This window comes from Methylobacterium sp. UNC300MFChir4.1, assembly GCF_900110155.1.
Classification (GTDB): domain Bacteria; phylum Pseudomonadota; class Alphaproteobacteria; order Rhizobiales; family Beijerinckiaceae; genus Methylobacterium.
Map to the genome: position 1 here is coordinate 1 of NZ_FOCS01000024.1, position 83,652 is coordinate 83,652.

The 83,652-nt window shown below is 71.4% G+C and carries 76 protein-coding genes and 1 pseudogene; 42 read left to right on the forward strand and 35 right to left on the reverse strand.

Going from position 1 to position 83,652, the window contains the following annotated elements:
• A pseudogene (locus tag BMY19_RS24530) lies at positions 1-654 on the forward strand (sugar transporter); the annotation flags it as partial.
• A 198-nt stretch (positions 655-852) separates the two neighbouring features.
• On the opposite strand, the gene BMY19_RS24535 reads toward BMY19_RS24530, so the two are convergent.
• The 3 genes from BMY19_RS24535 to BMY19_RS24545 all read right to left on the reverse strand — a co-directional run bounded on the left by BMY19_RS24535 (position 853) and on the right by BMY19_RS24545 (position 11,371).
• Positions 853-2,220, reverse strand: a complete 1,368-nt coding sequence (locus BMY19_RS24535) for an aminotransferase class I/II-fold pyridoxal phosphate-dependent enzyme (protein ID WP_012317954.1) — start codon at positions 2,218-2,220, stop codon at positions 853-855.
• Positions 2,217-9,659 carry a type I polyketide synthase gene (locus BMY19_RS24540; RefSeq protein WP_170863034.1) on the reverse strand — a complete coding sequence of 2,481 codons (7,443 nt, stop codon included), beginning with the start codon at positions 9,657-9,659 and terminating at the stop codon, positions 2,217-2,219. Before BMY19_RS24540 ends, BMY19_RS24535 begins: the two co-directional genes overlap by 4 nt.
• Positions 9,660-10,027: 368 nt before the next feature.
• Positions 10,028-11,371 (reverse strand): UDP-glucose dehydrogenase family protein, encoded by a 1,344-nt coding sequence (locus tag BMY19_RS24545; RefSeq protein WP_100253232.1) that lies wholly within the window; start codon positions 11,369-11,371, stop codon positions 10,028-10,030.
• A gap of 312 nt (positions 11,372-11,683) precedes the next feature.
• Between BMY19_RS24545 and argB the strand changes: the two genes are divergently transcribed.
• From argB to rplS, 3 genes are all read left to right on the forward strand, one after another.
• A complete protein-coding gene (argB, locus tag BMY19_RS24550) occupies positions 11,684-12,577 on the forward strand; it encodes an acetylglutamate kinase (RefSeq protein ID WP_020095286.1) in 894 nt (297 codons plus the stop codon).
• Positions 12,578-12,778: 201 nt separating this feature from the next.
• Entirely contained in the window at positions 12,779-13,528 is a 750-nt protein-coding gene (locus BMY19_RS24555; RefSeq protein ID WP_042672461.1) for a pyrimidine 5'-nucleotidase, read from the forward strand.
• A 222-nt stretch (positions 13,529-13,750) separates the two neighbouring features.
• Complete coding sequence (gene rplS, locus BMY19_RS24560; protein WP_091683176.1) at positions 13,751-14,152, forward strand: 50S ribosomal protein L19; 402 nt, start codon at positions 13,751-13,753, stop codon at positions 14,150-14,152.
• A gap of 114 nt (positions 14,153-14,266) precedes the next feature.
• Here the strand turns inward: rplS and BMY19_RS24565 are convergent, their stop codons facing one another.
• The 3 genes from BMY19_RS24565 to BMY19_RS24575 form a co-directional block, all read right to left on the reverse strand.
• Positions 14,267-15,853, reverse strand: coding sequence for a methyl-accepting chemotaxis protein (locus BMY19_RS24565; protein WP_100253233.1), 1,587 nt, complete (start codon positions 15,851-15,853; stop codon positions 14,267-14,269).
• 482 nt (positions 15,854-16,335) lie between these two features.
• Entirely contained in the window at positions 16,336-16,719 is a 384-nt protein-coding gene (locus BMY19_RS24570; protein WP_100253234.1) for a RidA family protein, read from the reverse strand.
• Complete coding sequence (locus BMY19_RS24575; RefSeq protein WP_020095291.1) at positions 16,716-17,930, reverse strand: lytic murein transglycosylase; 1,215 nt, start codon at positions 17,928-17,930, stop codon at positions 16,716-16,718. Before BMY19_RS24575 ends, BMY19_RS24570 begins: the two co-directional genes overlap by 4 nt.
• Before the next feature lie 170 nt (positions 17,931-18,100).
• Here BMY19_RS24575 and BMY19_RS24580 point away from each other — a divergent pair, with 170 nt between their 5' ends.
• Positions 18,101-18,442 (forward strand): carboxymuconolactone decarboxylase family protein, encoded by a 342-nt coding sequence (locus tag BMY19_RS24580; protein ID WP_020095292.1) that lies wholly within the window; start codon positions 18,101-18,103, stop codon positions 18,440-18,442.
• A gap of 49 nt (positions 18,443-18,491) precedes the next feature.
• On the opposite strand, the gene BMY19_RS24585 is transcribed toward BMY19_RS24580, so the two are convergent.
• A complete protein-coding gene (locus tag BMY19_RS24585) occupies positions 18,492-19,145 on the reverse strand; it encodes a TetR/AcrR family transcriptional regulator (RefSeq protein WP_100253235.1) in 654 nt (217 codons plus the stop codon).
• 94 nt (positions 19,146-19,239) lie between these two features.
• Between BMY19_RS24585 and BMY19_RS24590 the strand changes: the two genes are divergently transcribed.
• Positions 19,240-19,911, forward strand: coding sequence for an O-methyltransferase (locus tag BMY19_RS24590; RefSeq protein ID WP_100253236.1), 672 nt, complete (start codon positions 19,240-19,242; stop codon positions 19,909-19,911).
• Positions 19,912-19,983: 72 nt separating this feature from the next.
• Here BMY19_RS24590 and leuD read toward each other — a convergent pair whose 3' ends face one another.
• Together leuD and BMY19_RS24600 are read right to left on the reverse strand one after the other, a co-directional pair.
• On the reverse strand, positions 19,984-20,586 hold the full coding sequence (leuD, locus tag BMY19_RS24595; RefSeq protein WP_020095295.1) for a 3-isopropylmalate dehydratase small subunit: 603 nt from the start codon (positions 20,584-20,586) through the stop codon (positions 19,984-19,986).
• 69 nt (positions 20,587-20,655) lie between these two features.
• Entirely contained in the window at positions 20,656-21,387 is a 732-nt protein-coding gene (locus BMY19_RS24600) for a HisA/HisF-related TIM barrel protein (protein WP_100253237.1), read from the reverse strand.
• A 9-nt stretch (positions 21,388-21,396) separates the two neighbouring features.
• Between BMY19_RS24600 and BMY19_RS24605 the strand changes: the two genes are divergently transcribed.
• The 4 genes from BMY19_RS24605 to BMY19_RS24620 are packed head-to-tail and all read left to right on the forward strand — an operon-like array spanning position 21,397 to position 24,099.
• A complete protein-coding gene (locus BMY19_RS24605; RefSeq protein WP_091928213.1) occupies positions 21,397-22,446 on the forward strand; it encodes a hydantoinase/oxoprolinase family protein in 1,050 nt (349 codons plus the stop codon).
• Positions 22,443-22,643: a hypothetical protein gene (locus BMY19_RS24610; RefSeq protein ID WP_012317969.1), complete on the forward strand. Its 201-nt coding sequence runs from the start codon at positions 22,443-22,445 to the stop codon at positions 22,641-22,643. Before BMY19_RS24605 ends, BMY19_RS24610 begins: the two co-directional genes overlap by 4 nt.
• 23 nt (positions 22,644-22,666) lie before the next feature.
• Entirely contained in the window at positions 22,667-23,449 is a 783-nt protein-coding gene (locus BMY19_RS24615; protein WP_100253238.1) for a hypothetical protein, read from the forward strand.
• A gap of 29 nt (positions 23,450-23,478) precedes the next feature.
• Positions 23,479-24,099 carry a GNAT family N-acetyltransferase gene (locus BMY19_RS24620; protein ID WP_100253239.1) on the forward strand — a complete coding sequence of 207 codons (621 nt, stop codon included), beginning with the start codon at positions 23,479-23,481 and terminating at the stop codon, positions 24,097-24,099.
• Positions 24,100-24,176: 77 nt separating this feature from the next.
• Here BMY19_RS24620 and hpnH read toward each other — a convergent pair whose 3' ends face one another.
• Positions 24,177-25,340 carry an adenosyl-hopene transferase HpnH gene (hpnH, locus tag BMY19_RS24625; protein ID WP_100253240.1) on the reverse strand — a complete coding sequence of 388 codons (1,164 nt, stop codon included), beginning with the start codon at positions 25,338-25,340 and terminating at the stop codon, positions 24,177-24,179.
• A gap of 620 nt (positions 25,341-25,960) precedes the next feature.
• Here hpnH and BMY19_RS24630 point away from each other — a divergent pair.
• On the forward strand, positions 25,961-28,627 hold the full coding sequence (locus tag BMY19_RS24630; RefSeq protein WP_026605271.1) for an MMPL family transporter: 2,667 nt from the start codon (positions 25,961-25,963) through the stop codon (positions 28,625-28,627).
• A 45-nt stretch (positions 28,628-28,672) separates the two neighbouring features.
• Here the strand turns inward: BMY19_RS24630 and BMY19_RS24635 are convergent, their stop codons facing one another.
• From BMY19_RS24635 to BMY19_RS24660, 6 genes are all read right to left on the reverse strand, one after another.
• A complete protein-coding gene (locus tag BMY19_RS24635) occupies positions 28,673-29,548 on the reverse strand; it encodes a bifunctional helix-turn-helix transcriptional regulator/GNAT family N-acetyltransferase (RefSeq protein ID WP_100253241.1) in 876 nt (291 codons plus the stop codon).
• 32 nt (positions 29,549-29,580) lie between these two features.
• Positions 29,581-30,423 carry a hopanoid biosynthesis-associated protein HpnK gene (gene hpnK, locus BMY19_RS24640; RefSeq protein ID WP_100253242.1) on the reverse strand — a complete coding sequence of 281 codons (843 nt, stop codon included), beginning with the start codon at positions 30,421-30,423 and terminating at the stop codon, positions 29,581-29,583.
• 121 nt (positions 30,424-30,544) lie between these two features.
• Positions 30,545-31,978, reverse strand: a complete 1,434-nt coding sequence (hpnJ, locus tag BMY19_RS24645; protein WP_100253243.1) for a hopanoid biosynthesis associated radical SAM protein HpnJ — start codon at positions 31,976-31,978, stop codon at positions 30,545-30,547.
• Positions 31,979-32,035: 57 nt separating this feature from the next.
• Complete coding sequence (gene hpnI / locus BMY19_RS24650; protein WP_100253244.1) at positions 32,036-33,244, reverse strand: bacteriohopanetetrol glucosamine biosynthesis glycosyltransferase HpnI; 1,209 nt, start codon at positions 33,242-33,244, stop codon at positions 32,036-32,038.
• Positions 33,245-33,330: 86 nt separating this feature from the next.
• Positions 33,331-33,954, reverse strand: a complete 624-nt coding sequence (locus BMY19_RS24655; protein ID WP_020095306.1) for an MlaC/ttg2D family ABC transporter substrate-binding protein — start codon at positions 33,952-33,954, stop codon at positions 33,331-33,333.
• Positions 33,945-35,057, reverse strand: coding sequence for a flippase-like domain-containing protein (locus BMY19_RS24660; RefSeq protein WP_056529590.1), 1,113 nt, complete (start codon positions 35,055-35,057; stop codon positions 33,945-33,947). Before BMY19_RS24660 ends, BMY19_RS24655 begins: the two co-directional genes overlap by 10 nt.
• Positions 35,058-35,267: 210 nt before the next feature.
• Between BMY19_RS24660 and BMY19_RS24665 the strand changes: the two genes are divergently transcribed.
• Positions 35,268-36,443, forward strand: a complete 1,176-nt coding sequence (locus tag BMY19_RS24665; protein ID WP_020095308.1) for an amidinotransferase — start codon at positions 35,268-35,270, stop codon at positions 36,441-36,443.
• Positions 36,444-36,518: 75 nt separating this feature from the next.
• Here the strand turns inward: BMY19_RS24665 and BMY19_RS24670 are convergent, their stop codons facing one another.
• Complete coding sequence (locus BMY19_RS24670) at positions 36,519-37,529, reverse strand: alpha/beta fold hydrolase (protein ID WP_100253245.1); 1,011 nt, start codon at positions 37,527-37,529, stop codon at positions 36,519-36,521.
• A gap of 181 nt (positions 37,530-37,710) precedes the next feature.
• Here BMY19_RS24670 and BMY19_RS24675 point away from each other — a divergent pair, with 181 nt between their 5' ends.
• Both BMY19_RS24675 and kdsA read left to right on the forward strand, forming a co-directional pair.
• Positions 37,711-38,199, forward strand: coding sequence for a hypothetical protein (locus BMY19_RS24675; RefSeq protein ID WP_100253246.1), 489 nt, complete (start codon positions 37,711-37,713; stop codon positions 38,197-38,199).
• 10 nt (positions 38,200-38,209) lie between these two features.
• Positions 38,210-39,064 (forward strand): 3-deoxy-8-phosphooctulonate synthase, encoded by an 855-nt coding sequence (gene kdsA, locus BMY19_RS24680; protein WP_100253247.1) that lies wholly within the window; start codon positions 38,210-38,212, stop codon positions 39,062-39,064.
• Positions 39,065-39,069: 5 nt separating this feature from the next.
• Here the strand turns inward: kdsA and BMY19_RS24685 are convergent, their stop codons facing one another.
• On the reverse strand, positions 39,070-39,744 hold the full coding sequence (locus BMY19_RS24685) for a class I SAM-dependent methyltransferase (RefSeq protein WP_100253248.1): 675 nt from the start codon (positions 39,742-39,744) through the stop codon (positions 39,070-39,072).
• Positions 39,745-40,060: 316 nt separating this feature from the next.
• Between BMY19_RS24685 and BMY19_RS24690 the strand changes: the two genes are divergently transcribed.
• Positions 40,061-40,399: a hypothetical protein gene (locus tag BMY19_RS24690; protein ID WP_012317985.1), complete on the forward strand. Its 339-nt coding sequence runs from the start codon at positions 40,061-40,063 to the stop codon at positions 40,397-40,399.
• A gap of 64 nt (positions 40,400-40,463) precedes the next feature.
• Here the strand turns inward: BMY19_RS24690 and queF are convergent, their stop codons facing one another.
• The gene (gene queF, locus BMY19_RS24695; RefSeq protein ID WP_100253249.1) at positions 40,464-40,916 is read right to left on the reverse strand and encodes a preQ(1) synthase; all 453 of its coding nucleotides are present in this window, start codon (positions 40,914-40,916) and stop codon (positions 40,464-40,466) included.
• Between the two features lie 195 nt (positions 40,917-41,111).
• On the opposite strand from queF, the gene eno reads away from it, so the two are divergent.
• Together eno and BMY19_RS24705 are read left to right on the forward strand one after the other, a co-directional pair.
• Positions 41,112-42,401: a phosphopyruvate hydratase gene (gene eno, locus BMY19_RS24700; RefSeq protein WP_100253250.1), complete on the forward strand. Its 1,290-nt coding sequence runs from the start codon at positions 41,112-41,114 to the stop codon at positions 42,399-42,401.
• Positions 42,402-42,505: 104 nt separating this feature from the next.
• The gene (locus BMY19_RS24705) at positions 42,506-42,802 is read left to right on the forward strand and encodes a DUF3574 domain-containing protein (RefSeq protein WP_280141643.1); all 297 of its coding nucleotides are present in this window, start codon (positions 42,506-42,508) and stop codon (positions 42,800-42,802) included.
• Between the two features lie 69 nt (positions 42,803-42,871).
• On the opposite strand, the gene BMY19_RS24710 is transcribed toward BMY19_RS24705, so the two are convergent.
• Complete coding sequence (locus tag BMY19_RS24710) at positions 42,872-44,074, reverse strand: adenylate/guanylate cyclase domain-containing protein (protein ID WP_100253251.1); 1,203 nt, start codon at positions 44,072-44,074, stop codon at positions 42,872-42,874.
• A 112-nt stretch (positions 44,075-44,186) separates the two neighbouring features.
• Here BMY19_RS24710 and BMY19_RS24715 point away from each other — a divergent pair, with 112 nt between their 5' ends.
• The 8 genes from BMY19_RS24715 to lpdA all read left to right on the forward strand — a co-directional run bounded on the left by BMY19_RS24715 (position 44,187) and on the right by lpdA (position 51,034).
• A complete protein-coding gene (locus BMY19_RS24715; RefSeq protein WP_012317989.1) occupies positions 44,187-44,498 on the forward strand; it encodes an FtsB family cell division protein in 312 nt (103 codons plus the stop codon).
• Positions 44,499-44,669: 171 nt separating this feature from the next.
• A complete protein-coding gene (gene pdhA, locus BMY19_RS24720) occupies positions 44,670-45,755 on the forward strand; it encodes a pyruvate dehydrogenase (acetyl-transferring) E1 component subunit alpha (protein ID WP_020095317.1) in 1,086 nt (361 codons plus the stop codon).
• 55 nt (positions 45,756-45,810) lie between these two features.
• Positions 45,811-47,253, forward strand: a complete 1,443-nt coding sequence (locus tag BMY19_RS24725; RefSeq protein ID WP_100253252.1) for a pyruvate dehydrogenase complex E1 component subunit beta — start codon at positions 45,811-45,813, stop codon at positions 47,251-47,253.
• A 59-nt stretch (positions 47,254-47,312) separates the two neighbouring features.
• Positions 47,313-47,600: a DUF5076 domain-containing protein gene (locus tag BMY19_RS24730; protein ID WP_020095319.1), complete on the forward strand. Its 288-nt coding sequence runs from the start codon at positions 47,313-47,315 to the stop codon at positions 47,598-47,600.
• Positions 47,601-47,615: 15 nt separating this feature from the next.
• Positions 47,616-47,804 (forward strand): hypothetical protein, encoded by a 189-nt coding sequence (locus BMY19_RS24735; RefSeq protein ID WP_020095320.1) that lies wholly within the window; start codon positions 47,616-47,618, stop codon positions 47,802-47,804.
• 4 nt (positions 47,805-47,808) lie between these two features.
• Positions 47,809-49,245 carry a pyruvate dehydrogenase complex dihydrolipoamide acetyltransferase gene (locus tag BMY19_RS24740; protein ID WP_100253253.1) on the forward strand — a complete coding sequence of 479 codons (1,437 nt, stop codon included), beginning with the start codon at positions 47,809-47,811 and terminating at the stop codon, positions 49,243-49,245.
• A gap of 45 nt (positions 49,246-49,290) precedes the next feature.
• Positions 49,291-49,539: a hypothetical protein gene (locus BMY19_RS24745; protein WP_244492059.1), complete on the forward strand. Its 249-nt coding sequence runs from the start codon at positions 49,291-49,293 to the stop codon at positions 49,537-49,539.
• Between the two features lie 55 nt (positions 49,540-49,594).
• On the forward strand, positions 49,595-51,034 hold the full coding sequence (lpdA, locus tag BMY19_RS24750) for a dihydrolipoyl dehydrogenase (protein WP_100253254.1): 1,440 nt from the start codon (positions 49,595-49,597) through the stop codon (positions 51,032-51,034).
• A gap of 60 nt (positions 51,035-51,094) precedes the next feature.
• On the opposite strand, the gene BMY19_RS24755 is transcribed toward lpdA, so the two are convergent.
• Entirely contained in the window at positions 51,095-51,268 is a 174-nt protein-coding gene (locus BMY19_RS24755) for a hypothetical protein (RefSeq protein ID WP_244535006.1), read from the reverse strand.
• Between the two features lie 152 nt (positions 51,269-51,420).
• On the reverse strand, positions 51,421-51,639 hold the full coding sequence (locus tag BMY19_RS24760) for a hypothetical protein (protein WP_020095325.1): 219 nt from the start codon (positions 51,637-51,639) through the stop codon (positions 51,421-51,423).
• A gap of 250 nt (positions 51,640-51,889) precedes the next feature.
• On the opposite strand from BMY19_RS24760, the gene BMY19_RS24765 reads away from it, so the two are divergent.
• Positions 51,890-52,906, forward strand: coding sequence for a threo-3-hydroxy-L-aspartate ammonia-lyase (locus BMY19_RS24765; RefSeq protein WP_100253256.1), 1,017 nt, complete (start codon positions 51,890-51,892; stop codon positions 52,904-52,906).
• A gap of 133 nt (positions 52,907-53,039) precedes the next feature.
• The gene (locus tag BMY19_RS24770; RefSeq protein ID WP_012317999.1) at positions 53,040-53,417 is read left to right on the forward strand and encodes a HesB/IscA family protein; all 378 of its coding nucleotides are present in this window, start codon (positions 53,040-53,042) and stop codon (positions 53,415-53,417) included.
• 64 nt (positions 53,418-53,481) lie between these two features.
• On the opposite strand, the gene BMY19_RS24775 is transcribed toward BMY19_RS24770, so the two are convergent.
• From BMY19_RS24775 to BMY19_RS24785, 3 genes are all read right to left on the reverse strand, one after another.
• Positions 53,482-54,540, reverse strand: a complete 1,059-nt coding sequence (locus BMY19_RS24775) for a GGDEF domain-containing protein (protein WP_020095327.1) — start codon at positions 54,538-54,540, stop codon at positions 53,482-53,484.
• 101 nt (positions 54,541-54,641) lie between these two features.
• The gene (locus BMY19_RS24780; protein WP_100253257.1) at positions 54,642-56,231 is read right to left on the reverse strand and encodes a DEAD/DEAH box helicase; all 1,590 of its coding nucleotides are present in this window, start codon (positions 56,229-56,231) and stop codon (positions 54,642-54,644) included.
• 209 nt (positions 56,232-56,440) lie between these two features.
• Positions 56,441-56,821: a hypothetical protein gene (locus BMY19_RS24785; protein ID WP_100253258.1), complete on the reverse strand. Its 381-nt coding sequence runs from the start codon at positions 56,819-56,821 to the stop codon at positions 56,441-56,443.
• Between the two features lie 450 nt (positions 56,822-57,271).
• Here BMY19_RS24785 and BMY19_RS24790 point away from each other — a divergent pair, with 450 nt between their 5' ends.
• A complete protein-coding gene (locus BMY19_RS24790) occupies positions 57,272-58,138 on the forward strand; it encodes an outer membrane protein (RefSeq protein ID WP_100253259.1) in 867 nt (288 codons plus the stop codon).
• Positions 58,139-58,354: 216 nt separating this feature from the next.
• The gene (locus BMY19_RS24795; protein ID WP_020095331.1) at positions 58,355-58,849 is read left to right on the forward strand and encodes a PRC-barrel domain-containing protein; all 495 of its coding nucleotides are present in this window, start codon (positions 58,355-58,357) and stop codon (positions 58,847-58,849) included.
• 154 nt (positions 58,850-59,003) lie between these two features.
• Here BMY19_RS24795 and parE read toward each other — a convergent pair whose 3' ends face one another.
• The gene (gene parE / locus BMY19_RS24800) at positions 59,004-61,064 is read right to left on the reverse strand and encodes a DNA topoisomerase IV subunit B (protein WP_100253260.1); all 2,061 of its coding nucleotides are present in this window, start codon (positions 61,062-61,064) and stop codon (positions 59,004-59,006) included.
• A 371-nt stretch (positions 61,065-61,435) separates the two neighbouring features.
• On the opposite strand from parE, the gene BMY19_RS24805 reads away from it, so the two are divergent.
• Entirely contained in the window at positions 61,436-61,624 is a 189-nt protein-coding gene (locus BMY19_RS24805; protein WP_100253261.1) for a hypothetical protein, read from the forward strand.
• 185 nt (positions 61,625-61,809) lie between these two features.
• Here the strand turns inward: BMY19_RS24805 and topA are convergent, their stop codons facing one another.
• The 3 genes from topA to BMY19_RS24820 all read right to left on the reverse strand — a co-directional run bounded on the left by topA (position 61,810) and on the right by BMY19_RS24820 (position 66,611).
• The gene (topA, locus tag BMY19_RS24810) at positions 61,810-64,494 is read right to left on the reverse strand and encodes a type I DNA topoisomerase (protein WP_100253262.1); all 2,685 of its coding nucleotides are present in this window, start codon (positions 64,492-64,494) and stop codon (positions 61,810-61,812) included.
• Between the two features lie 300 nt (positions 64,495-64,794).
• Positions 64,795-65,754 carry a molybdopterin-dependent oxidoreductase gene (locus tag BMY19_RS24815; RefSeq protein ID WP_100253263.1) on the reverse strand — a complete coding sequence of 320 codons (960 nt, stop codon included), beginning with the start codon at positions 65,752-65,754 and terminating at the stop codon, positions 64,795-64,797.
• Entirely contained in the window at positions 65,751-66,611 is an 861-nt protein-coding gene (locus tag BMY19_RS24820; RefSeq protein WP_100253264.1) for a cytochrome b/b6 domain-containing protein, read from the reverse strand. Before BMY19_RS24820 ends, BMY19_RS24815 begins: the two co-directional genes overlap by 4 nt.
• Positions 66,612-66,931: 320 nt before the next feature.
• Here BMY19_RS24820 and BMY19_RS24825 point away from each other — a divergent pair, with 320 nt between their 5' ends.
• The 3 genes from BMY19_RS24825 (at position 66,932) to coaA (ending at position 69,331) form a co-directional block, all read left to right on the forward strand.
• On the forward strand, positions 66,932-67,879 hold the full coding sequence (locus BMY19_RS24825; protein WP_026605274.1) for an aspartate carbamoyltransferase catalytic subunit: 948 nt from the start codon (positions 66,932-66,934) through the stop codon (positions 67,877-67,879).
• Between the two features lie 142 nt (positions 67,880-68,021).
• A complete protein-coding gene (locus BMY19_RS24830) occupies positions 68,022-68,345 on the forward strand; it encodes a phosphoribosyl-ATP diphosphatase (protein ID WP_020095338.1) in 324 nt (107 codons plus the stop codon).
• Positions 68,342-69,331, forward strand: a complete 990-nt coding sequence (gene coaA / locus BMY19_RS24835; RefSeq protein ID WP_100253265.1) for a type I pantothenate kinase — start codon at positions 68,342-68,344, stop codon at positions 69,329-69,331. Before BMY19_RS24830 ends, coaA begins: the two co-directional genes overlap by 4 nt.
• A 163-nt stretch (positions 69,332-69,494) precedes the next feature.
• Here the strand turns inward: coaA and thpR are convergent, their stop codons facing one another.
• The gene (thpR, locus tag BMY19_RS24840) at positions 69,495-70,034 is read right to left on the reverse strand and encodes an RNA 2',3'-cyclic phosphodiesterase (RefSeq protein ID WP_100253266.1); all 540 of its coding nucleotides are present in this window, start codon (positions 70,032-70,034) and stop codon (positions 69,495-69,497) included.
• Entirely contained in the window at positions 70,034-70,645 is a 612-nt protein-coding gene (locus BMY19_RS24845; protein WP_100253267.1) for an arylesterase, read from the reverse strand. The genes thpR and BMY19_RS24845 overlap by 1 nt, the downstream gene beginning before the upstream one ends.
• A 222-nt stretch (positions 70,646-70,867) precedes the next feature.
• Here BMY19_RS24845 and BMY19_RS24850 point away from each other — a divergent pair, with 222 nt between their 5' ends.
• Both BMY19_RS24850 and BMY19_RS24855 read left to right on the forward strand, forming a co-directional pair.
• Complete coding sequence (locus BMY19_RS24850; RefSeq protein WP_085986741.1) at positions 70,868-71,551, forward strand: ABC transporter ATP-binding protein; 684 nt, start codon at positions 70,868-70,870, stop codon at positions 71,549-71,551.
• Entirely contained in the window at positions 71,551-74,127 is a 2,577-nt protein-coding gene (locus BMY19_RS24855) for an ABC transporter permease (RefSeq protein WP_100253268.1), read from the forward strand. The genes BMY19_RS24850 and BMY19_RS24855 overlap by 1 nt, the downstream gene beginning before the upstream one ends.
• A 160-nt stretch (positions 74,128-74,287) precedes the next feature.
• Here BMY19_RS24855 and BMY19_RS24860 read toward each other — a convergent pair whose 3' ends face one another.
• Positions 74,288-74,611 carry a hypothetical protein gene (locus BMY19_RS24860; RefSeq protein ID WP_056531185.1) on the reverse strand — a complete coding sequence of 108 codons (324 nt, stop codon included), beginning with the start codon at positions 74,609-74,611 and terminating at the stop codon, positions 74,288-74,290.
• A 161-nt stretch (positions 74,612-74,772) separates the two neighbouring features.
• On the opposite strand from BMY19_RS24860, the gene BMY19_RS24865 reads away from it, so the two are divergent.
• From BMY19_RS24865 to BMY19_RS24875, 3 genes are all read left to right on the forward strand, one after another.
• The gene (locus tag BMY19_RS24865) at positions 74,773-75,360 is read left to right on the forward strand and encodes a PAS domain-containing protein (protein ID WP_020095345.1); all 588 of its coding nucleotides are present in this window, start codon (positions 74,773-74,775) and stop codon (positions 75,358-75,360) included.
• A gap of 425 nt (positions 75,361-75,785) precedes the next feature.
• A complete protein-coding gene (locus tag BMY19_RS24870; protein WP_020095346.1) occupies positions 75,786-76,556 on the forward strand; it encodes a Bax inhibitor-1/YccA family protein in 771 nt (256 codons plus the stop codon).
• 97 nt (positions 76,557-76,653) lie between these two features.
• Positions 76,654-77,556: a dihydrodipicolinate synthase family protein gene (locus BMY19_RS24875; RefSeq protein WP_100253269.1), complete on the forward strand. Its 903-nt coding sequence runs from the start codon at positions 76,654-76,656 to the stop codon at positions 77,554-77,556.
• Positions 77,557-77,566: 10 nt separating this feature from the next.
• On the opposite strand, the gene BMY19_RS24880 is transcribed toward BMY19_RS24875, so the two are convergent.
• Positions 77,567-77,941, reverse strand: a complete 375-nt coding sequence (locus tag BMY19_RS24880) for a DUF2794 domain-containing protein (RefSeq protein ID WP_020095348.1) — start codon at positions 77,939-77,941, stop codon at positions 77,567-77,569.
• 345 nt (positions 77,942-78,286) lie between these two features.
• Between BMY19_RS24880 and bluB the strand changes: the two genes are divergently transcribed.
• Together bluB and BMY19_RS24890 are read left to right on the forward strand one after the other, a co-directional pair.
• A complete protein-coding gene (gene bluB / locus BMY19_RS24885; RefSeq protein ID WP_170863036.1) occupies positions 78,287-78,925 on the forward strand; it encodes a 5,6-dimethylbenzimidazole synthase in 639 nt (212 codons plus the stop codon).
• A 229-nt stretch (positions 78,926-79,154) separates the two neighbouring features.
• Positions 79,155-79,622, forward strand: a complete 468-nt coding sequence (locus tag BMY19_RS24890; protein ID WP_234080996.1) for a L,D-transpeptidase — start codon at positions 79,155-79,157, stop codon at positions 79,620-79,622.
• A gap of 12 nt (positions 79,623-79,634) precedes the next feature.
• Here the strand turns inward: BMY19_RS24890 and BMY19_RS24895 are convergent, their stop codons facing one another.
• Positions 79,635-79,943 (reverse strand): cupin domain-containing protein, encoded by a 309-nt coding sequence (locus tag BMY19_RS24895; RefSeq protein WP_100253270.1) that lies wholly within the window; start codon positions 79,941-79,943, stop codon positions 79,635-79,637.
• 239 nt (positions 79,944-80,182) lie between these two features.
• Here BMY19_RS24895 and BMY19_RS24900 point away from each other — a divergent pair, with 239 nt between their 5' ends.
• Positions 80,183-81,193: a 2-keto-3-deoxygluconate permease gene (locus tag BMY19_RS24900; protein WP_020095352.1), complete on the forward strand. Its 1,011-nt coding sequence runs from the start codon at positions 80,183-80,185 to the stop codon at positions 81,191-81,193.
• A gap of 19 nt (positions 81,194-81,212) precedes the next feature.
• On the opposite strand, the gene BMY19_RS31450 is transcribed toward BMY19_RS24900, so the two are convergent.
• Positions 81,213-81,491 (reverse strand): DUF1674 domain-containing protein, encoded by a 279-nt coding sequence (locus tag BMY19_RS31450; RefSeq protein ID WP_244535007.1) that lies wholly within the window; start codon positions 81,489-81,491, stop codon positions 81,213-81,215.
• Between the two features lie 56 nt (positions 81,492-81,547).
• Between BMY19_RS31450 and BMY19_RS24910 the strand changes: the two genes are divergently transcribed.
• A complete protein-coding gene (locus BMY19_RS24910) occupies positions 81,548-82,927 on the forward strand; it encodes an RsmB/NOP family class I SAM-dependent RNA methyltransferase (protein ID WP_170863037.1) in 1,380 nt (459 codons plus the stop codon).
• Positions 82,928-83,652 lie beyond the last annotated feature (725 nt).

The window sequence follows — 83,652 nt, forward strand, 5'->3', positions numbered from 1 at the left end:
CCGATCTCCCAGGCCGTCACCGTCACCGGCGAGGGCGCCGCCGGCGCCCGCCTGCCGCTCTCGGGCCACGGCGACCGCATCCTCGACGTCATCGCCGCCGCCGGCGGCAACCGCGCGCCGGTCAACGAGACCTTCGTGCGGCTCTCGCGCGGGCCGGTGACCGCGACCGTGCCGCTGACCACAGTGGTGTCGAACCCCAGGGAGAACATCTACCTGCGGCCCAACGACGTGCTGACGCTCGTGCGCGACCCGCAGACCTTCATCGCGGTGGGCGCGCTGGGCAACAGCACCGAGCTGCCGTTCCAGGCCGACGGCATCACGCTGGCGCAGGCGCTGGCCAAGGCGCGCGGCCTGTCGGACTTCGCCGCCGACCCGGCCGGGACGTTCATCTTCCGGTTCGAGCCGGCCAGCGTCGTGCGCCGGCTCAGCCCCGGCTCGAAGCTTCTGGGCACGCCCCTGGTGCCGGTCGTCTACCGGATCGACATGCGCGACCCCAACAGCCTGTTCGTGTCCCAGGCGTTCCGCATGCGCAACCGCGACCTGATCTACGTGTCGAACGCCCCCTTCACCGAGGTCCAGAAGGTCCTCACCGCCTTTAACGGCGTCACGGGCCCCGTCTCCTCGGCCGCCCTGGCCTATTCCTACGCCAAGTAAGGCGGCGCAGCGCGACGCGGGCACCCACCCCACCGCGCGACGGACGCCGGGTTCGCGTCGCGCCGACCCGGCCGATGCGCGCGTCCGACCGAGACCGCGGAGACCGGTCGCCCGAATGCCGAAGGGGGCGCGGATGTGATCCGCGCCCCCTACTTCGTAACGCTCTCGGGGAACCGGTGCTCCCGGCCCCGGCCGGGCTCAGACGCGCTTCGCCAGCAGTTGCTCGATCAGCGAGCCGCCCTTGTCGATGGCGGCGAGCTCCTCCGCCACCGCGTTCACGGTGTCGCGGATCTGGTCGGGGGTGTGCTCGGAGGTGAGGAAGAAGCGCAGGCGCGAGGCCCGCTCCGGCACGGCCGGGTGGATGATCGGCTGCACGTTGATGCCCCGGCGGAACAGCCGGTCCGACAGCGTCACCGCCTTCAGCGAGTCGCCGACGATGATCGGCACGACCGCGAGGCCGAGGCTGAAGCCGGTGTCGAGGCCGAGCTTCTTGGCGGTGGCCAGGAACAGGGTGCCGTTCTGGCGCAGGCGCTCGACCCGCTCTGGCTCGGCGTGCATTACGGCCAGCGCCGCCTCGGCGGCGGCGGCCAGCGGCGGCGACATGCCGACGCTGTACACGAAGCCGCCGGCCGTGTGCTTCAGGTACTCGATCAGCGCGATCGGGCCGCAGATGTAGCCGCCGCAGGTGGACAGCGTCTTCGACAGCGTGCCCATCCAGATGTCGACCTCGCGGGGATCGACGCCGCAATGCTCGAACAGGCCGGCGCCGGTGCGGCCGGTGACGCCGAGGCCGTGCGCTTCGTCGACCATCAGCCACGCGTCGTAGCGCTTCTTGAGGGCCACGAGCCCGGCGAGGTCCGGCGCGTCGCCGTCCATGCTGTAGAGGCCCTCGACCACGATCAGCGCCCGGCGATGCTCGTGGCGGGTCGACTGAAGCAGGGTCTCCAGGGCGTCGAGGTCGTTATGCGCGAAGGAGCGGCGCTGGGCGCCCGACAGCTGCGCGCCGGTGACGATGCTGTTGTGGGACAGCGCGTCGTGGAAGATCACGTCGCCGGCTTCCAGCAGGGCGCCGATGGTCGTGACGTTGGTGGCGTGGCCGCTCACCATCACGATGCAGCCCTCGGACTGGTAGTGCTTGGCCAAAGCCTGCTCGAGGCTGATGTGCCCGGGCCGCTCGCCCGCCACCACGCGGCTCGCCGACGCGGAGGTGCCGTAGGCCTCGATCGCCTCCCGGGCGGCGTTGCTCACCCGCGGATGACCGTTCAGGCCGAGGTAATCGTAGGACGAGAAGTTCGTGAAGCTCTTCTGGTCGATCCGCGTCGTGGCCCCGGCCTTGGCGTCGTGGACGCGGAAGAACGGATTGCCCAGACCGATCAGGTCGGCCGCCTGGCGCTGGAGCTTCAGCTCGCGGTAGCCCGGCAGGTTCTCGAAGTTCTGCGCCGCCGACTTGCCGGCGGGAGAGGCCGTCTTGACGGGGGCCGGGCGCGGCGTCGCGCGCCCGAGCCGGTTGGTCACGAAGCCGGCGAGCGCCGCGCGCCCGCCGTCCGGCCGTGCCGTGTCGGTCATGAGTTGGTCTCTTTGATCTCGCTGGACGTCTGCTCGATGAGTTCCTTGAGAGGCGCGAGGATCTGCGCATCGACCTCACCGCCGACATGCTTCGAGACGAGGCTCATCGCGACGCCGGCCGTCTCATCCATGGGCGCGGAAACCGCCTGAATTAAGGACTCCGACAGCTCGTTGACGGTCATGCCCGACGAAAGTCCGGCGGGCGGCGCGTCGAGGGCGAAGCGCTCCTGCAGGCTGGCGCCGAGCTCGACGCCCATCAGCGAGTCGAGGCCGATCTCCGAGAGTTGGCGCACGCGGCTGATGTCGTCCTTCGGCAGCCGCAGGATGCGGGCGATGTCCTCGACGATCGCGTCCGACACGGTCTTGCGGACCGCGTCGAGGTCGCCGCCCTTGAGCAGCGACGCGATGTTGATCGCCTGGACGCCGCCGGCCTCGGCCTGCTGGTCCGAGCCGAGTTCGGCGTAGCTCGGCGAGCGCATGGTGGCGAGACGCTCGCGCGCCTTGCCCCAGTGCATCGCCGCGATGGCGATGACCGCCTCGTCGGGGGACGTGCCCTGGCTGCCCAGCGCCTCGGCCATCAGGTCGAGGCAGCGGCGGGCCTCCATCGGCGTGACGCCGACGCGGCCGGCGAGGCCTTCCATGACCGCCTTGTTGCGGGCGAGCATGCCGACATCGCCGATGGCGCCCCAGGCCACGGCCAGCGCGGGCAGGCCGCGGCGGCGGCGCTGGCGCGCGAGTCCCTCCATGAAGCCGTTGGCGGCCACGTAGGACCCCTGGCCCGGGTTGCCGATGAAGGTCGTCGCCGAGGAGAACAGGACGAAGTAGTCGAGGCTCCGGTCGCGGGTGGCGGCGTCCAGGTGCTGGGCGCCGATCACCTTGGGGCCGATCACCGCGTCGAGCGCCGCGGCGTCGATGTTGGAGATCAGGCCGTCCTGGAGAACCGCCGCGGCGTGCAGCACGCCCGCGAGTTTCCTGCCGCCCTGCTCGATCCCGGCGATGAGCCGATCCACCGAGGCGCGGCTCGTGATGTCGACGGCCTTCGCCTCGACGGTCACGCCCCGCGCCGTGAGCTCCGCGACGATGGCCTTGGCCTCGTCGGTGGCCGCGCCCTTGCGGCCCGCGAGCACGAGGTGCTTGGCACCCCGGTCGATCAGCCAGCGCGCCGCCTCCAGGCCGAAGCCGCCGAGGCCGCCGGTCAGCAGGTGGACGCCCTCGGCCGAGACCGTGAACGGCCGGGCCGTGTCCTTCATGATCGTGCCGGCCTTCGGCGGGCTGATCACGATCTTCCCGATATGGCCGGACTGCTGCATCAGCCGGAACGCGTCCGAGGTCTCGGCCGCCGTGAAGGGCTGATAGGGCAGGGGCTTGAGGCCGCCGTCGTTGAACAGGGCCATGACCTCGCGGAACATTCGCGCGCCGTCGTCGCCCTGGTGCTGGATCACCTGGTCGAGGTCGACGCCGAAGTAGCTGAGGTTTCGCCGGAACGGGCGCAGGCCGATATGGGTGTTGGCGACGTAGTCGCGCTTGCCCAGCTCGACGAAGCGGCCGAACGGCCGGAGGGCGTTGAGCGAGCGCTCCATCGCCTCGCCGAACAGGCTGTTCAGCACGATGTCGACGCCGTCGCCGGTGATCGCTCGGACCTCGTCCACGAAGGCCAGGGAGCGGGAATCGAGCACGTGCTCGGCGCCCAGCGCCTTCACGAGGGCCCGCTTCTCGCGGGAGCCGGCCGTGGCGATGACCCGCGCGCCCTTGAGCTTGGCGATCTGCAAGGCAGCGAGTCCGACGCCGCCCGCGCCGCCGTGGACCAGCACCCACTCGCCGCGCCGCATCCGGGCGCAGGAGACGAGGCCGTAATAGGCGGTGAGGAAGGCCACCGGCACGGTGGCGGCCGCCATCGGGTCGAGGCCGTGCGGCATCGGCGCGACGACGAGGTCCGGCACAACGATGTGCGTGGCGAAGCCCGACTGGGCGAAGGCGACGACCGGATCGCCGACCTTGAAGCCCTTCACGCCCGGGCCGACGGCCGTGACGCGGCCGGCACACTCGAGGCCGAGGCGGGGGCCGGCGAAGCCGTCCTCCAGGATCTCCTCGGGGAGCATCGAGAGCGCCCAGAGAACGTCGCGGAAGTTGAGGCCGGTGGCCTCGACCGCGATCTCCATCTCGCCCTTGCCGGGAGCGCGGCGCTCGGCCGGCCCCCAGACCATCTCGCTCAAGCCGCCGGTGTTGCTGCGCTCCAGGCGCGCGGCCTCGGCCGGGACGGCGTCGGCCGGATCCCGGTGCTGCGGCCGGCCGGCATGGAAGCGCACGACCTGGGTCCGCTCGTCGTCCAGCACGATCTCGGTCTCCGGGGTGCCGGAGAGGATGAGGTCGCGCAGGCGCTCGGAGGCGCGCTTCGACGACATCTCGGGGGAGAGGTCGATGCGGCGGACGTCGAGGTTCGGGGCTTCGTTGGCGAGCGTGCGGGAGAAGGCCCACACGCCCGCCTCGATGTTGGTGGTCTGGCCGCCGCGGTCGCGGGTCGCGCCCGGGGCAACGACCCAGAGCTTGGTCTGGCGCGCGCCGAGGTGCTCGGTGCAGCGCTTCAGGCTGAGGCAGCGGTCGCGCAGCCGCTCGGACGCCTCGCCACCGCGGGTGAAGGCGCCGGCCAGGAACACCACCGTGTCGGGGGTCTCCTTCTCCAGCTCCATCAGGGAGGTCTCGGAGTCGAGGATGATCGAGACGTGCACGCCGCCCGCGACCAGCAGAGTCGCCAGGGAAGAGGCGGTCTCAGCCGCGAACTCGTCGTCCGAACCGATGATGAAGGCGAAGCTCTGCGCCGGGGCCGGACCCGGGCGCACCGGCGCTTCCGCCGTCAGCAACAGATCGTCGCCGTTGGCCGACGCCGCCCGCTCGACCTCGACCTTGACGAGGCCGTGGGCGCTCAGGATGCGCTGCCAGCCCTCGATATCCTCGAGACGGCCTACGGGCATGCCGCCCGCGGCCTCCTCGAACCAGCCGGCGGTGAGACCGAACACGAGGTCGCGGAACAAGGAGGCGCCCGGCTCCACCGCCACCAGCAGGCCGCCGGTGGCGAGCGCTCCGGCGAGCTGGCCCGGCAGGCCGCGGTCGCCGCGATGCAAGCTGCCCGACGCCAGGATCAGATCGAAGCTGCCGGGGGCGAGCTCCTCGGCGGTCTCGACCACGGCAGCGGCGCGGCCGAGCGACAGGCGGGCGCGCTCGGCGAGCCGGCGGTCGGTCTCAAACACGGTGAGCCGGGCCTCGGCGGCGGCCGCGAAGGTCGCAGCCTGGGCCGAGAGCGGGCCGAAGCCGACCTGCAGGACGCGGAGCGCCCGCTCCTTGGGAAGCTGCGCGCGGCTGCGCTCGATCAGGTTGGCGACCACGTCGGCGCCGTGGCGCGCGGTGGCCGAGCGCAGCACGAAGGCGTCGATCGCCCCCTGCGGCAGGGACGGCGCGTCGGTGAGCGTGCCGGCGAGCAGCCGGTCGACCAGGGCGCCGACATCGGCGATCAGCACCAGCTCGGCCGAGAGGTCCGGATGGTCGCCGGCGATCCAGCGCATGATCTCGTCGGGCGCCGGCAGGGCGGAGCCGTCGCCGAGCGTCCAGTTCTGGCCGGCGCGCTCGGCGAGGCCGCTGCTCTCCAGGGCGTAGAGCGCGTTCAGCAGCCAGGGGCGCAGGGCCTCCGGCACGCGGCTGTCAGTGACCGAGACGGTCTCCCCCTGCGCGAGCCCGGAGGCGAGGCGGTAGGCGAGCGAGGTCGCCCAGCCCTCCAGCAGGAGGTGGCCCGGCGACAGGGCGGCGTCGGACGGCCCCTTCGACTCGGCGGCGAGCGGGCGCAGACGCGCGGCCACGCTTGGGCGGCGCTCCATCGGGATCGCGGTCGGCTCGGTGGCGAGCTCCGGCACCTGCGAGATCGCGAAGGTCGAGAGGTCGCCGCCGCTCTTGGCGCGCAGGGCCTGGAACCGGCCCTCGCGGATCGTGGCGATGACCGCGCCCTCGGCGTCGAGGAGCGTGAAGTCGGCCAGGATCGAGCGCTCGTTGCAGCGGCGGGTGCGGATGATCGAGCGGGCGATCACCGCGCCGGGGCGCAGCATACGGACCTCGCCGAAGCGCACCGGGATGTAGGCCTTGCCGCCGTTCTCGCCGAGCAGGTCGGCGAACAGCAGGATCAGCCCGTGGAAGCACGCGTCGAGCCGGTTCGGCACCAGGCCGTAGCGGGTGTCGGGCTCGGCCGGCAGCAGGTCGGAGACGATCGTGGCGTCGTCGAGCCGCGCGCTCATCGCCACCTGCTGGAAGCTCGGGCCGAAGCCGAGCCCGGAGGCGAGGGCCTTGGCGTAGAGCGCGTCGCCGGTGAGCACGTGGTCGCCCGCGGTCTCGAAGCTGAAGCCGTCGATATCCGGTGTCTTAGGGGCCGAGAAGGTGCCCTCGACGATCTTTGCCTGGGCGTGCAGCTGCCAGGGGGTCTGGGTCAGGCGGGGCCGGCTCAGCACCTGGATGCCGTTGCCGGAGCCCGACAGGCGCACCGCGACCTCGCGCAGGGCGTCCTCGGCGAACACCATCGGCGCCACGATCTCGAAGTCGGCCAGCACGACCTCGTCGTCGCGCAGGGCCTCGCGAACGCAGGCCAGGGCCATCTCGACGAAGCCGGCGCCCGGCATGATCACCTGGCCGTCGACCTTGTGATCCTCCAGTTCCGGCACGGTCACCGGGTCGACGAAGCCGTTCCACTCCAGCCCGTCGAAGGTCGTGCGCGACCCGATCAGCGGGTGATAGGGGCGGGGGCTCATCGCGCCGACGCCCTCGGTGGTGTCAGCGAGGCGGAACGGGCGGCGCTGCCACGGGTAGGAGGGCAGGCGGACGTCGCCCTTCGGGGCGTCGCCGAACAGCAGCGTCTCGTGGACCTGCGCGCCCTGGACGAGGGCGGCGCTGACCGCCTTGGCGATCGGGTCGCCGCCGGAAGCCTTGCGGTGCATCACGCCGACCGTGGCGGTCTCGATGCCCAGCGGCTCGACCGCGTCGCCGACGTGCGACATCAGGGTCGCGCGCGGGCCGACCTCCACGAACACGCGGGCGCCGCGGCGGGTGGCGTCCTGCACGGCCTCGCAGAAGCGCACGGGCTCGCGGATGTTGCGCCACCAGTAGCCGGCGCCGAAATTCTCGCCGCCCAGCACCGAGCCGGTCACGGTCGAGACCATCGCGGTGGTGCCGGTCCGCGACTTGAGGCCCGCGAGATCGCGCAGCAGCGGCTTCTCGGTCGGGTCCATCAGCCGACCGTGGAAGGCGTAGGCGAGGTCGAGCTTGCGGCCGCGACGGCGCTTGCGCGACAGGGCCTTGATGGCGGCGTCGATGTCGGCCACCGGCCCGGCGACCGTGACGGCCTTGGGGCTGTTGTAGGCGGCGATGTCGAGGGTCGGGTAATCCTTGAGGAAGGACTCGACCTCCTCGGACGGCATCAGCAGCACCGCCATGGTGCCCTGGCCGTGCGTCGTCTCCTGGTGGTGGCTGCGGTAGTAGATGACCCGGACCGCGTCCTCCAGGCTAAGGATCCCGGCGGCCTCGGCGGCCGCGATCTCACCGACGCTGTGGCCGAGGACGTAGGACGGGATCAGACCCTTCGCCTTGAGCGCGGCCGTCGAGGCGCTCTCGATGGCGAAGATCAGCGGCTGCGAGACGCTGGTCAGCGCGAGGCGCTCGTCGAGGTCGTCGGCGTAGAGCGCGTCCTTCAGCGACCAGTCCGAGTAGGCCCGGAACAGGGTGTCGATCCGGTCGAAGGTCGCGCGGAAGGTCGCGTTCTCCTCGTAGGCCTCGCGGCCCATCCCGGCCCACTGGCTGCCGTTGCCGGAATAGATGAACGCCACCTCGGCGACGCGGTCGACCGCGGTGCCGGTGAAGGCGTCCTGCGTGTCCTCGCCCTCGCCGACGGCGCGCAGCGCCGCGGCGACGTCGGTCTTGCCGTCGAGCGCGACGGCGAGGCGGGCGGGCATGCGCTCGCGGCGATGCGCCACCGCGGCCGCCACGGTCGCGACCTGCTCGGGGGCGGCCTCGAGGCGCTCGGCGTAGTCGAGGGCGAGCTCGTTCAGCGCCGCCCGGCTCTGGGCCGAGAGTAGCAGCACCTGGGCCTGGGGCTCCGCGGTCGCGGCGGCGGGCTTCGCCCAGGCGGGCGCGTCGGTGATGACGACGTGGGCGTTGGTGCCGCCGAAGCCGAAGGAGTTGACGCCGGCGAAGCGCTCGCGCGAGCCGCGGCCGATCTTCAGCGGCGCGCGCACGACGTCCAGGTTGAGCTCGCCGAAGGGGATCTCGGGATTGAGCTCGGCCGCGTGCAGCGACGGCGGGACGAGATCGTGCTCGAGCGCCAGAGTCGCCTTCATCAGGCCGGCGAGGCCGGAGACCGGCTCGGTGTGGCCGATATTGGTCTTGATCGAGCCGATCGGCAGCGGCGCCTGCCGGCCGCGGCCGAGCTTCGAGCCGATGGCCGAGGCCTCGATCGGGTCGCCCACCGGCGTGCCGGTGCCGTGCGCCTCCATGAAGGCGAGGTCGTCGAGGCGGATCTCGGCCTCGCGGTAGACCTTCTCCAGCAGGGCGCCCTGGGCGTAGCCCGAGGGGAGGGAGATGCCGGTGGTCCGGCCGTCGGAGTTGATGCCGGAGGCGGCGACGACCGCGCGCACGGTGGCGCCGTTGCGCCGCGCGGCCTCGGCCGACTGCAGCACGAACACCACGCCGCCCTCGGAGCGCACGTAGCCGTCCGCGTTCTTGGAGAACGCCTGGCACAGGCCGGTGCGCGAGAGCATCTGCGCGGTGGAGAAGCAGATGAAGTTGAACGGGCTCGCCAGCACGTTCACGCCGGCGACGACCGCGGTGTCCACGCGGCCCGACCGGATCGCCTGCACGGCGTTGTCGAAGGCGACGAGCGAGGACGAGCAGGCCGTGTCGACCGTGAAGCTCGGGCCCTTGAGGTCGAAGATGTAGGAGATGCGGTTCGAGATGATCGAGAGCGTGTTGCCGGTCGCCGCGTAAGCGTCTCCCGACGGCGCGTCGAGGATGCGCAGGTTGCCGTAATCGAGGGACGAGGCGCCGACGAACACACCGATATTACTGCCGGCCACGCTCGACGGGCGCAGGCCCGCGTCCTCGAGGGCTTCCCAGGTCAGCTCGAGCAGCATCCGCTGCTGCGGATCCATCTGCTCGGCCTCGCGGGGCGAGATGCCGAAGACCGACGGGTCGAACGACCAGACGTCGTCGATGATACCGGCCGCCCAGGTGTAGCTCTTGCCGCGCTCATGGGCGCGCGGATGGGCGAACCGCTCCAGGGAGAACCGGTCGGCCGGCACCTTGCTGACGGCGCAGCGCCCTTCGGACAGGAGTGACCAGAGCCCATCCACGCTGGGGGCCCCGGGCAGTCGGCATGCGCGTCCGACGATCGCAATGTCTGTACGTTGTGTCACGTTCGGTTCGCACACGCTCGTTATCGGAAGTCGGCTCGGCTCTCGACGAGTGAGTACCCTCTCACCCCTTACTGTGGCACCATTGCGGTGTCCAACCAGCCCTAACGCGAGGTCATCCCCGCGTGGCAAAATTGCCAGAGGCTGTGACATGTATTCATCAGAAGCTTATCCAATTCCTACGGTCAAAACGCCAAGTTTGAACCGCCGGACCGGCTGCCGAGACGCGGGCTCGATCACGAGAAAGCCACAGTTGCGCCTCCGCGGACGCCGCCCGTCTAGCGGCATCGATGCCGATTCCGGAAGAAATCTTCGCGATGTCGCGCAGGTCCCGCACAGGAATCCGGGCTCGAAGGCCGGCGCGGTGATGATCAAGACCCGATCCGGGCGACGCTCTCCTTGGTTCGTCCGACGCCGCAATAGGTAAAACCGTGGCGCGCGGCGCTCGCGGGGTCGTAGATGTTGCGCAGGTCGATCAGCACGGGAGCCGCCTCACCGGACGACATGGCCTGACGCAGCCGGTCGAGGTCGAGGGCCCGGAACGCGTTCCACTCGGTGACGATCACCACCGCGTCGGCGCCCTCGGCGCAGGCGTAGGCGTTCTCGGCGTAATCCACAGCCGGCATCAGGATCCGAGCCTGCTCCATGCCCTCGGGATCGTAGGCGCGGATTACGGCGCCGGCGTCCTGCAGACCCGCCACGATCGCCAGCGCGGGCGCGTCGCGCATGTCGTCGGTGTTCGGCTTGAAGGTCAGGCCGAGCAGCGCCACCGTCCGGCCGCGCACCGACCCGCCGCAGGCCTTGATCACCTTGCGCGCCATCGCGCGCTTGCGCTGGTCGTTGACCGCCACCACCGTCTCGACCAGCCGCAGCGGCGTGCCCGCATCCTGCGCGGTCTTGACCAGGGCCAGCGTGTCCTTGGGGAAGCACGAGCCGCCGTAGCCCGGCCCGGCATGCAGGAACTTCGACCCGATCCGGTTGTCCAGGCCGATGCCGCGCGCCACCGCCTGCACGTCCGCGCCCACCGCCTCGCACAGGTCCGCCACTTCGTTGATGAACGTGATCTTCGCCGCGAGGAACGCGTTCGCCGCGTACTTGGTCAGCTCGGCCGTCCGGCGCGAGGTGACCATGATCGGCGCCTGGTTGAGGTAGAGCGGCCGGTAGACCTCGCGCATCACAGCCTCGGCCCGGGCCTCCTCGGCGCCGACGACGATGCGGTCGGGGCGCTTGAAGTCGGCGATGGCCGCGCCCTCGCGCAGGAACTCGGGGTTCGAGGCGACCGCGAACTGCGCCTCGGGGTTGGTCTCGCGGATGATGCGCTCGACCTCGTCGCCCGTGCCCACCGGAACGGTCGACTTGGTCACAACCACGGTGAAGCCGGACAGGGACCCGGCGATCTCCCGGGCGGCATCGAACACGTAGCTCAGGTCGGCGAAGCCGTCGCCGCGGCGGGAGGGCGTGCCCACCGCGATGAAGACCGCGTCCGCCTCGGCCACGGCGTCCCGCATGGTCGCGCGGAAGGCGAGCCGGCCCTGGCGGACGTTCTCGGCGACCAGGACGTCGAGGCCCGGCTCGTAGATCGGCATGCGGCCGGCGTTCAGGCTGGCGATCTTATCGGGATCCCGGTCGATGCACACGACCGTGTGGCCGAAATCGGCCAGGCAGGCGCCGGAGACCAGGCCGACATATCCGGCCCCAATCATCGCAATCCGCATCGGGCCCTCCCGGCAGCTCGCCCTCGGCTTGCTGCGATGCAACATGATCCGGGCCGCGTGAGGATGCAACCCGGGCCAGCCTGGATCTGCTCCAGTCTGTCACGGGAATGCAACACCCGCGAAGGATGACTGTAGTTTGACAGCGGGTCCCGGAGCGCCCCGCATCGGCCGCCGATCCGCGCGGCGCGCCTCCGCGACGGCGCGCGGGGCGGCTTCGCAGCGCGGGCGGCTTCCTGTAGAAGCGCCCCCGCCCGACGGGGAGGCCCGGATCCGCCCCCGAGGACCCGACCCAAGGATCGGTGAAGGACCGCGATGACCGAATTGCCCAACGTGCACGTGCGTGCCGAGGTCCTGGCCCAGGCGCTGCCCCACATGCAGCGCTACGACCAGGAGATCGTCGTCATCAAGTACGGCGGCCACGCCATGGGCGACCGGGCCGCGGCCGAGGACTTCGCCGAGGACATCGTCCTGCTGGAGCAGTCCGGCCTGAAGCCGATCGTCGTGCACGGCGGCGGACCGCAGATCGGCAAGATGCTCGACCGGCTCGGCATCCAGTCCGAGTTCCGCGGCGGCCTGCGCGTCACCGACGAGGCCACCGTCGAGGTGGTCGAGATGGTCCTGGCCGGCCTGATCAACAAGCAGATCGTCGGCTGGATCTCGGCCGAGGGCGGCCGGGCGGTCGGCCTGTGCGGCAAGGACGGCAACATGGTCCGGGCCAAGCGGGCGATGAAGACCGTCGTCGATCCCGAGAGCCGCGTGGAGCAGACCGTCGATCTGGGCCTCGTCGGCGAGCCGGACCACGTCGAGCGCGGCGTCCTCGACGCGGTCCTCAAGGCCGAGCTGATCCCGGTCCTGGCGCCGGTCGCCTACGGGGCGGACGGGCAGACCTACAACGTGAACGCCGACACCTTCGCGGGGGCGATCGCCGGGGCGCTCCGGGCCAAGCGCCTGCTGCTGCTCACCGACGTGCCGGGCGTCCTCGACAAGGACAAGAAGCTGATCCCGGAACTCACCGTGGAGGATTGCCGGCGCCTGATCGCCGACGGCACCATCACGGGCGGGATGATCCCGAAGATCGAAACCTGCATGTACGCGATCGAGCGCGGCGTCGAGGCGGTCGTCATCCTCGACGGCAAGGTCAACCACGCCGTGCTGCTCGAACTGTTCACCGATTACGGTGCCGGCACCCTGATCCGTCGCGGCTGAGATCCGGACCGCCCGCGCACCGTGCCGGATCCCGGCGCGGCGCGCGGGCGCAACCTCCGCGCGCCCAGCGCATTGTCGTACCCCGCCCGCCCCGGAGGGGCCGGCCCAGCAAGGCCCGGGCAAGGTACCGGCAAGCACCGAACTTGCGAGCTTGACCGTTCCGGTCCAGATTCCGGGGCAACAGCAACCTGAGGGGTTCCGGTGCACCACCCCGACAAGGCCCAGTTCACCACGCCCGCGGCGCGCGGCTTCGCCGATGTCGACACCTGGGTGTTCGACCTCGACAACACGCTCTACCCGAGCGACGCGGCGGTCTGGCCGAAGGTCGACGAGCGCATCACCCTGTACGTGATGCAGCTCTACGGGCTCGACGGGATCTCGGCCCGCGCCCTGCAGAAGTACTTCTACCACCGCTACGGCACGACGCTGTCGGCGCTGATGGTCGAGTCGCGGGTCGATCCCCACGACTTCCTCGATTTCGCGCACGACATCGACCATTCGTCGATCAAGCTCGACAAGAGCCTCGGCGACGCGATCGAGCGGCTGCCCGGGCGCAAGCTGATCCTGACCAACGGGTCGCGCCGGCACGCCGAGAACGTCGCCGCCAAGCTCGGCATCCTCGACCATTTCGAGGACGTGTTCGACATCGCCGCCGCCGACTTCGTGCCGAAGCCGGAGCGCACGACCTACGAGCGGTTCCTGGAGAAGCACGCCGTCGAACCGACCCGCGCCGCCCTGTTCGAGGACATCGCCCGCAACCTCGCGGTGCCGCACGACCTCGGCATGGCGACCGTGCTGGTGGTGCCGAAGGTCACCGATCCCTACCGCGAGGCCTTCGAGCAGGAGGCGGTGCGCGAGCCGCATATCGACCACATCACGGACGATCTCGCCGCCTTCCTCTCTGCCTGCGTGCTGCCCGAAGTACGATCCGCATCCGGGGAGCGCCGCTGACGCGAGGCCGGAGCGCTTCACGGGCGGCGCGCATCGGGCCCTGATCCCGAGTCGACCGACGATCCGCCGCGCCGGCAGCAGCGCGGACGGATCGCGGCGGCAACCCAATCGACAAGCCGGCGACGATCCTGTAGAGAGCCGCCCAACTCACAACAGGATCGCCGAAATCCTGGCGCCGATCGCCCATGAGGGGCGGAACGGCGCGACGGCCGGAGCTATGCCATGAACATCATCGAGCAGCTGGAGCGCGAGGAAGTCGCGCGCCTCGCCAAGACCATCCCGGATTTCGAGCCGGGCGATACGCTCATCGTCAACGTCCGCGTGAAGGAAGGCGAGCGCACCCGCGTCCAGGCCTACGAGGGCGTCTGCATCGCCCGCTCGGGCGGCGGCCTCAACGAGAGCTTCACGGTCCGCAAGATCTCCTACGGTGAGGGCGTGGAGCGCGTCTTCCCGGTCCATTCGCCGATGATCGACTCGATCAAGGTGGCCCGCCGCGGCAAGGTGCGCCGCGCCAAGCTGTACTACCTGCGCGACCGGCGCGGTAAGTCGGCCCGCATCGTCGAGCGCACCGACCGCTACAAGGCCAAGGACACCCCGGCCCAGGCGCCGGCTGCCGCCGAGTAAGCTGTCCGATTCGCTCCGCAGGCCGGAGCGATCGCCCCGTTTCAGACCGGTCCGGCTCAGCCGGGCCGGTTTTTTCGTGGCCGACAGGTCCGTCCAGTCGGCCGATAGCGCGCCTCAGGCAGCCCGGATCTCGTCGAGGAGCCGGTGGATCTCGGCGGAGAGCTGATCGGACCTGCGCGACAGGTCGATCGCGGCGCCGAGGACCTGCTCGGCCGCCTCGCCCGTCGCCTCGGCGCCCTGCGAGACCTCGGCGATGTTGCCGGTGACTGCCTCCGTGCCGACCGCCGCGCGCGCGACGCTGCGCACGATCTCCTCGGTGGTCGCGCCCTGCTGCTCGATCGCGGCCGCGACGGACGCGGCGAGCGTGCTGACCTCGCCTATACTACGGCCGATCCCGTGGATCGCCTCCACGGCCTGCCGGGTCGAGGCCTGGACCGCGCCGATCCGCGCGGCGATCTCCTCGGTCGCGGCCGCGGTTTGCTCGGCCAGCGCCTTGACCTCGCCCGCCACGATGGCGAAGCCCCGGCCCGCCTCGCCGGCCCGCGCCGCCTCGATCGTGGCGTTGAGGGCGAGGAGGTTGGTCTGACGGGCGATGCCCGCGATCATGCTGGCGACGGCCCCGATCCGCTCGGCCCCGTCGGCGAGATCGCCCACGAGGGCGTCCGTGCGCCGCGCCTCGGTGGCCGCCCGCGCGGTCTTGGCCGAGGATTGCGCCATCCGTCCGGAGATCTCCTGGATGGTGATCGCCATCTCCTCGGTGGCCGCGGCGACGCTCTGCACGCTCCCGGCGGTCTCCTGCGCGGCCCCGGCGACGCGCGTCGCCCGGGCACTCGTGCGCGACGCCGTCCGCGCCATCGCCTCGGCGGTCGCCTGCATCTCGGTGGCGGCCGCGGAGACGCCCGTCATCAGCGCCCCGGCCCGGGCCTCGAACGCCCGGGTGAGCGCGTCGAGGGTCTGCGCATGCTGGACCTTGGCCTCAGCTTCGCGCGCGACCGCCCGGTCCGTCTCGGCCTTGGCGACCAGCGCCTGCCGGAACACTTCGACGGTCCGGGCCATCTGACCGATCTCGTCCGTCCGCTCGAGTCCCGGTATCGGCTCCGCGCCGTCGCCCCGGGCGAGCGCCTTCATCCGGCGACCGAGGCGGTCGAGCGGGCGCGTGATGCCGCGCCCGATCAGGACGGAGCCGATCACCCCGAGCGCGCCGACCCCGAGCAGAAGGCCGGTCGCCGCGAGGGCGAGCGCCTGGAAGGCGGCCCTGATGTCGTCGGTGTAGGTCCCCGCCGCGATCATGATGTCCCAGGGCTCGAACCTGACGGCGAGCGTCGTCTTCGGAGACAGGCCTTCGTGCCCCGGCCGGGGGTAGAGATAGCTCAACGTCGCCGTGTCGGAGGTCTTCAGCCGTTCGATCAGCGTTCCGGCCGCGCGAACCCCGTTGACCCGGGTCCCCAGCTGGTTGCTGCCGACGAGACGGCGGTCGGGGACCGCCAGGACCGTGCCGTCCATCGTGTAGATGGCGACGTAGTTGGTGCCGTTATCGAATCGCATGGCCATGGTGGTCTCGGCCAGCTCCGCCAGGGCCGCCTCACGGGACAGGGCGCCGCTCCTGACCCGGCTCTCGAGACTTTGCGCATAGGTGGTGAACAACTCCGTGACCGTGCGCAGGGACTGCAGCCGCCCCGACAGCATTTCCTGGTAATACATGCGCAGTCCGATGACACCGATGACCGATACAAGCAGCCCTATCAAGGCAATCTGCGTCATCATCCTACGCGATAGATTTTTACTCAAAAATATCTTTATCATAACACGTTCCGCGAGATCGACAAAGTCGTCGATGCTGCGGTGTGGCCTGATAAATCTGAGCCCGCATGTCAACGTAATCTCGCAGATCTGGATCGAGATCTGAAAGACACGCGGTTCAGACGCGCAGGGCGGGCGAGGAAGCGGTCACCCGCGACGCGGTCTGCGCCGGCTGCAGGAGCGGGCCGTCAGTCGGCGAGCAGAACCTGAGATCGTGCCCGTGGCGCGGGGCCACGCCCGACCAGCCCGAATGACCGGGATCGAGCCGCTCTCTTGCACGCAGAGCTCGGGCACGATGGGGATGACGTCATCGGCGGATCGGAGTGGCGCCGCGGCCCGACGGAACGGCGCGGAGACGGCGCGATCGGGAGCGGGACAGGCGTCTAGCCGATCCGCGCGGTCACCTCGATCTCGACGCGCATCTCGGGGCGCAGGAGGCCCGCCACGACCACGATCGTGGCGGCGGGCCGGACGTCCGCCAGCACCCGCCCGCAGACGGCCAGCACGGCCTCGCCATCGTCCCGGTCGGTGACGTAGTAGGTGGCGCGCAGGACGCCGGCGAGGCCGGTTCCGGCCTCGGCGAGGACCGAACGGATCGTGCGCCAGCAGGCCTCGGCCTGCGCGGCGGCGCCGTCGGGCATCGTCATCGTGGCGTAGTCGTAGCCGGTCGTCCCGGACAGGTAGACGGTGTCGCCGTCGACCACCGCCCGGGAGTAGCCGTAATCCCGCTCGAACGGGGACCCCGACGTGATCAGCCGCCGGCTCATCCGCCGCGCAGGGCCTCCAGAACCTTGCCGCCGGCGCGGCCCGTGGGCGTCATGCCGAGCCGGCGCTCGACGTCCTTGATGGCGTCGCGCGTCTTCTGGCCGACCTTACCGTCCGGCTCGCCGACGTCGTAGCCGCGGGCGGCCAGCCGGGTCTGGAGGTCGCGGCGCTCGGCCCGCGACAGGGGCGGGTCGTCGGTCGGCCAAGCGGCCTGGACGCCGGGCCGGCCGCGCAGCCGGTCGGACAGGACCGCGATGGCGAGGCCGTAGGATTCGGCGGCGTTGTACGAGTAGATCGCGTCGAAGTTCCGGGTCACCAGGAAGGCCGGTCCGTCGATGCCGGCGGGCGCCAGGATCCCGGCCGGGCCCTCGCCCGAGAGCGGGCGCCCGTCCGCGCGGGTGACGCCGAGCGACGCCCAGTGGGCGACCGGCTTCTTGTTCTTGCGCCCGGCGGCGCCGACGTTGAAGCCGCGGGGCAGCTTCACCTCGTAGCCCCACACCTGACCGTTCTGCCACTTGGCGACGCGCAGGAAGTTGGCGGTGGAGGCGACGGCGTCGGCCACGGAGTCGACCACGTCGCGCCGGCCGTCGCCGTCGCCGTCCACGGCGAGTCGCTGATAGGTCGTCGGCATGAACTGGGTCTGGCCGAAGGCGCCCGCCCAGGAGCCGGTCAGCCGCTCCGGCGCGATGTCGCCGCGCTCGATGATCCGCAGGGTGGCGATCAGCTCGCCGCGGAAGAAGTCCCGACGGCGGTTGTTCGAGCAGGCGAGCGTCGCCAGCGACTGCACCAGCGGCATCTTGCCGAGGTTCTTGCCGAAATTCGACTCGACGCCCCAGACCGCCGCGATCGTGTAGCGGTCGACCCCGTAGCGCGACTCGGCCTGGGCGAGCGCCGCCGCGTTCTGGCGCATGGCCGCGCGCCCGTCCTCGACCCGCTCGTCGTCGACGAGCGCCGCCATGTAGTCCCAGATCGGCGTCTTGAACTCGGGCTGCGCCTGGGACAGCTCGATCACCTTGTCGTCGTAGCCGATGCCGCTCGTGGCGGCCCGGAAGGTCTGCGCCGAGACGCCGGCCGCTGCCGCCTGCGACTGGATGCCGGCGAGGCAGCTGTCGAAATCGGCCCGCGCCGGCAGGCTCGCCAGGGGCAGGACCGCGATGCCGGCGAGCAGCCCGAGCGCGCGCGCCGTCCTCGGTCCCGTCGGGTGCTTCGGCATGCTGACGATCCTCACGATGCGGAACGGAGTCTGGGCGCGGATTCAGGCGACATGTGGGTTAACGAACGGTGAGGAAACCCGCCTCGTCTTGACCCTGCGGCCTACCAACCGGTAGGTTGGCACCGTACTGGCGCATCGCCGGTCGGGTCAACGAACAGGGAACGGGACGCGTGATGAAGGACTGGAATCAGTACGGCGCCGAGCTCGTCAGTACGCTCGGGCGCATCGGTGCGGTGAGCCCGGACCTCCTCAAGGCCCACGACCAGCTCGCCGCGGCGGCCCCGACCGAGCGCAAGCTGGACGCGAAGACCCGCGAGTTGATCGCCCTCGCGGTCGCGGTCACGACCCGGTGCGACGGCTGCATCGCGGTGCATTCCGACGCCGCCCGCAAGGCCGGCGCGAGCAAGGAGGAGGTCGTGGAGGCGCTGGGCGTGGCGGTGGCACTGAACGCCGGCGCCGCCCTGGTCTACACCGCCCGCGCCTTCGAGGCGTTCACCGGCGAGTCCGGCTGAGCCGACCGGGATAGGGCCGCGTCCGGTTCGCCGGCCCCGGGGCTCGTCTTCAGGACGGCGCGCCGGCCCGGTCTCGGCTGCCCAGGCGGTCCAGATAGGCGCAGAGCATGTCGGCCAGGGCGTCCGCGAAGGTCGCCATGGCCGCCTCGGTCCGGACCACCTCCGAGATGCGCTCGCCGACCTCGCCGAGCGTCATCGCGATGATCTCGCCCGCGACCGCCAGGTCCGTCTCGGGCGCCGCGGGAAGTGCCGCGCGCAGGAAGTCGCGGAAGGCCTGCGAGCCGGCCAACTGCGGCTCCGCGGCCTCGGGCGCGTCGCGATAGGCCGGGGCGGCCGCGTCGAGGGCCCGGCGCATCGCGGCCTCCGCGCATTCCGAACGCACGAAGGCGTGGACGGCGGCGCGCAGGCGCTCGCCGGGCGCGCAAGCGGGATCCGTCAGGAGGCCGGCGAGGAGGGCGCTCGTGTCCCGCCACTCGTCGCTCTGGAGCTGGAACAGGATCGCCGCCTTGTTGGGGAAGTACTGGTAGAGCGAGCCGATGCTGACGCCGGCGCGCTCGGCGACCCGCGCCGTCGTGAACCGCGCCGCGCCGACCTCCGCCAGAACCTGAGCGGCGGCCTCCAGAACGGCCGCGACGAGGTCGCTGGAACGCGCCTGCCGGGGCTGCTTTCGCCTGGAGATTCCGAGACTTGGCCGGTCGGGCATGGGGCGGGGCTCGGAACGCGAATAGGCGCGGGTAGGGGGCGCCGGTACTCTGCGTCGTGTTCAGTTGAACGCGCAAGACGGAAAGCAACGCGCCATGTCACCCTCAGCATCCACACTCGCCGAACCGCGTATCGCGTCGCTGTTGGACAGTCTCTTCGCGCAGGCGGAGGCCTCCTCACCCTTGAGCGCCATCGGCGATCTCTCGGCGGAACAGCGGGCGCGCCTCATGGGCAGCCGCACCGGCTACCGGGACTTCTACAGCCGGCTCAAGGATATGCCCCTCGCGGTCTCGCGGGAGACCGGCCGGCTGCTCTACATGCTCGCGCGGACCCGCCGGGCGCGGACGATCGTCGAGTTCGGCACGTCCTTCGGTCTCTCGACCCTGCACCTCGCCGCGGCCCTGCGCGACAACGGCGGCGGCCGGCTGATCACCTGCGAGTTCGAGCCGTCCAAGGTGGTGCGGGCGCGGGCGAACCTGATGGAGGCCGGGCTGGCGGACCTCGTCGAGTTCCGCGAGGGCGACGCCCTCCAGACCCTCGGCCTCGACCTGCCCGACTCGGTCGACCTGCTGCTCCTCGACGGGGCGAAGGGGCTCTATCCGGAGGTTCTGAGCCTCGTGGAGAGTCGCCTCGGACCGGGGGCCCTGGTGGTCGCCGACAACGCGGACCACAGCCCGGACTACCTGCAGCGGGTGCGCGCGCCGAGCCGCGGCTACCTGTCGGTGCCGTTCGCCGAGGACGTGGAGCTGTCCATGCGGCTCGGGTGAGGCAGGCCCTGGCCTCGGACCGGCGGTCGCCTCAGCGCGATGCGACCGCCGTCGGGACGCGGGTCCGGTCGCTCAGGCCCACTCGCGCTGAGCGAGCTTCTGCTCGTAGGCGTCGATGGAGGAGACGCGCTCCAGCGTCAGCCCGATCTCGTCCAGGCCGTTCAGCAGGTTGTGCTTGCGGCCCTCGTCGACGTCGAAATGCAGGGTGCCGCCGTCCGGTCCCCGGATCGTCTGCGCCGCCAGGTCGACCGTCAGGGTGGCGTTCGCGCCGCGCTCGGCGTCCTCGAAGAGCTTCTCCAGATCCTCGGGCGACACGACGATCGCCAGGATGCCGTTCTTCGCGCAGTTGTTGAAGAAGATGTCGGCGAAGCTCGTGGAGATCACGCAGCGGATGCCGAAATCGGCCAGCGCCCAGGGCGCGTGCTCCCGGGACGAGCCGCAGCCGAAATTGTCGCCGCACACCAGGATCTTGCTGTTCCGGTAGGCCGGCTGGTTGAGGATGAAGTCCGGGTTCTCGGAGCCGTCCTCGCGGTAGCGCATCTCGGCGAACAGGCTCTTGCCGAGGCCGGTCCGCCGGATCGTCTTCAGGTACTTCGCCGGGATGATCCGGTCGGTATCGACGTTGATCGTCCGCAGGGGCGCCGCGACGCCCTCCAGGGTGGTGAACTTTTCCATCGTCTGACGGCTCGTGTCGGTGGTCTCTCTGTCGCGCGGTTTAGCAGCCGCGGGCCCGGGCCGGAAGCGTCAGGCGAGATCGGGCGCCGTCGCCCGGGACAGGGTGCCGTCGTGGAGGGCCGAGGCGACCAGCGCCCCGGCGATCCCGGCCGCCCGGAGCGCCCGCAGGTCGTCAGGGCCGCGCACGCCGCCCGCCGCGTAGAGGCGGCGATCCGGCGCCCGCGCGCGCAGGGCTCCCAGGGCCGCGAGGTCCGGACCGGCCCCGGCGCCGACCTGCGCCAGCGTCATGGCGATCACCTCCGGCGGCCAGAGCGCCGGATCGTCGTGGAGGGCCGCCGGGCCGAGCCGCTCCGCGCCGCGCGTGTCGAGAGAGAACACCGCCCGGTCGCCGAGCCGTGTCACAAGGTCGGCATCCGCCTGGCTCTCGCTGCCGATCACCGGTCGCCCGAGCCCGGCCTCCAGGAACGCCGCGACGTCCTCCGGCTCGGCGAAGCCGGCATCGACCCACAGGGCGATCCCCGGGCAGGCGCGGGCGATCGCCTCCAGGGCGCGGAGATCGGGCGCGGCGCGGTCGATGATCGCGTCGAGATCGGCGACGTAGAGGATCGCGGCGGGCCACGCGTCGACCAGCCCGCGGGCCACCGCGTCCGGCGCCGAGCCCTTTGCCAAGGACGTCTCGATCGGGGCATAGGAGGAGCGCTCGCCCCGGCGCGCCCGCACCACGCGGCCGCCCCGGAGATCGAGCACCGGGATCACCGCGAAGCCGGGGCGCCCGATCCTGTGGTCCATCGAGGCGCTCATCGCAGTCCCATGCGCTCATCAAACCCAACGACCATCGGGTGGGACCTCGGCGGGGTCCACGTCAAGGTCGCCCTGGTCGAGGACGGCCGGGTCGCGGCCGCCGCCCAGGTGCCGTGCCCGCTCTGGCAGGGCCTGCCGGCCCTCGACCGGGCGCTGGAGGCCGCCCCCGACTGGGCCCGCGGCGCGGCCCTGCACGCCGTGACCATGACGGGCGAGCTGACCGACTGCTTCGCCGACCGGCGCGACGGCGTCGCGGCGCTCGCCGGATGGGCCGGGTCGCACCTCGCCGGGACCGTGCGGATCTACGCCGGCCGCTCCGGCCTCGTCGCCCCCGAGGCGGCCGCGTCCCTTTCGGCGGACGTGGCCTCGGCCAACTGGCACGCCACCGCGGCGCTCGCCGGCCGGCACGTCCCGGACGCGCTGCTGGTCGATATCGGCTCGACCACCGCCGACCTGATTCCCGTCGTGGGCGGGCGGGCGGCCGCGACCGGCTACAGCGACGCCGAGCGGCTGGAGACCGGCGAGCTCGTCTATACCGGCGCGGTGCGCACGCCGGTGATCGCCCTGTCCGACCACGCCCCCTTCGCGGGCCGCCGGACCCGGCTGATGACCGAGACCTTCGCCCACATGGCGGACGTCTACCGCATCCTCGGCCAGCTCCCCGAGGGCGCCGACCAGCAGCCGAGCGGCGACCGCAAGGGCAAGACGGTCGCCGAGAGCGAGACCCGGCTCGCCCGGATCGTCGGGCGGGACCGGGCGGAGGCGCCCGGAGCGGCCTGGACGGCGCTCGCCGCCCATTTCGCCGAGGCGCAGCTGCGCCTGCTGCACGACGCGGCGGCGGAGATCCTCAGCCGGCCCGATCTCGGCGCGGACGCGCCCCTCGTCCTGTGCGGCGCCGGCGCCTTCGTGGGCGCCCGCCTCGCCGAGCGTCTCGGCCGGCCCTCGACACCGCTCGTGACGCTGCTGGCGGACCGGATCGGCGGCGCGCGCGACGGCATCTCGACCTGTGGACCGGCGGTGGCGGTCGGCCTCATCGCCGCGGAGGAGGCACTCGCATGAGCGCAATCAAGATCCTGGCCCGGATCCTGACGGCCCGGGTCGGGCCGCATATCGAGCTGGCCGTCGAGACGGAGACCGGGGAAGTTCTGAAGGTGCTCGCCACCGAGGACCAGGTCGACCGGCTGGTCGACGAGCTCGAGGACATCCTCAACTCGCCCGCCGACCCGGAAGATGACGGGCCGCCCCAGGCGGCCTGAGGCCCCGGGCCCCGCCGGTCGCCATGAGCCTGATCGCCGCCAAGATCGTCGTCACGCCGACCCTGATGTGGGCCGTGTCGGCGGCCGCGCGCCGGTGGGGCAGCCTCGTCGGCGGCCTGCTCTCGGGCCTCCCGCTGACCTCGGCGCCGATCTCGATCTACCTCGCCGCCGAGCAGGGCGAGCGCTTCGCCGCCGACGCGGCGATCGGCTCGGTGGAGGGGCTCGGCGCGGTCACCGTCAGCTACCTCGTCTACGCCGTCGCCGCGCCGCGGACGGGGGGCCTCGCGGCCGCGCTGCTCGCCCTCGCGGGCTTCGTCCTCGGCGGCGCGCTGCTGCACGGGGTGATCCAGCCCGGCCTGTGGCTCGCCACGGCGATCGACCTGCCGGCGATGGTCCTGGTGGTCGCCCTGTGCCGGCCGGCCGCGGGGACCGAATCGCCGGCCCGCCGGGCGCGCCCGCCGCGCTGGGACATGCCGGCCCGGCTCGCGGCCGCCACCGTCCTGGTCCTGCTGGTCTCGGGGCTGGCGCCGCATCTCGGCTCCGGCCTGAGCGGCGTCCTGGCGCCGATCCCGATCATCTCCTGGCCGCTCATCGTCTTCGCCCGGGCGCAGGACGGCGTCGGCGCCGCCCTGGAGGTGGTGCGCGGCAGCGCCCAGGGCGCGTTCGGCGTGCTGGCCTTCTATGTCTGCGTGCACCTGCTCCTCGGTCGGATCGACCCGGTCGCGGCCTACGCCGCCGCGATCGCGGTGTCGGCGGCCTGCGTGCTGCCGTGGCTGGTCGCGCGGCGGCGCCCGCTTTCCGCCTGACCGGGCCGAGGCGACCGCGGAGGGGATCGATGCTGCCGGAGACCGGAATCCCGACCCTCACACCGGGCTACGCGACGGTGCCGCCCGGCCATCTCGCCACGATCGTCACCAGCCTGGAGATGCTGCGCCCGCCGCCCCCGCGTCCCGGACGGCCGTTCCCGCCCGGGCTCGCCCTCGAGCCCCTGGAACGCACCGACCCGGAGACCTACTGGAGCCTGTTCCGGGCGGTGGGCGCCGACTGGCTCTGGTTCTCGCGCCTCACCCTGGCCGACGAAGCGCTGGCGGCGATTTTGGCCGACCGGGATGTCGAGATCCTCGCGCTGCGGCGGGACGGGCGGAACGTCGGCATGCTGGAACTGGATTTCCGCCGGCCCGGGACCTGCGAGCTGGTCTTTCTCGGACTGACCGGGGACGCGGTCGGTACCGGGATCGGCCGCACGCTGATGAACGCGGCGATCGGCCGGGCCTGGGCGCGCCCGATCGCGCGGTTCTGGGTGCATACCTGCACGCTGGACCATCCCGGCGCGCTCGCCTTCTACCGGCGCTCCGGCTTCGTGCCTTTCGCGATCCACGTCGAGGTCGCGCCCGATCCGCGGCTCGACGGGACCCTGCCGCGCGACTGCGCCCCGCACGTGCCGCGGCTCGGCTGAGCCGCTGAGGGGTCCGGATACGAAGAGACCCGCGGCCTCGCGGCCGCGGGTCTCGTGTCGTCAGTCGCGCGCGCCGGTCAGGCGGCGGTGCGCTTGCGGGCTTCCTGCTTCGTGTCGACGCCGGCCGCTTTGATCTCGGACAGCTTCTGCGCGACGTTGCGCGAGAACACGAACTCGGCCGGGCGCTGGTTCTCCAGGCTGACCTCGGGGGCCATCTCGCCCTCGGTCTTGATGCCGCGGATCGCGTGCACCAGCGGCTTCCAGGGCTTGCGGACCGAATCGACCACCGAGGAGGCCTCGTAGCCCGAGTGGACCATGCAGTCGGCGCACTTCTCGTAGTTGCCGGTGCCGTAGGCGTCCCAGTCGGTGGTCTCCATCAGCTCCTTGAAGGTCGCGGCGTAGCCCTCGCCGAGCAGGTAGCAGGGCTTCTGCCAGCCGAACACGGTGCGGGTCGGGTTGCCCCACGGGGTGCAGTGGTAGGTCTGGTTGCCGGCCAGGAAGTCGAGGAACAGGCCCGACTGCTGGAAGGTCCACTTCTCGCGGCCCTTCTCCTTGCCGTGCCGGAACACGCCGCGGAACAGGTCCTTCGTCGCCTTGCGGTTCAGGAAGTGCTTCTGGTCGGGGGCGCGCTCGTAGGCGTAGCCGGGGGAGACGGTGATGCCGTCGATGCCCATTCGGGTCACGCTGTCGAAGAAGTCGGCGATCTTCTCCGGCTGGGAATTGTTGAAGAAGGTGCAGTTGATGGTGACCCGGAAGCCCATCTCCTTGGCCTTCGCGATCGCCGCCACGGCCTTGTCGTAGACGCCGCGCTGGCACACCGACTGGTCGTGCATCTCCTTGTCGCCGTCCAGATGGATCGACCACGTGAAGTACGGGCTCGGCTTGTACTCCTTGATCTTCTTCTCGAGGAGCAGCGCGTTCGTGCAGACGATCGCGAACTTCTTCTGGTCGATGATGCCCTCGACGATCTGCGGCAGGTCCTTGTGGAGGAGCGGCTCGCCGCCGGCGATCACCACCACCGGGGCTCCGCACTCGCGCACCGATTCGAGCGCGTCGGCGACCGGGAGGCGCTTGTTCAGGATCTCGTCCGGGTAGTCGATCTTGCCGCAGCCGGCGCAGGCTAGGTTACAGCGGAACAGCGGCTCCATCATCATCACAAGCGGGTAACGCTTGCGGCCCGTGAGGTGCTGCTTCAGGATGTAGCCGCCGATCTTCGCGACGTACCGGAGGGGGATACCCAAGATTGCGGCTCCTTACTTCGTCGGCCCCGGGACATCGGGGTGCTTAACGCGAAAAAATCTCGAATTCCAGCCATCTAGCTTGGAACTAATCTGAAATGACCCCGTTTCGGCGGGGCGATGACATCTTATTCCGTGCCTGACGCAACGGCGCCACATGGACCGCGCTTGCGGAGCCCGTGGGCGGACGCGCCCGATCGTTGAGGACAGCACGTGCATTGCGTCGGCAATACGACCGGAATCCCACGATTCGGGTGGCCGCGCCAGAAACGCCGTGCGCTAGCGCACACGGGCGGGCGCGGGATGCGCGCCACGGCGGCCGCGTTGCAATCTGGCATCGCCCTCTTTACTGAGCCTCGTGGCCGCGATGCAAGTCCCGGCCCGCGGCGGGTGTCCCGACCGCGGACCGCATCGGGCGCAATCAGTCGGGTGCCGGGCGCGCGCGGCGCGCTCGGATCGGGCGGTGTGGCGTTCCTCGAACCCGATGCGCACCCGGCCGAATCGCGGAGCGTCGCGCGGCGGAGCCCTGAGCCCGCCCGTGTCGGTGGCCCGGGTTCGGACCGGACAGATGGCAGGAGCCGGTCGCGCACGGGGCGCGTCCGATGCGAACAGGCAGGGTGCTCGTGATCGAAAGTCTCGTCGCGTTCTCGGTGCGGTATCGGTGGATCGTGATCGCCTTCACGGCGTTCCTCACGGTCGCGAGCCTCGGAGTCGCGGCGCACCTGTTCCGAATCAACACCGACGTCGAGCGGCTGATCGACCCGAAGGAGCCGTGGCGGCAGGACGAGATCAATTTCGAGAAGGCGTTCCCGCAGCGCAGCAACACCATCGTCGCGGTCATCAACGGCGAGACGCCGGAGGAGACCGAGGAGGCGGCCGCCAACCTCGCCAAGGCGCTCACGGCGCACAAGAACCTGATCGAGACGGTCTACCGGCCCGACGGCGGCCCGTTCTTCAACAAGAACGGCCTGCTGCTGATGTCGCAGGCGGACCTCGACAAGACCCTGGAGGCGCTGACCCAGCAGCAGGGTCTGCTCGGCCCGCTCGCCGCCGACCCGTCGCTGCGGGGCATCATGCGGGTGCTGACGCTGGGCGCGCGCGGCGTGAAGACCGGCGACGCCAAGATCGAGGACCTCGAGAAGCCCATGGGGCAGATCGACGCCACCCTGCAGAAGGTGCTGGCGGGTCAGCGGGCGCGGATGTCCTGGCAGGAACTCCTGTCGGGGGGTGAGACCAGCGTCACCGACAAGATGAAGTTCGTGGTGATCCAGCCGGTCCTCGACTTCAACGCCCTGGAGCCCGGCTACCAGGCGACCAAGCTGATCCGCAACGTCGCCAAGGATCTCGGGATCGACGCCCAGAACGGCCTGCGGATGCGCCTGACCGGCACGGTGGCCGTGGCGGACGAGGAGTTCGCGACGCTGTCGGAGGATGCCGGCCTCAACAACAGCATCATCGTCGGCGCGATCGTGCTGTTCCTGTGGCTGGCCCTGCGCTCGGGCAAGCTCGTCGGCGCGGTGATCATCACCACCTTCGCGGGCCTCGTGGTCACGGCCGCCCTGGGCCTCATCATGGTCAAGGAGCTGAACCCGATCTCGGTGGCCTTCGCGGCCCTGTTCGTCGGGCTCGGCATCGATTTCGGCATCCAGTTCTCGGTGCGCTACCGGGCCGACCGCTACGAGCAGCCGACGCTGGAGAGCGCGATCCGCGCCGCCGCCCGGGGCGTCGGCTGGTCGCTGACGCTCGCCGCGGTGTCGCTGGTGGCGGGCTTCTTCGCCTTCCTGCCCACGGCCTTCCGCGGCGTGTCGGAGCTGGGCCTGATCGCCGGCGTCGGCATGATCGTGGCCTTCCTGTTCTCGCTGATCCTGCTGCCGGCCCTGATCGCGGTGTTCAAGCCGGTGGGCGAGAAGGCCGCGGTCCAGACCGACTGGCTCGTCGGCGTCGACCCCTGGATCATCCGGCACCGCAAGCCGATCCTGATCGGCGTCGGCCTCGTGACCCTGGCCGGCGCGCCGCTGCTCTGGCACCTGCCGTTCGACTCGAACCCGATGCACCTGCGCAGCGCCAAGACGCAGTCCATCGCGACCTACCTGGACCTGATCAAGAATCCCGAGACCAGCCCGAATTTCATCGACGTGCTGGCGCCCAGCGTCGCGGAGGTCCCGTCGCTGTCGAAGACGCTCCTGGCCCTGCCGGTCACCGCCTCGGTCAACAGCATCGACACCTTCGTGCCGCGGGATCAGGACAAGAAGCTGGCCCAGATCGCCGACACGGCCCAGCTCCTCGACCCGGTGCTCAACCCCGGCCGTCGCCCGCCGCCGCCGACCGACGCCGACAACGTCAAGGCGCTCAAGGACGCCGCCGCGGCGCTCAACGGCCTCTCGGCCGACGCCAAGGGCGACGCGAAGGGCGCCCAGGAGGCCAAGCAGCTCGCCGGCACCCTGGACAAGCTCGCCGCCGGACCGGTGCAGATGCGCGAGGCGGCCTCGGTGGCGCTCACCAAGGATCTGGTGCCGCTGCTCGCCCGCCTGCGCGACCTGCTGCATCCCGAGAAGATCACGCTGGACAACCTGCCGCCGCAGCTGAAGGCCGACTGGGTGGCTGCGGACGGACGGGCGCGCATCGAGGTTCACCCGAAGGGCGACTCGAACGACGACACCGTGCTCCGCCGGTTCTCGGACGAGGTCCTGAAGGTCGCCCCGCACGCGACCGGCGCGCCCGTGGCCACCACGCAATCGAGCTACACGATCCTGGGCGCCTTCGTGCAGGCGGCGGTGACGGCCTTCGTGCTGATCTTCGTCATCCTGTCGGTCGCCCTGCGCAAGCCGTGGGACGTGGCGATGACCCTCGGCCCGCTGGTGATCGCGACGCTCTGGACGCTGATGGCGATGCGCATCGTCGGCATGCCGCTGAACTTCGCCAACATCATCGCCCTGCCGCTGATGCTCGCGGTCGGCGTGGCGTTCCACATCTACTACGTGATCGCGTGGCGGGCGGGCGTGACCGACATGCTCGCCTCCAGCCTCACCCGGGCGATCTTCTTCTCGGCGCTGACCACGGGCAGCGCCTTCGGGTCGCTGGTCCTGTCGAGCCATCCGGGCACGGCCAGCATGGGCAAGCTGCTGGCGCTGTCGCTGTTCTTCACCCTGGTGGCGGCGTTCTTCGTGGTTCCGGCGACCCTCGGCGAGCCGCCGGAGCAGCCCGACGAGGATCGTCCGGAAGCCGAGAAGGCGGCCGGCGCGGCCCTGCGCAAGTCCGCCCCGCACCAGGATCCGGTGCCCGCCAAGTAGAAGCCGAGCAGTGCCGGCCGGTCGCGGCCGGCGCTTCGGAGGGCCTCAGAGGGCCTTCTCGAAGAAGTGGTCCGGATAGGGATCGTCGTTGAAGCGGTCGATCTCCACCCAGCCCGACCGCCGGTAGAGCGCCAGGGCCTCAGGGAGGGCGCTGTTGGTGTCGAGCCGCAGCGTCCGGATCCCGAGGTCGCGGGCGGCGGACTCGGCCTCCCGCATCAGCCGCCTGGCGAGGCCCAGCCCGCGCGCCGCGGGATCGACCCAGAGCCGCTTGATCTCCGCCACCGCGCCGCCGCTCCCCTTGAGCCCGACGCATCCGACCGGCAGCCCGTCGGCGCACGCGAGCAGGAACACGCCGCGCGGCCGCACCATGGCGGCGGCCTCCGGGTCGCACGACAAGGCGACGTCGAACCCGCCGGCAAACCGGGTCGCGAGCTCGGCGTAGTAGGCGGCGAGGCAGGCGCGGGCGCCCGCGTCTGTCGGGTCGGCCTCCCGGATCGCGATGGCGTCGCGGCCGAGGGCCAGGGTGACCCGGTCCATGGCGTGCAGCAGCGCGTCCACCTGCGGTGCGCGCTCCAGCAGGGCGACGGCGCGGGCATCCGACAGCGCCTCGTAGGCCGCGAACTCGCGCCGCCCGGCCTCGGTCAGGGAGGCGACCCGGCGGCGGGCATCCGCGGGGTGCGGCGCGGTCGCCACCAGCCCCTCCTCCTCCAGGCTCCGCAGGAGACGGCTCATCAGGCCGGAATCGAGACCGAGATAGGCGCGGATCTCGCCGATCTCCGTGCGGCCCGCGCCGACGGCGTTCAGGACCCGCGCCGCGCCCAGGGGACGGCCGCGACCGAGGAACGAGGAATCGAGCGCGCCGACCTCGGCGGTGACCGCGCGGGCGAAGCGGCGGACGCGGGCGATCTCGGCAGGTTCCATGTTATCTGACTAAAGTCAGGTAACGACCTGGGTCAACCGAGGAAGTCGGAGAACCCGCCGCGGGCGGCGCCCGACGCGTCGGCGGCCGACCGGGATGCGGGGGCGATCAGGGCGTCGCGCTCGTCGGCGTAGCGGTAGCCCGGCGCCTCGCCGGGGAAGCCGCCGGCGGTGGCCGGATGGGTGTAGAGCTCGGTCAGGCCGTCCGGAAGTTCGGCCAGCAGGGCCGCGACACGGGCGGGCGTCATGGCGCCGGACCACGCGAGGCCGAGGGTGCGGTCGGGGATCAGCAGCCCGGCCTGCCGGGCGCGGACGGCGAGCAGCGCCGCCCAGGGCGCGATGTCGAGGGCGGCTCGCGGCCGCGCGCCGGGCTCGGCGCGGCGCAGGATCTCCCGCGGCTCACGGGGCACCCGCAGGGCGCGCATCCCGAAGTCGCGGCCGACGCGCAGCACCGCCCCGGCGATCAGCGGGTGGACGTGGAAGTGCTTGTGGGCGTTGACGTGGTCGAGCGGCAGGCCGGTGGCCCGGTAGGCCTCGAACTGCGCCCGGATCTCGGCGGCGAGCTGGCGCCGGGCCGCGGGCCTGCGGGCGAAGTCGAGGCCGAGGCGGGCCATATCGGCCCGCATCAGGCCGGCCTCATCCGTCAGGTCGGGAAGCTGTTCCGCCGGCAGGGTCGGCCACGCCTCCACGAGGACGAGGTGCAGCCCGACCCGCAGGGACGGCATCCGCCGGGCCCGCGCTACGGCGTCGGCGGCGGCCGGCGCCGAGACCATCAGGCTCGCCGCCGTGAGGATCCCGTCGCGATGGGCCTGCTCGACGGCCTCGTTGACCTCGGGGCTCAGCCCGAAATCATCCGCGGTGACGACCAGACGCTTCACGGTAACCTCGTAACGGGTGTCGAGAGGGCTCGCCCTCTCGCGGGTCCAGGGCGGAGCCCTGGAAGAGGGGCGGGGCTCTGCCCCGCTCCCCGCCGGGGCCGCAGGCCCCGGACCCCTGACTTCAGGCCGCCTTGGCGGTGCCCTGACGCTCCTTGAGGAAGCGGTAAAACTCGACGCCCTCGCGCAGGCGGCGCTTCATCATGTCGGGCGAGCGCACCATCTCGCTGACGATCGAGGCGATCTTCGGCGCCCGGAAATAGAACTTCTTGTAGAACTCCTCGACCGAGGTGAAGATCTCGGTGTGCGAGAGGTGCGGGTAGTGCAGCGGCGCGACCTGCACGCCGTTCTCGTCGACGAGCTCAGCGTTCTCGATGTCGAGCCAGCCGTTCTCCACCGCCTGCTTGTACAGGAAGGTGCCCGGGTAGGGCGCCGCCAGCGAGACCTGGATCGTGTGCGGGTTGATCCGCTTGGCGAAGTTGATCGTCTCCTGGATCGTCTCCTTCGTCTCGCCCGGCAGGCCGAGGATGAAGGTGCCGTGGATGGCGATGCCCAGGTCGTGGCAATCCTTGGTGAACTTCTCGGCGACCTCGACCCGCATGCCCTTCTTGATGTTGTGCAGGATCTGCTGGTTGCCGGACTCGTAGCCGACCAGCAGCAGGCGCAGGCCGTTCTCCTTGAGCACCTTCAGGGTCTCGCGCGGCACGTTCGCCTTGGCGTTGCACGACCACGTGACGCCGAGCTTGCCGAGCTCGCGGGCGATCTCCTCCGCGCGCGGCAGGTTGTCGGTGAAGGTGTCGTCGTCGAAGAAGAACTCCTTGGTCTGCGGGAACTCCTTCAGGCAGTACTTGATCTCCTCGATCACGTGCGCGACCGAGCGGGTGCGGTAGGTGTGGCCGCCAACCGTCTGCGGCCACAGGCAGAAGGTGCAGCGGCTCTTGCAGCCCCGGCCGGAGTAGAACGAGATGTAGGGGTGCTTCAGGTAACCGATGAAGTACTTCTCCATCTCCAGGTCGCGCTTGTAGACGCTGGTGACGAAGGGCAGCTGGTCCATGTCGGTCATGATCTCGCGGTCCTCGTTGTGGACCACGACACCGTTGGCGTCGCGATAGGACAGCCCCTTGATCTCCGACATCGGGACGCCGTCGGCGACCTCCTTGACGGTGAAGTCGAACTCGTTGCGGGCGCAGAAATCGACCACCGCGGCCTGGGCCATCGCGCCGGCGGCGTCGACCGCGACCTTGGCGCCGATCAGGCCTGCGATGAGCTTCGGGTTGGCGGCCTTGAGCGCCTCGATCGTCTTCACGTCGGACTTGAACGACGGCACCGAGGTGTGGAGCACGACGAGGTCGAAGTCGTTGGCCTGCGCCACGATCTCGGCGAGCTTGATGTTGTGCGGCGGCGCGTCGATCAGCTTCGAGTTCGGCACCAGGGCGGCCGGCTGGGCCAGCCAGGTCGGGTACCAGAACGACTTGATCTCGCGCTTGGCCTGGTAACGGGAGCCGGCACCGCCGTCGAAACCGTCGAAGGTGGGGGCCTGGAGGAAGAGCGTGCGCATGGGGTTCAAGGCCTCAGGGCAATGCCGGGGGAGGGGCGGAGGACGAGGGAGCCGGGTTCAGCGGAGCGGCGCGCCGGCATCGCGGCCGAGTTCGGCGTCCGGGATCAGGGTGCCATCCGCAACCACGTGATAATCGTGACCTTTCCATGTCACCGCCCCCGACACGAAGGCCCAGGAGAAGTTCAGGAAGGAGAGGATGTCGCGGATCGGCAACAGTCCGTAGGGGTGCGGGGCGAGGCCGAAGGCCCGCTCCAGCTGCCGGCAAAGCAGCACGCGGCTCGCCAGCGCCGCGGCGGCGACCCAGAGGGCGCCGGTGCCGGCGCCGGGCAGGAGCGCGCCCAGCAGCGCGAGCGGGAAGGCGTGGGTGACGATCGAGCCGGCGTAGCCCGCCGGGTCGACGGTGCGGATCGTCCGGTTCCAGCGCAGCTCGTGCCGCCACAGGCCGGAGAGATCGGTGTCGACGCTGGTGTGGCCGATCGTGAAGCTCGGGATCACCACGCGGCCGCCGAGGCCGCGCAGGGCGGCGCCGATGGCGTAATCGTCCGCCAGATCGTTGCGGAAGGTGCGGAAGCCGCCGACCGCCTCCAGGCTCGCCCGGGTGAAGGCCACGGTGGAGCCGAAGCAGGGCTTCGCCAGACCGAGGCTCAGGCCCATCACGACGTTGGGCAGGAAGTGGGTGTCGATCGCGAGCGTCGAGAGCTGGTCGTACAGGCCCCGGAAGGCCGGGACCCCGTGGTACAAGCAGGTGACGCCGGTGACGCCGTCCTGGGACAGCTCCGCGACGAGGCGCTCGAGGTAGTCGGGCCCCACCACCATGTCGCTGTCGGCCAGCACCACCACGTCGTGGGCGATGGCCTCGGCCATGTTGATCAGGTTCGAGACCTTGCGGTTCGATCCGTGCTGCCGGCCGTCGATCACGAGGTCGATGCGGGCCTCGGGATAGGCCTGCTGCAGGCGCTCGACCACGCCGATCGCGGGATCGGTGGGCTTCTGGACGCCGAGCAGGACCTGGACCGGCCCGGCGTAGTCCTGGCGCAGCACGGTCTCGAGATTCGCGTAGAGATTGGGCTCGAGGCCACAGAGCGGCTTCAGCACGGTCACGGAGGGCCGCGTCGCGCCGGCGGGCAGCACCGGCGGGCGGCGGCCCGCGTAGCGGCCCGCGCAGATGGCGGCGGCCAGCCCGTAGACGCAGCCCGCCGCCGCCAGGATCAGGCAGAGCAGCGAGAGCCACGAGAGGCCGAGCAGCGCCAGGGAGGAGACATCCATCCGGTCGGATCCGTGCGATCGTCCGGCCGCCGAGGCGGCGATGGCCGCGAACGGCCGGTTCAGGTCGGCGCAGGCGCCGGCGCCGCTCAGGGCGTCGGCTTGGCCGCGAGCATGCCGTCGGCCCGCGCCCGGAGGAACTTCACGACGCCGTCGGCGCCCCCGGACTTCAGCGGCGCCGACAGGGCGTTCCGCTGCGCGGCGATCTCGCTGACGTCGCCGTTGAGCAGGACGTCCTGGATGCGGTTGTCGGCGTTGACGACGAAGTCCACGGCGGAATCGTCGCCGTCCGCGGCGGTGACGCGGGTCGGCACCACGCGCTGGGCGCCCCGCTCCTCGACCTTCGGCGTCACGTCGAACTTGCCGCCGGCGGCGCGGGCCAGGCGGTTGGCGTAGGTCACGGTCAGGCTGCGCTTGAAGGCGTCGATCACCGCCGCCTGCTGCTCCGGGGTGAAGCTCGACCATTTCGAGCCCACCGCGATGCGGGTCATGGCGGGGAAGTCGAACGCCTTGTCGAGCGCGGGGCCGACGGCCTCGACCCGGGCCGGCAGGGGGCCGGGCCCGTCCTTCAGCGCGGCCGAGAAGGCGGCGTAGAGGTCGCGCACGGTCTGAACGGCCGGATCGTCCGCGGCCCGTGACGGGGCCGGGACGAGCAGGGTCAGGGCCAAGGGAGCGGCGATGAGGGCGGCCGCGAGCCGGCGGGTCAGGCGCACTTCTTCAACTCCTCGCCGTCGCCGAGCCGCGCCCCCATGCGCGGCGGGGCGTAACTGTAGAACGGGCCGAGGGTGGCGGGCTGCGCGACCCTCTTGGCCTTGCGCCCGGCCTCCGGCGCAGGCTCGCGCTCCTCTTCCTCGGGCGCCTCGGACCGGAGCCTGGACTCGATCCGGTGCCAGAGCAGGAGGCTCGGGAGCCCGACGCCGAGATCGGCGAAGCGCTTGACCAGCGACAGGGCGAGCGCCGCCTCGGCCGGGATATTGAACAGGCCGCACAGGGCGATCAGTCCGCCCTCCTGCGCGCCCAGGGCGCCGGGCACCGCGAAGGCCGCGCCGCGCACGGCCTGGGCGAGGCTCTCGATCATGAGCGCCTGCGCGAAGTCGATCGGGTAGCCCATGAACCGCAGGCAGACATAGACCTCGAGCGTGCCGATCACCCAGCCGGCGAGGTGGACCACCAGGGCCAACGCGAAGCGACCGTGGTTGCCGTAGAGCCGGCGCAGGCTGTCGTAGAGCTGGTCGATGGCGCCGAAGGCCCGCCACTCGCGCCCGGAGGCGAAGCGGCTGAGCAGCGCCTGGATCAGGCGATGACCGGCCTTGCGCTGGATCAGGTAGAAGGCGCCGAGCGCCGGGACCGCCAGGGCCAGCCCGCCCTCGACCGTGTGGGCGATCGGTCCGTCACCGGAGATCAGGACCAGTAGGGCGAGGCCGGCCACCGTGAACAGGAGCTGCGTCAGCGCCTGGGTCATCAGGTCGACGAACATGCTGGCGCCCGCGAGCGCGCCCGGAACGTTGCGCTTCGACAGGAGACGGGCACCGACGAAGTCACCACCGACGGTGGCAACGGGCAGCAGCGTGTTGATGCCCTCGCGGACGAAGCGGAGCGAGATGCAATCGGCGAGCTTGGTCGCGCCGGCGGGGAACACGACGTACCAGCCGAGCCCCGCCCAGGCGACGGCCACGAAGCGCGCGAGCACCACCAGGGCGGCGCCCCAGCCGGCGCTCACGACGGCGGCCGACACATCCTCCAGGCCGGAGGACATGAACAGGCCGACGACCGTGCACAGACCGGCGATCGAGGCCAAGGTCGTCAGGCGCTTCATTGTCGTCTTTCAAGCTCGCGTAAGGCTTGATGCGGGAAATCGGTCACGGTCGCGGCAGAAATAGGTCCATCGGCCCGGGAACGTTTCTGTCACGTTGCAGCACGGATTAGCGGTGTCTATCACCCGTTTGACACACCGAGGGCCAAAGCGGCGGCGGGGCTGAGAAGCCCGCGCAGAAGGCCGCGGCACGTCGCAGAAGGGGCACACGTCATGGAGCGCGAATCACCGATCACGGCCCTGGAGGCCGTGACCGACGACACGCATGCGGGCGGCTTTCCGGGCGGGACCGGACCGGGCGTGCCGGCTCCCCAGTCGCCGGTGATGGCCTGGAACGAGTGGGATCCGCTGGAGGAGGTCATCGTCGGCTCGCTCGACGGCGCCACGATCCCGACTCACCACCTGACGGTGATCTTCAACCTGCCGCGCGCCGCGCAGCCGTTCTACCGGCTGGCGAGCGGCTGGAAGTATCCGAAGTTCATGAAGAAGCTCGCCCAGGCCGAGCTCGACAACTTCATCACCATCCTGGCCGGCGAGGGCGTGAAGGTCCGCCGTCCCGACGCGGTGGACTTCTCGAAGAAGTTCAAGGCGCCGCGCTGGTCCTCCCGCGGCTTCTGCGTCGCCTGCCCGCGCGATCCGTACCTCGTCATCGGCGACGAGATCATCGAGAGCCCGATGTGCTGGCGCTCGCGCTACTTCGAGGGCGACGCCTACCGGTCGCTGTTCAAGGAGTATTTCCGCGCCGGCGCCCGCTGGACCTCCGCGCCGCGCCCGCAGCTGACCGACGACCTCTACAACTACGATTACCGGGTGCCGAACCTGAAGGCCGGCGAGCCCATGCAGTTCACGGTCAACGAGTTCGAGCCGGTCTTCGACGCCGCCGACTTCGTCCGCTGCGGCCGCGACCTGTTCGTGACCCGCTCGAACGTGACCAACCTGATGGGCATCGAGTGGCTGCGCCGCCACCTCGGCCCGGGCTTCCGCATCCACGAGATCGAGAGCCGCTGCCCGCAGCCGATGCACATCGACTCGTCGTTCATGCCGCTCGCCCCCGGCAAGGTTCTGGTGAACCCGGACTACGTCGACGTCGAGAAGCTCCCGGCCGTGCTCAAGAAGTGGGACGTGCTGGTCGCCCCGCGCCCCGACCCGGTCGAGGGCTTCATGAGCAAGATCTCGATGTGCTCGCCCTGGACCTCGATCAACGTCCTGGCGATCACCGAGAAGAAGATCGTCGTCGACCAGAGCCAGCCGACGCTGATCAAGGCCCTGAAGGACTGGGGCTTCGACCCGATCCCGGCGCCGTTCCTCAGCTACGGCCCGTTCGGCGGCTCGTTCCACTGCGCGACCCTCGACGTCCGCCGCCGGGGCGTGCTGAAGTCCTACTTCTAGGATCGAGGCGCCGGGCACGCCGTCGTCCCGGGGCGCCGCGAGCGCCCCGGGACGACGGAGGACGGCGCGCGGCGCCTAGCGCGCCGCGATCCCGGCGATCAGCGCCGCATTGAACCCCTCCGGGTCCGACATCTGCGGCGCGTGGCCGAGATCCGGGAACGCCACGAGCCGCGCGCCCGGGATGGCCCTGGCGGCCGCCTTGCCGAGTTCGGGATAGTTGCCGAGGCTCGCCCGCACCTCGGGCGGCGCGAGGTCCTTGCCGATCGCCGTGTTGTCCTTCTGGCCGATCAGGAGCAGCGTCGGCACCGCGATCTGCGGGAACCGGTAGACCACCGGCTGGGTGAGGATCATGTCGTAGAGCAGGGCCGAGTCCCAGGCGACCGCCTCCTTGCCGGGGCCGTTGTTGAGGCCCGCGAGCATCGTGACCCAGGGCTCGTAGCGGGGCTCCCAGGCTCCGGCGTAGTAGGTCGCCGTCTCGTAGGCCCGGATCGAGGCCGCCGTCACCTTCAGCTCGCGCTGGTACCACTGCTCCACCGAGGTCGGCGGCACGCCCTTGGCGGCCCAGTCCTCCAGGCCGATCGGGTTGACCAGCACGAGCTGCTCCACCGCCTTGGGGTAGAGCAGGGCGTAGTGGGCCGCCAGCATGCCGCCCGTCGAGTGGCCGACCAGGATCGGCCGCTCGATCCCGAGCTTGTCCAGGAGCGCGCGGGTGTTCTCGGCGAGCTGCCGGAAGGTGAACTGGTAGGCCGCCGGCTTGCTCGACTTGCAGAAGCCGATCTGGTCCGGCGCGATGACCCGGTACCCGGCGGCGCTGAGGGCCCGGATCTGGCTCTCCCAGGTGGCGGCGCAGAAGTTCTTGCCGTGCAGCAGAACGGCGGTCCGGCCGTTCGGCGTCGCCGGCCGGACGTCGAGATAGGCCATCTGCAGGGGCTGGTGCTGCGACGTGAACGGGAACCGCTCCACCGGGAACGGGTAGGCGAAGCCCTCGAGTTCGGGCCCGTAGGTCGGCTGCTGCGGCGGCTCTGCGGAAGCGTGCCCGGCCGGCACCAGGGCCAGCAGGACGGAAGCGAGGAGGGTTCGAAGCATGGCCGCGTCGGAGCCTGATCTGCGAGCGGCGTGCGGCGCCGCGCCGCCCGCTCAGATCGGTCATCCGGCTGTTCCTGTCCACGTCCCGCGGAGCGGCGCGGCTTCGCGCCCGCCGCAGGGCGCGCTATCTCCCGGGCGCGCTATATGCCGGGCGCGACCGTCTCCCGCCGCGGATGTCCCGATGCTGCGCCTCACCGCCCTGACCGCCCTCGCCGGCGCGCTCCTCCTCGGGCCGGCCCCGGCCCGGGCGGCGGATGCCTGCGACGTCCTCGCCGCGCGGGTGATCCGCACCACCGGCGCCTCCCTGGCCGGCCGGGCCGGCCCCGTCGCGGTGTTCCGGGCGCAGGATGCCGAGCGGCTGAGCCTCGATTGCCGCGCCCCCGCCCGGATCACCGTGGCCTCCCGCGAGCGCGAGCCGGCGCCGGCCTACTTCGTCCTGATCGGCCGCGCCGCGCAGGCGCTCGCCGGGGCGGACGCCGCCGCGGTCGAGGTGCTGGCGCTCAACCTCCACCAGGCCAGCCTGCTGGCCGATGCCCCGCGCCGGGGTGGCGCCGGCCGGATCCTGATGCTGTGCGAGACCGGCCCGCGCGCGGACGCCCTCCGAGACGACCGCACGGTCTGCCGGGTCGCGCCCCGGCCCGGGCTTTCGTGGATCCGCCGCGCGGGCTAGACCGGCCGGCATGTCGAAGATCGAGACACCCGGCCCCGTCGTCCAAGTCGGCGACGCGCGCTTCGCCAACCACCTGCCGCTGACGCTGATCGCCGGCCCGTGCCAGCTCGAGGGGCGCCAGCACGCCCTGGAGATCGCCGCCGCCCTCAAGGAGATGGCCGCGGGTCTGGGCGTCGGCCTCGTGTTCAAGACCTCCTTCGACAAGGCCAACCGCACCTCGGGCAGCGCCGCCCGGGGCATCGGCCTCGACGGGGCGCTCCCGGTCTTCGCCGAGATCCGCGAGACCCTCGGGCTGCCGGTGCTGACCGACGTGCACGCCGCCGAGCAGTGCGCCCCCGCCGCCGAGGCGGTGGACGTGCTCCAGATCCCCGCCTTCCTGTGCCGCCAGACCGACCTGCTGCTGGCCGCCGCCGCCACCGGCCGGGCGGTCAACATCAAGAAGGGCCAGTTCCTGGCGCCCTGGGACATGAAGCACGTCGCCGCCAAGGTGACGGAGGCGGGCAACCCCAACGTCATCGTCACCGAGCGCGGCGCCTCGTTCGGCTACAACACCCTGGTCTCGGACATGCGCAGCCTGCCGATCATGGCGCAGGTCACGCAGGGCGCGCCGGTGGTGTTCGACGCCACCCACTCGGTGCAGCAGCCCGGCGGGCAGGGGGCGAGCTCCGGCGGCCAGCGGGAATTCGTCGCCGTCCTCGCCCGCGCCGCCGTGGCGGTGGGCGTGGCGGGCGTTTTCATCGAGACCCATCCCGACCCCGACCGGGCGCCCTCCGACGGCCCCAACATGGTGGCGCTGAGGGACATGCCGGCCCTGCTCGAGGAACTCCTCGCCTTCGACCGCCTCGCCAAGCGCCGGGCCGCCTGACCGGCTCAGGCGGCCGCCGGCTCCAGGACGTGGATCCGCAGGGGCTGGACGAGGCCGAACTGCCCGTCGGCCTCGCACGCGGCGGCCTTGAGGAAGGCCTCCTCGACCACGGAGCGCCGGTCCCGGATGGTAGCCTCGCGCGCCGGGTCCACGGCGCTGACGCGGGCGAGGAAGGCGTCGAGCGAGTCGAAGCGCTCGCGCCGCGTGATCGTCGCGTCGCGGCGGCACGCGTAGGCGCCGCGGGCGAGGGCGGCCGCGATGGCGTCCTGGGCGGCGGCGCGGATTGCGGTCTCGTCCTCGATCGGCCGCAGGGCGTCGAAGAAGCTGCCCTCCGCCAGGGGCTCCACCACGACGAGCAGCCCGCCCGGGGCCAGGACGCGGGCCGCCTCGGCGAGGGCCGCCGCCGGGTCCGGGACGTGGTGGAGGGAATTCAGCATCACGGCGCCGTCGAAGCTGGCGTCCGGGAAGGGCAGGGCCTCGCCGGTCGCGGCCTCGAAGCGCGCCTCCGGCACGGCGGCCCGCGCCCGGGCGAGCGCCTCGGCGCCGGGATCGATCCCGGTGACACGCGCGCCCGCGTCGACCAGCCGCCGCGCGAGCGTCCCGGCGCCGCACCCGATATCGACGACCCGCTTGCCGGCCAGCGGCGCGAGGCTCTCGCGGATCAGGGTCAGGGCATCCATCGTCGGTCCTCCCGGCCGATCCGTAGCACGCCCGACCCGCGGCGGGGCGGATTTCCATCTCCGGGACCGGCCGTCCGCCGCGCCGGCCCGCCGCGGCGTTTCAGGTGTTCCCGAAGACTCACCGCAAGAGTTCGAGCGGTTCCGGAAGAGCCGCACCCAAGCTTGACCGCACTCGTCGAAGCGGCGGCTACGCTGAACAACGGTTCATAATCCCGACTGGGTGCGGATCCGCACGCAAGTCCGGCGTGAAATCTGGAACTGTCCGGATGCGGCCACGTTATTGGGCATGTTCGATCAGGGATCGAGAAGGAACACTATGCGCAAGATCGGTATCATCGCCACTGCCGCCGCCATGGCTCTCGGCAGTGTTGCCGTCACCACGAGCGCCGAGGCGCGGCCTTACGGCTACCACGGCGGCTACGGCGGCTACGGTCACGGCTACTACCGCGGCCGTCGCGGCATCGGCACCGGCGCCGCCATCGGCCTCGGCATCGCCGGCCTCGCGGCAGGTGCGATCGCCGCGGGCGCGGCCCGCGACAGCTACTACGGCGGCGGCTACGGCTACGCCCCGTCCTACGGCTACGGCTACGCCCCGGTTTACGGCGGCTACGGCTACGCCGCTCCGGGCTACGGCTACTACGGCTACGGCTACTGAGATCGGAGATCCGGGAGGATCGGGGGCGACCGGCGCGAGCCGGTCGCCCTTTTCGTTGGTTCGGTCAGCGTCCGCGATAGGGCGGCACGCCCGGGTCCGGCAGCCACGCGTTCTTCGGCAGTTCGCCCGTCTGCCAGAAGACGTCGATCGGGATTCCGCCGCGGGGATACCAGAACCCGCCGATTCGCAGGTAGCGCGGTTCAAGCAGGTCGCGGAGCCGCTTGCCGATCGCCACCGTGCAATCCTCGTGGAATGCTCCGTGGTTGCGGAACGCCCCCAGGTAGAGCTTCAGTGACTTCGACTCCACCAGCCAGTCACCGGGCACGTAGTCGATCACCAGGATCGCGAAATCCGGCTGCCCGGTGACCGGGCAGATCGAGGTGAATTCCGGCGCGGTGAACCGGGCGACGTAGTCGGTGTCCGCGTGCGGGTTCGGGACCCGGTCGAGCCGCGCCTCCTCGGGCGAGGTGGGAAGGGGCGTCGGCTGGCCGAGCTGGAGATCGTCGGGAGAGGTCATGGCCGGCCATATAGAGCCTGCCGGCGCCGCGCGCATCCGCCTGATCCGCGACGCTTTCCCGGCAGGACCCGGCTGTGCGCCGTCCGTCCCGGCGCTTGCCGCCGGCCGCGGCTTGACGGATAAGCCGCCGCGATGCGCCGCACCCTCCGATTGGGGCGCGGTCGCCGACCCGCGGCCCCCGCGAGAGGACGTTCCATGACCGCGATCACCAATATCAGCGCCCGCGAGATCCTCGACAGCCGCGGCAACCCCACGGTCGAGGTCGACGTCATCCTGGAGGACGGCTCCTTCGGCCGCGCCGCGGTGCCGTCGGGGGCCTCCACGGGCGCCCACGAGGCGGTGGAGCTGCGCGACGGCGACAAGAATCGCTTCCTCGGCAAGGGCGTGCTGAAGGCGGTCGAGGCGGCCCAGACCGAGATCCTCGACGCGATCGGCGGCATGGAGGCCGAGGATCAGGTCGCGGTCGACGAGGCGATGATCGAGCTCGACGGCACGCCCAACAAGGCCCGCCTCGGCGCCAACGCGATCCTCGGCGTGTCGCTGGCGGTGGCCAAGGCCGCGGCCGAGGCCTCGGGCCTGCCGCTCTACCGCTACGTCGGCGGCGTGCAGGGCCGGGTCCTGCCGGTGCCGATGATGAACATCATCAACGGCGGCGCGCACGCCGACAACCCGATCGACTTCCAGGAATTCATGATCATGCCGGTGGGCGCCGATTCGCTCGCCGAGGCCGTGCGCATGGGCTCCGAGGTGTTCCACACCCTCAAGGGCAAGCTGAAGAAGGCCGGCCACAACACCAATGTCGGCGACGAGGGCGGCTTCGCCCCGAATCTGCCGTCGGCCGAGGCCGCCCTCGACTTCGTGATGGACGCGATCAGCGCCGCCGGCTTCAAGCCGGGCCAGGACATGGCGATCGCCCTCGACTGCGCCGCCACCGAGTTCTTCAAGGACGGCGCCTACGCCTACGAGGGCGAGGGCAAGACCCGCACCATCGAGGCGCAGGTCGACTACCTCGCCCAGCTCGTCGCCACCTACCCGATCGTCTCGATCGAGGACGGCATGTCGGAGGATGACTGGGCCGGCTGGAAGCTCCTGACCGACAAGATCGGCGACCGCTGCCAGCTCGTGGGCGACGACCTGTTCGTCACCAACGTCGAGCGCCTGTCCCGCGGCATCGCCGAGGGGACGGCCAACTCGATCCTGATCAAGGTCAACCAGATCGGCTCGCTCACCGAGACCCTGGCGGCGGTCGATATGGCCCAGCGCGCCGGCTACACCGCGGTGATGTCGCACCGCTCGGGCGAGACCGAGGACTCGACCATCGCGGACCTCGCGGTCGCGACCAATTGCGGGCAGATCAAGACCGGCTCGCTCGCCCGCTCGGACAGACTGGCCAAGTACAACCAGCTGATCCGCATCGAGGAGGGCCTGGGCCCGCAGGCACTCTACGCCGGCCCGTCGGCGCTCAAGCAGCTCGCCCGCCGCTGATCGGTAAGATCCTGCTGGCCGGCCTGCTCGGTATCGGGGCGGCCGGCCCGGCCCGCGCGGACCCGCTCTGCGACGGTGCCCGCCCGACGCTCAGCGCGCAGCTGCTGTTCGGCCTGTCGCGGCCGGACGGCGGCCGCGTCTCGGGCGCGGCCTTCGACCGGTTCCTGGCCGAGCGGATCGCCCCGCGGTTCCCGGACGGGCTGACCGTGTTCGCCGGCCGGGGCCAGTGGCGCGGGCCGGACGGACGCATCGTCCGCGAGGCCGCCCGCATCGTCCTGATCGTCACCGAACCGACGCCCGAAGCGGTCGCCGCCCTGCGTGAGATCCGGGAGGCCTACCGGCGCCGCTTCGTGCAGGGCGCGGTCGGGCTGGTGCTCCAGCGGAGCTGCGCGCTGTTCTGACGACGTCAGCGCGGCGCCTCCCACTTTGTTCCGGGGCGCCGCAGGCGAGCCCGGAAGACGGCGCTCGCCTCAGGTCATCGCCGCACCGGACGACTCCCTCGGCACGGTCCAGACCCGCATCGGCCGCGACAGGCCCCGCAACTCGATCGTCCCGACCGGCTCCAGCCGCCGGGCGCACCGCTCGGCGAAGGAGTCCGACACGAGGAGGTCGTGGCCGAGGGCGGCGCACTGGCTCTCGATCCGGCTCGCCTCGTTGACCGCCCGTCCGATGATCGTGAAGTCGAGGCGCCGCTCGGTCCCAACATTGCCGTACATCACCGTCCCGAAATGCACGACGCCCTCGGCCGGCAGCTCCGGCAGCCCCTCGGCGCGGCGGCGGGCGTTGAGCGCCGCGTTGGCGGCGAGCCCCTCGATCGCGGCGTCGAGGGCGGCCCCGCAGACCGGGCAGGGGAGGGTGTCGGCGTCCGGGACCGGGAAGATCGCCAGGAAGCCGTCGCCGAGGAATTTCAGGATCTCGCCGCCGTGCCGCGCCACCGGGTCGCCGAGGGCGTCGAAATGCTCGTTGAGCCACGTGACGATGTCGGCCGGATCCACCCGGTCGGCCAGGGCCGTGAAGCCGCGCAGGTCGGTCAGCAGGATCGCCGCCGGCACGGCCCGCCCCTCGCCCCTCCGGATCTGCCCGTCGAGGATGCGCTCGGCGGTGGATCGGCCGAGATAGGTGGCCGAGACTTCCCGGAACGTGTGGGCGAGGCCCATCTTGGCCATCGCCAGCGTCAGGAACGGCAGGACACCGGCGATCGCCGCGAGGTCCGCCTCGGTGAAGCCGGCGGCGGCGCGGGTGCAGAACGAGACCGCGATGCCGCGCAGCGCGGTGCCGGGGGCGAATTCGGCGATGTGCAGCACGTAGTCGACGCCGCCCTGCGCCCCGAGGGCCTTCAGGACCGGAAAGTCGACGGCCAGCCCGGGCGCGTCGAGGCGCCAGCGGCCGAAGGTCTCGCCCGTCTCCACGAGGGCGTAGACGGGGCTCAGGAGCCAGTCGCTCTCCTCGTCGGCGCCGTGGGCGTTGGCGACGAAGGACATGCCCTCGCCCGCGTGCCAGTTGAGGCTGACGCCGCGCAGCGTCGGGTCCAGGGCCGGCGCCATGACGCTGACCCGCCAGACGGGGAGGCCGGCCTCGACCAGCGACTCGCAGAAGCCCGAGAGCAGGGTGTCGTGGTCGTCGGTCGCCGTGGCGTGCGCGGCGATCCAGCGTCCCAGATGCGTCAGGTCCATGCCTCAGGCTCGCCCCTGTTCGTCCCGGCCGCGGTCCGGCCCCGTCGCGGTCCTGCCCCGACCGCGGCGCGGTCGAAAAGAACCGTTAACCTTTCCGAGCGAGGGTCGCGCCATGGTCGTGCGCCGCCGAGTCAGAATGGTCGTGTTGCCGCTGGGTCTCTGGACCCTGTCGGCGCTCGTGGTCGGCTATTTCGTGTGGCAGGCCGAGAGTGGCAACCGTGGCCTCGAGGCCAAGAAGGCCCTGAAGATCCGCGCCTACGGCCTCAGCCAGGAACTCGCCGCCGTGAAGGCCGAGCGCGCCGTCTGGGAGCACCGGGTGAACCTGCTGAAGAGCGACCAGATCGACCGCGACCTCCTGGAGGAGCGCGCCCGGATCGTCCTGGGCCGGGTCCACGCCAACGACGTGGTCATCATCACGCCCTGACAGGTCCGCGGAGGTCCCGCGATCGTCCCGCGGAAGTCCAGGGGATCGTTTTCCCTAGTCCCGAAAGTCCTCTGACAAGAGCGGCTTCCTGTCAGAGCGGCAGCCCTCGCTTTCCAATCGTCGCTGTCCTACACCCCCACGAAGTCGCGTGGAATCACGGGGAGAGCGCCGATGGACGCCGCCAAGGAGCCTGCCAAGGAGCCCGCCAAGGACGCGTCGTCCGCGCCGGTGCAGGCCGCGAGCCCTCAGGCCGCCGAGGCGCATCGCCCCGCGCCGAACATGCCCCAGTTCACGCGGGACGAGGATCTCCACGCCTATCACGAGATGCTGCTGATCCGGCGCTTCGAGGAGAAGGCCGGCCAGCTCTACGGCATGGGCCTGATCGGCGGCTTCTGCCACCTCTACATCGGCCAGGAGGCCGTGGTGATCGGCATGCAGATGGCCTCGGTCGAGGGCGACCAGGTCATCACCGGCTACCGCGACCACGGCCACATGCTCGCCTGCGGCATGGACCCGAAGGGCGTCATGGCCGAGCTGACCGGCCGCCGCGGCGGCTACAGCCGCGGCAAGGGCGGCTCGATGCATATGTTCAGCCGCGAGAAGCAGTTCTTCGGCGGCCACGGCATCGTCGGCGCGCAGGTCTCGCTCGGCACCGGCCTCGCCTTCGCCGACCATTACCGGGAGAACGGCAAGGTCAGCCTGACCTACATGGGCGACGGCGCCGCCAACCAGGGCCAGGTCTACGAGAGCTTCAACATGGCGGCCCTCTGGAAGCTGCCGGTCGTCTACGTGATCGAGAACAACCGCTACGCGATGGGCACCTCGGTGGCCCGCGCCTCGGCGCAGACGGACTTCTCGAAGCGCGGCCTCTCCTTCGGCATCCCCGGCGAGCAGGTCGACGGCATGGACGTCCGCACGGTGCGCGAGGCCGCGACCCGGGCGATCGAGCACGCCCGCACCGGCCAGGGCCCCTACATCCTGGAGATGCAAACCTACCGCTATCGCGGCCACTCCATGTCCGATCCGGCCAAGTACCGGACCAAGGACGAGGTCTCGAAGATGCGCGACGAGCACGACCCGATCGAGATGGTGCGCAAGCGCCTGCTCGAGCTGCACGCCGTGCCCGAGGCCGAGCTCAAGGCCACCGACGCCAAGGTCCGCGAGGTCGTCAACGCCTCGGCCGAGTTCGCCACCAACGACCCCGAGCCGGATCCGTCCGAGCTCTGGACCGACATCCTGCTCGAAGCGCACGCCTGAGCGCGCACGACAAAGCTGGCCGCCCCCTAACGAAAAGACGACCGCAGAGCTGAGCATGGCGACCGACATCCTGATGCCCGCCCTCTCGCCCACCATGGAGGAGGGCAAGCTCGCCAAGTGGCTGAAGAAGGAGGGCGACCCGATCAAGTCCGGCGACGTGCTGGCCGAGATCGAGACCGACAAGGCCACCATGGAGGTGGAGGCCATCGACGAGGGCATCCTCGCCAAGATCCTGATCGCCGAGGGCACCGAGGGCGTCGCGGTCAACACGCCGATCGCCGTCATCGCCGGCGAGGGCGAGGATCCGGCGAGCGTCCAGTCCGGCGGCGGCGCCAAGCCCAACGGCGCGGGCGGCCACCCGGCCCCGACCCCCGACATGCAGGCCGAGGGCATGGCCGACAAGGCCGCCCCCGCGGCCAAGACCGGCGACGACGCCCCGAAGGCGCCGGCCGCGCCGGCCGTCATCACCAACAAGGCCCAAGAGCCGGTGATGGAGGAGTTCCCGGCCGACACGCCGATGGTCACCCAGACCGTCCGCGAGGCCCTGCGCGACGCCATGGCCGAGGAGATGCGCCGCGACGGCGACGTCTTCGTCATGGGCGAGGAGGTCGCCGAGTACCAGGGCGCCTACAAGGTCACCCAGAACCTGCTGCAGGAGTTCGGGCCGAAGCGCGTCGTCGACACCCCGATCACCGAGCACGGCTTCGCGGGCATCGGCGTCGGCGCGGCGCTGGCCGGCCTGAAGCCGATCGTCGAGTTCATGACCTTCAACTTCGCCATGCAGGCGATCGACCACATCATCAACTCGGCGGCCAAGACCCTCTACATGTCCGGCGGCCAGCTCGGCTGCCCGATCGTGTTCCGCGGCCCCAACGGCGCCGCCGCCCGCGTCGCCGCCCAGCACAGCCACGACTATTCCGCGTGGTACTCCAACGTGCCGGGTCTCAAGGTGATCGCGCCCTACACGGCCTCCGACGCCAAGGGCCTGCTCAAGGCCGCGATCCGCGACCCGAACCCGGTGATCTTCCTCGAGAACGAGATCCTGTACGGGCAGTCCTTCCCGGTGCCGAAGCTCGACGACTTCGTGCTGCCGATCGGCAAGGCGAAGATCCACCGCACCGGCAGCGACGTGACCATCGTGTCCTTCGCCATCGGCATGACCTACGCCCTCAAGGCCGCGCAGGCGCTGGCCGAGCAGGGCATCGAGGCCGAGGTGATCGACCTGCGCACGATCCGCCCGATGGACAGCGCGACGGTGGTGGAATCGGTCAAGAAGACCGGCCGCTGCATCACCGTGGAGGAGGGCTTCCCGCAATCCGGCATCGGCGCCGAGATCGTGGCCCGCCTGATGGTCGACGCCTTCGACTTCCTGGACGCGCCGGTCCTGCGCATCACCGGCAAGGACGTGCCGATGCCCTACGCGGCCAACCTCGAGAAGCTGGCGCTGCCGACGGTGGCGGAGGTCGTCGAGGCCGCCAAGAGCGTCTGCTACAAGTGACGGGCGCGCGGGCGACGCCGTCGCCCGCCCCGGCCAGATCGAGGAACAGCCGGCGCGCCATGAGCCAGGATCCCAGCACCGACTTCGCCGAACTCGCCATCCCGCCCGACGCCCTGGAGCAGGGCGGCATCGAGGTGCTGCGCGCGGCCGTGGTCGACGGCGCGGTGAGCGTCGCCCTGCGCCGCTCCTTCGACGATCCGGCGACCTGGGGCCGGCTGCTGGCCGACCTCGCCCGTCAGGCCGCCCGCGCCTACGCGCTGGAGACCGACATGTCGGAGGACGAGGCGGTCGAGCGCATCCGCGCCGGTTGGGAGGCCGAGGGGCTCGACCCCGGCGGTCTCAACTGACGATGGCGGCCGACCATGGCTGAGGCGGCCGTCCGGCAGGCGACCTACGCGGATCTGGAGGCGGTCCTCGCGCATCGCGTCGCCGCGAAGGTCGACGGGGCGCCGGACCCGCGTCCGCGGCCGCCTTACGACGCCGTTCCTTTCCCCCTCGACGACCTCTTCCCCTTCGACGATCCGGCCGCCCCGGCCTTGCCCGAGACCTGATGCCATGCCGATCAACGTGCTGATGCCCGCGCTCTCCCCGACCATGGAGAAGGGCAACCTCGCCAAGTGGCTGAAGAAGGAGGGCGACCCGATCAAGTCCGGCGACGTGCTGGCCGAGATCGAGACCGACAAGGCCACCATGGAGGTGGAGGCCATCGACGAGGGCGTCCTCGCCAAGATCCTCGTGCCCGAGGGCACGGCGGACGTGCCGGTCAACGACCTGATCGCCATCATCGCCGCCGAGGGCGAGGACCCATCGAGCGTCCAGGCTTCGGGCGGCGCGCCGAAGTCGGCCTCGAACGGCGAGGCCAAGGCCGAGTCCAAGCCCGAGCCGAAGGCCGACGCCTCTGCGGCCGGCCAGAACACCACGCCCGGCGGCGGCCACATGTCGTACGAGCGGGTGAACGCCGCACCGGAGGGCGCGCAGCCCGGCGCCACCCCGCAGGCGGGGGCGCAGGCCGGCTCGGGCGGCCGCGTCTTCGCCTCGCCGCTCGCCCGCCGGATCGCCAAGCAGGAGGGCGTCGATCTCGCCGCCGTCCAGGGCAGCGGGCCGCACGGCCGCATCATCGCCCGCGACGTCCAGGCCGCGAAGGCCTCCGGCGCCACCAAGGCACCCGCCGCCGCGCAGGCCGCCGCCGAGGCGCCGAAGGCGGCCGCACCGGCCCCGAAGGCCGCCCCCGTGGGCGGCGCGCCGGCCGGCCTCACGACCGACCAGGTCAAGGGCTTCTTCGCCAAGGATGCCTACGAGGAGGTGCCCCTCGACGGCATGCGCAAGACCATCGCCAAGCGCCTCACCGAGGCGATGCAGGTCGCCCCGCACTTCTACCTGACGGTGGATTGCGAGCTCGACGCGCTGATGAAGCTGCGCGAGACGCTGAACGGCTCGGCCGGCAAGGACAAGGACGGCAAGCCCGCCTTCAAGCTCTCGGTGAACGACTTCGTCATCAAGGCGATGGGCCTCGCGCTGACCCGTGTTCCGGCCGCCAACGCGGTCTGGGCCGAGGACCGGATCCTGCGCTTCAAGCACGCCGAGGTCGGCGTCGCGGTGGCGATCGACGGCGGACTGTTCACCCCGGTGATCCGCCGGGCGGACGAGAAGACGCTCTCGACCATCTCCAAAGAGATGAAGGATTTCGCGGCCCGCGCCCGCGCCAAGAAGCTGAAGCCCGAGGAGTACCAGGGTGGCGTCACCTCGGTGTCGAACCTCGGCATGTTCGGCATCAAGCACTTCACCGCGGTGATCAACCCGCCGCAATCGAGCATCCTGGCGGTGGGCGCGGGCGAGAAGCGCGTGGTCGTGAAGGACGGGGCGCCGGCCGTGGTCCAGGTCATGACCTGCACCCTGTCGTGCGACCACCGGGTGCTCGACGGGGCGCTGGGTGCGGAGCTGGTCTCGGCCTTCAAGGGGCTGATCGAGAACCCGATGGGCATGCTGGTGTGAGGCGCGACTCTGCTATGATCGCCTGAGCGATCAACGGAGAGTCGCGTGTCGGAAGTCACCGATCTGGTTCTGCCAGTCCTACAACGGATGCAGAGCGATATCGCCGAGGTGAAGCGCGATGTCGCAGCGATCAAGACGACCCTGACGGGTCACACCGAAAAACTTGAGGAGTTGGAGATCTACATCGCCTACGAAACCGGCCTCGGCACACAGGCGAAGGCGGATCTCCAATCGATCAAGAAGACGATCAAGGCCATGGAGCAGCGGCTGAGCGCGCTGGAAACCTCGTCCTGATCGCCGCGTCAACGACGGTGCAGTCGCGCGCGCCACAGCGGAGAGCTGAGACACGATGTCCGACACCTACGACGTCCTCATCATCGGCGCCGGGCCCGGCGGCTACGTCACGGCGATCCGCGCGGCGCAACTCGGCTTCAAGACCGCCGTGGTCGACCGCGAGCACCTGGGCGGCATCTGCCTGAACTGGGGCTGCATCCCCACCAAGGCGCTGCTCCGCTCGGCCGAGATCTTCCATTACTTCCAGCATCCTGGCGATTACGGCCTGACCGCGGAGAAGGTCGGGTTCGACACCGCCGCGATCGTGAAGCGGTCCCGCGGCGTCTCGGCCCGCCTCAACGGCGGCGTCGGCATGCTGCTCAAGAAGAACAAGGTCGACGTGATCTGGGGCGAGGCCTCGGTCGACAGCGCCGCGCAGGGCAACCAGCCTGGCAAGGTCACCGTGACGGAGACCAAGCGCGCCGAGGCGCCGAAGGGCGCCAAGGGCGCCGGCACCTACCAGGCCAAGCACATCATCGTGGCGACCGGCGCGCGTCCGCGCGCGATCCCGGGGATCGAGCCCGACAAGAAGCTGATCTGGACCTACTACGAGGCCATGGTCCCCGAGGCGATGCCCAAGAGCCTGCTGGTGATGGGCTCGGGCGCCATCGGCATCGAGTTCGCCTCGTTCTACCGCACCATGGGCGCCGAGGTGACCGTGGTGGAGTTGCTGCCGCAGATCCTGCCCGTGGAGGATGCCGAGATCGCCGGCCTCGCCCGCAAGCGCTTCGAGAAGCAGGGCATCAAGATCCTCACCGGCGCCAAGGTGACCAAGGTCGAGAAGGGCGCCGATTCCGTCACGGCCACCATCGAGGGCGGCGACGGCAAGACCCAGCAGATCACCGCGGAGAAGCTGATCTCGGCGGTGGGCGTCGTCGGGAACATCGAGAATATCGGTCTCGAGAAACTCGGGGTGAAGATCGACCGCGGGATCGTGGTGACGGACGGGCTCGGCCGCACCAACGTGCCCGGCCTCTACGCGATCGGCGACGTCGCCGGGCCGCCGATGCTCGCCCACAAGGCCGAGCACGAGGGCGTCATCTGCATCGAGACCATCAAGGGCCTGCACACCCACCCGATGGACAAGGCCAAGATCCCGGGCTGCACCTACTGCCAGCCGCAGATCGCCAGCGTCGGGCTCACCGAGGCGAAGGCCAAGGAGCAGGGCTTCTCGGTGAAGGTCGGCCGGTTCCCCTTCGCGGGCAACGGCAAGGCGATCGCGCTCGGCGAGCCGGACGGCCTGATCAAGACCGTGTTCGACGCCAAGACCGGCCAGCTGCTCGGCGCCCACATGGTCGGGGCCGAGGTGACCGAGCTGATCCAGGGCTACGTGGTGGCGATGAACCTCGAGAGCACCGAGGAGGAGCTGATGCACACGGTGTTCCCGCACCCGACGCTCAGCGAGATGATGCACGAGAGCGTGCTCGACGCCTACGGCAAGGTGATCCACACCTGATCGGCGGTCGACGCGGCGCGCGGGTCGGACAGGGATCCGAGCCGCGCCGCCACCGGCCGGTCAGTGCGGACCGGTCCACGCCGCGAGCGTCAGGCTCACGGCCTGGAACAGCAGGATCACCAGAACCGTCGCCACGCTGCCGCCGATCGGGATCAGCAGCAGGGCAACGAGCGGATCGAGCCCCCGGACGAGCAGGAGCGTGACGCAGCTGCCGATCACGGAGGCGATGGTCATCCGAAAGATGCAGCATTCGGACGGTTGCATGTGCCCTCCCATCAGACCCCCGGCGGGAGTGTGAGGACCCGCACCGCAATATGCAACCGGAGATAGTTCCTAGCTGAGAATCAATCCCAGATCGCGATTTCGGCGTCCCGCGCGGCAGCGCCTCAGGAGCACCCGCGATCCACGGGCTCGGCCTGGTCCGGCGACGGCACATAGGCGCACCACTCGCAGATGCCGCGTTCGGCGCCCCGCCGCGCGTTGCGCTGCGAGCAGAGCGGGCAGACGAGCAGGATCAGGCGCGAGCCGGTGCGCAGCGCCAGCCCGCGCCCCCGGAAGGTGACCTCGGTCGCCGCGTCGCCCGAAGCGCGGTCGCGGGCGCTCACGGCGAGGCCCTGCCGACGTGCGGGCGGCGCACCGGTGCGCGCAAGATCTCTGTTGCCATGGCGATGCCGCCCCCCAGCGTTCCTGCCAAGTTGTCGCTGGGTATAAGCGGCGAGGCGGCGAATGGCTCCGCTTGCGCATGTGGATCGGCGGGATGCGCGCGGGTCGAAAGGCCCGTATGACGGGCTGCGCCCCGGCCTCGCTCCGGCGCGGCCCCGGGCGGATGGTACCCGGACGACGATGCAGGCAACGATGCAGGCGACCATGCACGACACGCAGCCCAGCGGATCCGGCGCGGCCACCGGCGGCCTTCCGACCTTCGCGGACGTGGCCCGCGCCGCCGAGCGGATCGCCGGGGCCGCGCACCGCACCCCGGTGCTGACCTCCCGCACGGCCGACGCGATGACCGGCGGCCGCCTGTTCTTCAAGGCGGAGAACCTGCAGCGGGCCGGCGCCTTCAAGTTCCGCGGCGCCTACAACGCGATCAGCGCGCTGCCGGAGGCGGCCCGCACCCGCGGGGTCATCACTTACTCCTCGGGCAACCACGCCCAGGCGATCGCCCTGGCGAGCCGGCTGCTCGGAGCGCCCGCCACGATCATCATGCCGGGCGACGCCCCCGCGGCGAAGATCGCCGCCACCCGCGGCTACGGCGCCGAGGTGGTCCTGTACGACCGCTACACCCAGGATCGCGAGGCCCTGGGCCGCGAGATCGCCGAGGCCCGCGGCCTGACGCTGATCCCGCCCTTCAACCATCCCGACGTCATCGCCGGGCAGGGGACGCTGGCGCAGGAGCTGATCGAGACGGTCGGCCCCCTCGACGTGCTGGTGGCCTGCCTCGGCGGTGGCGGCCAGCTCGCGGGCTGCGCCCTCGCCGCCGCGGAGCTGTCACCGGGCTGCCGGGTGATCGGCGTCGAGCCGGAGGCGGGCAATGACGGGCAGCGCTCGTTCCGCGAGGGCCGGATCGTCACGATCCCGGTGCCCCGCACCATCGCCGACGGTGCGCAGTCGACGGCGCTGGGCGACCTGACCTTCGCGATCATCCGCGCGCGGGTGTCCGATATCCTCACCGTCACCGACGCGCAGCTCGTCGAGACCATGCGGTTCTTCGCCAGCCGGATGAAGCTCGTGGTCGAGCCGACCGGCTGCCTTGCGGCGGCGGCGGTGCTGAGCGGCCTCGTGGACGTGACGAACAAGCGCGTCGGCGTGGTGATCAGCGGCGGCAACGTCGATCTCGGGACCTTCGCGCGACTGACCGGCGAGGCCGCCTGAGGGCGCTCCCGCGCGGCGAATGCCGGGCCGGTGTGACCGCGCTGCGGTGGACCGGCCCCGGGCCAATGCTTATCTTGTACGCGTCGGAATGCGCGTCCCCGGGCCTTGAACCCGGATGGGCGGGAGGGTGACGATGTCCGCTGGTTTCAAGGTTCTCTCGCTGACCGATCGCGCCGCCGATCGGATCAAGGCGATCATGGCGGAGGCCGACCGGCCGATCGCCGGGCTGCGCGTCGGCGTCCGGAACGGCGGTTGCGCCGGGATGTCCTACACGATGGAATATGCCGAGGCGGCCAAGCCCGGAGAGGACGTGGTCGAGGATCGCGGCGTGCGCGTGTTCGTCGACCCGAAGGCGGTGCTGTTCCTGCTCGGCACCGAGATGGACTTCACCACCAACAAGCTGGCCTCGCAGTTCGTGTTCAATAACCCGAACCAGACCTCGGCCTGCGGCTGCGGCGAGTCGGTGGCGATCACGCCGGTCTCGGCTGACCGCCTGCCCGCGCAGGCCTGACCGGTCCGCGCCCGCCGTCCCGGGTGGCGCGTGTCGCCGGACGGCGACACGGCCGGGGCCGGCTCTAGGCCACCTGCATCAGCGACTCGGCGGCGTCGTCCAGGAAGCGGTTCCGGCCGGCGCGCTTCGCCGCGAACATGCACAGGTCGGCCCGCTCCATCAGCGAGGCGGGCGTGTCGCCCGGGCGCAGCACCGCCACGCCCAGCGAGATGGTGACCTTGCCGAGCGACTCGCCGGTCGAGCGCTTGACCAGCTCGCGCCCCATGACGCTGGCGCGGACCGTCTCGGCCACCTGCTTGGCCACCGTCCGGTCGACCCCGGGCAGGATGATGCCGAACTCCTCGCCGCCGAACCGGGCGAGCTGCGCCTGCTTGCCGGCGTTCTCGCGCATCACGATCGCCACGAGCCGCAGGACCTGATCGCCCGTGAGGTGACCGTACAGGTCGTTGAAGCGCTTGAAGAAGTCGATGTCGAGGATGATCAGGCTCATGGGCGTGCTGCGCGCCCGGGCCGTCTCCATCGACGCTTTCAGCGTCTCCTCGAAATGCTTGCGGTTGGCGAGCCCCGTCAGGGCGTCGGTCAGGCTCTCGCGCCGGGTCGCCTCGAGCTTCTCGCGCAGGGTCTCGATCTCGCTGCGGGTCTCGCGCATGCGGGCTTCGAGGATCCGGTTGTTGGCGGCGACCTCCCGTGTCGTGGCGGCCAGGGTCGCGACGATCTCGCCGAACCGCGCCCGGCTCGGGACGCCCTGGGAGAGGTCCTGGGCGACCGCGCGCAGCGACTCGCTGTACTGCGCCGTCGAGCCCAGGGAGAGGTCCAGGATCTCGGTGACGGCCGCGATCTCGCTGAGGACGATGCGGCTGACGTCGTCGGTGGTGCTCGCGAGGCGGCGCCCGTCGAGATAGGTCTCGTGCAGGTCGTCGATGTCGCCCTCGGTGAGGCAGCCGTTCTGCGTGGTGAGACGCTTCACGGCGTCGGCGAGGAGCGGCAGCTCTCCCGAGACGTAGGCGTACCAGACGGCGTAGGCGCGCGGCGTCGCGGAGGGCCCGTAGTCGCGAATCAGGTCGTGGCTGCGCTTCGCCAACGCGAAGCTGCGATCGCGATCCGAATAGGTCTCCTGGCTCATCCGTATCCCGCGGTCCGGGGCGACCGACGCGCCTGCGTCGTTGCCCTGACCCAATATACGGCTGCCTGGTAGCCGGACAGTTAAGCCGGAACAGACGTCTGTTACTTATCCTTCTTCGCCAAGACTGGTCGAAGCAGGAACGCAGGAACGTGCGAGCCGAGGCCGACGGGCGTGTCTCCGTCCGCGTCGATCCGGCGCCCGCGCTCCTCGCGCGCGGACTCGCCGCCGCGGCCTGACGCGCGGCCCGACGCGCGCGGCTCCGGACGGTTCTCGGGGCGGCTCTCAGAGCGGCTCTCGGGACGATCGTCCGGGCGGCTCTCCGCGCGCGCCGCGCCGCGGCTGCCACGCGACCGGGTCGAACGCTCGCGGACCTCCTCGGTCTCGCTCGTGCTCCGGGCGCTCTTCTCGACGACGGCCTTGTCGGCACCCTTGTCGGCACCCTTGTCGCTGCCGCTCTTGTCGCCGCTCCGTCCACCGCTCTTGGCGGAGCGGCCGCCCCGACGCCCGTCGCTCGCGCGGCCGCGGTGGCGCGTCCCGGTATCGCCGGACGGGTCGGCCACGCTGGTCAGGTCGCCGTCCAGCCAGGGGATCGGCTGGCCGATCAGCGCCTCGATGGCGCCGAGGGAGCGCGAGTCGTCGGGGGCGACCAGCGTGTAGGCCGTGCCGCTGCGGCCGGCGCGGCCGGTGCGGCCGATCCGGTGGACGTAATCCTCCGGGTGATGCGGCACGTCGAAGTTGAAGACGTGGCTGACGGCCGGGATGTCGAGACCGCGCGCCGCCACGTCGCTGGCGACCAGCAGGGCGGTGTCGCCGTTGCGGAACCCGTCGAGGGCCGTCGTGCGGGCGCGCTGGTCCATGTCGCCGTGGAGCGCCGCGGCGTCGAAGCCGTGGCTGACCAGGGACTTCTGCAGCAGCGCGACGTCGCGCTTGCGGTTGCAGAAGATGATCCCGTTCTTCAGCTCGCCCTCGCCGCGGATCAGGGTGCGCAGGCGCTCGCGCTTGGCGTGCCCCTCGGCGCCGGTGGCGACGAGCCGCTGGGTGATCGTGGTCGCCGTAGAGGCGGGCCGGGCCACCTCGACCCGCTGCGGGTTGTGCAGGAACATGTCCGCCAGCCGCTCGATCTCCGGCGGCATGGTCGCCGAGAAGAACAGCGTCTGCCGGGTGAACGGCACCATCTTCACGATGCGCTCGATGTCGGGGATGAACCCCATGTCGAGCATGCGGTCGGCCTCGTCGATGACCAGGAGCTCGACGCCGGTGAGCAGCAGCTTGCCGCGCTCGAAATGGTCGAGCAGGCGGCCGGGCGTCGCGATCAGCACATCGGTGCCGCGCATCAGCTTGGCGTCCTGATCGGCGAAGGAGACGCCGCCGATGATCAGCGCCACGTTGAGCTTGTGGTTTGTCCCGTAGCGGTCGAAATTCTCGACCACCTGGGCGGCCAGCTCGCGGGTCGGCTCCAGGATCAGCGTGCGCGGCATCCGCGCGCGGGCGCGGCCGTTCTCCAGCAGCGTCAGCATCGGGAGCGTGAAGGCCGCGGTCTTGCCGGTGCCGGTCTGGGCGATTCCGAGGACGTCGCGGCGCGCCAGCACGTGGGGGATGGCCTCAGCCTGGATCGGCGTCGGCTCGGTGTAACCCGCCGCTTCCACGGCGTTCAGGACTTTCTCGCTCAGTCCCAGGTCGGAAAAAGGCATCTGCGTTCAGGAACCGTTGCGCGCCCGGCCGGCGCGAAGGACACCGTCGCGGCAACGGCTGGGAAAGGCTCGCGCGGGGCGCTCGGACGCTCCCGGGGCCGCGGGGCGCATGCTCCCTGTCAGTTAGGGCCTTGGCGCGACTTGTCAATCTCGCAATGGCGACAGCGCGGGTCGGCGCACAGGGGATCGGCCGCCCGAAGGGTCGCCGTTCAGGGCCGGAGACGGTCGCCCGCGGGCGCGACGCAGGGGTCCAGGCGGGTGGTGCGGGCGGATCGCGCCGCCGCGATGGCACCGGTCGTCTCGGGCTCGGCCATCGGCGCGAGCGCCGCGGTCGCGACGGCAGTCCCGGGCGTCGGCGCGTCGGGCCGGCTCAGCCGCGCGAGCTGGTAGGCGCCGATCACCGCGACGATCCCGACCAGGCCCGCCACGCGCAGCGTCCAGGGCAGGGGGCCCGCGGACCGCCTCGGCTCGGCGCGCGCCACCCGCGCGGCGGTCGAGCCGGTCTGCGGGCCGGCCTGCGCGCCGGGCGCGGCCTCGCCGGTCCGGCGCTTGCCGAAGGTCGTCCGGCTCCGTTCGTCGGGGCTCTGCATGGACAGCGGTCTCCGCCGGCGGGGGACCGGATCCGGTTTGATGCGCGACAGGGGCTCGGGGACGGGCCCGCGAGCGACGGACCATCGGGCAACAGGGTTAATCGATCGCTTACGAGCGAGAATCATTCTCGTCGAAGGTGTGCCGGAATAAAACGTCCGCCGCCGACGGCTCCTGCAGAGACCACGAGCGATGTCGCAGGCCCCGCGCCGGCCGCCGCCAATATGCGCGGCGCGCAAGGCAGCTAGTCTTCACGGTCTCTGCAGCTCTCCTCGCCCTCCTCGAGCGCGCGAGCGGGCCGTCTGCTGTCGGGCAGGGCCGGCTAGTCTTCATCTTTCGTTGACGGGATGTCCCTAGCCTGAAGAGGCTTGTTGCAGGAAAGCGACAGACCCGCCATCCGAGAGCGCCTAGAAGGCTGCCGGCTCAAGCTAACCCCAGGACCGAACACCACCATGAAGAAGCTTCTCCTCGCATCCACCGTCCTCGCCGGCATGACCGCCGCGGCGTCCGCCGCCGACCTTCCGCGCCGCGCCGCGCCGCCGCCGGTGTTCACGCCGGTGCCGGTGTTCACCTGGACCGGCTTCTACTTCGGTGTGAACGCCGGCTACGGCTTCGACGCCAACAGCCGCAACACCACCAGCTACGCCCTGCCCGGCGGCTCGCTGATCAACTCCCCCGGCACCGCCGGCGTCGTCAGCGTCAACAACCGCAACAACAACGACGGCTTCTCGGGCGGCGCCCAGATCGGCTACAACTACCAGTTCACCCCGGGCTCCGGCGTCGTGATCGGCTTCGAGGCTGACGCCCAGTACGTCGACTTCGCCCGCCGCGCCAACGCCACCCAGAACTACACCTTCCGCGGCGCCCCCGGCATCGCCTTCGCCAACCCGCCCGCCTTCGTCGCCACCAGCGGCAACGGGCTGGACTACTTCGGCACCGTGCGCGGCCGCCTCGGCTACGCCTTCGACCGCACCCTCGTGTACGGCACCGGCGGCTTCGCCTACGGCTCGGGCCAGGACGACCAGAACTTCGCCGGCAACCGCTTCCGCGACAGCTTCCGCACCGGCTGGGCCGCCGGCGGTGGCGTCGAGTACGCCCTGCCCACCGACTCGTTCCTGAACTTCTTCCGCTCGAACGCCGTGACGCTGAAGGTCGAAGGCCTCTACGTCAGCCTCGACCGCCAGAAGAACTCGGCCGGCGGCGTGTTCTACGGCAACCTCCTGCCCCCGAACGGCATCGCCTACCTCAACGGCGCCGCCGCCAAGACCGAGTTCGCCGTCGTCCGCGCCGGCCTGAACTACAAGTTCGGCTCCTACTGAGACCGGATGCCGGAGCCGGCTCTGCCGGCTCCGGGCTCCCGAAGGGCCCGGCCGCAAGGCCGGGCCCTTTCGCGTTTCGGGACCGCGAACCGGCCTCGGCGGGTGCGACAGGGAGGGCCGGAACCGCGCGGGCCGCCCGCGATTGAGACCGCGGCGCCCCTCAGTGACCCGGACAGGGCCTTCCACGCAGGGACCGGGCGCGCGGAGCGATCAGCCATGCGAAGCCGAATCCTTCTCCTGTCGCTCGCGGCCCTCGGCCTCGCGAACGCGCCGGCCTCCGCGCAGGACGCCAGCGTGATCGGCAAGGACACGATCCTGCCGGCCACGGGACCGGGAACCTCGACGGACGGCAAGGGGGGCGGGCGGCTGACGGAGGCGGCGAGCGCCGAGGACGCCGCCAAGCGTCAGGGGCTCAAGCCCGTCACCTTCCTGACCACGAAGATGATCGGCGTGACGGTGCGCAACGCCGCCGGCGACAGCGTCGGCAAGATCGAGGATCTGCTCATCGCCGACGGCGGGACGCTCAAGGCCGTCGTGATCGACGTCGGCGGCTTCCTCGGCCTCGGCAGCAAGCTCATCGCGGTCGAGCCGGGCGCCCTCGTGCTGCGTCCCGGCGGCGACCGATTCTCCGCGGTCCTCAACATGGGCAAGGACACGGTGGCGGCGGCCCAGCCCTTCGACCCGGCCAAGGTGATCGCGCCGCCCCGATAAGGCGCGACCGAAACCCGTCTTTGCGAGCGCAGCGAAGCGATCCAGGGCAGCGCGACTTCGGTGGACGTGGCGCTGCTGGGTTGCTTCGCTCCGCTCGCAAAGACGGCGCGGGCGCCATCGACCGACGCGGCGAGGCCGCGCCGGCGCTCCGGCGTCAGATGTCGAGGTCGGCGCCCTCGGCGAAGGCCGCGCGCTCGCTGATGAAGGCGAAGCGCGCCTCGGGCTTGTTGCCCATCAGGCGCTCGACCGTGTCGCCGGTCGATTCCCGGGCCTCGTCCAGGACCGCGACGCGCAGCAATGTGCGCTTCCTCGGATCCATGGTGGTCTCCTTGAGCTGGGCCGGCATCATCTCGCCGAGGCCCTTGAACCGCCCGATCTCGACCTTGCCGCCCTTGAACACGGTTTTGACGATCCGCTCCCGATCCGCGTCGTCCCGGGCATAGGCCACCTTCGAGCCCTGCTGCAGCCGATAGAGCGGCGGGATCGCGAGGTAGAGGTGGCCGCGGTCGATCAGCCTCGGCATCTGGCGGTAGAAGAAGGTGATCAGCAGCGAGGCGATGTGGGCGCCGTCGACGTCGGCGTCCGTCATGATGATCACCTTCTCGTAGCGCAGGTCCGCCTCGCGGAAGGCCGAACCGGTGCCGCAGCCGAGCGCCAGGGTGAGATCGGAGATCAGCTGGTTGGCGCCGAGCTTGTCGCGCGAGGCCGAGGCGACGTTCAGGATCTTACCGCGCAGCGGCAGGATCGCCTGGGTCGCCCGGTCCCGGGCCTGCTTGGCCGAGCCGCCGGCCGAGTCGCCCTCGACGATGAAGATCTCCGAGCCCGCGGTGCCGGCCGCCGAGCAGTCGGCGAGCTTGCCGGGCAGGCGCAGCTTGCGGGTCGCGCTCTTGCGGGCGACCTCCTTCTCCTGGCGGCGGCGCAGGCGCTCCTCGGCCCGGTCGATCACCCAGTCGAGGACCTTGTTGGCCTGGGCCGGGGAGGCGGCGAGCCAGTGGTCGAAGGCGTCGCGCACCGCCGTCTCGACGATGCGCTGGGCCTCCACGGTGGCGAGCTTGTCCTTGGTCTGGCCCTGAAATTCCGGCTCGCGGATGAACACCGAGAGCATCGACGCGCAGGTCGCCATGACGTCGTCGGTGGTCACCGCCGTCATGCGCTTGGCTTGGTTCACCCGCTCGGCGTGCTCGCGCAGGCCGCGCAGCAGGGCGACGCGCAGGCCCGCCTCGTGGGTGCCGCCCTCGGGCGTCGGGATCGTGTTGCAGTAGGAGTGCGAGATCCCGTCCTCGGCGACCATCCAGGCCACCGCCCATTCGAGCGACCCGTGCGAGCCCGGCTTGGTGATCTTGCCGGAGAACATGGCGTCGGTGACGAGTTCCTTCCCGTCGATGTCGCGGGCGAGGTAGTCGCGCAGCCCGTCGGGGAAGCGGTGCACCGCCTCGGCCGGCACGTCCTCCAGCCCCTCGAGGAGGGCGGGGGCGCAGCGCCAGCGGATCTCGACGCCGCCGAACAGGTAGGCCTTGGAGCGCGCCATCTTGAACAGGCGGCGCGGGTCGAACTTCAGCGAGCCGAAGATCTGGGCGTCCGGGTGGAAGCGCACGCGGGTGCCGCGGCGGTTCTGCACCCGGCCGACCAGTTCCAGCGCGCCCTGCGCGTGACCGCGCGAGAACGTCTGCCGGTAGAGGGTCTGGTTGCGCGCCACCTCGACCTCGAGCAGGTCGGAGAGCGCGTTCACCACCGAGATGCCGACGCCGTGCAGGCCGCCCGAGGTCTCGTAGACCTTCGAGTCGAACTTCCCGCCGGCGTGCAGCGTGGTCATGATGACCTCGAGCGCCGATTTGCCGGGAAATTTCGGGTGCGGGTCGACCGGGATGCCGCGGCCGTTGTCGGTCACCACGAGGGCGCCGGATTCCTCCAGCTCCACCTCGATGAAGCTGGCATGGCCGGCGACCGCCTCGTCCATCGAGTTGTCGATCACCTCGGCGAACAGGTGGTGCAGCGCCCGCTCGTCGGTGCCGCCGATATACATGCCGGGCCGGCGCCGGACGGGCTCCAGCCCCTCCAGCACCTCGATGTCGGAGGCGGTGTAGCCGCCCTCCGGCTCGGCGGCCGCGAGCGTCGCCACGGAGGCCGCCGAATCCAGCCGCCGCCGCGGCTCGGGCGGGCGGGCCGCCGCGCCCTTGCCGCCCGGCCCGAACAGGTCCCGCGCCGGATCGCTCACGCGCGGCCTCCGGGCGCGCGGCGCGTCGGCCGGCTCGGCTTCGCGCAGACGGGTCTTGGGACGGGTCTCGGGTCGTGGAGCATGCGCCTTCATCCCCGCATGATAGCGGAACAAACCATAAACATCAAAGCCGTTCGCCCTGCGGCGAGGCGGTCGCATCATCGCATGCTGCGCCGCCGCGAGCGAGGGCCGCGTCCGTGCCGGCACACGGTTCCGCGCGCCGGGCCGTCATCACGACGTTGCACAACAATGGGTTAAGGCTTTCTCGTGACCCGCATGCCCGGCTTCCACAGGCGACGCCCGGAACAGAACGGGACGATCGACGTTGGTGGCGGAGATAAATCTTGACCGTGGTCAGGGAGCCGCAGTCCATGAGCGACGCCGCGATCGAGGCCCGCCGCCTCACGTTGATCCGCTTCGAGCACGCGGCCGGCGCCGCCTTCGGCTGCGACGATGACGCGGCTGTCGTGCCGCCGGCCCGGGCGCTGATGAACTCCACCACCCTCGCGCTCGCGACCTTCGCGACGGCCGTGGCGGCGACGATCACCTACCTGGTCTGAACCCGATCGCTGACCGCAACCCGCGGTGAGGGGCGGCAACGCTGCCTCTGCCACGTCCTTGCGAGCGGAGCGAAGCAACCCAGTCGGCGCCACGTTCGAACGCCTCGCGCTGCACTGGATTGCTTCGCTCCGCTCGCAAGGACGGGCGGGCTTGCCGGCCCGCCTCAGCCTCGTCCACGAACGCTTCAGCCCGCGCTCGACGTCTTCGCCGCCGCCTTCTTGGCCGCAGGCTTCTTCGCGGCGGTCTTCTTCGCCGCCGCTTTGTCGCCGCTCGCGGCCCGCGCCGACCCTTTCCGGACCGCCCCGCGCTTCGCCGGCTTGCCGCCGCCCGCGGCGCGCTTGGCGTTCACCAGGGCGATCGCCTCGTCGAGGGTCAGCGCCTCGGCGCTCATCGTCTTCGGCAGCGTGGCGTTGACCTCGCCGTCCGTGACGTAGGGCCCGTACTTGCCGGCCTTGACCACGAGATCGCGGCCGCTGCCCTCGTCCTTGCCGAGCGGCCGGCCGGGATCGGCGGCCGGGCGGCCGCGTCCGCCGCCCTGCTCCTTGGCGACGATCAGGTCGATGGCGCGGTTAGCCCCGATCTCCAGCACGTCGTCGTCCTTGCCGAGATTGGCGTAGGTCTTCCCGTGCTGCACGTAGGGTCCGAATCGGCCGAGATTGGCCAGGATCGGCTCGCCGGTCTCGGGGTGGCGGGCCACCTCGCGGGGCAGCGCCAGCAGGGCCAGCGCCTTGTTGAGATCCACGTCCGAGGGGCTGAGCCCCTTGGGCAGCGACGAGCGCTTCGGCTTCTCGGCGCCCTTCTCGGCGGAGGCCTCGCCGAGCTGGAGGAACGGCCCGAAGCGGCCGTCGCGCAGCGTCACCGGCAGGCCGGTCGCGGGATCGTCGCCCAGCACCCGCACGCCCGGCTGGCCGCCCTCGGCCGAGGAGCCGTCACCGTCGCCGTCGACGCCCGAGGCCGAGAGCTGCCGGGTGTACTTGCACTCCGGGTAGTTCGAGCAGCCGATGAAGGCGCCGAACTTGCCGAGCTTCAGCGACAGCTGGCCCGAGCCGCAGGTCGGGCAGGTGCGCGGGTTCGAGCCGTCGCCCTTGTCGGGGAAGATGTGCGGGCCGAGGAGGCCGTTCAGCGCCTCCAGCACGTCGGCGACGCGCAGCTCCTTGGTCTCACCGATCGCCGCGGAGAAGTCGCGCCAGAAGTCGCGCAGCACCGCCCGCCAGTCGATCTCGGCGTTGGAGACCCGGTCGAGCTGCTCCTCGAGGCCGGCGGTGAAGTCGTACTCGACGTAGCGCCGGAAGAAGCTCTCGAGGAAGCCCGTGACGAGCCGCCCCTTGTCCTCCGGCTGCAGCCGCTTCTTCTCGATCTTGACGTATTCGCGATCCCGCAAGGTCTGGAGAACCGCGGCATAGGTCGACGGGCGGCCGATGCCGAGCTCCTCCATGCGCTTCACGAGGCTCGCCTCGGAGTAGCGCGGCGGCGGCTCGGTGAAGTGCTGGGTCGCGCTGATCCGCTCGCGGGCGAGCGGGTCGCCGGCCTTCATGGGCGGCAGGCGGCGGCTTTCCTCGTCCTCCTCGTCGTCCTTGCCCTCCTGGTAGAGGGTCAGGAAGCCATCGAACTTCACCACCTGGCCGGTGGCGCGCAGGTCGATGGTCCGCGGTCCGACCTTGGCGGTGACGTCGACGGTGGTCCGCTCCAGCTCGGCCGATTCCATCTGGCTGGCCATGGTGCGGGTCCAGATCAGCTCGTAGAGCCGGGCCTGCTCGGGCTCGAGGTGGCGCGCCACCGTCTTGGGCAGGCGGCCCATGTCGGTGGGGCGCACCGCCTCGTGGGCCTCCTGGGCGTTCTTGGCCTTGACGCTGTACTTGCGCGGAACGTCCGGCACGTAGCGGTCGCCGAACTCCTTGCCGATCACCCGGCGGGCGTCCTGGATCGCCTCCGGCGCCATGTCGACGCCGTCGGTCCGCATGTAGGTGATGATGCCGACCGTCTCGCCGCCGATATCGACGCCCTCGTAGAGCCGCTGGGCGACCCGCATGGTCTGGGCCGGCGCCATCCCGAGCTTGCGGGAGGCCTCCTGCTGGAGGGTCGAGGTGGTGAAGGGCGGCTGCGGGTGGCGCTTGGCGGGCTTCGCCTCGACGCTCGCCACCTGGAAGGTCGCGAGTTCCAGGTCGCGCTTGAAGGCGGCCGCCTCCTCGCCCGTGCCGACGTCGAGGCGCTGGATCCGCTTGCCGTCGGCGCCCACGAGGCGGGCCTCGAAGGTCGCGCCGTCGGCGGTCGTCAGCGTCGCGATGAGCGTCCAGTACTCGCGCGGCTTGAACCGCTCGATCTCCATCTCGCGCTCGACCACGAGCCGGAGCGCCACGGACTGGACGCGCCCGGCCGAGCGGGCGCCCGGCAGCTTGCGCCACAGGACCGGCGAGAGGTTGAAGCCGACGAGATAATCGAGCGCCCTGCGCGCCAGGTAGGCGTCGACCAGCGCCTGGTCGATCTCCCGCGGCTTGCGCATCGCCTGCTCGACCGACGCCTTGGTGATGGCGTTGAAGGTCACGCGCTCGACCGGGATGCCCTTGAGCGCCTTGCGGGCGGTGAGCGCCTCCAGCACGTGCCAGGAGATCGCCTCGCCCTCGCGATCCGGGTCGGTGGCGAGGATCAGCTTGTCGGCGCCCTTGACCGCCTTGGCGATCTCCGAGACCCGGCTCGCCCCGCGGTCGGCCAGCTCCCAGACCATGTGGAAGTCCTGCTCGGGATCCACCGAGCCGTCCTTGGGCGGCAGGTCGCGGATATGCCCGAAGGAGGCGATGACTTCATAGTCGCGGCCGAGATACTTATTGATCGTCTTGGCTTTGGCCGGCGACTCGACGACGACGACTTTCATTCAGACCTCTGCCCCTGACGGAGCCTGGGCGCGACGGACGAATTCTGTTCGAGATTCGCGTGGGACGTATGCCCGCCGTCGGGCCGGGGCCGCGCGCCGGGCACAAGTGGGTCACGGGCGGCGGGTTGTCAAATCGCGAGGTTGTTCGGGGGAGCCACTGCGCGGCACTTTTCGGGCCGGGTCCTGATCAGGTTCCGCGTCGCTCCACCTGTCCGGGGAAGAGGCCATGCAGGATGAAACGCGGCCCGGGCTCCAGCACGGAACTTGCCGCGTCAGCAGCTCAAAATCCCGTCAGTCGCCTCAGATCCCCGCGTACCACTCGTAGCCGCGGTCTTCCCAGTAGCCGCCGCTGCCCTGGCCGATCCCGGCGAGCGACTCCACCATCTCGACCCGCATCACGTACTTGGCCTGCTTGTAGCCGAGCTGGCGCTCGACCCGCAGCCGTAGGGGCGCGCCGTTCGAGACCGGCAGCGGCTTGCCGTTGAGGTCGTAGGCCAGGATCGTCTGCGGGTTGAAGGCGTCGTAGAGGTCGATGCTCTCGTAGTAGCGGATCGGGATCCCCGCCGGCTCGGGCTCCGGGGCCGGGCTGCCCTGGCCCCAATCGTCCTTGGGCGCGTCGGTGGCGGTGGCCGGGCCGCCCCAATCGTCGGCGGCGGCGAGCTGCACGTAAGCGTCGCGCACCGCGCCCGGATGGCTCGGGCGCCAGAGGGACGCGCCCTGGTTGCGCCCTCTGCCACCGCCCTTGGGACCGGCCTCGAACTCCAGCGTGTCGGCGCAGTGGAACACCGCGTAGCGCGCCTGCGGCTTCAGCCCGGCCTCCTTGAGCACCTCGGCGAGCGGCACGCCGCCCCATTGCCCGATGCAGCTCCAGCCCTCCACGCAATCGTGCCGGGTGATCTGGGTGCGCGACGGCAGGGCGCGCAGGTCCGCGAGGCTCAGCGACAGCGGGGTCTGGACCAGCCCGTCGACGGAGAGCTTGAAGTCCGAGAAGTTCCGCGCCGCCAGCGCCCGGTAGGCGCGGTCCGGCGGGTCGATCGTGCCGTTCGGCTTGAACCAGGGCGAGATCATCGAGGCCGGGAATTCCCGGGCCAGGGTCGTCGGCGACATCAGCAGGCGCTGGACGTATTCGTTGGCGTCCTCGCCGACCTTGAGGGTGCGCTGCCCCGTCTCGGTCCCGGCGAACTTGTCGCAGCCGGCCAGCAGCGCGGTGCCCATCAGGCCGGCGCCCGCGGTGAGGAGCTTGCGGCGGTGGAGGATCATCGCGCGGTCTCCCGGTCGCGGCCGAGGCTGAACCAGCCGGTGATCATGCCGCGCATGTTGTTGACGAGCCCGGAGACGACCACGAGCAGCACGTGGACCACCACGAACAGCACGATCAGCCCGGCGGCGATGAAGTGGACGCTGCGCGCCGATTGCCGGCCGCCGAACAGCTCGGTGAGCCACGGCCACGCGGCGTCCATCCCGGGCGACATGGCGAGCCCTGCGAGCACCATCGCGGGCAGCAGGCCGAGCACGAGGACGAGGTAGGTCAGCTTCTGGATGACGTTGTAGCGCTTGGCCTCGGTGCCCTCGGGGAAGCGCAGGAGCAGGTGCTCCTTCACGGAGCCGCCGAAGTCGCGGATCTGGTCGCCGTCGGGGATCAGGCGGCGGCGGAGCTGGCCCGAGAACAGGCCGTAGAGCAGGTAGACCGCCCCGTTGATCACGAGGAGCCACGCGAACAGGAAATGCCAGCGCCGCCCGGTGGCGAGGTCCTGGTTGGCCGGCAGCGTCGCCCAGGACGGGAAGGCGCGCTCCACCTCGGTGCCGCCCTCCCTCGACAGGCCGAGCACGCCGGTCGTGTCGAGGGTGTGGGAACCGACCGTCACGACGCCGCGGGTCGTGCCGTCGCGGCCGGGCTCGCTGGTGATGGCGAGCGACGGATTGTCGAAGGTCGAGACCGAACCCCAGTAGAGCGCCGGGTGGGCGTTGAAGATCTGCAGGCCGCTCATCAGCAGCACCAGCAGCACCGCGGCGTTGATCCAGTGCGCCAGCCGGATGACCAGCGGGTGGCGGTAGAACCAGCGGCGCCCCTGCCGGTCGACGGTCTCGGGGGCTTCGAGGGCAGGGGAGGCGGCCAAGCGTCTGGATCCCGGGCAAGCGGCGCGGGGTCGGGAGCGTACGAATCCCGACCGTTCGGGCAGATACGTGGCGCGGGGGCGGGCGGTTACCATCCGCCGGGAAAAAGGCCGCAGCCGCCTCTCGAAGTGCGACTGCGCCGATGGGCGCGCGCCGTCGATGACGGAGCGCGACGCGCCCCCTCCTGCCGCCGGACGGACAGCCTGGGCCTCGAACCTGTGACGCCCGCAGCCCCTGACGGAGCGAGCGTCATGACTGAACCGGGATGAGCGCCGAACAGCCTTGCCCCCCGGGCGCGCCGCACCTACACCCGGGCCTCATCATGACGACGCCTCCGACCCCGGCCTTCCCGCACCGGCACCTCCTCGGCATCGAGGGCCTGACCCGGCCCGACATCGAGGGGCTGCTCGACGCCGCCGAATCCGCCGTCGACATCTCGCGGCAGGTGGAGAAGAAGCGCACGACCCTGCGGGGCCGCACGCAGATCAACCTGTTCTTCGAGCCCTCGACGCGGACGCAATCGTCCTTCGAGCTCGCCGGCAAGCGGCTCGGCGCCGACGTCATGAACATGTCGGTGGCCTCGTCCTCGGTGAAGAAGGGCGAGACCCTGATCGACACCGCCGCGACGCTCAACGCCATGCGGCCCGACATCATCGTGGTCCGTCACGAATCGGCGGGCGCCGTTCACCTGCTCGCCCGCAAGGTCGACTGCGCGGTGGTCAATGCCGGCGACGGCGCCCACGAGCACCCGACCCAGGCCCTTCTCGACGCGCTCACCATCCGCCGCAACAAGGGCCGGATCGAGGGCCTGCAGGTGGCGATCTGCGGCGACGTCCTGCACTCGCGGGTGGCGCGCTCCAATATCATCCTGCTCCAGGCCATGGGCGCGCGGGTCCGCCTGATCGCGCCCTCGACGCTGCTGCCCTCCGGGATCGAGCGCTTCGGCGTCGAGACCTTCACGGACATGCGCAAGGGCCTCGTCGGCTGCGACATCGTGATGATGCTGCGCCTCCAGCGGGAGCGCATGAACGGCTCGTTCGTCCCGTCCGTGAAGGAGTATTTCCGCTACTTCGGCCTCGACGGCGAGAAGCTGGCGCTCGCCAAGCCCGACGCCCTGGTGATGCATCCGGGGCCGATGAACCGCGGCGTCGAGATCTCCTCCGAGATCGCCGACGGGGCGCAGTCGCTGATCCGCGAGCAGGTCGAGATGGGCGTCGCCGTCCGCATGGCCGTGCTGGAAGCGCTGGCGCGGCACCTGCCGAACGGGTGAACCCAAGACAACGGGTGATCCCCAGACAAAGCCGGGCGGCCTTCACCCGCTCCGCTTGCCCGCCGAGCGGCCGTGGCGCAGTTTCCTGCCGAAATCCGGTCCTGATCTGTATAAGGGGCCGTCGCAACATGCAGATCGCTTCATGACCGCCTACACGCTCGCCGACCTCGCCGCCCTCGTGGCGAGCCGTGCCGGGACCGATCCGGCCACCTCCTACACGGCCAAGCTCCTGTCCGAGGGCCCCGCCAAGGCGGCCAAAAAGCTCGGCGAGGAGGCGGTGGAGGCGGCGATCGCGGCCGTGCAGGGCGACAAGACCGGCCTGCGGAACGAGGCCGCCGACGTGCTCTACCACCTCGTCGTGCTGCTCCGGGCGGGTGGGGTCGAGCTGGATGCCGTCATGGCGGAACTGGAGCGTCGCACCGCCCAGAGCGGCATCGCCGAGAAGGCCGCGAGGCGCCACGCGTGAACGCGGCCGCGCTGCCGGGCTCGGTCGAGGCGATCCTCGAAGCGTCCGACCGGCTCTCGCCGTATCGCCGCTTCAACCGCGAGGAATGGGCGCAGCTGCGCGCCGACACGCCGCTCACCCTCAACCAGGAAGACCTGGAGCGGCTGCAATCGATCAACGACCCGATCTCGGTCGAGGAGGTGGTGGCGATCTACCTGCCGCTGTCCCGTCTGCTCGCCCTGTACGTCGCGGCGACGCAGGGCCTGTTCAAGGCGACGCAGCGCTTCCTGCTGGCCGAGCGCGAGACCAAGGCGCCCTACATCATCGGGCTCGCCGGGTCGGTGGCGGTGGGCAAGTCCACGACCGCCCGCATCCTGACCGCCCTGCTGGCGCGCTGGCCCAACACCCCCAAGGTCGACCTCGTCACCACCGACGGGTTCCTGCTGCCCAACGCCGAGCTCGCCGCCAACGGGCTGATGGAGCGCAAGGGTTTCCCGGAGAGCTACGACACCGCCGCGCTGCTGCGCTTCCTCCACGACGTGAAGGCCGGCCACAAGCGCGTCACCGCGCCGCTCTACTCGCACCTCGTCTACGACCGGGTGCCCGGCGAGGAGCGGGTGGTGGAGAGCCCCGACATCCTGATCGTCGAGGGCCTGAACGTGCTCCAGCCGGCGCGGCTGCCGCGGGACGGGACCGCGATCCCGTTCGTGTCCGACTTCTTCGACTTCTCGATCTATCTCGACGGCCACGAGGACGACCTGCACCGCTGGTACGTCACGCGCTTCATGAAGCTGCGGCAGACGGCGTTCCGCGACCCGCGCTCGTATTTCCGGAAATACGCCGAGATCGCCGAGACCGAGGCTCTGGACATCGCCGACCGGCTCTGGACGACGATCAACCTGCCGAACCTGCGCGAGAACATCGTGCCGACCCGCCAGCGGGCGAGCCTGATCCTCACCAAGGGCGCGAGCCACCGGATCGAGAGCGTGGCCCTGCGGCGGCTGTAGGCCGGTTCGGGACGATCGCGCGATCGGCCCGCATGAAGACTGAACCTTCGTCATCACGAGCGACGCGAAGTGACCCAGGGCCGCGCGACGTTCGGGGCGATGTCGCCGACTCTGGATTGCTTCGCTTCGCTCGCAAGGACGTGAACGACCGAGCCCAGGCGCATCACGCGAACGGGAACTCCGCCTCCGCCACGTACGGACCGCCACCGGTCGAGTCCCGCGCCGAGAACAGCGTCACCCGGTCCGACGTGTAAGTCAGCGGCGCGAAGACCGGCGCCTGCGACAGGTACATCGCCGCCGCCTCCGGCGTGGCGTCGCGCCGGAGGCGCGCCAGGGTCACGTGCGGGGTGAATTTCCGCCGCTCCGGCTCGACCCCGGCCCGGCGCACGAGCCGCTCCTGCTCGGCCTGGAGATCCGTCAACCCCGCCTCCGGCACCACCGAGGCGTAGAGCGCCCGCGGCCTGTCGCCGCCGAAGATGCCGAGGCCGTCGAGCGTCACCGTCAGGGCCGGGCGGACCCGCATCTCGGACAGCGCCTCCACCACGTCGTCGGCCGTGGTCGCGTCGACGTCGCCGATGAACCGCAGGGTCACGTGGAAGTCGCCGGGCTCGATCCAGCGGGCCCCGGGCAGGCCGCCCTGCCAGGCCCTGAGCGCGTCGGCGATCGCGGGCGGCACGGCGAGGCCGGTGAACAGGCGCGGCACTACCGCGACGCCCCCTGCCGGAGGCCCCCCAGGAAACCCTCCACCGTCGGCAGCATGCGGGAAGCGATGGTCTCCACGCCCTGCCGGTTCGGGTGGATCATGTCGTCGAGGTGCTGCGCCCGGTCGCCGATGATCCCGTCGAGGAAGAACGGGTAGAGGGTCAGGCCGTAGCGCTCGGCGAGCGCCGGGTAGATCGCGTCGAACCGGGCCTTGTAGTCGGGTCCGAGATTGGGCGCGGCCTGCATGCCGGCGAGCAGGACCGGGATGCCCCGGGCCTTCAGCCGCTCGATGATCGCCGAGAGCGCGCCCTCGGTGACCTTCGGGTCGGTGCCGCGCAGCATGTCGTTGGCGCCGAGTTCGAGGATCACGCCCGCGGTCCCGTCCGGGACCGACCAGTCGACCCGGTCGAGGCCGCCCGTGGCGGTGTCGCCGGAGACGCCGGCATTGGCGACCGTCACGTCCGCGCCCCTGGCCTTGAGCAGGCGCTCCAGCACGGTCGGGAAGGCGGCGTCGGCCGGGAGCTTGTAGCCCGCAGTCAGGCTGTCGCCGAGGGCGACGAGCTTGACCGGCCCGCCGGGCGCGGCCCGCGCTCCCGGCGCGACGGCTGTCATGAAAGGGACCATCAGGAGCGCTAGCGCTGCGGCATACAGGGCCGTGCGCCGGAACACGGCGCGCGCGTCATGGCGCGGCCCCAATGCCGAACCCATATCGCGGTGCACCCGCGGCCCGTAGAGCCAAGATCGAAGCCGAAGGGATCGACCCCACGTGAGGACCTCGCGCGCCATGCTCGTCATCGCCCACAGATCGGCTCACCGGTGAGCCAAGGCAAGGTGCTGCGCGAGCCCGCGATCGCGCTGTCGGACATCGATCTCAGCCTCGGCCGCGGCGCCGCCCGCGTCCACGTCCTGCGCGGCATCTCGCTGAATGTCGACCGCGGCGAGGCGGTCGGCCTCGTCGGCCCGTCCGGCTCCGGTAAGTCGACGCTGCTGATGGTCATGGCCGGGCTGGAGCGGCCCGATTCCGGCGGCGTCGTCATCGAGGACACCGATCTCGTCCGCCTCGACGAGGACGCCCTCGCCCGGTTCCGCGGCCGGCGGATCGGCATCGTGTTCCAGGCCTTCCATCTCGTGCCGACCATGACGGCGCTCGAGAACGTGGCCCTTCCGCTCGAACTCGCCGACCGGCCCGGCGCCCTGGAGCGGGCACGCGCCGAGCTGGAGGCGGTCGGCCTCGGGCACCGGCTGCACCATTACCCGGCGCAGCTCTCCGGCGGCGAGCAGCAGCGGGTCGCCATCGCCCGGGCGGTCGCCCCCGACCCGGCGATCCTGGTCGCCGACGAGCCCACCGGGAACCTCGACGAGGCCACCGGCCGCCAGATCGTCGACCTGCTGTTCCGGCTGAAACGGGACCGCGGCGCGACGCTGGTCCTCGTCACCCACGACAACGGCCTCGCCCGCCTGTGCGACCGCACCGTGCGCCTGCGCTCGGGGCGGATCGAGGAGGCGGTGACCGCCTGATGCACGGCACGATTACCCGCCCCGACCCCGCGCCCCGCCGGATCCCGCTCACCCTGCGCCTCGCGCTGCGCGAGTTGCGGGCCGGGCTCAACGGCTTCGCGGTGTTCCTCGCCTGCATCGCGCTGGGCGTCATGGCCATCGCGGGCGTGGCGTCGATCTCGCGCTCGCTGTCCGACGGGCTGGGCCGGGAGGGCCGGCGCATCCTCGGCGGCGACCTCGCCTTCAACCTCATCAACCGCGAGGCGACCGACGCGGAGAGGCAGGCGCTGGCGCGCGAAGGCCGCCTCGACATCGTCGCCTCCCTGCGGGCCATGGCGGTGGCGGGCAGCGGCGACGCGGCCCTGGTCGAGCTGAAGGCCGTCGACCCCGCCACCTATCCGGCCGCCGGCGACCTCGCGACCGACCCGCCGGGCCGCCTCGCCGACCTGCTGGCGGAGCGCGACGGGGTGCCGGGGGCGCTCGCCGACCCGGCCCTGCTCACCCGCCTCGACGTCAAGGTCGGCGACCGGATCGCGCTCGCCGGGCACGACGTGGCGATCCGCGGCACCATCGTGTCCGAGCCCGACAAGATCGCCGGCGGCATCGGCTTCGGGCCGCGGCTGATGGTCTCCGAGCCGACGCTCCGCGCCACCGGCCTCGTCCAGCCCGGCAGCCTCAACCGCTGGAGCTACCGCCTCGTCCTGCCGCCCGGCACGCCGGACGCCGACCTCGACGCGGCGCAGGCCCGGATCCGCGCCGCCACCCCCGAGGCCGGCTGGGAGATCCGCTCGCGCACCAACGCCGACCCGCGCTTCGCCAAGAGCATCGAGCGCTTCACGCAGTTCCTGACCCTGGTGGGACTCACCGCGCTGATCGTCGGCGGCGTCGGGGTCGGCAACGCCGTCCACGCCTTCGTGGAGCGCAAGCGGCCCTCGATCGCGACGCTCAAGAGCGTCGGCGCGCCGGGCTCGCAGGTGGTCGCCCTGTACCTGACGCAGGTGATGCTGATCGCCGGCCTCGGCACCGGGATCGGCCTCGCGATCGGCGCGAGCCTGCCCTTCCTCCTCGACGCCCTGTTCTCCGCCGACCTGCCGCTGCCGCTGAACCCGACGCTCGCCCCCGGGGAGCTGGCGCTCGCGGCCGCCTACGGTCTGATCACGGCCTTCGCGTTCGCAATCACGCCGCTCGGCCGCGCCCACGACGTGCCGGTCTCCGGCCTGTTCCGCGACACGGTCGACCCGGCCCGCGTCAGCCCGCGCTGGCGCTACCGGATCTGGCTCGCCGTCAGCCTCGCGGCCCTGGTCGGCCTGTCGGTGGCGACCGCCTTCGACCGGCGCGTCGCGCTGATCTTCATCGCGGCGGCCGCCATCGCGTTCGGCCTGCTGCATCTGGTGGCGCTCGGCCTGATGGCGCTCGCCCGGCGCCTGCCGCACCCGCGCTGGCCGGCGCCCCGGATGGCGCTCGCCAACCTGCACCGGCCCGGTGCCCTGACGCCCGCCATCGTCCTGTCGCTCGGCCTCGGCGTGACGCTCCTCGTGACGCTCAGCCTGATCGACGCCAATGTCCGCCGCACGATCAGCGCGACCCTGCCGGCCCGGGCGCCGAACCTCTTCTTCCTGGACATTCCCTCGCGGGACGCCGCCCAGTTCCGCGAGTTCCTGGCGCGCTCGGCCCCGAGCGGAAAGATCGAGGACGTGCCGATGATGCGCGGCCGGATCGTCGCCCTGAACGGCGTGCCGGCGAGCAAGATCCGCCCCCCGGAAGACGCCGCCTGGGTGCTCGACGGCGACCGGGGCATCACCTACGCCGACACGGTGCCGGACGGCTCCAGCCTCACCGAGGGCGCGTGGTGGAGCCCGGAGCAGGGCGCGAAGCCGCTGGTCTCCTTCGAGGCCGACCTCGCCCGCCAGCTCGGCCTGAAGCTCGGCGACACCGTGACGGTGAACGTGCTCGGGCGCGACCTCACCGCGACGATCTTCAACCTGCGCCGGGTGGAGTGGCGCAACCTCGGCATCAACTTCGTGATGGTGTTCTCGCCGGGCACCTTCCGGGGCGCGCCGCATTCCGACCTCGCGACGCTGACCCTGCCCGGCGGCACCGACGCTTCCGCCGAGAACCGCATCCTGCGCGACGTCGCCAAGACCTTCCCGTCGGTGAGCGCCGTGCGGGTGAAGGACGCCCTGGACGCCATCGGCGACCTCGTCGGCCGGCTGGTCCTGGCGATCCGGGGGGCGAGCGCCGTGGCGGTGCTGGCGAGCCTGTTTGTGCTGGCCGGCGCCATCGCGGCCGGGCACCGGGCGCGGCTCTACGACGCCGTCGTGCTCAAGGTGCTGGGCGCGAGCCGGGCGCGGCTGCTGACCGCCTACGCCCTCGAATACGCCGCGCTGGGGCTCGCCACGGCGCTGTTCGGCCTCCTGGCCGGGACGCTCGCCGGCTGGGTGATCGTCGCCAAGGTCATGCACCTCGACTTCCGCCTCGACCTGTCGGGCGCGCTGGTCGCGGCCGTGGCCGCGGTGGCGCTGGCGATCCTCCTCGGGCTCGTCGGTACGTGGCGGATCCTGGGTCAGAAGCCGGCGCCGTATCTCCGGCAGGCCTGACGGAGGCCGATCCCGCAGGCTCCGTATCCGGTTCAGCCCCCGCGGAGGCCGCGATCGAGGCCGTCGAGAGCGGCGGACCGCGCCCGGCCGGAGACGGTCCGGCGGGATATCGAAGCCCTCGGTCCGTGGGGGAGGGGCTTCCAACCGTCGGACCCCGCGCTCACGGGTCGCCGCGCTCCGCATTCTCCGCGGTGCGCGCGCATGCCTCGGTCGGTTCGGGGCCGACCAGAGCTTGGACCGCCTCACCGAATCGCCTCCGCGCCGCGGGATCGAGTCGGCGCAGGTGGACCCCGACCAGCATCAGCAGCCGCTCCGTCTCCCGCTCGATGGCCGGACGGTCCACAGATCCGCAGTGATCGGAACCGTAGAACGCCTCGATCGGCAAATCGAGAGACTGCGCAATCCTGTTCAGCGCGCGCGCGGCGGAGGATTCCACCTTCCGGTCAGCAATCGTCCGCAGGAATTCGAGTCCGTTCTCATCCATGGCGGCCCCTCGAATCACTCGCGACGGGGGAAAATTTCCCAACCATGACAAGAGGTGCCCCCGTGAAGGGGTATTCGCAAGTGAACTCTTTGTCATTCCGCCGGAAGATTGGTACGGAGCTAGACATTCGAGCTTCGAGCGGCCCGGGGGGACCGTCCACCATGCGCATCAACGTCATCGATGGCTACGCGGAGAACGCCGACCGTCTCCGGGCGGCTCTCGAAGCCTCGTGCGTTGTGGGAGCCTGGGAGTGGGACCACGTTCGCGGCGTGGTCGTCTACGACGCGGGCGCGGCCCGGTTGCTGACCGGCAATCCCGACCTTGCCGACCGTCCGATCAACGGGCCGATGGCTCTGGCCGCGGTACATCCCGAGGACATGACGTGGTTGATGGACCACATGCTCCGGGCCGTCCGGTCGAGCGGACTGGTCCTTGCCGAGTACCGCGTGTTCAAGGCGGACGGCACCGTGCGCTGGCTCCTCAGCCGGGGGCGGACCCATCGGAACGAGGACGGCGAGCCGCAGCGCTCGCACGGCATCCTGATGGACATCACCGAGATCCGCGACGGCGGCGACCGCTACGTGGTCGGCAGGCCCATGGCGGGCGGCGACCCGCTGGAGCGGGCGGCCGACCTCGCCGTCGCGCTCAAGGAGACGCTCACCGACGACATGCCCGCGGAGGTGCGGGCGGCCGCCGACCTGATGCTGCTGGGTCTGGGCCGTGCCCTGGCCCGCCGGATGACGCACTGAACCGCCCCTCCCGGGCCGCCCAGATCCCGCGCGCCGGAGAGCGGATCTTCGAGGCTGCGGACCCGCCTTGCAGGCACGAACCCGCCGGGATTCGGCGGTCCGGACCGGAGAAACCGGGGCGCATGCGGACGCACGTGGCATAAGGAAGCCGTTAAGACTTCGCGCGGGCGCATCGAAACGCCTGGACGGCGGCAACCGTCAGTCGAACAACCCGACGACGGAGCGGAATGCATTTTAATCCCGGCCCAGATGGACAAAAATACATCCGCCGGACACGGAAAAGCGGCCCCGGAACCGTGGCCGGGGACTTGTGTCGCGGCTTCGGGCGCAACATATTCCGGACCGAGGCGCCAGCCCGGCGCCAGAGGTCCTGCGTGGGCCTCGACCGAACACCACGCTGAGAGAGCCTCCGCAAGGAAACTCCCATGGCATTCGAGAACAGCCCCTTCCGGTACGGCGCCCAGCAGCCGACCGGCTACGCCGGCACCCAGGTCGAGGTCGATCAGGGCCTGCGCACCTTCATGCTCGGCGTCTACAACAACATGATCGTCGGGCTCGGCATCTCGGGTCTCGTCGCGCTCGGCCTGAACATGGCCTCCGTGGCGGCCTACCAGGGCACCCGCCCGATCCTGACCCCGTTCGGTCAGACCCTCTACCTCAGCCCGCTGAAGTGGGTCCTGATGCTCGCCCCGCTGGCGTTCATCTTCGTCTTCTCCATGCGGATGGACCGGATGTCGGCCTCGTCCGCCCGGACGATGTTCTGGGCCTTCGCGGCGGTGATGGGCGCCTCGATGTCCTCGCTCCTCCTGGTGTTCACCGGGGGCAGCGTGGTGCAGGTGTTCTTCATCACGGCGGCTGCCTTCGGCTCGCTCAGCCTGTGGGGCTACACCACCCGGCGCAGCCTCTCCGGCATGGGCTCGTTCCTGATGATGGGCCTGATCGGCATCATCCTCGCGTCGCTGGTGAACATCTTCTTCGCCTCGTCGGCCCTCCAGTTCGCCATCTCGGTGCTGGGCGTGCTGATCTTCGCGGGCCTGACCGCCTACGACACCCAGAAGCTCAAGGAGATGTATCTCTACGGCGGCTTCGACGGCGAGATGGCGGCCAAGATGTCGGTGAACGGCGCCCTGACGCTCTATCTCGACTTCATCAACATGTTCCAGTTCCTGCTGAGCCTGATCGGCGACCGCCGATAAGCCAGCCCGAGCAAGACGGGACGAGGGAACCCCGGCGGGACACCGCCGGGGTTTCTTTTTGCCTGGCCGCCGCGCGCGGATGCGCTAGGCTCGAGCCATGCCAGCGCTTCTTGACCTCTCCGGCCTCTCCGCTTTCCCAATCACCCCGAGCGACGCAGACGGCCGCGTCGACGCGGAAGCGCTGCGCCGGTTGCTGGAGCCCCTGGCGGCCGCCGGGGTCGACTCGATCGGCCTCCTCGGCAGCACCGGGACCTACGCGTACCTGAGCCGCGAGGAGCGGCGCCGGGCGGTGGCGATCGCCGCCGAGGCCGTGGCCGGACGGGTCCCGCTCCTCGTCGGCATCGGCGCCCTGCGCACCGACGAGGCCGTCCGCCTCGCGCAGGACGCGCGGGCGGCCGGCGCGGATGCCGGGCTCCTCGCCCCCGTCTCGTACACGCCGCTCACCGAGGCGGAGGTCGAGGCGCATTTCGCGACCGCAGGGGAGGCGGGCGGCCTGCCCCTCGTCCTCTACGACAACCCCGCGACCACGCATTTCCACTTCACGCCGGCGCTGATCGGCCGGATCGCCCGCCAGCCCGGGATCGTGGCCGCCAAGTGCGCCGCACCGGAGCCGGCGCGGGCCGCCGCCGGGATCGCGGCCCTGCGGGAGGCCGTCCCGGCGGGCTTCCCCATCGGGTTCAGCGGCGACTGGAACGTCACCGAGGCGCTGATCGCCGGCGGCGCGGCGTGGTTCAGCGTGGCGGGCGGCCTGTTCCCCCGGACCTGCCTGGCGATCGTCCGGGCCGTGGCGGCGGGCGAGACCGAGCGGGCCCGCGCCCTCAACGCCGAGTTGGAGCCCCTCTGGAGGCTGTTCCGGACCCATTCCAGCCTGCGGGTGGTCTACGCCCTGGCCGATCTCATGGGCCTGTGCCGCGTCGAGCCGCCGCGGCCGATCCGGCCCCTGGCGCCGGAGGCGGTGGCCGAGATCGCCGCGACCGTCCGGCGCCTGTCCCTGTCCTGAGCGGGCGCGGTCAGACCGCCGCCGGTGCCGGTTCCAGCACGGCGATCACCCGGGCGAGCTCGGTACCGCGCTTCAGGATCTGGCCGCTCGCGGCGACGACGGCGTAGGCCCCCTGGCGCCGGGCGAGCTTGGGATCCTTCTCGATGCGGTAGAGCGGCATTTCGGAGGAGCGCCGGTAGATCGAGAACACCGCCTTGTCGCGGCGGAAATCGAGGGCGTAGTCGCGCCACTCGCCCGCGGCGACCTGCCGGCCGTAGAGGTTGAAGATCGTGCGGAGCTCGTCCCGGTTGAAGGCGATCTGCGGAGGGGCCGCGCGGGCGGGGAAGGGGATGACATGGCCCGCCGCCTCGTCGGGCCTCGACCCGGCGCTCGTCCTCTCGGTCATCACGGCTCCCGTGCATCGATGCTTTGCCGGATGATGGGCCTCGCCGCCGCGGCCCGCAAGGGTCGCGCACGCCGTGTCCCGCGAGACACGCCCAAGCGACAAAAAACACGGTTTGGCCCGATTCACGCCTTTTGCAGGCCGCGTTGCGGCGCGACAACAGGCGTCGAACCTCGCCGGGTTCTGCCCGGTCGGCGACCGACACCCAGCTCCCCAGCCATCGGTCGCCGCTCGGGATCCCAGGATCCGGCACTCCGAGGTTTCGAGACCCAAGACTTCAGGCCGCCCCTCGGGCGGCCTTTTTTCCGTTTCCCGTCGGGCCGGGGTTGCGGCTATGCCAGCCGCATCATGGGCCCGCCCGCCTTCGACGCCGCCTTCCTGCACGACCTCGACGCGCTGTTCGCGTGGCGCCGCGACGTGCGCCGCTTCCGGACGGATCCGGTCGACGAGGACGTCCTGCGCGCCTGCCTCGCGGCGGCCCACCGGGCCCCCTCGGTCGGCAACAGCCGGCCCTGGCGCTTCGTGCGGGTCGCGGATCCGGGACGCCGCCGCGCGGTCGCGGAGAACTTCGCCGGCTGCAACGAAGCCGCGGCCGCGGGCTACGCGACCGATCGGGCTGCGCAGTACCGCGGCCTGAAGCTCGCCGGCCTGCGGGAGGCGCCGGTCCATCTGGCCGCCTTCTGCGACGCGGCCACCGAGACCGGCCTCGGCCTCGGCCGGGCCAGCATGCCCGAGACCCTGGCCTACTCGGTCGTGGGGGCGGTGCAGTGTTTCTGGCTCGCCGCCCGGGCCCGCGGCCTCGGCGTCGGCTGGGTCTCGATCCTGGAGCCGGAGGCGGTCACGGCGATCCTGGCCGTGCCGGAGACGTGGCGGCTCGTGGCCTATCTCTGCGTCGGCTACCCGATGGAGGAGCATCTCGACCCGGAACTGGAGCGCCACGGCTGGCAGTCGGAGGACCGGCGCGGGAGCGAACTCCACGAGCGCTGAGACGCGCGCGGAGCGGCGGCCCCGCCGCGCGGCAACGGCCCGTATCACTCTGGTTCGTGGTTGCTCTTTTACCGTGCCCCGCGGATCCGCAGAATGACCCCGCGTCAACCATAGCTTTTCTCGGAACGGTAAGCTCGGCCGGAGATTACTTGCCCGCGTCTAGTCTAGCTTTGCGAGGATCGCGGTGATGTCGGGTCGGGTGGCGGCTCTATTCGGTTTGGCCGGCGCGATGCTGGCCGGTTGTTTCCAGGCGGCGCAGGCGCGCGAGATCGTCCCCTTCGCCAACGGCGTCGCGCCGGGTTCGGTGGTGATCAGCGTGTCGCAGCGCAAGCTCTACCTGGTGAACGGCGACGGCACGGCGATCCGCTATCCCGTGGCGGTGGGCCGTCCCGGCAAGCAGTGGTTCGGCATCAAGCCGATCGACGGCAAGTACGTCGCCCCCGCCTGGTCGCCCCCCGCGGAGGTGAAGCGCGACAACCCGCGGTTGCCGAACCTCATCGCGGGCGGCTCGCCGCACAATCCCATGGGGGCGGCGGCGATGACGCTCGCGGGCGGCGAGTACGCGATCCACGGCACCAACCGGCCGAACTCGGTGGGCACCTACGCGTCCTACGGCTGCATCCGGATGTACAATCAGGACGTGGTCGACCTCTACGCGCGGGTCGATGTCGGCACGCAGGTCTACATGACCCACTGAGGCCCGCCGGCCTCACCCGGCCGGCGGGGCGGTCGCCTCGACGGCCGTGAAGGTCTCCAGGATCCGGTAGGTGTGCGCCGCGCCGGCCGGCACGCAGTAGGAATCGCCCGGCGCGAGCGCCACGGTCTCGCCCTCCAGCACGAGCTCGGCCCGGCCGCTGACGACGTAGCCGACCGTCTCGTGCGCCGAGGTGGTCATCGGCTTGTCGGCGTTGGGCTCCTCGGCCCGCCACATCCGCATGCCGAGGCGCTCGCCGCGGGCGAGGTGGATCTCGCCGTGCGGGCCCGCGGCCGCGCTCCGGGCCGATACTGTCGTCGCCATCGTCGCCTCCCTCCGGTGAACCTCGCCAACGGGGCCCGGCGTCCGACGTTCCGCGCCCGACAGCGCGACACGTTCGGCAAGCCCCGCGCCGGCGCGCCGCTTGACGGTCCGCGCCGCGCCCCGACAGGATGACGCACCGGTCCGAGAGGCGCCCGACAGAGGCGCGGGCCGGCGCGGCGTGCGCGATCCCGCCCGGGTCCGGCGCGTCGGCGGACGACCCGGATCGGGAGGGACGCGCCATGCAGATCAAGGCGGCGATCGACAGGATTCCCGGCGGCCTGATGCTGGTGCCGCTCCTGCTCGGGGCCCTGTGCAAGACCTTCGCGCCGGGCGCCCCGGCCTATTTCAAGGGCTTCACGCAGGGGATCATGACCGGCGTGATCCCGATCCTGGCGGTCTGGTTCTTCTGCATGGGCGCCTCGGTCAGCCTGAAGGCGACCGGCACGGTGCTGCGCAAGTCCGGCACGCTGGTGGCGACCAAGCTCGTCGCCGCCTGGGCGATCGTGCTGGTGGCCGGGCTGTTCATCCCGCCCGAGGGCATCCAGACCGGCTTCTTCGCCGGCCTGTCGATCCTGGCGATCGTCTGCGCGATGGATATGACCAACGGCGGCCTCTACGCCTCGCTGATGCAGACCTACGGCAGCCGCGAGGAGGCCGGCGCCTTCATCCTGACCTCGATCGAGTCCGGCCCGCTGATGAGCATGATCATCCTCGGCGCCTCCGGGGCGGCGCATTTCGAGCCGCAGATCTTCGTGGGCGCGGTGCTGCCCTTCTTGGTCGGCTTCGCCCTCGGCAACCTCGACCCGAAGCTCCGGGCCCTGTTCGCGCCCGGCGGCCAGCTGATGATCCCGTTCTTCGCCTTCGCGCTGGGGAACACGGTCGACCTCAACAACCTGCTCTCGCCGCTCGCGGGGCTCGGCATCGTGCTGGCGCTCGCGGTGATCGTCCTGACCGGCATCCCGCTGATCCTGGCCGACCGGGCGATCGGGGGCGGGACGGGCACGGCCGGCTTGGCCGCCTCCTCCACCGCCGGGGCGGCGGCCGCCAACCCGCTGGCGATCGCCGCCGTCGCCCCGCAATTCGCCCCCTCGGCGCAGACCGCCACCGTGCTGGTGACGATCTGCATCATCGTCACCTCGATCCTCGTGCCGATCCTGACCGGGCTCTGGTACCGGCGCTTCGGGGCTGGCGTGGCCGAGGCCCGGGCCGAGGAAGAGGCCGGCGCGCCGCTGGCGGTCCCGGCCGAGTAGGCGCCCCGCGGCGGGTCCCTCAGAAGTCGACCGCGAGGCCCTTCACCTCCCAGTCGTCGTAGCGGACCGGGTCCAGGCCGCCGCGTCCCTGGCGCTCGGGCTTGGCGCTGATCTCGGCGGCCCGGGCGTCGATCGCCGCGCGGCGCTCGGCGGCCTCGGCGAGGGCGCGCTGCGCCGCCGGGCTGAGGATGCGGGGCGGGGCGGCGCCGTCTCCGGCCTCCGCGGCCGGTTCCTGTCGGTGCGGGTCCTGTCGGTGCGGGTCCTGTCGGTGCAGGTCTCGTGCGGTCGGCTCTTGCATCGCGCTCGCTCGGGTGTGAGGGCGTGGGTCGGGAAGACGTCGGATCTGGAGCAGAAGTGGCATCGCGGGACACAGGCCGCAACACGCGGAACGCAGCGGCACCGGGCGGGACCGGTCCGGACATCGCGGGACTGGGGGCGCGCCGCGCGGCGATGCAGGCGGTCGCGGCCCTGATCGGCCAGGAGCGCCCCCCCGCCCTCGACGACGCCCTCGCTCAGGCGATCCGCGCCGAGGCGCTGGCGCCGGCCGATGCCGGGCTGGCGCGGGCCATCGCGGTGGCGACCTTCCGCCGCTACGGGCTGATCCGGGCCGCCCTGGCCGCGCGGCTCGAGCGCGGGCTCCCGGCGGCCAAGCCGCAGCTCACTTCCCTTCTGGCCACCGCGACCGCCCAGATCCTCGACCTCGCGGTCCCCGACCACGCCGCGGTCGACCTCGCCGTGCGGCTCGCCAAGGCGGATACCCGCACGGCCCATCTCGCCGGGCTCGTCAACGCGGTGCTGCGCCGGGTCGCCCGCGAGCGCGACGCGATCCTGGCCGCGGACGCCGACGCCCTGGCGGTCAACACCCCGGACTGGCTCGCCCGCCGCTGGGTCGCGGCCTACGGGCCCGAGCGCGCGGCCGCGATCGCCCGCGCCCACCTCGCGGGGGCCGCCATCGACCTGACCCCGCGGGGCGAGCCCGCCGACTGGGCCGCGCGGCTCGGCGCCGTGACCCTGCCGACCGGCTCCCTGCGCCTGCCCGAGAACGGCCCGGCTATTCCCGAGCTGCCGGGCTTCCAGGAGGGAGCGTGGTGGGTCCAGGACGCCGCCGCGGCGTTGCCGGCCCGGCTCCTGGCGCCGCGGGACGGCACCCGCGTCCTCGACCTCTGCGCGGCGCCCGGCGGCAAGACCCTGCAGCTCGCCGCCACCGGCGCCCGGGTCACGGCGGTCGATCGGTCCGCACCGCGGCTGGAGCGCCTGCGCGAGAACGTCGCGCGGCTCGGCTTCGCCGTCGACGTCGTGGTCGCCGACGCCCTCGCCCTGGAGCCGCAGGACCACGACGCCGTGCTGCTCGACGCGCCGTGCTCGGCCACCGGGACGATCCGGCGCCATCCGGACGTGGCCTGGACGAAGGCCGAGGCCGATATCGGGCGGCTTGCCGCGCTCCAGGCGAAGCTCCTCGACCACGCGGCCGGGCTGGTGCGGCCGGGCGGCCTCCTCGTCTACTGCACCTGCTCGCTGGAGCCGGAAGAGGGCGAAGCGCAGGTGGCGGCGTTCCTGGCCCGCGATCCCCGCTACGCGCGGGTGCCGGTCCGGCCCGAGGAGGTCGGCGGCGCCGCGGCGCTGATCGACGACCGCGGCGACCTGCGCACGCTGCCGTGCCACCTGCCGGAGTTGGAGGGCGCCCGCGGCGGCCTCGACGGCTTCTTCGCGAGCCGCCTCCGGCGGGCGGACTGACCGGTCGCCCGCCTCCGCCCCGTCATTCCGGGGCGCCGCAGGCAAGCTCGGAACCCGGACCCGCCGACGGTGCGTTCCCGATCGTGTTGCAAAGGCCCGGAAGACAGGAGTCTGCCGGTCGGCACAGCCGCGCCGCGCCGCGACGCGATCCCTCTCTCGCACGGGAGAGGGACCTGCGCCCGACTCTCACATCGTTTCAGGGTCATGGGATCGATTCCGCCGTCCTCGCGAGCGGAGCGGAGCGGGCCAGGGTCGCGCCCCGCTCAATGACGTCGCGCAGCCCTGGGTCGCTTCGCTGCGCTCGCGATGACGAGAGGCGCGTCGACAGCGGCGCGCGGCTCGAATTACCTTGACAATGTTCCTATTTTGTGCTTCCTGACCGCACCTGTCCGCGGCGGCCCGGGAGCGATCCCGGGGCGTCCTTCGGGGGCCCGCCCGGTGGCTGACCGTGCGGGTCCGGGGACGGGGCGGCGCCCGCGTCGGTGGCTCTCAGCCGCCATCGACCCGGGCGACGGACCGGTGCGGGGCGTGCCTCGGACGCGGGCGTGAGACCGGGCGGCACTCTGCCCGGCGGGGTGAGGAAATGCCCCCGCGCCGACCCGCCTCTGGGCCGACCCTGAGCGACCTGCGGACCCGCCCACTACGAGGCGGGGGACGGCTGGAAGGCCACGGCGCCGATGCGGGTTCCGGAGGTGCGGGCACGGCGTGCGAGTACGGCGTGCCTG

What these genes read in the sequence shown, in the direction of transcription:
- BMY19_RS24535 (WP_012317954.1), bottom strand. Translation starts at nt 2,220, where the DNA reads ATGACCGACACGGCACGGCCGGACGGCGGGCGCGCGGCGCTCGCCGGC.
- BMY19_RS24545 (WP_100253232.1), bottom strand. Translation starts at nt 11,371, where the DNA reads ATGCGGATTGCGATGATTGGGGCCGGATATGTCGGCCTGGTCTCCGGC.
- argB (WP_020095286.1), top strand. Translation starts at nt 11,684, where the DNA reads ATGACCGAATTGCCCAACGTGCACGTGCGTGCCGAGGTCCTGGCCCAG.
- rplS (WP_091683176.1), top strand. Translation starts at nt 13,751, where the DNA reads ATGAACATCATCGAGCAGCTGGAGCGCGAGGAAGTCGCGCGCCTCGCC.
- BMY19_RS24565 (WP_100253233.1), bottom strand. Translation starts at nt 15,853, where the DNA reads ATGTATTACCAGGAAATGCTGTCGGGGCGGCTGCAGTCCCTGCGCACG.
- BMY19_RS24570 (WP_100253234.1), bottom strand. Translation starts at nt 16,719, where the DNA reads ATGAGCCGGCGGCTGATCACGTCGGGGTCCCCGTTCGAGCGGGATTAC.
- BMY19_RS24575 (WP_020095291.1), bottom strand. Translation starts at nt 17,930, where the DNA reads ATGCCGAAGCACCCGACGGGACCGAGGACGGCGCGCGCGCTCGGGCTG.
- BMY19_RS24585 (WP_100253235.1), bottom strand. Translation starts at nt 19,145, where the DNA reads ATGCCCGACCGGCCAAGTCTCGGAATCTCCAGGCGAAAGCAGCCCCGG.
- BMY19_RS24590 (WP_100253236.1), top strand. Translation starts at nt 19,240, where the DNA reads ATGTCACCCTCAGCATCCACACTCGCCGAACCGCGTATCGCGTCGCTG.
- leuD (WP_020095295.1), bottom strand. Translation starts at nt 20,586, where the DNA reads ATGGAAAAGTTCACCACCCTGGAGGGCGTCGCGGCGCCCCTGCGGACG.
- BMY19_RS24600 (WP_100253237.1), bottom strand. Translation starts at nt 21,387, where the DNA reads ATGAGCGCCTCGATGGACCACAGGATCGGGCGCCCCGGCTTCGCGGTG.
- BMY19_RS24605 (WP_091928213.1), top strand. Translation starts at nt 21,397, where the DNA reads ATGCGCTCATCAAACCCAACGACCATCGGGTGGGACCTCGGCGGGGTC.
- BMY19_RS24610 (WP_012317969.1), top strand. Translation starts at nt 22,443, where the DNA reads ATGAGCGCAATCAAGATCCTGGCCCGGATCCTGACGGCCCGGGTCGGG.
- BMY19_RS24615 (WP_100253238.1), top strand. Translation starts at nt 22,667, where the DNA reads ATGAGCCTGATCGCCGCCAAGATCGTCGTCACGCCGACCCTGATGTGG.
- BMY19_RS24620 (WP_100253239.1), top strand. Translation starts at nt 23,479, where the DNA reads ATGCTGCCGGAGACCGGAATCCCGACCCTCACACCGGGCTACGCGACG.
- BMY19_RS24635 (WP_100253241.1), bottom strand. Translation starts at nt 29,548, where the DNA reads ATGGAACCTGCCGAGATCGCCCGCGTCCGCCGCTTCGCCCGCGCGGTC.
- hpnJ (WP_100253243.1), bottom strand. Translation starts at nt 31,978, where the DNA reads ATGCGCACGCTCTTCCTCCAGGCCCCCACCTTCGACGGTTTCGACGGC.
- hpnI (WP_100253244.1), bottom strand. Translation starts at nt 33,244, where the DNA reads ATGGATGTCTCCTCCCTGGCGCTGCTCGGCCTCTCGTGGCTCTCGCTG.
- BMY19_RS24660 (WP_056529590.1), bottom strand. Translation starts at nt 35,057, where the DNA reads ATGAAGCGCCTGACGACCTTGGCCTCGATCGCCGGTCTGTGCACGGTC.
- BMY19_RS24665 (WP_020095308.1), top strand. Translation starts at nt 35,268, where the DNA reads ATGGAGCGCGAATCACCGATCACGGCCCTGGAGGCCGTGACCGACGAC.
- BMY19_RS24670 (WP_100253245.1), bottom strand. Translation starts at nt 37,529, where the DNA reads ATGCTTCGAACCCTCCTCGCTTCCGTCCTGCTGGCCCTGGTGCCGGCC.
- BMY19_RS24675 (WP_100253246.1), top strand. Translation starts at nt 37,711, where the DNA reads ATGCTGCGCCTCACCGCCCTGACCGCCCTCGCCGGCGCGCTCCTCCTC.
- kdsA (WP_100253247.1), top strand. Translation starts at nt 38,210, where the DNA reads ATGTCGAAGATCGAGACACCCGGCCCCGTCGTCCAAGTCGGCGACGCG.
- BMY19_RS24685 (WP_100253248.1), bottom strand. Translation starts at nt 39,744, where the DNA reads ATGGATGCCCTGACCCTGATCCGCGAGAGCCTCGCGCCGCTGGCCGGC.
- BMY19_RS24690 (WP_012317985.1), top strand. Translation starts at nt 40,061, where the DNA reads ATGCGCAAGATCGGTATCATCGCCACTGCCGCCGCCATGGCTCTCGGC.
- queF (WP_100253249.1), bottom strand. Translation starts at nt 40,916, where the DNA reads ATGACCTCTCCCGACGATCTCCAGCTCGGCCAGCCGACGCCCCTTCCC.
- eno (WP_100253250.1), top strand. Translation starts at nt 41,112, where the DNA reads ATGACCGCGATCACCAATATCAGCGCCCGCGAGATCCTCGACAGCCGC.
- BMY19_RS24710 (WP_100253251.1), bottom strand. Translation starts at nt 44,074, where the DNA reads ATGGACCTGACGCATCTGGGACGCTGGATCGCCGCGCACGCCACGGCG.
- BMY19_RS24715 (WP_012317989.1), top strand. Translation starts at nt 44,187, where the DNA reads ATGGTCGTGCGCCGCCGAGTCAGAATGGTCGTGTTGCCGCTGGGTCTC.
- pdhA (WP_020095317.1), top strand. Translation starts at nt 44,670, where the DNA reads ATGGACGCCGCCAAGGAGCCTGCCAAGGAGCCCGCCAAGGACGCGTCG.
- BMY19_RS24725 (WP_100253252.1), top strand. Translation starts at nt 45,811, where the DNA reads ATGGCGACCGACATCCTGATGCCCGCCCTCTCGCCCACCATGGAGGAG.
- BMY19_RS24730 (WP_020095319.1), top strand. Translation starts at nt 47,313, where the DNA reads ATGAGCCAGGATCCCAGCACCGACTTCGCCGAACTCGCCATCCCGCCC.
- BMY19_RS24735 (WP_020095320.1), top strand. Translation starts at nt 47,616, where the DNA reads ATGGCTGAGGCGGCCGTCCGGCAGGCGACCTACGCGGATCTGGAGGCG.
- BMY19_RS24740 (WP_100253253.1), top strand. Translation starts at nt 47,809, where the DNA reads ATGCCGATCAACGTGCTGATGCCCGCGCTCTCCCCGACCATGGAGAAG.
- lpdA (WP_100253254.1), top strand. Translation starts at nt 49,595, where the DNA reads ATGTCCGACACCTACGACGTCCTCATCATCGGCGCCGGGCCCGGCGGC.
- BMY19_RS24755 (WP_244535006.1), bottom strand. Translation starts at nt 51,268, where the DNA reads ATGACCATCGCCTCCGTGATCGGCAGCTGCGTCACGCTCCTGCTCGTC.
- BMY19_RS24765 (WP_100253256.1), top strand. Translation starts at nt 51,890, where the DNA reads ATGCAGGCGACCATGCACGACACGCAGCCCAGCGGATCCGGCGCGGCC.
- BMY19_RS24770 (WP_012317999.1), top strand. Translation starts at nt 53,040, where the DNA reads ATGTCCGCTGGTTTCAAGGTTCTCTCGCTGACCGATCGCGCCGCCGAT.
- BMY19_RS24775 (WP_020095327.1), bottom strand. Translation starts at nt 54,540, where the DNA reads ATGAGCCAGGAGACCTATTCGGATCGCGATCGCAGCTTCGCGTTGGCG.
- BMY19_RS24780 (WP_100253257.1), bottom strand. Translation starts at nt 56,231, where the DNA reads ATGCCTTTTTCCGACCTGGGACTGAGCGAGAAAGTCCTGAACGCCGTG.
- BMY19_RS24785 (WP_100253258.1), bottom strand. Translation starts at nt 56,821, where the DNA reads ATGCAGAGCCCCGACGAACGGAGCCGGACGACCTTCGGCAAGCGCCGG.
- BMY19_RS24790 (WP_100253259.1), top strand. Translation starts at nt 57,272, where the DNA reads ATGAAGAAGCTTCTCCTCGCATCCACCGTCCTCGCCGGCATGACCGCC.
- BMY19_RS24795 (WP_020095331.1), top strand. Translation starts at nt 58,355, where the DNA reads ATGCGAAGCCGAATCCTTCTCCTGTCGCTCGCGGCCCTCGGCCTCGCG.
- BMY19_RS24805 (WP_100253261.1), top strand. Translation starts at nt 61,436, where the DNA reads ATGAGCGACGCCGCGATCGAGGCCCGCCGCCTCACGTTGATCCGCTTC.
- topA (WP_100253262.1), bottom strand. Translation starts at nt 64,494, where the DNA reads ATGAAAGTCGTCGTCGTCGAGTCGCCGGCCAAAGCCAAGACGATCAAT.
- BMY19_RS24815 (WP_100253263.1), bottom strand. Translation starts at nt 65,754, where the DNA reads ATGATCCTCCACCGCCGCAAGCTCCTCACCGCGGGCGCCGGCCTGATG.
- BMY19_RS24825 (WP_026605274.1), top strand. Translation starts at nt 66,932, where the DNA reads ATGACGACGCCTCCGACCCCGGCCTTCCCGCACCGGCACCTCCTCGGC.
- BMY19_RS24830 (WP_020095338.1), top strand. Translation starts at nt 68,022, where the DNA reads ATGACCGCCTACACGCTCGCCGACCTCGCCGCCCTCGTGGCGAGCCGT.
- BMY19_RS24845 (WP_100253267.1), bottom strand. Translation starts at nt 70,645, where the DNA reads ATGACAGCCGTCGCGCCGGGAGCGCGGGCCGCGCCCGGCGGGCCGGTC.
- BMY19_RS24855 (WP_100253268.1), top strand. Translation starts at nt 71,551, where the DNA reads ATGCACGGCACGATTACCCGCCCCGACCCCGCGCCCCGCCGGATCCCG.
- BMY19_RS24860 (WP_056531185.1), bottom strand. Translation starts at nt 74,611, where the DNA reads ATGGATGAGAACGGACTCGAATTCCTGCGGACGATTGCTGACCGGAAG.
- BMY19_RS24865 (WP_020095345.1), top strand. Translation starts at nt 74,773, where the DNA reads ATGCGCATCAACGTCATCGATGGCTACGCGGAGAACGCCGACCGTCTC.
- BMY19_RS24870 (WP_020095346.1), top strand. Translation starts at nt 75,786, where the DNA reads ATGGCATTCGAGAACAGCCCCTTCCGGTACGGCGCCCAGCAGCCGACC.
- BMY19_RS24875 (WP_100253269.1), top strand. Translation starts at nt 76,654, where the DNA reads ATGCCAGCGCTTCTTGACCTCTCCGGCCTCTCCGCTTTCCCAATCACC.
- BMY19_RS24880 (WP_020095348.1), bottom strand. Translation starts at nt 77,941, where the DNA reads ATGACCGAGAGGACGAGCGCCGGGTCGAGGCCCGACGAGGCGGCGGGC.
- bluB (WP_170863036.1), top strand. Translation starts at nt 78,287, where the DNA reads ATGGGCCCGCCCGCCTTCGACGCCGCCTTCCTGCACGACCTCGACGCG.
- BMY19_RS24890 (WP_234080996.1), top strand. Translation starts at nt 79,155, where the DNA reads ATGCTGGCCGGTTGTTTCCAGGCGGCGCAGGCGCGCGAGATCGTCCCC.
- BMY19_RS24895 (WP_100253270.1), bottom strand. Translation starts at nt 79,943, where the DNA reads ATGGCGACGACAGTATCGGCCCGGAGCGCGGCCGCGGGCCCGCACGGC.
- BMY19_RS24900 (WP_020095352.1), top strand. Translation starts at nt 80,183, where the DNA reads ATGCAGATCAAGGCGGCGATCGACAGGATTCCCGGCGGCCTGATGCTG.
- BMY19_RS31450 (WP_244535007.1), bottom strand. Translation starts at nt 81,491, where the DNA reads ATGCAAGAGCCGACCGCACGAGACCTGCACCGACAGGACCCGCACCGA.